The organism is Stenomitos rutilans (genome assembly GCF_059505485.1).
On the sequence record NZ_JCACKR010000031.1, the window covers coordinates 1 to 115343 of the forward strand.

Below are 115343 nucleotides of genomic sequence, written 5' to 3' on the forward strand. Positions count from 1 at the left end.
CAGTGCTTTATTGGACACTCTTCTCCCTTAACTCCCTGAATTACCTATTGAGCCTCAGCTTTTAGTGCATCGAATTTAAGTCCGTTCAATTTAACTACGTTCGCAGATTCAGAACAGCTTAGCTATTTGCAGAGATCACAAATGGGTTTGCGATCGCCAGTTCTCTATAAATCGCCCAAATTGCCGTTGCACGCAGGTAATGGCAGGCGCGAAACGTCCCACTCGCCGTAATCGCCTCTGGTGTGCGGAATTGCAGCCCATTGTCATAAATCTGCAGCACCACCGCCTCTGTAATTTGCATCGCTTCCTCCGTCATCCCCATCTGCGCGAGAAACGCCGCCAGCCCAAAGTTGATGCCCGTCCACACCTCCAGAGGATGCGTCGCGTTTGGGTTTTCAGGAGCACCGTTGGGACGAACACCGTTAGCAGCACCGATCGGGTGGGGAGGGGGGAGGGAGTTATGAGTTATGAATTTTGAGTTTTGAATTGAATCATTTAACTCAGTCTTCTCTATCTCTCTGCGCCTCTGCGCCTCTGCGGTTGCCCCTTCCTCAGCCGCTCTCGCTTCCTGCACCGAAGTAAACGTCTGAGCACTGAGCGCACCCGATGCCAGATACTCATTGAACTTCACAAAACAAGCATCATAGACCGTTTGCAAAGCCGTCCTTGCACAGTCATTCGGCACCACATCCGGCAACCCCAATAACCGCGCATAGAACTGACCGCACAGTTGGTCTGCCATCACCACATCCGAGCCACTGTTGCTGTCAATGCGGTAATACTGCCCGTTCCAGAGTTTTTCTTGATAGACAGAGCGGGATTGATCGAGCCAGGATTGGCATTGAAGGATAAAGGATGAAGGATAAAGGATAAAGGATGAAAGATTAACATCCCCTTGCTCCCCCTCCTCCCCTTGCTTCCTCCGCCCTTCTGCCTCTTGGCTTCTGCCTTCTGCCTCCTCCAAGACGCGCCCGATCGCGATCGCCGCTTCCAGTGCCGCAATCCACAATCCTCCACAGTACGCACTTACGCCCTGAAGCTTCCAATCATCAAAGGTTTGGTCAGGTGCGCTTGAGTTTTCGGGAATGCTATCGCCATCCAGGTCAAAGGTTTTAAGGTAGGTAAGGGTTTGGACGATCGCCTCCCAACATTCGGCGAGAAACTCCACATCGGTTGCGCCTGTGAGCAAGTAATCCCGGTAGACTTGCAGGACAAAATCGCTGGGCAGGTCTTTCCAGAGGTTGCAGTCTTGATAGCTGGTGTAGTTGGTCTTCTCCCAGACGTGTTCGTTTGGTGCGCCGAGATCGTGTGGGGTGGCACCTGCGACTTTGCGGACGGCTAACGGACTTTCAGCGCCGATCGTCGTATAGTAGCCAATGACCCGCGTGCGATCGTCGCTGGCAGGAATGGCTCTCGCAAACGCACGCATCACCGCTTTTTCGAGCTTGGGAAACAGCATCAACAGCGCAAAAGATCCGTAAAGCCGCACATCCAGACTTTCGTACCAGCGGTAGTCGATACATTCCAGCACGGCAAATTGACCGACTGGATCGCGTTCGTCTGCGGCACTCCACAACGTTCCCCCATCGGTCAGGTTATACAGTTCATTGAACAACGCTAGCTTGAACCAGTCAGGTAAATCTTTTCGTTCTAAAATTGGCTGCTGCCACTCTTGAATTTTCTCGCGCCAGGTTTGGTGATGCTTAAGTGTGGTACGAGCGATCGACCAGGCATTCTGCCCATTTCGCCCAAAAAAGTCCGTGTAGCGCCGAAAATACTCAATGCCCTGAGCAAACTCCGTCACGGGCATATCCCACGTCAACACAAAGGGAAGATGGCGTGTTTGCCCTGGTTGTAGGGTGAAACGAACGGCGATCGCCGCACCAAGCTGCTCCCCCTCCACGGCAGGCGTATCATCATCCAAATCTGCCAGCGACCCATCATGAGCAAAGGTATTCCACAAATCAGCACCATTTCCAGCAGGATTCCAGCGCGTGTGGTAAGAGACCTCGTAAAGATTGAGATTAAGGTAGGTGGCGATCGACCATTGACCGTCGCCTTCGTTGGGGTGTGGGGTGTGGGGTGTGGGGTGTGGGGTATGGGATGTCGAAATCGTTTGGGTTGCCTCCCCTGCCTCCTTTCCCATCACCACCCCCAGCCGCTGCTCATCGCCCATCAAGCGATTAAAGTTCCCGACGCTTTCTCCCAAACGAGGCTGATAGTTGTAAAACGGGCTACCATCATCGCGCAACTGCACCTCTGGTGACTTCAGCGCATTGGTGAACCAGCCCACCATGTTCTGCCAGGTCAGCATGATGCTGAGCGTGATGGGCTTGTCGGTGGGATTATGCGCCGTCCAGCGAAAGACCGCAACGGGGTAGCTGCTTTCCTGATAGTTGTGCGCCCAGATCGGCGAAAACTGCTCACACGTTAGGTCTGCCTGAAAGACGTTTTCGTAAACAAACCAACTGCGTGGGTAAAGAGCGTGGTAAGTGCCCGTGTGGGGTATGGGGTGTGGGGTATGGGGTGTGGGGTGCTGAGTTTCCCTTTCTCCGCGTCTCTGCGTCTCTGTGGTTGCCCCTTCCTCAGTCTCCTGACTCGCCGGATACCATTGCCAAGCCCCTAACGTTCCATCCTCTGGCGGTTCTGTGCATAGTGCAAACGCCTGAGCCTCTTCGCCCACCTGCTCAAACACACTGAACTGACAGGCGGGCATTGGTTTGAAGATATGTTCACCACCGTCGATGTGCCAGAGGTTGAAGTCGCCCCGGTGCGATCGCCCGATGCACCCTGCACCAAACCCGCCCAGCGGCATCCCGTGCCAGGGACCATCATCGAGATTACTGACATAACGGACGGTATAGGGCTTTTCCCAGCCTAAGCCGATCAGACGGCTCCAGGCGCAAGCGGGAATTTCAACGGGCGATCGCGATTTTTTCATTCCCTGATTTTAAGGGGTGATGGGGAAGCGATCGCTACTCACTCTTCATTCTGCTGACCTGGAACGATGTTCTGTTGATGTTATCGCTCGTTCAGATTATGAGAGTGCGTGATGGAGAAGAGGGGCGATCGTACTTAAATAAACAACCCTGGCTCAACGTGGAAAAAGGCTCCTAATGCCTTAGCTTGAAAGGTGCTTATTTCACGATCGCCATTGAAGATAGCTGCGATCGCGTCTTCAGAACCGAGTAACTCCATTAAATCTGCCTGCTGAAGCTGACGTTGCTCCATCAAGAACAGTAACCGCGAACGTGGTGTTGAGACTGCACCTGGCAAATAATGCTCTTGCTCGAACTTTTCAATCAGTGTGATAAGCAAGGCAAAGAGTTCATTCTCTTCTGGGCTACGCTGCGGACGCTGCATCAAGGTTTCTACGATCGCCAGTGCTTCTTCATTTTCGGCTTCAGTCCGAATCAATTTCGGCTGATACTGGGACAAAAGCTCACCGTATCGGTTGGAGTTAAAAGTAAGGGTCATTTTTCCACTGCTCCTTGTCATACTCCGCATGAGTTAGGACGTACTTGATATAAATTAACTGCGCTTCATAATCAATGCTTACGACTAAGCGATAACGATTGCCCTTAATGTTGAAGACTGTAAAGTTACCAACGGCTTCAGCCTGCGGAAACACTGCTTGAACGTCAATTAGGTTAGACCAACTTGCCCTCAGTGCAATCTTAAACCAGTCATCTAAAACATCACGACAATCAGAATGCTTTTGACCAAACTCACGTAGGCGCTTATAGCTGATGACGTGCATCGAAAGGGATTCTGCTCTTCTTGTTCCGGCTCTCATTGTATGGCTAAACGTGCTCTAGCCAAGGCTCTGTCGGCGATCGTAGTCGCGATCGTGTCCAATCGACTGCATGACCTGTTCCATCAATTCCGGGTCGTCAGCAAATAGTCCTGTGAGTTGATTGCTGGCGATGGTCGGCTGATACTCTGACTTCTGACTCGTTGAGCTAAGCCTCTCCAAAATCAAAGACGCGATCGCATCTTGCTCTGATTCTAACAGTTGAGAAATGGTGGCGATCGCGGCTGTTAGTCGGTTTGTCATGGCTAAGCTTCCGAATGTCGCTACTCAAAGATTCTAGCTAAATCAGCCACTATCAGCTCCCTTTTCATCCCTCATCCCTCATCCCTCACTGTCAACATTCTCTCCTCAATGCCTGCCCACACCTGCGGCGACACCCGCACTGCCGCTTCTTTGCACCGCACGATGAGTTCGTTGGCGTAGAGGTAATGGTTGAGGGCTTCGGCTTCAGCTTCCGACCAATCTACCCAATCTGAATCAAGGCTCAAAGCGAGATACCAAGTGCGTCGGATTGACTCAATGAGATCGGATCGAGCTTCACAGGATTGGGGAATTCCAAAGGGCTTGGCTTCTAAAACGTTTAGCCTGCTGCTCAAAGTGTCAGAGTAAACTAAATTGAAGACTTCTAGCTGAACAATTGCTTGAGTGAGATTACGAACACAACGGCGCAAGAGAGCGAAGACTTCATTAAAGATAAAAGCCTCATCTTGTAAAAGGTCAGGGTTGTATCTAATGGCAAGGTCAAGATCGGAAATGATATCGCGGAAAAAGTCGAGATTAGGATTAGGGGTAAGAGCTGCACCGAAGATACAAAGATCCAGGGAAATACTGTCCAGTCCGTAGTAAAGATTGGGGCAAAGAGCAGAAGTCAAGGCAAGGATATTGTTGGCACAAGCAGGGCTAATAAAAATAGCTGCCGATCGCTTCGCCACCGGTTTAAAGTCTCCTTCTGAACCCGCTGTCGCTTGTTCAGCCCAGTCCAGCAAGTGCTTAAGTCTGGCTGTGTTGACGAAATGAGATGCGGCTGTCTCCATCTGCAACAGCAACGCATCGGCTCCGCCGCGCATCAATCCAGCGATTAGCAAGAAGACTTCGCGCCAGCGTCGGTCACATAGATGGTCAGCGACTAATTGAGCAACCAGGTTGTTGTCGGCAATGTGTTGTGCGGTCAGGTATTCCTGAAGCGTGAGGTGAGAAAACGATAGAACGTTTCGGGCGCGTTCGACCAGAATGCCCTGTTGAATTTGAATTGCGTCTAATACAGCATCGCCATCTAAATGTTGGGGTGCGTTGAGGTTGTTGATGAGAACAGTACAAATTTGCTCAACGACATCCCGCTTCTGAAAGAAAAGGCGATCGTTCACAAACCCGGTGTAGGCAATTTCTGCCAGCATCATTTCTTCTAGTGGCAGCGTCAGGTCTTGATAAATGGGGTCGCGTTGAATGCGTTTCTCGGATGCCCAGCGTTTGAGCAACACGTCCAGCGCATCCTTGTAGAGAATAGCCCGCTGCTTGGGGAAGGTTTGGGCATCGTCAAAGACCAGACAAAGAAACGTCAGCAATAGTGGCGTTTGCGCCAGTTCACGAGTGGAAGCATACCCTGGTTGCTGCAAAAGATTCCAACATTTTTGTGCTACGCCGAGTTGTTGATCGTCTTTCGAGCGAAACCAGTTGGTCATAAATTGCTGAATTTGCTCGTCGTCAAAGTCTGCCATGATGACATCGACAAACTGACGAAAGCGACTGCGGTAGGCAGCGGTACGGCAAGAGGCAATAAAGCGATTTTGGCTGTAGCGATCGCAAAAATCTTGAATCTGGGTGATTGCCTGATCCATCTGTTGTGTGGGCACTTCATCCAGCCCATCCAGCAGCACCAGCAGTTTACCGTCTTCCAGCAAGCGTTTTGTCGATCGTGCCGGGTCAGGAAAATTACAGGTCTCGAATTCCCGCGCGATCGCCTGCTCAATGTCTACCGTCCCCGTGTTAAATCGTTTGAGTTCCAAAAAGACAGGTATGCAGTTGTGCCGATAGCCCGAACCATCGCGCTTCAGTGCTTCTAGCCCGATGCGCCGTAGAAAGGTAGATTTGCCTGCTCCCGGTTGCCCCAACACCATCAAATAGGGCTGGCGATCGGCAACCTCTAGCCCGTCTTGCTTGGTGCATTCTCTGGACTGAAACCGTCGCTGCTGCGTTTCGCGGTATGCCTGCTCCAGATTTTCGAGCGAGAGATACTGCCGAATGCCCTCATTGCCTAAAAATTGCACTCTGGTATAGATGTCTTCAATCCAGACTGGCTCGGTCATGCCTAGCACTTTGAGGATGCCGTGACGATCGGCGTAGCTGCTGATGTATTGTCCCGACGCATCAAAGATTTTCTGCTTAATTTGATCGGTAAACGACCCCGGTTTTACCTGCGTCGCGCTGCTACTCCAAGCAGACTTGGTGATCTCACTGGCAATAGTTTCCTGCGCTTTTTCAGCGGCTTTGCTTGCCAAAAAGCCTTTTAGCGTCCCAAAGATAAACGGTTCGGCTCCGGTCATGGGGGCATCCATTCCTATGCTCGTTGTGCCTAGCGTACTTCAGAGACCAAGTAATCGCCCAGGCAAGATCCTGCTTCCAACCAAAAATGTAGTCATACCAATTTGAATTGAAAATGCGACACATCCTGTAGGGGCAAGGCATTGCCTTGCCCCTACCCAACGATTGATCTGTAGCCGTCATTCTTTAAATCGGTATCATTCCTGGAGAGCTTACGCATTTCGCCAAAACCTCGGAGGTTTAACCGCCCAAATGGCTATGAGATTCAATGCCTGGTTAAAACCTCCGAGGTTTGCGTGAGTCCATTCCTATTTCAAGTGCGATCGTTTTAGTTTTGAGTGCATTAGCGAAGCTTTCCGAAGGAATCGTTCCTGTTTCAAACTGCAAGTGTCGAGTTCTAAGCTCGGTGTGCCGAGTTCCAAACTGCAAAGGTCGAGTTCCAAAGTGCATTATTTGAGTTCCAGACTCGGTGTTTCGAGTTAAAAGGTGCAAGTGTCGAGTTAAAAGCTCGATGTTCCGAGTTCCAAGCTCTAAATGTCGAGTTAAAAGGTGCAAGTGTCGAGTTCCAGGCTTGGAGTGTCGCGGTTTGAGCAGCAATGTTGGCGTTTTGGAGGGGTATAGGTTGAGGCAGAGGGTGGCTCGTCACGCTGGAAGTTTTAAGCGTGCGCTCATGCGGTCGTCTTGGCGGATGGTGTATCGTAACGAGGATGTCCGTTTGGCGTGAGTCTGAAGCGTTGAGTGGTAGAGGGTCGGCGCGATCGGTGCGATACTCGCTTGAGGGGACTGAGTTGAACCCGTATTGGGTAAAAACGGCTGGTATGAAACGTCTTTCCTCCAACTTTTGGCTGCTACTGAGCCTGACTTTTGCAGCGGGCTATAGCGTGATCTGGCTCAAGGCTGCGTTTGCTGGCAAATACATCATGCAAGCCGATGCTGGGATGTATATGTTCTGGATGCAGCGGTTTGTCGATCCAACGTTGCTGCCAAATGACTTGAATGTGGCGTATCATGAGTCGATTTCGCCCGTTGGGTATACAGCGCTCTATCAAAGCCTCGCTCGTTTGTGGCTGTCGCCCGTGCTGGCAAACAAACTGTTGCCGATCGCCCTCACTCTGACGACAACGGTGTATTGCTTTCGGTTTTGCTTGCAGGTTTTGCCTGTGCCAGCGGTGGCGTTTGTGTCAACGCTGCTGTTTAACCAGCATTTGTGGCTGACGGATGATGTAAATTCTGCCACGCCACGGTCGTTTGTCTATCCCTTCTTTTTTGCCTTCCTCTATTATTTGGTGCGTGGCGCAAATGTGCGGGCGATCGTGGCACTGGGGCTGATTGGGTTGTTTTACCCAACGATGATGTTTGTGGCGGTCGGGGTGTTAGCGGTGCGTCTAGTGGGATGGTCGAAAGGGCATCTGCGGTTATCGACCCAACGGCGCGATTATGTCTTGCTGGGGGCTGCAATAGCGGTAGCGGGTGTGGTTCTCGTTCCCTTTGGATTGCTGGGGCAGGCAGAATTTGGGCCGCTGGTGAGTTTGGCGCAGGCAAGAGCCATGCCAGAGTTTCAGGCACCATTTGGGCGGATTTCGTTCTTTAACGATCGTGACCCATGGAACTTCTGGTTTGATGGCATTCACAGCGGTTTGGGGCTGTCGTTGAATCCGGTCATTGTGAGCGTGGGCTTGTTGCTGCCGTTCTTCTGGCTTTTTCCTCGGCGGTTTCTGCTGGTGCAGCAGTGCCGCCCCGCTATTATGTTGCTGCCGCAGATGTTAGTCTCGTCGATCGCGCTTTTTCTGGCGGCTCATGCGTTGCTGTTTCGCCTGTTTCTGCCCAGTCGCTATACCATGCATACCTTGCGGATGGTCGTGGCGATCGCGGGAGGGTTGGCGCTCTGTATACTCATAGATGTGGCAGTGCGGGCTTATCAGAAGCGGTGGCAGGGCAGGAAGGCGCGCTTTTGGGGCTGGGGTATCGCAGTTCTGGTGGCAATGCCGCTAGTATTTTATCCGCAGATCTTTTGGCAGAAGCATTTTACGAAGGCGGGACTGGTGACGGGAACGGTGCCAGCGCTGTACGAGTTTTTCCAGCAGCAGCCCAAAAATAGTTTGATTGCCACACTCTCTGGAGAAGCGGATAATCTGTCCGTTTTTGCGCAGCGATCGGTGCTGGTATCGGGAAAGTACGCGATTCCCTATCACCCGGCCTACTACAATCAGATCCGGCAGCGGGTAATTGATCTGATTCACGCCCAATACAGCCAGGATGCGGCAGAAGTCGGGAGGTTTATCCAGCAGTATGGGGTTGATTTCTGGTTGTTGGAGCGATCGATGTTTACCCCTGCTTATTTGAATGGTCGCTGGCTGGGTTTGTTTGACCCTGCAACGACGGAAGCGCGATCGCATTTAGCCAGCACCAGCCGTCCACTGGTAGAGCAGGCGATACCGCGTTGTACAGTGTTTGAAACGGGAAACATTGTCGTGTTGCAAGCGGCGTGTGTGGGGAGAAGGGGCGAAGATGAGGGTTAGGGAGGCAGAGGGCAGAAGGCAGGAGGATGAGATTAGAAGCTAGGAATCAGAAGCTAGAAGCCAGAAGTCAGGATTGTAAGAATAACTAACAACTAGCAACTTTCTTTCCCCCTACACCACACCCTACACCCACTCTTTTTTATGCGGTTACAGATGGCGATAAATCGATCGAAGTTGGTTGATCTCCGACAACTGGCGAAGCAACCCGTCTTCAAGGCGGCGCTGGTGTTTGCGGTGGGTTGTTTGCTGCTGCTGTCATATCGCCATTACAGCTTGTACAACTCATACGACCAGGGCATTTTCAATCAGATTTTCTGGAATAATCTGCACGGCAGATGGTTTGAAAGTTCCTTGTCGTCGGGGCTATCGGCGGATGTCACCCATCAGGGAGAGATTCCGCTGGTGTCGTATCGGCATTTGGGACAGCATTTCAATCCGATTTTTTTGCTCTGGCTACCGCTGTATGCTCTGGTACCGTTGCCGATGACGCTAAGTGTGATTCAGGTGGCGTTAGTGGTTGCGGCTGGGCTGGTGCTGTATGCGTTGGCGCGGCAGTCATTATCGCCGCTGCTGTCATTGGCGATCGCGGTGAGCTTCTACGGCGCAAATGCGGTAATCGGGCCGACAGTAGGAAACTTTCACGACTACAATCCGCTGCCGCTGCTGCTGTTTAGCCTGTTTCTGGCGATCGAAAAGCGCTGGTGGATCTTGTTTTGGGCAATGGCGCTGCTGGTGTTGAGCGTGCGAGAAGATGCGGGGGTGCCGCTGCTGAGTGTGGCGGTATATCTGGTTCTGCGTCGTCGGCAGTGGTGGATCGGTTTGGCGCTGTTTGCGATCGCGACGGCTTACATTCTGCTGTTGACGAATGTGGTGATGCCATCGTTTTCGCCTGATGTCTCGCAACGGCTGATTGTGGAGCGGTTTGGTCAATACACGGGTGGCAAGGCTGCGACCCCTGTAGAAGCGATCGGGGCGATTCTGTCGCAGCCTGGTCAGATTTTGGCAGAAATTTTTTCGCGCTTTCCCAAAAAGCTCTCCTACCTGGTCGATCACTGGTTGCCGCTGGCCTTTGTGCCTGCGATCGCGGCGGATGCGTGGATCTTGGCTGCCTTTCCCTTTTTAGAACTGCTGTTGATGCGGGGGGAGACACCCCTGTCGATTAACATCCGCTACGCGACGCTAGCAGTTCCTGGCTTATTTTACGGGGCGATTCTGTGGTGGTCGAATCATCCCAAAGCCTTTCAGCCCAGAATGCGTCGGTTTTGGGGCCTTTGCCTCGCGCTGTCCCTTTTGTTTACCGTGACCTCGAATCCTAATCGATCGCTGTCATTTCTGGTGCCCGACTCGATTCGTCCGTGGGTGTATGTGCCACCGCTGGCGCAGGTGCAGCATGCTTCGCAGGCCCGTTCCGTTCTGGTGCAGATTCCTCCCCAGGCAAGCGTGGCGGCAACTACCTATCTCATTCCTCCTCTATCAGGTCGGCGCGCGATCGTCCGCTTTCCCAACACTATGCAGTTTCGGGATGAGGCGCAGCAGACGCAAAATGTAGACTACATCGTCGCTGATCTGTGGCAGATGCAGCAGTATCAGCCTGCCTTTAAGCTAGAACGTAACCTGCTGCAAGCCAGTATCAAGGAAGTCAATCAACTATTGCAGGCGCAGTCCTATGGCATTCAGACGTTTCAGGATGGAGTGATTTTATTGCAGCGAGGGCTGAAGACAGAGCCTGCGATCGCTGGCCAGTGGCAAGAGTTTACAAAGCAGAATTTTACCTCTGTGTCGTAGAAATTGAAGACAGGAGGCAGGAGTCTCAGGAGGCAGGAGGCAGAAGAATGACTTTAATAGGACTTACGCAAAAGCGGTCATCTTTCGCCCCCTAGCCCCCAACTTTGAGGGAACCGTCTCAATCAAAGCCTCCAAGATTGGGGGTTTGGGGGCAAATGCGTAAGTCCTAACCTTAATAGGACTTACGCAAACCTCGGACGCCTTCACCAAGCATCAGTCATCATCACCAAATGTACTCGCTCAAACCTCTGAGGTTTTGGTCAAAACGCATAAGTCCTGCTTAAAACTCTCTTCCCCTGCTTCCCCTGCCCCCTCCGCTCCCCTTTTTCTCCCTGTCCTCTTCACCCTCCCCTTACTCCTTCTGCTTCCACTCCCTCGCCATCTGGTCAATGCCATAGAAACGCTGCCAGAATTTATCTACTATCCAGGTTGGCAAGACTCGTCGCATCATAAAGAGCAGAAAATCGCCGCCCGTTGCAGCCACATAGCGAGGGCGTGGTCTGTGAGCCGTCATGGCTTTGATGATAACGTGGGCAACCTGTTCGGATGTCCAGGCGTTAGCGCTGGTTTGCTGTTCTAGCGCTGCCAACTTCTTGATTGCTGGCAAGTAAGGGGTTGCTTCTGGATGCGGAATGGCTTGCTTGGCTTCTTCACCCGCAACGCTGATGAATTCGGTGCTGACGGGACCTGGTTCCACGACACTGACTCGAATATTAAACGGTTCAAGCTCCATCCGCAGGGTGTCGCTAATCGATTCGAGGGCAAACTTGGAGGCGCTGTAGAGTCCACCGATCGGAAAGGCAAGACGACCACCCAGCGAACTGATGTTGATGATCCGCCCACCACCTCGATCGCGCATCTGCGGAATCAACGCCTGCGTCAGTGCCAGCGGTCCCAGCAGGTTGACGGCAAACTGCCGCTGACATTGACTGATGGGGACTAACTCTAATGGCCCCATTTGACCATAACCAGCGTTGTTGACCAGAATATCAACCTGCCCGAAGTGTTGCAGCGCTTTCTTAGCAAGGGCGATCGCCTGTTCTGGCTGTTCTAAATCCGTCGTGACGGTGAGAACCTCAGCCCCCTTCTCGTAACAGGTGGCGGCGACGGCTTCTAGCTTGTCTCCCTGCCGTGCTGCCAGGACTAAGCGAATACCAGAAAAGCGATCGGCTAAAACTTGCGCCAATGCTGCACCAATTCCGGCAGAGGCACCTGTGATGAGGACAACTTGGGTGGTGAGGGAGTGGGGCATGGGGAGAGGCGAGTAAGGGGAGCGGGGGAGGGGGAGCAGGGGAAGAGTTTTGAGTTTTGAGTTGAGACCGTTGTTAGTTGTTAGAGAGGCATGAGCCTTAGCTTTTTTCGGCTTCTGCCTCCTGCCTTCACTAATGGCGAAATCTTACTACGCGATCGCCGTTTTCTACAGCCTTCAGGGAGATAAGCAGGTCATACTTTTTTCCTGGGTCGATTTGCCCTTTTCGTTGAACCTTTTGTTGCTTCTTCTTGTCTTAACGTGTAGAACGGCAAAATGGAGGCAGTGAGTTTTCCAGGTGTCAGTTGTGCCGACCGTACCGAGCGATCGACCCCAGAGTGAATCAGATCATCACCTGGTACAGCGATGTCTTCAAGGAGACACTCGTTGTTTTCAGCAGCTTTACGGACGACATCAGCAGCGGGTGCGATCCATTCTCTACCAATTGTGCGATGCTTCCGCTTTGGATGACTTGGTGCAAGAGGTGTTTTTGCGCGCGTGGAAGGGGTTGCCTAAATTTCGCCAAACGGCTCAGTTTTCTACCTGGCTTTACCGCATTGCCTGGAATGTGGCTTCTGATCAACGGCGGACTGCGGCGCAAGGGCGATCGCGGCTTCAGGTAATCAGTAGCCAGACCCTGACTCAGCATGATGATCCCGGTGTGATGCAGTTGCACTATCAGGATCTGGTCAGACGAGGGTTAACCAGCCTAAGTTTTGACCACCGCACGATTCTTGTACTACACGATCTTGAAGAAGTGCCTCAAAAGGAAATTGCAGAAATGCTGGAAATCCCAGTCGGTACAGTCAAATCTCGTTTGTTTCATGCCCGCGCTGCCATGCGCCAATTTCTCCAGAAGGAAGGAGTCCAGTTATGAGCCAATTCCCGAATGATGACCACGAGTTGGTCGCTTTCCTGAAGCAGCACCGTCCCCAAGCGCCCCCACCTGATCCTGCGTTGGAGTCGCGGTTGTTTGACACGATTGATGCCCTGCCAACACAGCAAAACGTGGTCGTGTTTCAGCGATCGCAGCCACGTGTTAGGCGATCGCTAGTTTGGTTAGTGCCACCGACACTTGCCGCCGGGCTTGTAGCAACTTTGGTGGGCTACCACACGCTGGTGCCAGCCAAACCCAGTGCGACCGATCTCGCCAGCCTGCAAGCGTTTATGGAAAGCAACTGGCAAGGCACCGTCAACAGTAGCAGCACGGATGAAGAGTTGCCCCTGTTTAATGAAGGTACAACGAATTGAGTTGTTAGTTTTTGGTCAGAAATTAGGAGTCAGAAGTCAGGAGTCAGCATCAACTCAAAACTCTTAACTCAAAACTCTTCCCTATCCCTCCCCTTTCGTCCCTCATCCCTTCCAAGGAAGTGATTGTCCATGTCTCCCCGTCATCTTTCGATCCTTGCTGCTGCGGTTGTGTTGCTTGGAGGCGCGGTTGCGATCGCCAATCCTTTGCTGCGGTTACAGCCGATCGCTCAAACGCCGACAGCATCGCCTAGCCAAACGCCGTCTAACCAAGCAACGCCTGATCAAATGTCGCCTAACCATAGGGACGGTTGGCTAAAGGATCTGAATCTGAGTGCTGACCAGGTGCAGAAAATGCGTGCTATTCGCAATCAGTATCAGGACAAAATCGGCCAAGGGCGACAGGCTGTTCGTCAGTCCAGGCAGGAGTTACAGGCGCTGATGGCTGGAGATGCTACCGAAGCTCAGATCCGAGCAAAGTACAACCAGGTCAAAACGCTGAAGCAACAAGTGGCGGATGCCCAGTTTGAGAGCATTCTGGCAACCCGAAATGTGCTGAATCCTGAACAACGTCGCAAGTTTGCTAGTCGCATGCTGAAGCGCCAATCATCGGGCGATCGACCGCAGCGTGGTGAACGCGGCCCGCTATGACAGAGCCAACAGGTGGTCGTGATTGGCTGACCAAAGCAGGTGAGACAGCGCTAGATCTGTTTACCGAGAGTTTGATAACGGTGCGACACATCAGCTACGAGATCACACAGTATTTTGTGAGTGGCAACCCACCGAAGTCCCTGGTCGATCGCCTGACAAACACAGCCCTGACCACCAATGGCACTGTTTGCTCAGTACTAAATGCCCTTTTCCACCAGGCAGAATTTTGCCAGACTCAATACAACAGCGTTAAGTTCAAAGCTCCTTCCCAGCGTGTGGTTTCGGCTATCCGCGCGATCGTCATCTATTCGCCTCAACTTCGAGCCGCTTTCATCCTGGGTAGCCCAGAGTTTATGTACAAATAGTCTGCACAGAGTCTCTTTTGAGGGAGCCATGCTTTTAGAACTCACCACCGTCGATTTACTTTTGCTGGAACAGTACCGACTGCAACGCTTCCGTTCCTTCTTTTTCAGCTCGCTCCTGTCATGTTCACTGTGTTTAGATGACAACAAAACGCTCATCATCCATTGTTTAGAGCTAGAAGTGGTCGATCAGTTGCTCAGCCAGATTGATCAACTGCGGTGGTATGTGCGGATCGTGCTGGGTGTCCATTGCCTTGCCATCCAACTTGTGCAAGAAGAAATTTACCGCACAGCTACCAATTTCGCTGATTTATAAACGGCTCTTTGAAATATAGTCGCTTAAACCTCCAAGGTTTTGGTCAAAATGGGTAAGTTCTGATGAATTGCAGTCAGAACATCAAACGAACGGTATGCGGTATATCTACCTTCACGGGTTTGCATCGAGTCCAAGATCGTCAAAGGCAAGGGATTTGAGCGATCGCTTTGCTAGCCTTAATGTCCCTTTAATCATTCCCGATCTCAATCAGGGCGACTTTACCCATCTCACGCTCAGCCGTCAGATCCAGCAGGTAGAAGCACTGTTTCCACGCGCACAAGAACCCGTAACGCTGATCGGTTCTAGCTTTGGAGGCTTGACCGCTGCATGGTTAGGGGAAAAGCATATGCAGGTCGATCGCCTCGTTTTACTAGCGCCTGCCTTCGGCTTTCTGAATCACTGGCTACATCGCTTAGGTGACGTGCAGGTAAATCAGTGGCTAACAGACGGATATCTTCCGATTTACCACTATGGTGAAGCAAAGAAACTACCCCTTAGCTACGGCTTTGTGACGGATGCGATGCAGTATCGAGAGGAGACGATCGCGCGATCGCTCCCCACCCTCATTTTGCACGGCAAGCATGACGACGTGATTCCCCTACAAGCCAGCCTTGACTTTGCAAAAAGCCGTCTCTGGGTGGAGCTAGTGGAACTGGACAGCGATCATGGCCTGACGGATGTTAGTACCGAAACTTGGCAGGCAATTCAAGCCTTTTGCGCTGTATAGGTTCCATAGGGACGTTAATGCAACGTCCCTACAAATGGTTCCTACTTCCGGTGCCCGTTGCGAATGGGTGTACCACAGGGATATGTTGCCACCAATTCCCGTGCAGCAGGTTCCACAACTGGGATAGGGGATGATACCGAGTGCGTGGGGTTTGCCTTAGCAGCGAGATAGTCAGCCTGGAGTTTGGCTAACAGCGCTTCTCGTCGATCGTACAGCCGCTTCAGTGGACGGGCTTCGCACTGATCAATCACATAAGCGGTCATGATAGGTAATGCGATCGTGCTGTCGGTATAGCAAACGATCGTGTTAGGCAACTCATCGGGATCAACCTTGCCCCAACTGACGGCTTCGCTTGGTGTGGCACCGGACAACCCACCCGTATCAGGACGCGCATCCGTTACCTGAATAAAGTAGTCATGTCCTTGCTCTTCTAAGCCCAACACCTCATGTAGTTGAGGCTGCGTTTGCAGTAAGAAGTTTTTGGGGCTACCACCACCAATAATTAACGCGGCGCTTTTGCCTTCAACTCCAGGAACATCAGTTTCGCGGGCAGCATAGGCGATCGCGGCAGTTTCGTTCACGTCTAGCGACGGATCAAGGACGAGTTGGGAACCTTCCAGGGCGATCGCGGCGATGTTCATGCCGATAGAACTGTCCCCTGGAGACGAGGTGTAAATCGGTACACCACACTCATACGCCGTCGCCAGCAAGCAGGAATTTTTCACGCCCACTTGCTTTTCCACCTCGCTCACATATTTACCCAGCAGGTAGTGAAACTCTGCGGTACTCATGCGCTTTTGGAAGGGTTCTGCCTTGAGCAATTCGCGCAAGAAGGCATCAGTTTCCAGCAGCACATCATAGTCAAACACAATGTCGTAAATGCGAATGCGACCTTCCTGCCGCAGTTTCACATCGTCTAAGAAGGGGCTGCTGGAGTAAAGCTCCAATCCCAACCCATAGTGCATATCGTGATACAGATTTGCGCCTGTGCTGATGATCCAATCCACAAAGCCGTGACGCATCAGTGGTGCGAGAACAGAAACGCCAAAACCTGCGGGGGTCATGGCACCCGATAAGCTCAACCCGACCGTCACACCTGGTTGCATCACTTCGCGGCTCAACAGGTGGCAGATTTCACGCAAACGAGCCGAGTTGTATGCCGTAAAGTAGCCATCAATCAGGTCAACGACGCTAATCGAAGCAGGCATGGGGGAGGGTGCGATTTTGTGACTGAGCAATTTCGACATGGGTTGACTCCAACAAGAGTGGACAGCATAAAAGAATAGAGAGGGTTTACAGACAGCACCTCAACGTAACCAGTACCCCAACCAAAAATGAGGTAGCTATTGCAAGCGGAAGTGGGGGCAACCCCAAATGGGGCTGTTCAAAAAGCAGGGCGGACAATGGCAGGCTGCAACTCAGCACACTCATCTCCAGGTTTCCCGACTAAGAGGGCAAAGTAGAAAACCTGATATCTGTGCGATTTAATTTGTGCGCCCAGACGGGTTGCGATCGCGCCTTTACCCACGTCATGCAAGCGCAAAGGCATCTGGATTTAGACGACGACAGTTAGATGACGATCGTTAGATGACGATCGTGCACTCAACCTGGCGATCGTGCATCGTCTCTGCGATCAAAGCTTTGTACACCTCGCTGACTTGCTGCAAACAGGCAGCAACGCACAAAAACTCATCCTGCATTTAGTTCAAAAATTCTCCTATAGAGAACTTGACCGACCCAGTTCACATACCGCAGAGAAGAAAAATGACTCACTAAGGAATGATTTAAGCCAATCTCTACAGCGCGTGAACCTTATAGTTACAGGTCGGTCAGCTCATACTGGGCGCTTCACAGCGATCAACCCAGGATAGCGCGGGATCGCATTGCCGCTTCCGCTTCAATTTCATCTCCAGGTACCAGAGCGGTCTCCAGGGATACCCGGTCAAGGAAGGAAGTTTCAATGCTTTTACACAACCTTCAAACACTAGCACCATTAATCTAGCACTAATGTTTCAACGGTTCTTCACCAAAGGGATGATTTTTTCATCATTTGTCGCGGACTGTAGTGTAGGCAACATCAAAGACGTGCATTCGTTGGTCAGGTGGGATGAGTGCAATAAGGGTAAAGCGGTCAGTAGTCGGTGAACAGTCGCAGTAGAATGATTACAATGATGCAAAGAGTTCATTGTGACAACGTTGCCCCCCGATCATCAGCTTTTCGATCGCGCTCAGTCTAAGCGCCTCTCCTCCCTCACTGCCGAGCAGCACCGCCAAAAAATGGAATGGCGTAAGGATGTGCAGGAGCAACGACTCGCTGGCATGGTGGCCGAAAAAGGGTTGGTCATTGTCAATACGGGCAACGGTAAGGGCAAGACTACCGCTGCGTTAGGGATGGTGCTGCGATCGCTAGGTCATGGCTACAGGGTGGCGATCGTTCAGTTTATCAAAGGAGCCTGGGAACCCGCAGAGAAAGCTGCTTTCAGCCACTGGGGTGAACAACTGGAATTTCACGCGATGGGCGAAGGCTTCACCTGGGAAACCCAAGACCGCGATCGCGATACCCAAAAAGCTCAGGAAGCATGGTCAAAGGCACTCACGTTCATCCAAGATCCCAACTTTAAACTTGTCTTGCTGGATGAGGTCAATATTGCGCTCAAGCTTGGCTACCTGAGCGTTGAGCAAGTGTTAATAGGATTGGAGCAAAAGCCCGTTGATTCTCACGTCATCTTAACTGGGAGAGGTGCACCGAAGGAATTGTGCGAGCGTGCTGACCTTGTAACCGAAATGACGCTGGTCAAACATCCCTTCCGCGAACAGGGCGTAAAAGCACAGGCAGGCATTGAGTTTTGAAGGGTGGACGATCGCGGTTGCGATCGCCTTTACGCTTGACTTTTCTGGCTTGCTAAAGCCACCAGATTTGCCACACTTTCAGCCAGGATCTTCACCGTATCTGCCTGCTGCTTTGCGGCTTGTGCTTGCTGCTTCGCTGTGGCTGACTGCTCTTGCACTAAAGTCTTTAACTCTGCCAGTCCATCCGTAATGTGACTCATTTGGGCGGTCTGTTGCTGCATTTGGGCGGTCTGTTGCTGCATTTGCGCTGTTCGCTCTTGGGCTTCCATCCTTAACTCTGTCAGCCCTTCAGTGAAATGCCCGATCTGATCAGTCAATACATCTAATTTTTGGTTCTGCTGGCTGAAACCCTGCTCGATAAAGGAGGCAAGGCTGGCAAGTGCTTGCTGAAAACTGGGTTCTAACGGTTCATTCCAACTGGTCATAGTCTTTAATCGATCGCTCCAGTGCGCCGATTATACTCAACGATCGCCGTCTTTAGCTTAAGCGGGTAAAGGGCGATCAACGAACACAATACATTCATCAACCAGGCAAGTACCAACAGTTGAGTATTTCTAAATTTTGCATTGTAGACTACATGAATTTGGAGAGCCGTGAAAGTATCAATGCACGCGATTTCGACAGGCCGATCGCATTGTTTCGTTAATCTTTTCAGCCTTTGCGTAAGCGTTAACGCAGAGGCTGACGGCGTGAAACTAGTAGTATGTAACGACTACAATACGCTTCTTAGCAGAAGTTACGTTATTCTTCTATAGAATAGATAGTACAATTGTTCGGATGCGTTGCTTCTGCAAAAGATGCTTCTAAGTAAAAAGCTCTGTCAACGCCTCGTCGCTAACTGAACGCACTGATTATGGAAATTCTCTCGGTTAGCCTCAAGAACTTTAAATCGCATAGCGATCGCCACTTCACCTTTCAACCAGGAACCAACGCCATCTGTGGCGAGAATGGTGCTGGGAAAACGAGCATCCTGGAAGCGATCGCCTGGACTTTGTTTGACTACGCTGGCGATTACAACAAAGAGGACTTGATTCGCAACGGGGCTGCCAGTGCGCAGGTACGGGTTGCCTTTGTCTCTAGTCGCGATGACCGCACCTACGAGGTTCAGCGCTGCACTAGCAAAAGCTACACGCTTTATGATCCTCAGCTTGATCAACGCTTACCCTACACTCGCATTAAAGAAGAAATCATGCCCTGGCTGCGTGAGCATTTGGGCGTTGCACCTGGAACGGATCTGAGCCAACTCTTTTCCAGCACGATCGGCGTCCCGCAGGGTACCTTTACAGTCGATTTCTTGCTCACCAAAGAGAAGCGCAAGCCGATTTTTGACAAGATTCTAAAAGTTGAAGAATACCAACAAAGCTGGAAGAAATTAGGCGAACTGGAAAAGTACGCCAGAAACCAGGTAGAGAGCCTGGAGCAGGAGATTGCTTATTACAGCGAAAACTTAGAGCAACTGGAACCGCTGCGGCAACAGCAGCAAGAGCAGCACCAGACGATCGAGCAAGTGCAGGCAGAGCTTCAGCAGGCGCAGACTAGCCTGACGCAATTACAGCATGAGCTTGAGCAACTCAGCACGCAAGCAATGCAGATACAGCAGTTGGACAGTCAGTTAGAAAAGCTCACAGCTCACATTCAAACTCAGACTGCTTTAACGGAGCGTTTGCAGGTTGATGTGCAAGACGCTGAACAGGCAGTCGCTATTTGCACAACGAATCGTGAAGCGTTTCAAGCGTTTAAGCGAGCAGAAGAAGCCTTGAAGGAATTAGAGCAGCAGCAGCGATCGGAACGTGAACTTCAGCAAAAGCGACAGTACAGCCTTGAGCAACGGCGCGATCGCCAAACGAAGCTGGCAACCCTTACACATCAACTCGATCGTCTCCAGCAGACCAAAACAGACCTGGTGCAGTTGGAGCCGCTGATCGAACAACAACAGCAGCTTGAGCAATCCTTACAGGCACTCAACCAGGAACTGCAAAACTGTGTGAACTGGCAACGCATGGTCAAAGAGCAAGAAAAGCGGCTGATTCAGTCCCAAACGCGGATGACGCAACTTGACCAGGGTATCCTTCGACTGCGATCGCTAGAATCATTCGTGCACCAAATTCCCGCTCTAGAGCAGCAGCAGCAGCGCTATCAGCAGCAGCTTAGTCGCATTGCAGCAGCGGCTCAGTTTGAGGCCGATTTGAGGCAACTGCTAGAACAGTCTCAGGAAGCGGGTGATCGCTACCTTCTCCAAGCCGAACAAGCCCAGGCAACGCTCAAAGACCTTCAGCGAACGGTTCCCCTGTGGAGCGAACCATTAGCGTTGGCGCTGGCAACCCTTCAAAGTGGGGCTAACTGGCAACAGCAGCAGTTGGCTGCCCTCCAGTTGATTCTTAAAGATTTGGCTGAGCAAACCTCTGAAGCGCGGTTGGAAAAGCAACTTCAGCAGATTCAGGTGGATCTACAACGGGCACGACAGCAACAGCTTGAATTTTCCAGCTTGGAGCGTCTTGTAAACGATCGAACCGAACGGGCTGAAGAGGTCATTGCGCTTCAAGCAAGCCTGACTGAGCTACACACCCAGTTAACCGCAGAACCGTTTTTACAGAAGCAACAGACGCGGTTGGCTCAAGATCTAGAGATGCTGGGCGATCCCCGTGGCCGGAGTCGCTTATGGCAGCAGGAACTTCAGCGAGAGCCTGAGCTGCAAACAAACATTCAGGCTTTACAAGCATCGTTTGCAACCGATCAGCAAGCGATCGCGGCGCTCGATCAACAACTTACAGCTTTTGCAGAGCTAGTCGAAGCGTTGCAAACTCAGCAAACCTTACGAGAACAGCATCGAGCAGCCCATCAGGAATATTTAGAGCATCAAAAATTAGCCAATAGTCGGCGAGAGCGGCACCAACAGTTACAAGATGCGATCGCCCAACTGCAAACTCTAGAGCAACGCACAAAGACTGTTAGCGACGAACGCGATCGCCTGCAAGCTACCTTTGATGCGGTTCACTTTCAAACAGTGCAAACAGCCTACCAGCAGACTAAAGAACGCAGCATTGCGCTAAACGCCAGTTTGCCCGACAAGCTCAAATATTTAGATGCACTCAACCAGCAGTTGACCAAGCTGGAAATGACCCAGACCAAGCGATCGCAAGCTCAAGCATCCCTAGAACAGAAGCGAAAAAATCAACGCTTTGTCAAGTTTGCCCGCGATGCCTATAAGAAAGCTGGCCCTCGGATTACCGAACGTTACGTCCAAAACGTTTCTCACGAAGCCGATCGGCTCTTTCGTGAACTGCTAAATCGCCCCAATGTGGGTCTGACATGGACGCGTGAATATGAAATTCTCGTTCAAGAAGGCGCACAGCCGCGACGGTTTATCAACCTCTCTGGTGGCGAACAAATGTGTGCAGCTTTGGCCGTTCGCCTAGCGCTACTCAAAGTGCTAGCGGATATTGATGTTGCGTTCTTTGATGAGCCGACTACCAACATGGATAAACCTCGCCGCGATCACCTTGCAGAAGCGATCGCCAACCTTAAAACGCTCCGCCAACTTTTTGTCATCAGTCATGACGACACGTTTGAAAAAGTGACTGAAAATATTATCGTGGTTGAGCGTGACCTTAGCGGAATGTAAGGGAACTAGTAACCAATAAAATCCCAGGTTGAAGGGGGTGGATAAGTAGAGGGTGGATGAGCAGTGGGATGTTATGTTCCAGTGAATCCCTAAACCTATGAACCAACAACGTTTGAAACTCGGTACGGGATGTCAGGAGCCAGTGTTGGAAATGCTGCTTTGCCTCCTGGTTTCTGGCTCCTGAATGCTCAACTCAACTTATCTCTTTGCCTGTTTCTGGTTGCTCTGCTTTTGCAAGTCGGCCTTGCAGACGTTCAAAATGCGGTGGTCGTTTTCGCTAAGCTTGTTGATCCGCTGGAATCCTTCTAGACCGATGGCTTGAAAAGCAGGATTGCCTTCTGTAGCAACGTTAGAAGTCTTCTCTAACGCAATTTCAAATGGGTTTGTAGTGCGATCGTAACTATTCACCACCGTTAGCGCTAGTTGCTCACCCTCAAACTTACCAGAGGTGCAATCGAAGGACGATCGTGGCATGTATAATGCTCCAACCACGTTGCCTTGCTTAGATTCAAACACGAAATAGCCTTGACCAATCTGTTCGGGCTGCGCCGATTGCCCGTAAAGGTAAACTCCATCGGGTAAGGCTGACTTAGGTGCTGCTTCTGTACGAGCGATCGCGGGCAACAAACCAGCACCGAGCAAGCCAACGGTGAGCGATAATCCTGCTAAAAGGTGACGAGAGCGACTTAGCTGAGAGAACCACGGCGAGAGTGCGTGGACGAGTTGGTTTCGCATCGCGTTTCTCCTCTGAGACTGAAACAGTGAACTGAAAAAGAAGACTTATAAATTCCATTCCCAACATAACGGGAAGGATAGATCAGCTTCGGTAAATACACGGCCATAAACATCGATTCCGGAGCTTGAGATCAGATTACGATAATCTCAAAGGCTCTACATCATCCCTCTGACTCACCTGGCTGGGTGAGTACACGTCACTTTTGGTAGAAGTTTTCAGCGCTCTGACTGGTAGCCTGACGACTTCTGCTAGTGGGCTTATAAATCTCTATAACTATCAAATCATTAATGGCAGACTTCTACAATTACATTTAGTGACAGTAATTGGCTGTGGGGTCTTGGGTGGGGATGGGTACTATTGAAAGAGGGTGAAATTAAAAAGGGTGAAGCAACGGTTCATAGCACTGTCTCACAGGAGAGCCATCTTTTGGTTTGGCAAGCATTTCTGTTTAATATCAACAAACCACTCTTAGGCTGCACGGATGGTCACGCTACATGACGCAAGCGACATCTAAATCATGGTCGATCGACCGCAGCTCAACGCTGTTTTTGGGCAACAGTAGATCGGGGTGATTGCTCCTGTATGAGTTAAGCTTCAAGCACTGCACCTCATAATGCGATCGTGCCATTGACAAAGATCATAAGCTGACAGCCATTGGTTAGGTGACAGCCTGAAAGGCACCAGAGGCAGTGGTTGGCCGTTGGCCGCATATTCCCTGAATCATCAGTTTGCTTTTAAGGGTTACTGTCGGTGGAATGGTTACTCCAAACGCCGTTCATGGTGTCACCCTGCTCTACCGTTTCACGTTCTGCCCCAACCTCAATACTTGCTGTTGACATGACGGATTTCCGCTTTAACCCCAAAGGGATAGTCAGAAATGGTCGCCGCTGTTTAACGTGGGCTTTCAAGCATCCTGCGTTCCTTTCTGGTGTTCTGGCGACTGGCTTAGTGTTAGGCGTGCGTCAGGCAGGTGGACTGCAATCGTTAGAGCTATTGGCCTTTGACCAGATGGTGCGGCTGCGCCCTGATACTGGTGCCGATTCCCGCTTGCTTATTGTTGCGATTACTGAAGACGATATTCGATCGCAAAACCGTTGGCCCATATCCGATCAGGTTGTTGCAGAACTGCTGGCGAAGTTAAACCAGTATCAACCTAAAGCGATCGGTCTAGACATTTATCGTGACGTACCACAAGAGCCAGGTCATGGGTTGCTGCTGAAGGAGTTGCGCTCTAGCAACGTGACGACTGTCATGCTTCTGGGTGATGCAGATAATAGTAGTGTGCCGCCACCCTTTGGGGTGCCTGTCGATCGCGTCAGTTTTAGCGATTTTGTGATTGACCCCGATGCGGTCGTACGACGCAATCTACTGTTTGCCACCTCAAATAAGGAAAAACTCTACTCATTTGCTCTCCGCCTAAGCCTGCAATACTTGGCGGATAAACAGCTTCCCTTCCGCGTTGGCACAAACGCTCTACAAATCGGCAACGCAGCATTTCCAGTACTCGACCCAAGTGCGGGCGGCTATCGTGCACTTGACGATCGGGGCTATCAGGTGTTGCTTAACTACCGCTCTGCTAAAAACGTGGCTCGACAGGTGACGCTCACGCAAGTCCTGAAGGGTGAGCTTCAGCCAGAATGGGTAAAAGACAAGCTTGTACTGATTGGTACCACAGCTCCTAGCGGCAAAGATTTATTTTTAACGCCTTACAATTTATCAGCAGCTCAGCAAAACCCGAAAACGCCAGGAGTTTTGATTCACGCTCAAATGGTGAGTCAAATTCTGGGTCAGGTGTTAGATGGGAATGCCTTGCCGTGGTACTGGCCTGAACCGAGTGAGATCCTATGGATAGGGCTATGGTCTATTGTCGGTGGGGGACTGGCATGGCGATTCCGTCATCCCGGCTCGCTAGTGGGCATGATTGTTCTTGCAGGCGTTGGGTTGGGCTGCATCTGCTTTGGCTTGATGCTGCAAGGGGGATGGGTGCCTATTGTGCCAGCCGCGATCGCTCTGATTTTGGCTACGGCGGGAGTTGTGGTGTATCGGCTGTTGCATGATGCATTTCACGATGCACTCACCGGCTTGCCCAACCGAGCTTTGTTGATGAAGCGCCTCCAATGGGTCATCAGACGGCAGCCACCTTGCTCGAATGCAGAGCCACCATCAGAGGCACCCTCGATCGCGGTTCTTTTTGTCGGCTTAGATAGCTTCAAAGCGATTAATGATAGTTTTGGGCACCGTCTGGGTGATCAGCTTCTAGTAGCGACCACCGCTCGTCTTAAGGCTTGTCTGCGATCGACCGATCACATTGCACGAGTAGGCGGTGATGAGTTTGCCATTTTGCGGCACCACATTCGAGACACGGCTGAAATTACGGAGCTTGCCGATCGGCTACAACAGCAGATGACGTTGCCGATTACGCTCAATGGACAAGAGGTCTTTAGTACTGCCAGCATTGGTATTGTGTTGGGTCGCTCTGACTCAGAATACGAACCTGAAGACATTCTGCGGGATGCCCACACAGCGATGCACCGCGCCAAGGCGTCAGGGAAAGCGCGCCATGAGGTGTTTGTTACAGGTATGCGAGTGCAGGTAATGACGCGGCTCCAGCTTGAGACAGACCTGCGTCGTGCCGTCGAACGGCAAGAATTTCGGCTCCATTACCAACCGCTGGTGTCATTACAAACTGGTAGGATTGCTGGCTTTGAAGCTTTGGTACGCTGGCAGCACCCGGAGCGCGGCTTGGTACCACCCAACGATTTCATTCCAGTGGCAGAAGAAACGGATTTGATTATCCCTATGGGGCAGTGGATTACTTACGAAGCCTGCCGACAATTGCGCCTCTGGCAGGAGAAGTTTCCCAGAGAGCAACCCCTATTGGTGAGTGTCAACTTGTCAGGAAAGCAATTTTCGCAACCAGATTTGGTTGAGCAGATTGAACGCACGCTGCAAGAAACAGAGTTGGATGGACACAGCTTAAAGCTAGAAATTACCGAAAGTATGGCGATGACGGACGTAGAGTCTACGATCGCCCTCCTTCAGCGGCTGAAAGCCCTTCATCTGCAACTGAGCATTGATGACTTTGGCACGGGCTATTCGTCATTGAGCTACCTGCACCGCTTCCCCACAAACACCATTAAGGTCGATCGCTCCTTTGTGAGCCGTATGGGCGATGAAAGCGAAGATGCTCAAATTGTCCAGACCATCATCATTTTGGGTCACAACTTGAATATGGATATTGTGGCAGAAGGGGTTGAAACTGCCGAGCAACTTGCCAGCCTGCGCGGACTCAAATGTGAGTATGGACAGGGCTACTTTTTCTCTAAGCCGCTAGTAGCAGAGGCCGCCGAAGCGTTGCTTCATACCGATCCGCAGTGGTGAGGGATGAGGGATGAAGAAGTTGTTGGTTGTTGGTTTTTAGTTGTTAGAAGGAAGCTGACGGCTGATAGCTGATAGCTAATTCACTGAGCGTGACGCTTTTGATGCCAGCTCCAGGCGTGGGAGAGCAGAGTGTGCAAATCGGCGTACTGTGGGTTCCAGCCTAAAACAGTACGAGCACGATCGCCACTGCCCACCAGCGCAGGAGGATCACCGGGGCGACGAGGATGCTCGATCGCGGGAATCTCGCGTCCTGTCACCTGCCGTGCCATCTCAATGACTTCGCGCACCGAAAAGCCATTCCCGTTGCCCAGGTTGAAAATCGTTGTGTTACCACCGTTCAGCAGGTATGACAGTCCTAGAACGTGTGCCTGTGCAAGGTCTGTGACATGAATATAGTCGCGGATGCAAGTGCCATCAGGGGTGGGATAGTCCGTGCCGAAGATGGCGATCGAGTCGCGTAGTCCTAATGCGGCTTGCAAGACGAGCGGAATCAAGTGGGTTTCGGGCGAGTGATCTTCACCCAAGCGTCCGTCTGGATCAGCTCCTGCCGCATTGAAGTAGCGAAAGCAGACCGATTTAAAGTCATAGGCTTTGTCAAAATCAGTGAGCACTCGCTCGACCATCAGCTTTGTTGCGCCGTAGGGATTAATGGGATTTTGAGGATGGTCTTCAGGAATGGGGATTATCTGCGGTACACCATAAGTCGCACAGGTAGAGGAAAAGACGAAGTGCTTCACATTTGCTGCCAGCATGGCCTCTAGCAACGTGAGGGTACCAACAAAGTTGTTTTGGTAGTACTTCGCAGGGTCTGTAACGGATTCGCCTACATAGGCATACGCTGCAAAGTGCATGACCGCACCAATATTGTGGGTGGCAAACAGTTTGTCTAACAGGGGACGATCGTTCGTATCACCTTCGATCAGCTCAACGTTTAGAACTGTCTCGGCGATATCTCGATGCCCATACACTAGATTGTCTAGCACAATGACGTGGTAACCTGCCTGTTGAAGTGCCAAGACTGCGTGGGAGCCGATATAGCCAGCCCCGCCAGTAACCAGGATTGTTGCTTGACTCTGTGACATACGTGATTGCCTGCTGAAGATTCCTTAAACGCTGGACTTAGTCTAATCCAGGTTTTGTGAAGTCAAAGTAAATTGCAAGAACCGTTCGTCGCAGATTTATGAGGGAATGATTGAGTTTGAGCAGCTTCAGCGGTTAGCAGACAGCAATTACCCTCTACCGTCTGTCTTCTCGTGCGTTCTAACTACAACCGATAACGGCTTGCTCTACCTTCACCCATCGTCCATTCTCATTGGACTCGTGCGCCAGATCCATCAAGCGCTGAGCATAGAGTCCCTCCTGCAAGGAAGGCGCGATCGCCTGTCCAGCGTCAATACCCTGCACCCAGCGATCGACAATACGGACAAACGGCGCAATGCGACCATCTTGAAACGTTTCAGGAAACTCCAGATGTCTGGGGATGTCTAGCTCCTTCAGTGGTTCACCCAAATGGCTACCCCAGAGCTTAAAGCCGTGAACGTAATCTTTTTGGTTATCGCTGCCGAGAACAAGCGTACCGCGATCACCATACACCTCAACCCAATGTCCCCGTCCCTGATAGGTAGCAGCACTCAAGCATAGTTGGCAGGGTGTACCATCCGCCAGTTCCAGCAGAATCATGCAAATGTCATCTGCATCAACAGGCTTAAGTTGACCACTGGCGAGATCGGGACGTTCTGGTACGGAAACACTCAGACGCGCGCAAAGTTGCTTAATAGGGCCAAATAGCCAGGCAATGTAGTCAAAGGCATGGGAGCCGATCGCGCTCAATGCACCACCCCCCTGATCCTTCCGCGCATACCAGTTCCAGGGACGCGAGGCATCAGCACGACTTGGCACTAACCAATCCACTTTAATCAGTCGCAGCTTACCAACATAGCCTTCTGCCAACAGTTCTGCCAGTCGTAACCATGCTGGAATGCAGCGAAACTCAAAATTGAGATTTGCCACAACGCCATTCGCGGTAGCTAGCTGCTGCAAGGCGATCGCTTCACTAGCTGCAAGCGTTGTTGGTTTTTCTAGCAGCAGATGTTTTCTGCCGCTTAGAACTGTTTTTGCCTGCTCATAATGCAGAAACGGTGGCGTAGAAATGCTGACACCCTGGACATCCGGCAGAGCGATAACGTCTTTGATCGTCTCGCAGGCATACGGAATCTGGTATTGCTGAGCGATCGTGTCTGCTTTAGCGCGATCGCGATGGTACACGGCAACAATTTTTGTTCGAGGATGTGCCCGAAAGCCAGGAATATGTACTTTTTGCCCAAAACCTGTACCGACGATCGCCACACCAATGGTGGGTTGAGTAGAAAAAGCCATGTAGAAGGGTTGTTGGTTGTTAGTGGTTAGACGGGAGGGAAAGCAGAGAGGTTAAGGAAGTAGGAAAGAACTTTGAGTTCTGAGTTTTGAATTCTGAGTTCTCAACAGTTGCCAGTAAACAGTGATCAGTCGCAGAGCTAGAAACTGGAGATTGCTGACTGAAACCGGAGACTGACTCCTGACTTCTGACTGCATTTTTAGCCTTTAGCCTTCATCCTTTTACCTTCTTAGGACTTACGCATTTGCCCCCAAACCCCCAATGCTGGGGGCTTTAATTGGCTCGGTTCCCCCAGCATTGGGGGCTAGGGGGCGAAAGATGATCGCTTTTGCGTAAGTCCTACTTCTCTTATCCAATTCTCTATCGAAACCGCTACTATTGCAGGTACACAAGACGAATCGCTGACAGGGATAGAGATTGATCCCGATGCTCAAATAGAATCACTTATGGCTCGGACTCCTACGCTATCTTACGATCGCGGCACGCTCATTCTGCATCCACCGCCACGCGGCAAAGAGTGGATGGATTTTGCCACGTGGGACGATCGCGTGGAGCGGTTTCGCATTCCGGCGATGCAGTATCGCAAGCTTGTGCTGGCATTACGGGCAGCGGGAACGGAGTTAGACGATCGTGCAAGCGCGTTTCGTGAGCTTGCACTCATCCCCAAGCTAGAAATGGAGCCTTACCTGCATCAGCAGGAAGCCTTAGCGGCTTGGGTTGGCGCAGGGCGGATGGGTTTAGTCGTCCTACCGACGGCGGCTGGTAAAACTTATTTGGCGCAAATGGCAATGCAAGCAACCAAACGCAGCACGCTGATTATGGTGCCGACGTTGGATTTGATGCATCAATGGTACGCTCATCTGATTGCGGCCTTTCCGGATGTCGAAATTGGCTTACTGGGGGGTGGTTCGAGAGATCGATCGCCTATTCTCGTCTCGACTTATGACAGTGCTGCCATTCATGCGGAAACGCTAGGCAATCAGTATGCTTTGCTGATTTTTGATGAGTGCCATCATTTACCCAGCGATTTCAATCGGGTGATTGCTGAATACGCGATCGCTCCTTACCGTCTGGGCCTGACTGCTACGCCCGATCGCACCGACGGCAAACACGAAGATCTCTACACCCTCATTGGCGCGGAAGTGTACCGCAAAAGTGCTGAGGAACTGTCGGGTACGGCGCTTGCCAAACACAAAGCAGTCCAAATGCGGGTGCGTCTGTCGGAGCAAGAGCGCGATCGCTACGACGAGTTGATGCAGGTGCGAAATCAGTTCTTGCAAGAGGCCAAAATTTTCCTCGGTTCTGTACAAGGGTGGCAGCGGTTTGTGCAGGCAAGTGCTCGTTCTAAAGCAGGACGACGAGCGATGTTAGCCCATCGTGAAGCACGGGCGATCGCCTTTGGGACAGAAGGCAAACTGCGCGTTCTGGCAGATTTACTAGCCGCCCATTATCCCGATCGCACGCTCATTTTTACGGATGACAACGCAACGGTATACCGCATTTCCCAAGCATTTTTGATTCCTGCCATCACGCACCAGACAGGCGTCAAAGAGCGGCATGATATTCTGGCTAAATTTAAAGCGGGTGAATATCGGGCATTGGTTGCATCACGAGTGCTGAACGAAGGGGTGGATGTACCTGATGCGAGTGTCGCGATCGTGCTTTCGGGTACAGGGTCTACCCGCGAACATATTCAGCGATTGGGGCGAGTGCTGCGCAAGGGCAAAACGCCTGACAAACTGGCAATACTTTACGAAGTGGTGGCAGAAGATACCAATGAAGAAAACGTGTCTCGCCGCCGCCAAAATCAGCCTGCTCACACTCAAACCAGGCAGTTAGAGCTAGTGCCGTCTTCACCAGGCTATCCCATACTTCTACCTGTGACCCCTCGTGCTGCTGAGCCTCAAACAGATTGGAGCACGGCACTAACCGATGCGGCAGAACAGCCCCTTGATGGTGACTGAACGGCTCAACTCGGTTAATATCGATCTCTCGTTATAGAGAACCGTTTGGTCTTGATGCCGCGATGCTATCGCTCTAGGTGAGTTCATGGGGGCAGAGTCTGAAGTTTTTTGCAATAATTAAGGAGATTCAACAGTCTTAAATTCTATGCTCTTATCTTACGATTGTAGAAATATTGCGTGGATTCTCACTAAATTTGACCGCTAAAGAATGCTATTTAACTGCTCAATTAATGTTTTTATGGTGAACCATAACCGCACGACTTATAGATGTTCTGGACAGATAAATCCTCCCTCAGGAGGATGCTTTTACCTGATGCAAGCTGTTAATAGCAAAAGTCTTGCTTAGAAGACTTACAGAGTAAGGTCTTACGAACGCTGGTGAACAACCTCTGATTGGATTTTCCTGGCGTATGTTCGTTAAGTCATTACTTGGTGACTGTCGTGATTCTGGATTAACGACTCTAAAATGAGTTGTTACAATTACATTTATTTTCTACAAATTTTAGGTCTTTAGTTTCTATGGCTTATGCAACGAGTCGTCTTTCTATTTTTGTGGACGGGAACAATATGTTCTATGCCCAACAAAAAAATGGCTGGTTTTTCGATCCAAAGCGAGTATTAGAGTACTTTACCCATGATCCAGACGTAAACTTAATCAACGCTTTTTGGTACACAGGTCTCAAAGATCCTCAAGATCAGCGAGGCTTTAGAGATGCTTTGATCAGTTTGGGCTATACGGTAAGAACCAAAATTCTCAAAGAATACTACGACGATAATTCTGGGCGTTATTCGCAAAAAGCAAACCTGGACATTGAAATTGTGGTGGATATGTTCAATACCGTTGAACAATACAATCGAGTGATTCTTTTTAGCGGCGATGGCGATTTTGAACGCGCGATCGAACTCCTACGTTCCAAAAATACACACATTACGGTTGTTTCTACCGAAGGCATGATTGCCCGCGAACTTCGTAACGTCACCGATCGCTATATTGATTTGAACGCTATTCGTAAAGAAATTGAAAAAGCAGACTATTAGGGCAGTGAGGGGAGTGGCGCAAGAGGACGTGGAGACGTTTGACCTGCGAGCTTGGTTTTGCTTGCTTCTCTGAACGTTGACTCTCCGGGCGGCTGCTTGAAATACGTAATACTACAAGTTGAAGTGCGAAATGCGCCTTCACCCTCTAGAATGGTGATATTGTCGCTTGCATGACAGCAGGAATCTCTACTTATGGAAACACAGCCTCAACCCAGTCACGATCGCGTCATTATTTTCGATACCACCCTGCGGGATGGTGAGCAGGCTCCCGGTGCTTCGCTTAACATTGATGAAAAGCTGACGATCGCCCGCCAACTTGCGCGGCTGGGTGTGGATGTGATTGAAGCAGGATTCCCTTACTCCAGCCCTGGAGACTTTGAGGCTGTCCAGAAAATTGCCGAAGTCGTGGGTGTTGAAGGTGGCCCCCGCATTTGTGGCTTAGCACGGACGACGCAAAATGACATCAAAGCCGCAGCAGAAGCGTTGAAGCCTGCGGTTCACTCGCGCATTCACACATTTATCGCTACATCGGATATTCACTTGCAGTACAAGCTGAAGAAATCGCGGGCGGAAGTGCTGTCGATCGCGGGTGAAATGGTTGCTTACGCTAAATCGTTTGTGGATGATGTCGAATTTTCGCCCGAAGATGCAGGGCGCTCTGACCCAGAATTTCTCTATCAAGTGCTAGAACGGGCGATCGCGGCAGGTGCTACAACTGTCAACATTCCCGATACGGTGGGCTACACCACTCCTGCGGAATTTGGCGCGTTGATTCGGGGCATTAAAGAGAATGTGTCGAATATCGATCGAGCCATCATTTCCGTTCATGGTCACAACGATTTGGGGCTGGCGGTTGCCAACTTCCTGGAAGCGGTGAAGAACGGTGCGCGACAGCTCGAATGCACTATCAACGGCATTGGCGAACGAGCAGGGAATGCAGCACTGGAAGAGCTGGTCATGGCGCTACACGTCCGACGACAGTACTTTAACCCCTTCTTGGGTCGTCCCGTCGAGTCCGAAGCACCGCTGACTAATATTGATACGCGCCAAATTTACAAGTCCTCACGCTTGGTATCGAACCTGACGGGAATGCTGGTGCAGCCGAACAAAGCGATCGTCGGTGCCAATGCCTTTGCTCACGAATCGGGCATTCATCAGGACGGGGTGCTCAAAAATCGGTTGACCTATGAAATTATGGATGCTCAATCTATTGGTCTCACGGATAACCAGATTGTGCTGGGCAAACTGTCGGGACGCAACGCCTTTCGATCGCGCCTCAAAGAGTTGGGCTTTGACCTCGCTGACCAAGAACTCAACAAAGCCTTCGTCCGCTTCAAGGAACTGGCAGACAAAAAGAAAGACGTGACGGATTGGGATCTGGAAGCGATCGTCAACGACGAAATCCAACAGGCTCCCGACTTGTTCCGTCTGGAACTGGTGCAGGTGTCCTGCGGCGATCGCGCCCATCCCACCGCGACGATCGCCATCCGCACGCCCGATGGCCAGGAACTCACCGATGCTGCTACGGGAACGGGACCAGTCGATGCCGTCTACAAAGCCATCAACCGCGTGGTGAATGTGCCCAACGAACTGATCGAGTTCTCCGTGCAATCCGTCACCGCTGGCATCGACGCGATCGGCGAAGTCACCATCCGCCTCCGTCAGGGCGATCGCATTTTCTCCGGGCACGCCGCCAACACCGACATCATTGTGGCATCCGCGCAGGCATATGTGAATGCGTTGAATCGTCTCTATGCTTCCATGCAGCGTCAGGATGAAGCAGGTAAGGTCGCGGTTGAAAGGAAAGTGGAAGGGGTAGTGGCGATCGAAGGCTAAAAACTGCCTCAAGCAGAATTTTGCTAGGGTTACCGCCGAAGCGCAGAGATAGATTTTCAGCTCTTTTGTGCTTTGGCGGTGGAGATTAATTGTCGGCTATCAGAGATGTCGATAAGGACATAATTGAAACTCATTAGCAAGATTTAGAGACTAACGTGCTTGTCGTAATTGAAACTCTCATTAAAGTTCTTACGCTATAATCCCAACAAAGTTGAGTCTATTTTGGGTAAAGTCATGAACTTCAAAGCCCTTTTTATTGATACAAATATTTTTCTACACTACCGATCCTTTGATGAAATAGATTGGTTAAAGATACTAAATGTTGATCAAGTAGAGATACGGTTACCAAGTATCGTAGTTCAGGAACTTGACAAGCATAAATATAGTTCTTCGTCAAAACTACGTAATAAAGCAACTAACGTTACTAAAAAGCTTCATAAATTAGTTGATTCTGGTCTTAAAACAAATTTGAAGCCAAATATAGACATTTGTTTTGAAGTGGATAATAAGTCTCCTGATTTTGCAGCTTTGAATCTAGATCCTAATTCTCAAGATGATAGACTTTTAGCAAGCATTTTATCGTTCAGGTCTGAAAACCCTAGTTTGCCAGTAATTTTAGTTGCAGCAGATTTGGGCTTAAGGTTGAAAGCGAAATATTATCAGATAGAAGCTATTTGCTTGCCATATGACTTAAAGCTTCCAGACGAGTTGGATCAGACTGATAAGCGTATCAGAGAGCTTGAAAAAGAGGTTTTGGAATTTCGACAAAGAACACCTGATTTGAGGCTATGCTTTTCAGGGAACTCTGACAGGATTACTTATACGGTGAGAAAACCATTCTCACAAAGTTTTAATGCTAGTGAAACAATTGAGAGAGGTATTGAACAGCTTCAAAAAGAGTTTCCAAAGATGCCAGAAATTCAACTTGATAGTCAACTGGTCAATCCCTCGCATAGAACTATCCATCAGATGTATGGGAGCGATACGCCAGAAATTTTGCCCCACGAAATCTCAAGTTACAATAAAGAGCTTGATGAGTTCTACAAGGCTTATAGACAGTATTTGGAAGAGTATATTCCCTGGCACGATGTCCGCTGCCGAACTTTCCTTCTAGACATATCAATATCTAACTTCGGCACCTGTCCAGCAGAAGACATTGACATACACATGCACTTTCCTGATGGTTTTTCCCTGTGTAGTATATTAAATCTTCCTGATATATCTGAACGACCAGCGCCGCCACTTCAGCCGATTCCTAGAACTCGAAAGGATAGATTAAATCTGATAAAGCCTTCTTTGGATAGATTGACGCTACGTCAAATTTCTCCATTCATTAGTTCTCAAAATCGAGCACAGCCTAATGTATCATCGCTTGATATTCGTCGTTCTAATAGTTACGATGTCGAACTTCATGTTCGTAAACTAAAACAAAATACATCAGAATATTTTGATTCAATTGGAATTATCTTTGAGTCATTTGAGCAAGTTTTGTCTTTCCAAATTGACTACCGGATTGTTGCTGCAAATGTTCCAAAACCAGTAACAGGAAAACTTCATGTAATATTGAATGACGGAACCGAGAGTTAAAACCCTATCTTAGAGGACGAAACCAATGCCTTATACTGATACGAAGGCTACTTGCAGTCGCTGAGTATGAACAGTCTCCGCCACAAATTGAGCGCTGTTAGATGTAACCCACTGCAGACGCGCTAGCTAAAAATGATTTGAGGATGACAAATAATGAAGAGTCGTAGTTTCACAGTGATTCTTCACAAAGAAGATGATGTGTATATTGCTGAATGTCCAGAGGTTGGCACCGTTGATCAAGGTGACACGATCGAACAGGCGATCGCGGGTTTAACAGAGGCAACACGGCTTTATCTAGAAGAATTTCCTCTCCCTGAAACCTCACCCCGCTTTATCACAAGCATTGAAGTCAGCTATGCCTAGACTGCCGCGAATCTCCAGCAGAGAAGCGATTCGGGCACTGGAGCGTTTGGGATTTGAGCAAAGCCGCCAAACAGGTAGCCATGTTGTAATGAAGAAGCAAACCGAAAAGGGTGAAGTTGGCTGCGTTGTCCCGCTACACCGCGAGTTGAAGCTTGGCACGTTAAGCGGCATCCTTAAGCAGGCGCAAATTACACCGGATGAATTTATCGAATGTTTGTGAGATCTAGATATGAGAACGGTTACCGCGATCGTTGAACAAGATTCTGCGACAAACCTGTATGTTGGCTATGTTCCTGGTTCCCCTAGCGCACATTCTCAGGGTGAGATGTTGGATGAGTTACACGAGAATTTACAGGAAGTGATCGAGATGCTGTTGGAAGATGAGCCATTAATTATGCTGCAATGTCTGACAAGGAATTGAGACAATACTTTCTCAGGCATCGTGAAGATAAGGCAGCGCTGCGATCGTATTTAGGTAGGGTAAGCGATCGTTCCCCTAGCATCATCACAGCCGTAGACGATCCTGGACTTTGATACCAAAATTCAAGCTGCCATTCTGCGATAAATGCGAGAGGCAGCCAATATATAGTGATGCAACAACGGTCTCGTACTTAAAGGTTGTGATTATCTACGTATGAGTGAAACGGTTTATCTCGAAACCAGCATCTTAGGCTATCTGACAGCGCGATCGACCAAGAACTTGATCCTGGCTGCAAACATTGAGATAACAAAGGATTGGTGGGAGTTTCATCGAAATGCCTTCATTCTTTATACGTCAGAGGCAGTCCTAAACGAGGTAGCACAGGGCGATGAAACAATCGCGGCTCAACGCTTGGAGGTATTGCGTGGCTTCCCATTGCTGGCGCTGAACCAAGCGGTACAAACTCTAGCAGCACAGTTTCTTGCTCATAGCAGTCTGCCGCCAAAAGCAAACGTGGATGCGATTCACATTGCTGCTGCAACCATTCACGGCATGGACTATCTGCTAACGTGGAACTGCAAGCATATTGCCAATGCTCAAATCCAGAGAAAATTAGCGAAGATTAGTCTCGATTTTGGCTACGAATTGCCAATCCTTTGCACCCCCTACGAACTAATGGCAGATTAAGTTATGTGGACAGATGAAATTGTAGAAGAAATCCACCAGATCCGCGAAGAGTACGCTAAGTCCTTCAATTATGACTTGGACGCAATCTTTGCAGATTTACGCGAAAAGCAAGCTGAAAGCGGTAGGGAAGTTGTGAACTTGTCACCTAAGCGTGATTTGACAAAGCTTTGGGAGCAAGGAGCGCAACTACTTGACGATGCATCATAGAAGATCTGATCGTTATCGAAAAAAACATGATGCAAGACGACATTCTTCAGAAAGAGCAGCAGTTTCATGATCAGTGGGCGGCTATTATCGATGTCGATGGCATTCGCGTTGCCGATTATTTTGAAGCCTGCACTGCCCCTGAAAATCGCTTCATTCTCAAACAACTGGGTGATTTGCACGGTAAATATTTGCTCGATCTGGGCTGTGGGGCGGGTGAAAACAGCGTGTATTTTGCCACGAAGGGGGCAAGGTGCGTTGCAGCGGATTACTCACCGGGCATGGTAGATGTGGCGCTGAAACTGGCGGCGGCAAATCAGGTCGAGGTCGAGGGAAAAGTGGTGAATGCGATGGCGATCGACTTCCCTGACAACACCTTCGACATTGTGTATGCGTCTAACCTGCTGCATCACATTCCCGATCCCCGTCTTGCGATTCAAGAAATGTACCGTGTGCTGAAACCTGGTGGCAAAGCCTGCTTCTGGGATCCGCTGAAGCATAATCCGGTGATTAATGTCTACCGTCGCATTGCCATAAAAGTACGGACGGAAGACGAAACGCCGTTAGATATCACGGTTGTTAATTTTGTACGATCGCGCTTCACTCAAGTTCATTACGATACCTTCTGGCTGGCGACTCTCTGGATCTTTCTGCGCTTTTACCTCATTGAAAAAGTGAATCCCAACGAGGAACGCTACTGGAAAAAGATTATTCTGGAACACGATCGATTGACGCCTGATTATCAGCGTTTAGAAACGCTCGATCAGGCGCTCAAAAAACTGCCGTTGATGAAGCGATTCGCCTGGAATCTGGCAGTTGTGGCGACTAAATAGTGTGCGACCTTAAACATACGATGACTCAAATACGGCGATCGCGGTTCTGGCAACAAATTTGGCTTTACGGTCTGTTAGGCACAATCGCGATCGCCATGCTCATTCCGTTAGTATGGCTAATTAGCACCTCAATGAAATCGCCAACGGAAGACATCTTTCAGTTTCCGCCGCAGTTATTTCCCAGCCAGCCGACCTTCCAAAATTTTGTCACGGTGTGGAAGGCCAACCCGTTTGGGCGCTATTTGTTCAACAGTACGCTTGTGGCCGTGCTGACGGTCGGGCTGAACTTGCTATTTTGTGCGCTGGCAGCGTACCCGTTAGCGCGGCTTAACTTTCGGGGACGAGAAGTCTTTTTCACGCTGATCGTCGCCACGATCATGATTCCCTTTCAGATTGTGATGATTCCGCTGTATGTGCTGGCGGTGCAGTTGGGGTTGCGGAACACGTATCTGGGCGTAATTTTTCCGGCGATCGCGTCTGCGTTTGGCATTTTCCTATTACGACAAGCGTTTCAGGGCGTGCCCAAAGAATTGGAAGAAGCGGGACGGATGGATGGCTGCTCGGAACTGGGGATCTGGTGGTATGTCATGATCCCCGCGATTCGTCCGGCACTGGTGACGCTGGCAATCTTCGTCTTCATCGGCTCTTGGAGCGACTTTCTGTGGCCCCTCATTGTCCTCGATCGCCCTGAATACTACACCCTTCCGCTGGGTGTAGCGACGTTAGCAGGCACCTTCTCGCTCGACTGGCGCTTAATTGCAGCGGGTTCCGTGATTTCGATCGCGCCCATTTTGTTGTTCTTTATTACCATGCAGCACTACATCGTCCCCACCGAATCTGGCAGCGGTGTGAAAGGTTGACGATCAGACTTTGCTCGTTGACGGCTGAATGCTAATTGGCTTTGTTGGATAGGCAATGCGCTGATGGTTTGATTGTTGCCAGACTTCGACGAAAACATGAGCGATTTTAGACATCTCCTCGCGAGTGAGGCCAGAATTGATCAGTTGTTTATCCTGCCAACGGGCGCGGAGGATCTTGTTGATCATGGCGAGGGCTTCTTTGGGAGTCGCGTCTTTGAGCGATCGCAGCGCCGCCTCACAAGAATCTGCCAGCATCACAATGCCCGTTTCTCGTGATTGAGGGGCAGGGCCGTCATACTGAAAGTCAGCGTCATTGATCGGTGGAACGGCTTTGCCTTGGGATGTTGCTGTTTGCACACGCTGCTGTGCCTGATGGTAGAAATAGGCAATCAGCATCGTGCCTTGATGCTCTGGAATAAAGGACTGTACAGCTTTGGGCAGACGGTGCTTTCGCGCCATAACAATGCCTTCAGTCACGTGTTTTTTGATGATGCCAGCACTTTTCCAGGGATCATCAATCAGGTCGTGCTTGTTGGGGCCGCCCATCTGATTCTCGATAAAGCCTAGCGGGTCATGCGTCTTGCCAATATCGTGATAGAGCGTTCCTGTCCGCACTAGCTCAACATTACAGTCCAGTGCCCGTGCGGCGGCTTCTGCCAGTGTCGCAACAAACAGGGTGTGCTGAAAGGTACCTGGTGTTTTAGCAGCCAGCTTTTTGAGCAGAGGACGATTGGGGTTTGCCAGTTCCACCAGACGAATGGTGGTCACGAGGTCAAACAATTGCTCTAAATAGGGACTGATGCCGATCGCCACAATGCTCCAAGCTAGCCCAATCAGCCCGTGAATCACGGTTGAACCGAGCAAGGTGTAAACCCCTGCGCCCGAAACGACACTGAGCAAAAGATAAAGGACTCCTTGAAGGATGCCGACTGCTGCCCCTAGTAAGGCCAATTCTTCTCGCGATCGCAGCCGTCCTGCCATGTACCCACAGAGGATGCCACCTGCTGCACTGGAAAAAAGATGGCTCCAGGGCAGCACTGTACCAATAGGAAGGCAGAGCGCTAACAGCACGGTTACAGCAATACCCAATGGTGAACCGTAGAAGCTGCCAACCAATAACCCAACGGCTGGCAGATTGGTTGACGGCACATGCAGAGTCAGCAGCAAGGGTGTACTCAACGTCAGCAGCACAATCAGGACGCGATCGCGGCATCGCATCCCCGGATGAAAGCGCTGTTCTACCAGCCAGTAAATACCGATTGTGCCGCTTATCACCATGCCAAACCCAATCAAACCAAACCAATCAACGCCGCGACGGCTCAGCTTGAAGCTATCCAACAGGGCAAAATCAGCCGTTGTAATCGTCTCACCCGCATGTACGATCGCCTCACCTTGGCGGATGGATACTATCTCTGGCTTCACGTCCTGTGCGGCTCGGTCTGCCATTAACTGTGTCTGGGTTTCATCTTTTACCAGGTTTGGCTGTAGGACTGCTAATAAGAGATTAGTTGCAATCGCCTCTGCACCTGCAGGCACCCAATCGTCTACCTGACGCTTCACTGCCTCATTAAGCAAGGATTGTGGCAACCCCAGTGGAATGCCCTGTGCCAAAATTCGGTCTGCTGCTTGCAGGATGCGGGTCTGCGTTAGTCGCCATTCTGGATCGGTTAAGCTCAGCAGCGAGGCATCATAGACGGGTTTTCCCGCTAGAGTAGCCGTATCAGGCAGCGATTTTAAGGCAATCACGTACTGCGATCGCGCCTGCGCAATCGACTCCATCAACGCATTGAAGTCAGTTGTATTTACGGTCCGGCGATACGATCGCAACTCGGCAAAGGCTTTTTGCTGCTTTGCGTCCAGGGTAGCCGTCTTTAATTTTGTAGTGGCCGCATCAGAACGGGTGGGAAGGCGGTTTGCCAGCGTCGCCAGTTGGTTCCAATCTTGTGCGGCTGCTTTTCGTAGGTACAACTGCACGGGCAGAGACAAAATAGCGGTTTTGACAAACGGAAAGGTACCTGCCAGTTGCCTCAATTCATTTCCCTGGTTTAGCTGCTGCTGAATGGCTTGTTCAATGCGCTGGTTCACGGTCTGGTCTAGCATCAGCACAGACGTAGCCTCTTTGCGGGCGACCTTGCGCTTTTCCTCAGTGGCTTTAGTATCTTCAACGGTTACTGTCGCAGGGGCAAAGATGGTCTGGGGTGCAGCCTTACCAACATCGAGTTTGGGAGCGTTGTAAAACCGATGCCCGATCGCGCTGGAGAGAGAAACAACCGTAACGGCAACGAGCAGGTAAGACCGAGAGGTGCTACCAGGAGCCACTTTTAGATTGGGTGCTGTTTGCCCATTGGGTTGTCCGGCAGAGCCATCTGCATTGGCAGGCAGTGTCTGAGCCGATCGCTTGGTAGAAGGTAGAGGGACGAGGGTGTGCAGCAGAGGGTGGGTGTTCGCTGTTTCACGCCATCGGGCTTGCCACGTTGCCCATAGTTGCCTGCTGCGATTGAGGCTTGGTGCCTCCAACGGTTGCGTCAGCCGACGAAGCAATTTCATAGTAATAGGCCATCGCTTTGCCAACGGCAGCGACTCTGAGTGAGATTACAAGATTGAGTGAGAACGATCGGCATAGCCCTTCCATTATAGAAAGCCGTTTTACCTTTGCAGCGGACGAGCAGTCTTCTGCCAGGAGGGACAGAAGCTCAATCATTGTCTTGACGGTGGTGGCCTGACGAATGACGTACTTGATGAACGCTGTATTACCGGGGACGAAGGAGACCAGGAGCTGCGATGGCGATCGACGGTTGGGAGGTGGATTGGTTGTATGAACCTGACCAGACTGTAAAAAGATGCGTTGCTAAATGGCACACCTCCAGATTAGATAGTTCTCCCAGCAATAGCAATGGACGATCAAGCCGCCATGCGAGGGGTAACCCACTAAGTCCGTGATGGCTACCGCTCAAGGCACCTGTTAACGCACACACAACCGATGCGGCCTCTCCGCAACGAGCCGCCCTTAGCAAGGACAGATGCAGATCGTCAAAGCAACTGAGGTAACAATAGAAGGCCAACGCGATCGCCTCATGACACGAGTGAGTGGTATGAGTCCGTAACCGATTGATCACAGTGTGCAGCCCAGGATCTTGTTGGAGGAGCGTTTGGGTCTGCTCCAGTGCCCCCATCAAATCTAGCAGGGTGTCTGTTGGCTTGGCAGTACTCCGTTTGAGGTAGTCTATGGTGCGGGGTAGTAGGGTGAGCCGTTCCATCTGCTCGTTAAGCCCCTGCGCGATCGCATAGCCTACAGCCAGTGAGACCGCTTCAAAGCTGGAAGGGGACTGCCAAAGCTGAACGGTTTGCCTCAAGATCTGCTGTTGTTTCGGTTCATTTTCGTAGAAAAATAAGGTGAGAGGAAGGGTCGCAAGCGCATACTCGGCTGAAATGAACGCCTTGCGTGATCGCGGCTGTGCCAGTGAGGCACTCGTTGCCACACGATCAGCCGCCAACTGAACCCCGATCGCAGCCATTTCAAGCTCGTTCCAACTGCCAGTACGCACGAGGGCGCGGGCACACTTAACAGCCGCGTTGCCCCACGGTGCTGGCACGGTCGGCATGTTGAGGTTGAATGTCAAGCCAGGATACCAGCCCAATAGCGTCGTGGGTGTTGGTGCGGGTAGTTTCTGTTCTGCTTCACGGATACCCTTGCGTTGAAGCGCTTGCTGCGATCGGCTGTAGGTTCCTAACGCTTCACCCAATGCTGATGCTAGCAAAGTGCCCTGAAAGCGGCTTAAGAGGGGATGGCGCATCGATCGTGGCTCGCTCCTGTGTATGGATAGGACTTATGCAAACCTCGGAGGTTTTAATCAAGCATCAGGCATCGTAACAAAACGTAGTCGCTGAGACCTTCGAGGTTCTGATCAAATAACGTCAGTCCTGATCTACATACAATTCAGACCAGAGCGTTTGCAAGCAATCTCCAAATCGATCGGGATTTAAGAGAAACTCTCTAGTTGCATTCAATGCTGACTCACCTATAGTAGCTCTAGGGTAAATTCGCTGGAATAGAACTGCTAATGGTAGCGTTCTTTCGATACCGAATCACCCTCCTCTACCACATTATTTTCTGCAATCAGTATTTTCAATTATTTACAGAAGGATTCCAGCAATGGATAAGATGCAGGCCGTTTCATCCAAACCTCAAACGCTCAATCTTTGGCTGCTTCGCCGAGTTGCCTTCAGCCTGATAGGCATGAGCTTCTGGTCTGCTGTGCTGCTTCATCACACCACAGCAAATGTATGCAGTCAGGTGAGCGCCGCCACGATCGATGCGGGAACTCCTACTGAAGCACTGCTGCGTCCAACGCTCAACCTGGGTAGCCGGGGAGCTGAAGTTACAGAACTGCAAGCCACGCTTCAATTGTTAGGGTACTACGGCGGCACAGTTGATGGCGTGTATGGACAAAGCACAGTTTCGGCGGTTTCCCAATTTCAGCAAGCAGCTGGTTTAAGCGCAGACGGTATCACTGGCCCTGCAACGTGGAATCGCCTCTTTCCAACTCCTGCGGAGTTGCCAAGTAGTGTGCCTGCCCCAGCCACGAGTGCTACACCAGCTCCAGGCGCAAATACGGCTAAAACCCCACCTGCCAGCACGTCCGCAGCTTCTTTCCCAGTGCCCGCAGGCGCAAGCCCAAACCCTGTCAGCACTCAACCTGCGACGAAGCCTCGTCCCGCCGTGAAGCCTGCTTCCAGTGCTACGACTTCAAAGCCTGGAACAACCACATCCCCCCCAACTTCAGCGACCACTACAGCCACAGCGACGAATACGTCTGTAGCGCTCCCCGTTTTGAAACAGGGCATGAAAGGGCCAGCTGTGGTTGCACTCCAAGAACGGTTGCGATCGCTCGGTGTGTTCAAAGGCTCTGCGGATGGTGTGTTTGGTGCCGAGACACTCGCTGCCGTCAAAGCGGCACAGCGCAAACTGAAGCTTGAGCCAGATGGAGTGGTGGGTGGCGGTACATGGAGTGCCCTACTGCGATGACACGCAAGCAACCAGCCTTGTTAAGCCTGAGATTCAGTAAATTTCGCGTAGCGATGCGATCGCTTCTCTCCATAGACTGAACGTAGCGATCGCAAATGTTCCGTTATTTCACGGAGATTCACGGACTTAGACGAGCCTGCGTCCGCTTCTCATCGTTGTGTTGAAGGGCTTATGGCTAAATGTGAGCGACCAGAATTAGCAGACAACAACTTAACTCAGGGCAACCTGCTGAATCGGATGACAAACCGGATTCGGCAATCGCTGGAGCTACAAGAAATTCTTGCGGCGACGGTGGCAGAGGTGCAATCTTTTTTGGGCACCGATCGCGTAAAAATCTACCGTTTTCAGGCGGATGGCTCCGGCCAAGTCATTGCAGAGTCAACCTGTCCGGGACGGTTGCCGCCTCTGATCGACTTACACTTTCCAGCGACTGACATTCCACCCTCATCCAGAGAGATGTTTGTCAAAGCACGTCAGCGCGTCATCGTAGACGTTGTCTCACAGAGCGCTACGCTCAGCCGCTTAGAACGCCCTCTAACCATAGGAGATTTGACAGTAGAAGACGTGCAAGCCTTGCCCATCGAAGATGTGTTGCACCGTCCCGTTGATCCATGCCATATTCAGTACCTCACGGCAATGGGGGTGCAATCATCGGTCGTGATCCCTATTTTTCATCGTCAGGATGTGTGGGGGTTGCTCGTCTCCCATCACGCGACCCCCAAGCAGTTTTCCGAAAAGCGGTTACAGACGGTGCAGATGGTGACTGATCATGTGTCTATCGCGATCGCGCAATCCCAACTGCTCACCAGCACTCGTGTAAAGGCCAATCGGGAAGCTGTCATCAATCAGATTTCAACGCTGCTACATTCGCCCATGCCGATTTATGAAGTGCTACAGCTTGTTCTAGAGCAAGTAGTGAAAGTGTCTCGGTGTGCGGCTGGTCGCCTTTACCTTGTACCCAGTGAAGCCGATGCCGTCATGCAGACGTATACGACAGGGTTACAGCCTGAGTACGTTGACCATCACCAACCGTTAGAAACAACGCCCTTTTGGCAGCAATTATTAGCGTCTGAACTGCCGCCACTCCGAACAGAACCATTTTTGGATGAGTGGGTTGAGCTGAATCTCGCTCAGGCTGATCAGCAGTGGTCAGCGCTACAAACCCATGCAGGCTGCCGCCCTTGGGTTGTGTCTGATCTCTACCAAGAGCCTCTACTAGAGGCTGTACAATCCTGTTTTCGCGATACCCGCATTCGCAGTTTACTGGTCATGCCCTTGCGCTATGGCGATTTGCCTCTGGGCTGCTTGACCCTGTTTCGGAATGAAATTGATACAAATACTCTCTGGGCAGGAAAATTTGATTCAGACGAGCGTTATCAACGTGTCCGTACATCCTTTGCCGCCTGGCAAGAGCTGAAATATGGACAGGTGCAGCAATGGACTGCCAGCGAAATTGAACTGGTGCGATCGTTGGGTACTCACCTGACAATGGCAATTATGCAAAATCGGCTCTACCGTTGTGAGCGTGAGCAGCGGATTCTTGTTGAGATGCGCAATCGTGAACTCAACGTCGCGCGGACATCGGCGGAAGAAGCCAGTCGCCTAAAATCGGACTTTCTCTCATCTACCAGCCACGAACTGCGCACCCCCCTTGCCTCGACGCTAAATTATCTTGAACTGCTGAAGCAAGGCTTATACGACACGCCAGAGGAATTGCAAGAATATATTGACGTTGCCTATCACTCAGCGGAAAACTTAGTTGATATCATCAACGACATCCTTGATATTGCCAAGATTGAAGCAGGGCGTATGAGTGTTCAATGGGAGCTTATTGACTTGCGATCGCTCGTCCAAACGCAAGCCGAGCTTTTCAAACTAGAGAGCCGCCAAAAAGGGATTGCTCTGTTGATTGACTGCCAGGTTGGGTATGTGCAGGCAGACACCGTCAAGCTGAGACAAATTCTGACCAATCTGTTAGCTAACGCCTTCAAGTTTACCAATGCTGGGCAAATTCAATTACGCGCGATACGACGCATTCAAACAATTGACTACATTCCTCAGCAAGTAGTTGAAATTTCGGTTGCGGATACGGGTATTGGCATCGATCGCGAACACAAAGACTCGTTGTTTGAACCTTTTGTGCAAGCCGACGGCTCCATTAAACGGCGGTATGGTGGGACTGGCTTAGGGCTAACCATTTGCAAGCGGTTAGTTGAGTTAATGAACGGGCAAATTTGGCTAGATAGCCCTGGAAAGGATCAGGGTACAACTATCACGTTTACATTGGCTGATCCGCCGAACTGACGCTCAGTGTATTCAACGCAAGTATGAAAGCGGTACGCCTTGAGCCTCGTTGCAAGGAGAGGCTCTTCCTCATGTCCCTTGGAGCTAGCCATTGCCAAGGTAAGAAATAACACAAAACTCACCAAGGCGTTTGTGAAGGCAACACGCATGGGCACACTTTATGCAATGAAGGGAGGAAATAGCTGCGGGAACGATTACCCACGCACTCATCGTCTCTCTACTTCTCAGCTCAAAGTTGACACTCTACTAGGGCTGTCATCAATGACTCATACACATGACTTGCAGCAAGGGTTCCAGCCCTTAGCCTTATTTGTGAGGACGGGCGCGGTAAGGCTGATAGGCAAGGTTTTTGAGCTTAATTGATGACGCGCCCTTGCGCCGCCTTTTCTTTTTGTACAACTGAAGGAACCTTTATGTGCGCCTGGCATGTACTTTTAGTGGATGATGACCAAACTTTAGCGAAAGGAACCGCTAAGTTGATTCAGCGATTAGGTAAGCATGACGTGACGATCGTGGATGAACCTGCTGATATTGTTCGGCATTGTCGATCGCAACCCACAGACATTGTTCTTATGGATGTCAACTTACCAGGAGCCGAATGGGAAGGGCAAACGGTAAGCGGTGCTGATTTGGCATCCTTCCTGAAGACTCATCCAGAAACAGCACACCTGCCCATTATTTTGGTTACTGCCTATGCCATGTTAAATGAGCGTCAGGCACTGCTTGAACAATCCCAGGCAGATGCACTCTGCGTCAAACCAATTACCGACTATCAAGCACTACTAAAGCTAATCGATCGTCTTTGCCTGGGAGAGATAGAGGATGAGGCATGAAGGGAGTGGAGTGAGGGAAGCAGGGGAAGCAGGGGGATGGTTCTGACCCCTAATTACCGTTATTCGCCCGACGTTTCAACAAACACAGTCACAGCCGCTACAGCAACTAGCATCTCGTCGTTTTTGTCGTTTAGAGAGGCGATCGCTCGTCCTTGCACCACCATGCCACCCGCCTCCACAGTGAGCGCTTTGCGCCCAAAGGGTAGCACTGCCAGCACATCTGCTTCTCGCACCTGATCGGGATAGGGTACGGCAACTTGCACTTCTACAATCATTTGATCCGGGTCGCTTAAGCCAGCGACCTCCCAGATGCCAGGGAGGGCGTTGTGTGCGATCGCGTTACGGACAGCGCGTGCGGCTGCGACGGTTGGTTCTTGGCCGTGTTGGTCAATGCCCATCCCCATTTCAATCACAAAGCGTTTACGAGCCATAGCAGCCTTTAATCTCTAGACATCTAAGTTCAATCTACAGCTTGGATGTCTGATCGTGATTCGTCATGCTTATTATCAACATTCATCTGACAGGTTATGCTTCTTTTTGTTGTTGATAAAGCGCCTTGAAGTGTTTCTGCTGCTGGTTATGATCAACGATCGGCGCTGGATACCCGCAGCGATCGCGCTCCAGAGGCAAAATATCGCCTGTCACCAGCGCTTCTGTATCAATGCCGCGGAGTTCTGGTAGCCATTGGCGAATGTATTCGGCTTCGGAGTCAAACTTCTTGGTTTGGCTGGCAGGGTTGAAAATACGGAGCGGCTTTGGGTCCATGCCGCTAGAAGCGCTCCACTGCCAACCGCCATTATTGGCAGAGAGATCGCCATCGTATAGCTTCTGCATGAAATATGCCTCGCCCCAACGCCAATCAACGATCAGGTCTTTGGTGAGAAAACTAGCAACAATCATACGGCACCGATTGTGCATCCAGCCGAGTTCGTTGAGCTGACGCATGGCTGCATCTACGATCGGATACCCTGTTTTACCGTCGCACCACGCCTTGAAATGCTCCGAGTTATTGTTCCAAGGAAAATTTTGAAAGGGTTTGCGATAGGCCCCATCTGCTAACTGTGGGAAAAAGTACATCACCGTCTGGTAAAACTCTCGCCATGCCAGTTCTTGCCGCCAAACGCGAATGCCGTCCTGCGCTTCATCACTACGAGCCTGTTCCATGACTGCCGCCGTTTTTGCCCACACAGTACGTACACCGATCGCGCCAAACTTGAGCGCTGCACTGAGATGAGAGGTGCCTTCAGCATTGAACGGAAAGTTACGTTGCTCCTGATAGTCGGTGATAGCGCGATCGCAAAATGCCTCTAAACGCTCTTGTGCAGCGGCTTCTCCTGGCTCCAACAGCAGGGGATTGTCCCAAACAAAGCCCAGGTCTTTGGCGGTTGGTAGCGCGATCATCCCCGCTTTTTGTGCCGCTTTTTGCTCCTTCTCGGTCAGTCCACTGGCGTTTTCTAGAGTCGGTGCAGGTTCTGCTTTCGGTTTGCTGCTCCAGTTGCGCCAGAAGGGTGAGTAGACGGTGTAAGGATCGCCATTGCCCGTGCGAATCTCGTCCGGTGCATGGAGAAGCTGATCCCAGAAGTTTTTGAACGGGATACCAGCCTGCTGGAGGGCTTCTTGCACGGCGCGATCGCGCTCCTGTGAATACGGCTCTACATCCAGGTTCCAAAAAACGGCACTGGCACTCAGGGCGGTTGCCAGATCAGGAATGCCACGCTGCGGATCGGCTTTGATGATTAAAAGTTGACTGCCTGCTTTGCTGTAGCGTTTTTGCAGTGCTTGCAAACAGCCAACCATGTAGGTCACTCTGGCAGGCGCAACGTCATCCCGCTCTAAAAGATTGGGGTCGAGGCAAAAGACGCCCACAACCTTAGAGCTTTGTTCACGAGCCGCTGCCAGACCAATGTTATCCGAGATGCGTAAATCTCGACGGTGCCAGAAGAGAATGAGGTCAGACATGAAGTGCTAATCGTTTTTAGTTTTTAGTGGTTGGTTGTTAGTGGTTGCCTCTTGGTTATTAGCTGGAGTTGAGTGACTAACAACTAAAAACTAACTGCCAACAACTATGACAAAAAGGGACGCGCCAACACAAAACTGCAAATCGATTTTGCGTCGGCAATATCTCCAATTTGAATGGCTTTTTCAACCTCAGCCACTGTCATAAGGATGGTTTCAATGTCCTCATCGGCATCTTGTCCCGGTGGGTTTTCAAGCAGCGTTAAATCTTGAGCAAGAAACGCATAGATAATTTCATCCGAGTAACCGGGAGCCACAAAAAATTCGCCCAGCTTTTGCCAGCGATCGGCATGGTAGCCCGTCTCTTCTTCAATTTCACGATGAATCGTTTCTTCGGGTGTTTCACTTGCTTCGACTGTACCCGCAGGAAATTCCAGTAGCCGCCCCTGCACCGCAAACCGATATTGCTTGACCAGCACGAGCTTGCCATCTTCAGTCACGGGAACCGCCAGTGCTCCTCCAGGATGCCGAATACACTCCCACTCGCCCTCGTTGCGGTTGGGCAACCGATAACGACTGGCTTCAAAGGCAAACTTGCGCCCCTGATAGAGTAGGCGCTGTTTGAGAAGTTGGGGCGGTTCGCGACCGAGGGGCATGGTAGGAAGGGAGTGGGGGAAGAAAGGTGAAAGGGGGCAGGGGAAGCGGAGGGAGCAGGGAAAGCGAGTTTAACGGCCATCCTACCCTCTGCCTTCTGCCTTCACAAAACAAGTCTGACTTCTGAACAGTCTACCGTTTGTACTAATTCTGCGATCGCTTTTCCTGAAATTGGCTCAATCCAGGTCGGGGCGATTTCTGCTAGCGGCACTAAGACAAACGCTCGCTCTGTCATATGGGGATGGGGAATTTGCAAATCAGGAGTGTCCAGAATCACATCATCAAACAACAACAAATCCAGGTCAAGGGTGCGTGCGCCCCAGCGTTCTCGACGAACGCGACCAAATTTGGCTTCAATTTGCAACAGCGTTTTCAGCAAGGCGTGGGGCGTGAGCGTGACGGTCAGCAGTGCACACCCGTTAAGGTAGTCAGGCTGCGGGGGGCCAACGGCTTTCGTCCAATACCAGTGCGCTCGCACCTCCAAAGTAATGCCCGGAGACTGTGCCAGAACCTTCAAAGCCGCTTCTAACGTGACCAAAGAATCGCCGAGATTGCTACCAAGCGCGATCGCGCACCGAGCAGACTTTCCCGACAGACACGATGCCTCTGACATTTCAAAACTTCATCCTTCATCCCTCTGCCTTCTCCCCTACCGCACTACCATCAAAATTGCTGTTCCAAGGCTGAGCAAAATCAGCACCCACAGCACAGAGCCTGGAATGAAGGTCAATAGCCCAATGCCCCGCAGTACCCAGACTAAAAGGGTCATCGCCAGCACAGCTAGAAATGCCACCATCGTTGGTTTGAGCGATCGTCCCATCATTCTCTTACCGTCGTTGACTACTGCGAAGCCCACCCAAAATACCCATTCCTACAGACAACAGCAACAGTGCCCAAATGACGTAGTTTGGCAGCGTTGTCAGCACGCCAAGCCCCTTCAGCACAATGAGAACCGCCATCAGCACCAGCATAATGCCGATGATGTACAGAAGGATGGATATGCCTACATTATTTGGACTGCTACTCACAACCTTGTCTCCTCAAACCGCGACGGCACCCAACCATTGTGGCACGTCAGGGGTGAGGGATGGGGAGTAGGGGAGGTTAGGGGAGCAGCGGAAGAAGGGAGAAAGTTTTGAGGTGCGAGTTGCAGCAGTTGCTTGTTACTGGTTGTTGTTAACGGCGTTGGCTCTCCTCCTGCCTCTTTCCGCCTTCTGCCTAATTCAACACCGCATACTCAACGGCTGCCAGATCCTTAAACAAGGCTGTGCTGAGGTAGCGTTCACCAAAGCTGGGTTGAATGAAGACGATGAGTCGATCGCGGTTTTCCTCTCGCTTGGCAAGCTGAATAGCCGCATAGAGTGCCGCACCAGATGAAATGCCGGACAGCAAGCCTTCTTCTCTGGCAAGGCGACGAGCATAGGCGATCGCATCCTCATCGGCCACTTGAATCACCTCATCCACCAGATCGCTTCGATAAATGGCGGGCACAAACCCAGCGCCAATGCCTTGAATCTTGTGCGGACCTGCTTTGCCACCTGTTAACACATGGCTGCTCAATGGCTCGACTGCTACGGCTCTAAAGCTGGGCTTGCGCGACTTCAGTACTTCGGCAACGCCTGTAATGGTGCCACCTGTGCCCACTCCAGCGACGAGAATATCGATCTGCCCCTCCGTATCGGCCCAAAGTTCTTCCGCCGTGGTTTCGCGGTGTACTTTAGGGTTTGCAGGGTTACGAAACTGTTGCAGGATGTAGGCATCGGACGTTTGTGCCGCGATCAACTCTGCGCGTGCGATCGCCCCTCGCATCCCCTCTACACCGGGCGTTAGCTCCAGTTGTGCACCGTAGCCACGCAGCATCGATCGCCGTTCCAGGCTCATCGTATCGGGCATGGTGAGAATAAGTTGATAACCTTTGGCGGCAGCAACCATTGCCAGTGCAATGCCCGTATTACCGGATGTTGGCTCGACGAGAATTGTCTTTCCCGGTGTAATCAGGCCAGCCTCTTCCGCCGCCTGGATCATGCTCACCCCAATGCGATCCTTAACCGATGCCGCAGGATTCATGCCCTCTAGCTTTACTAGAATCTGCGCCAAAGCTCCTTCTGCCTGCGGAATTTTGTTCAGCCGTACTAAGGGAGTGTGTCCAACCAGTTCTGTAATATCGTTCGCAATACGCATGGAGTCATCCTTAGAAGCTAGACATAGAGAATTCTTGGCAGATTTAACGTTTGACGCTCGTTCCAAGAGCAAGTCATGGTAACCATTTGAGCTATATCTGAAATACATCGGTTATTCTATAAGTTTACTGTACTTTGCGCTCTGTCGGCAGCTAAGATCGCGTCTTGATGACAATCTATAGCTTGACATTCGCGGCAGAATAAATGCTTGAATGTCGATCGTAGAGCAACGGTGCCTTCACGTTTCATCCTACCGTTGACATTTGCACAAAGTATCATTAATCTATCGAGATACTGTACTTTAGTTGTATGTCACTCTCCTCTCTCTATCCTATCCAGGCGTCTGATGTGGTTACACAGCAATTTTCTCCGCGATCGCTGTTACCCCTGCGACAGGCCAGTCTATGGAAGATTGAAACTGGGGTGGTGCGGACAATTACCTGGCTGGAAGATGATACGATCGCGGCTACTGGGTTATGGGGGCCGGGTGATATCGTGGGTAAAGCCCTATCAAAGGTGGAGCCGTATCAGCTTGAGTGCTTGACGAAGGTAGAGGTCTCTTTATTGCCCGTCAGTCTTTTGCATCAAGAAACAGAGGCACTGCTTCGCCACATGCAGCAAGCCGAAGAATTTTCGCTCATTCGCAGCTACCGCAAAATTGATGCAATGGTGATTAAGCTGCTGGGCTGGTTGGCGAAGAAGTTTGGTCGCGAGGTGGAAACCGGGCATTTAATCGATTTGCGGTTGACCCATCAAGATATTGCTGAAATGTTGGGGACGACTCGTGTCACCATTACTCGCACCCTCAGCCAATTTGAGCAGCAGGGCTTGATTCATCGCTTACCCCTGCGCCGTATTGTGCTGAAAGAAGATGAAATTTGGCACTATGAGATCTAGTCGTGTGGATTTGAGTCCTCGTTGTGAAGCTGTGAGAACACATCAAGCCGTGCCATTGTCTACCATGAAGTTGGTTTCTTGATATGGAATGATGGTCTCTACGATCGCGCCAACGCCACCCTACAAAGCGCTGATTTTTGATTGCGATGGCACGCTAGCCGACACGCTGCCCGTTCACTACCAAACGTGGTCTGCTGCCTTAAAAGCGGTGGGAGCCGATCTTTCGAAAGACTGGTACTACGCATACTGTGGTACGTCTGCGGAAGAAATGCTGGAAATCCTCAAAGCGACGTTTGGCTATGAGTTTGATTCCACCGCTGTCATCACTGGAAGACAGCCGCACTATCGGGCGCTTACTCACACCATTAAGGAAGTGCAAGCCGTTGCAGACATTGTGCGTCACTATCACGGCAAAGTGCCAATGGCGGTTGCCTCTGGTGGAGAAAGGGCGGTGCTGGAAGCAACGCTGGGTGCGATTCAACTTCACCACTATTTCGATGCGATCGTGAGTATTGATGATGTCGAGAAAGGCAAACCAGAACCGGATATCTTCTTGCTGGCGGCTGAGCGCTTAAACGTTGCACCTCACGACTGCATCGTTTACGAAGATACCGATACGGGCTTAGAAGCGGCTCGCCGTGCTGGAATGCGATCGATCGACGTACGGACTGTCGTGCAATCAAAAAGCTCACTTAAGTAATACCGGGACGACCATGCATAACGAGTTCACCGCAATTATTGAAGCAGCAGCAGAAGGTGGGTATTTCGCGTATTGTCCTGAAATTGTCGGTGCCAATGGGCAAGGTGAAACGATCGAGGCATGTCGTCAAGATCTAGTGGCGGTGTTGGCGTAGCCTCTCTGAAAGAGAATCGCGCTCATTCTTGACGATCGTCGTGAGGATGCGTTACAAGTTCTACACTAGCGATCGTGCCCCATTTGAGCCTCAATTGCTGCAACCAATTTTTCTTCCCAAGCTGGATCATTCGGTTCTATAACAGTGTTGGAAGGACGAGAATGTCGTCGATCCATGTATGTATAGAATGCCGTTTGATCATTGCGATGAGTGAGCATGTAGCGCTTTAACTCTTGATCATCCATTGCAGCATAATTGATCTCTGTCATGGCTCAATCCTTCCGTCTAGTTGAATCTCAAACTCAATTTCTTCGCCGTTTCCCGCTAACATAAACAGATTCCAAGTTCTTTCATCTAGACGTACGATGTGAATAGGTTGAAACATCATGTTAGTCAACAAATGACAAAGCCGATACAAGCTCTGTAGCTGTGCTGTCGTCGGTTCTCTCATGTGTTCATCATAACGAAGTCTGAATGACGGTCAATTGAATGTGACTCATTGAACCTGTCTGTTGCCAAGCCATCATTTAACCTACTGCTGTTGCGCCAGTTCCATCAAGATGCGCTGGGAGCTTTGTTCGGGAACGCCTGCTGGGGGACAGCGTTGAATGTAATGTCCATCGGGTTGCAAATCCCATGCCTGGCGGTTATCGGCAAGGAGGATGCCCAAAATTTCTTGCAAATCTTTAGCAACAGTGGGGTCATCAATGGGGACGACGGCTTCTACGCGGCGATCGAGATTGCGGGTCATCCAGTCAGCACTGCCAATGAAAACTTCTTCCTGCCCCTGATTGTGAAAGTAGAAGATCCGGGAGTGTTCGAGAAAGCGCCCCACAATGCTGATGACGCGGATGTTTTCGCTGATGCCGGGTACTTGGGGACGCAAACAGCACATCCCGCGCACAATCAGATCAATGTGCACGCCTGCTTGAGAGGCTTCGTACAGCGTCCGAATCATTTCTGGATCGACCAATGCATTCATTTTGGCGACGATGCGGGCATGGTGTCCATTGCGGGCATGTTCGCTTTCGCGGTGAATGAGCGATCGCATGCGATCGCGTAAATTCACAGGGGCTACCAGCAGTTTGCGATAGGTCTGCTGGCGCGAATAGCCCGTCAAATAGTTGAATAGATCGGTGAGATCGGCTCCTAAATCATCTCGACAGCTCAGCAAGCCGATGTCGGTATACAGGCGAGCGGTTTTGGGGTTGTAGTTGCCTGTACCGATGTGGACATAGCGCCGAATGCGTCCCTCTTCTCGTCGCACAACCAGCATGACTTTGGTGTGCGTTTTTAGCCCGACCAAACCATAAACCACGTGAACGCCAACATTCTCAAGCTTGCGTGCCCAGTTGATGTTGTTTTCTTCGTCAAAGCGGGCCTTGAGTTCCACCAGCACAGAGACTTGTTTGCCGTTTTCTGCCGCTGCAATGAGTGCATCTACGATCGGCGAATCGCCAGAGGTACGGTAGAGCGTTGTTTTGATCGCCAGGACATCGGGATCATGCGCTGCTTGCGTGATAAAGCGCTGTACCGTGTTGGTAAATGAGTTGTAGGGATGGTGCACCATCAGGTCTTGTTTGCGGATGGTGGCAAATAAGTCATCTTCCAGATCGAGCGCCGTGCGATCGGGTTCCATCCCTCGTCGTAAGCGAGATGGCAAAGTCGATCGCCAAACCGGATCTTTTAGCTCTGGCAGTGGCAGATTAGTCGGCATAAACAAGTCGCTCAGGCATAGCAACCCTTCGACCTCGTAGACATCATTCTCCGCAAGATCCATTTCCTGCCGTAGGGTGTCGCGTACCAATTCGGGCATCGAGGCGTGTACTTCTAAGCGCACGATCGAGCCACCAAAGCGTCGTTTACGCAACTCTTGCTCGATCGCCAGCAGCAAATCGTCTGCTTCGTCTTCGGCCACTTCTAAATCGCCATCGCGGGTAATGCGAAACGGATAATATTCCTGAATATTCATGCCTGGAAACAGGCTCCCTAAATTGTGAGCAATCACTTGCTCTAGGGGTACTGCTGTCCACGTTGCAGGCACATCTTTTTGCTGCCGCCGTAAGTGTTCTGGCAGAGGCAAAAAGCGCGGCAAAATTTTGGGGACTTTCACCCTGGCAAAGAGTTCTTCCCCTGTCGCTGGATCTTGAATGACGACCGCTAGATTGAGACTGAGGTTGGAGATGTAGGGGAAGGGATGCCCAGGGTCGATCGCCAGTGGTGTCAGTACAGGAAAGATTTGCTCTTCAAAATACGTTTGTAGATACGTCCGTTGTTCTTGATTGAGATCGATATAGTCAAGAAGATGAACCCCCTTTGTCGCTAGCTGGGGACGCAGTGCGTGTTCAAAATGTCGATGCTGCTGTGTCACCATTGGATGCAGGCGTTGGCTAAGCAAATCCAACTGTGCTTGCGGTGTGAGTCCGTCGGCTGATTTGCGGGTGACTTTGGCGCTTACTTGCTCTTTTAGTGCTGCCACTCGCACCATGAAGTATTCGTCTAGATTTGAGCTAAAAATCGCCATGAATTTCAGCCGTTCTAGCAAAGGCGTGCGTGGATCAAACGCTTCGTGCAACACCCGGTTGTTGAACTCTAACCAGCTAATTTCGCGGTTGAAATAATACTGAGGATCACTGAAGTTGATCTCGGTTGACGGCTGCTTGTCTGCAACCACCTTTCTACGCCTTGTCATGATTTAACCAAACACCTCATCTTCTCTGCCTATCCACCACTCACCGAGGTTCATCATATCTTGATGAATATCTGCCAACGTTTGCTCGTACTCGTCAGCAGAAAGATGGTCTCGCTGATCTTGCAGCTTTTTTAAGCGCAGTTGCACAAGCAGCCAGGGTTTGGTGATGCCGTTGGTTTGTTCGATGTAACGAGCAAGCTGTTCACTTGGCAGATCTTGAGGCGAAGAAGGATTCATGGGTCGTTGGTATGTGGCGCTAAACAGGGCGTGTCTACTCCATCGTATTACTCATGTTTGAAGAAAGTGAAGCAAACTTTCGATTAGTTGCCAGCAGCCAAAGGTTCGTGTAATCAGAGCGATCGCACAATCATTGTGGTTGGATACGATGCGATCGTCAACGTGTTTGCATGGCAACGTTTAATCATTGAGTAGGCTGATGAATGGGGTGATTAACAGGTTCCTACAAGCCTGTTTTTGCGGAACCAAACGCATGCAGCGCTGCTTTCCACCAAGGATGCTTCTTCTTGGTAACGCACATTCAGTGCCGTGGACAGGAAGGAGCTGTATTGCGTTTAATGCACATCCTTCGACGTCGGTTCCGCTAGCAAAGCACCTAGACTCTCACACCAACTTTATATTGATTGCTTATTTTTTTGCCATAGCAGAGTATGGATCTCGGCGAGATACTTTAGGAACGACTGCCTTATGCCTGCGACCAGTAGCAGCCTTAATTTACAACAGGACTTAGTTTTCCGGAATCCACTGACCGGACAGAATGCTATCTGGCTGATGCACGGTACTACCCTGGATGTGGGACGATACACAACACCCGTCGCCAGCGACAATTGGTCATTGTCCGGAGCGGGTGATTTCAACGGGGATGGTAACTCTGATCTGGTGTGGCGTAACAAAGCCACGGGGCAGGATGCGATCTGGCTAATGCGTGACACCACCCTGTCCAGCAGTGTATATACAACACCTGTTGCGGATCTGAACTGGCAGATTAAGGGCACTGGCGACTTCAATGGTGATGGCAACTCTGATCTGGTGTGGCGTAACCAAGCCACAGGAGAGAATGCTATTTGGCTGATGAGCGGCACCACCTTGTCGATCGGTGTAATTACGACACCCGTAGCGGATTTGAACTGGCAGCTTGTGGGCATGGGTGACTTCAACCGTGACAGGAACTCTGATTTGGTGTGGCGTAACCAGGCTACTGGGGAGAATGCTATTTGGCTGATGAGCGGCACCTCTCTATCCAGCGGGGTGATAAGCACCCCGCTGGCGGCTCTGGACTGGCGGATCGTCAGTACGGGTGACTTTAACTATGACGGCAACTCTGATTTGGTGTGGCGCAACCAGGCCACAGGGGAGAATGCGGTATGGCTGATGAACGGCACCTCTCTATCCAGCGGGGTGCTGATTACCCCGGTTGCGGATGCAAACTGGCAGCTTGTAGGCACGGGTCGGTTTTCCCTTTTTGCGCCAGCGGCCTATTACATGGCAGGAAACGATCCAAATGGTGTTAGCACAGGTGATTTCAATGGCGATGCTAAGGCAGACTTAGCTGTGACGAATTTCGGTAGTTCTACAGTGACGGTCTTGCTGGGCACTGGCACTGGTACCTTCCCAACGGCGGTGGACTACTTTGTGGGAAACAATCCTCGTGGTGTCATCACAGGTGATTTCAATGGCGATGCTAAGACAGACTTAGCTGTGACGAATGGTGGCTATGCTGTTGACCAAGTTTCGGTGCTGCTGGGGAACGGGAATGGTACCTTCCAAGCAGCGACGAACTATGCAGTGGGAAACACTCCTTTGGGGATGATTACGGGTGATCTCACGGCGGGCGATTTCAATGGTGATGCTAAGACAGACTTAGCCGTGACGAATTTTGGCTCCAACACGGTTTCTGTACTGCTGGGCAATGGGACTGGTAACTTTCAAACAGCGGTGAACTACACGACGGGCAATTCTCCCTTAGGGATTGTTGCGGGCGATTTCAATGTGGATGGCAAGACGGACTTAGTCGTAACGAATTTCGACTCCAACACAGTGTCGGTGCTGTTGGGGACTGGGACTGGCACCTTTCAAACAGCGGTGAACTACGCGGCGGGAAATACTCCTTTTGGTGTGACTACAGGCGATTTCAATGTGGATGGTAAGACGGACTTAGTTGTGACGAACTTGAACTCCAACACGGTGTCGGTGCTACTGGGGACTGGCACTGGTACCTTTCGAGCAGTGGTAAGCTATGCGGTAGGAAGTCGTCCACGCAGTGTTGTCATTGGCGATTTCGATCGCGATGGCAAGATCGACTTAACTGTGGCGAATGAGAGTTACCCCGTTTTGTCAGTGCTATTGGGAAATGGCAATGGCACCTTCCAAGCGGCAATCAACTATCAGGCAGCAACCAGTCTCTTTGGTATCGTTGCTGGTGATTTCAATCGCGATGGCAAGATCGACTTAGCTATGACTGAAACGCTGCCAACCCTCAGAAGTGTAGTGGTGTCGTTGAACCAGTCGTGACGCAAGAGTGTGAAGCGATCGCGCCTCGCCTTCATATTGCTCAATGCAATGATTGCACTGCCATTGTGGTTCGATACGATGCGATCGTCTGTCAGAGCATTCGTATTGCACCGCTTGAACGTTGAATCAGTCGCTGGGCAAATGCTGAGAAACGTTAGACGGAAGACGAGGGCCGCACTCGTTTTGATGGTATAGCGCAAATCTCCGTAACGGGTATGACGTGTCTTGTATTCAGTCCCGTAGCAAGGAAATGAAAAGGGTCTGGTGCTTAACTGGTCGATACCTGAATGCAAACTTGCTCAAGTCTCAACCTCGCCACAGTGACTTCCGCTTCTTTGCTCAGATCTTTAGCCCCAAGACTTAGATTTCAGGAGACGCTACTCTATGCCTGCTACCAATACCAGTCTTGACTTAGGACAGAACTTGCTTTTCAGAAATCCACTGACCGGAGAGAATGCCATCTGGCTCATGAATGGCACCACTCTAGAGGTTGGAAGATTTACAACCGCCGTACCAGATTCAAACTGGAAACTAGCTGGAGCGGGCGACTTCAATCAGGATGGCAGCTCCGATCTGGTATGGCGAAACGAGGTCACAGGGGAAAATGCCATCTGGCTCATGAGTGAAGCGTCTCTCTCCAGCGGCGTGTTCATCACTCCAGTAGCAGATTTGAACTGGCACATTGTGGGAGTCGGCGACTTCAATCAGGACGGCAACTCTGATCTGGTGTGGCGGAATGGGAGCACAGGGGAGAATGCGATCTGGCTGATGAATGATACCTCTCTCTCTAGCGGTATGTACACAACACCGATCGCGGATCAAAACTGGCAGATTGTAGGCACGGGTGACTTTAACAACGACAGAAATTCTGACCTGGTGTGGCGCAACCAGACCACAGGGGAGAATGCGATCTGGCTGATGAATGGGACTTCTCTTATCAGTGGTGTGATTATTGATGAGGTAGTAGACCCGATCTGGCAGATTCAAGCCACAGGTGACTTTAACCAGGACGGCAATTCTGACCTGGTGTGGCGCAACCAGGCGACCGGGGAGAATGCCATCTGGTTGATGCATAGCACCTCTCTGGCAAACGCCGTGTTGACTACCCCAGTACCTGATCAAAACTGGCAGATTGTCGGTAGCGGCACGTTTTCCCTCTTTGCTCCAGCGGTTAATGATCCCGCAGGAAGCTTCCCCTATGGTCTTAGCGCGATCGACCTCAATGGCGATGGTAAGCTTGACGTAGCCGTCACAAACCGTAGCACCGACACGGTTTCGGTACTACTAGGAAATGGAAACGGCACCTTTCAACCAGTGGTTAACTATGCTGTAGGAAGGGTTCCATCTGGTATTAGCACCAGTGACTTTAATGGTGATGGTAAGCCAGATCTGGCAGTGACAAACATCATCTCTAACAACGTCTCGGTGCTACTGGGGAACGGGGATGGCACCTTCCAGGCAGCAATTAACCATGCTACAGGCGCAAACTTCGCAGGTATCAATACCAGTGATTTTAACGGCGACGGCAAGCCAGACTTGGCAGTGACGGCCAGTTCCAATAGGGTGTCGGTGTCGTTAGGAAAGGGGGATGGCACCTTTCAACCAGCGGTCAACTATGCCGTAGGAAGTGTCCCCTTTGGTGTTACTTCAAGCGATTTGAACGGTGACGGCAAGCTTGATTTAGTAGTGGCAAACAATGGCACAACAGCTAATACCGTTTCGGTGCTACTAGGGAAAGGAGATGGCACCTTTCAAACGGCGGTTGACTATGTGGCAGGCAGCAGCCCAGGCGAACTCAGTGTGAATGATTTCAATAACGACGGTACGCTTGACCTGGCAGTCACAAATCCTGGTGCCCAAACGGTTTCGGTGTTGTTGGGAAACGGGAATGGTACGTTTCAAACGGCAGTCAGCTATGCCGTCGGTAGCCTTCCCTTTGATATCAGTGCAGGCGATTTGAATGGCGATGGCAAGCTCGACCTCGCAGTGACGAATGCGTCCTCTGGCACCGTCTCGGTACTACTGGGGAATGGCGATGGCACCTTCCAGACGGCGCTGAATTACACGGTGGGGAAAGATCCGTTGGGTCTTGGTGTGGGCGATTTCAATGGCGATGGTCAACTCGATTTAGTCGTGGCAAATAATGGTTCCAACACGATTTCGGTGTTGCTGAATCAGGCGTAATGTAATCAGCGATCGACGGCTATGGCTAATGTACCACCGTGTTGACTTTGTACCGAAAGATTCTGTTGCGGAAAGATTCTGTTCACTATAATGAGCTCCCAAGACACTTTGCACATGGAGACTACGTGTGAAGACATTTTCTGAAGCAGTTGCTGTCGGCAAAGTAAGCACGGCTGAGACGTGGGACATTTTCGACAGCCTCGATCGCGCCGATATCAACTTTATGATTGGCTCATGGAAAGGTACGAGCTTTCCTACCGATCACCCACTCGATGGCGTACTTGAGGCGTTTCAATGGCACGGCAAGCGCTTTGATGACGCTGAGCATGTCCATCCGCTCGTGTTTAAAGCGATAAGTGGCGGCACAGCAAGCGTTGATCCGGTCTGGATGCTGCCAGTAGTCCGTTGGCTCGATCGTCTACCTATTCCAAAGTCAGAAGTTGTAGGACGGGCTCTTCAGCTATCCCTACCGTTGTTTACCACGAGTCGATCGTGTGCACGGCTTCGCCTGACCAATTACCGTGGTAAGGAGAGTGCGACGATGATTTATGACGCTCTACCCATTCACGATATCTTTCGCAAAGTTGATGCTAGTACAGTGTTTAGCGTCATGGACTTAAAGGGTATGGAACAACCGTTCTTCTTTGTGTTACAGCGCGAGTAGGGTTGGAGCTACCCATTCGTTTGGAGCAATTGTTTCAACGTTACCCCGCATAAGTGACCCCATGAAGAGCTTAAAACCCATTACGCTTTGGACACCATCGAGCTAGGAATGCCGCTGTGATTCAGGTTCTACAAACCCTGCAAGAGGTTGAGCTTGCAACTCAAGCGCTCCGTAACCGAGAACTGCCAACTCACCTTACAGTAGAGAAAAATTGGGATCAGTGGCTACTTGCCCAACGCCTAGCGCAGAGCGATCGCCACTGCCCCATCATTGATCTCGGTTGTGGAGATTGCTGTACGTTAGAATTTCTCGCGGCCCTGGGGTTTCAACAACTACATGGGATTGATTTAACGATTCAACCGTCATCCGGCGATCGTCCGTACCAACTTCACCAGGGAGATCTGATCGCTACACCCTTCCCAGAGCAGTCCTTTGATTGTGCCGTCAGTATTTCTGTTGTTGAACATGGTGTAGATCTAAAGCGTTTCTTCCAGGAAACCTACCGCATCCTCAAACCCAACGGCATTTTGTTCATCACAACAGACTATTGGCAGGAGAAAATTCCGGTCGATTCAGCCATCAAACCCTTTGGCTTATCCTGGAGCATTTTCTCGTCCGAAGAGGTGCAGACAGCGATCGCCCTTGCCCAACAGCACGGCTTTAAATTGCTATCCAGCTCAGACATTCCTCCCTGCAACGAAAGAACAGTAGAATGGTATGGGTATCAGTACACTTTCATCGCGATCGGGTTGGTCAAATCAGTAAAGGAACGCGATCGCTCTTTCCTACTCCGGTAAGTTGTCTGGATCAACACCGAGCGATCGCACATACTCCGCCAGACGTTCCGCCCGCTGGCGTTCTGCTTCGGTGCGCTGGCGTTGGGCAATGAGTTGACTTTGGATCTCTTGCATTCGTTGCCCCGGCATGGGATAAGTCTGCCCCTGTGCATCGTGCCAGAGCAACACTTCTTGCTCAATGCCGCCAATGACCTGCCGCCCTCGACCAAGACCTAACCCAATCTCTGGCATCCAGTACGGTTCACCGATTTGCAGCCGATAGGTGTCTCCCTCCAGCCGATAGACCTCAAAGGGTTGGTGGCGGTCGCGTTGCCAAAACTCTGGGTTGTAGACCACGTAGTAGAGTACCCCTAACCGGGCATAGAGTTCGAGTTTCTTGTCGTACTCATCATTTGGACGGTGCGACACCATCTCTAACACCAAAATAGGTGGGGTATTATTTTCTTCCCAGGTCGCGTAGCTACGGCGTGACTTGCCTCCCTTTTTACGCTCAACGCCCAGGCTCAAAAAGGCATCGGGTACGACAGGCACCTTAGGGCTGATCCCGGTGGTATGATACACCGCCATATCCACGCCAAAATACCAATCCATGCGATCTGACCAGAGCAGTGCCAGGGAGAATAGTAATAGATTGGGCAGTAAGTTCTGATCCTCGTTATCCACAGGGATATCATCCGAGCACGGTAGCTCTTCGGTGCTGGGTAGGGTGGTGATGTCCAGGGGGTGTGAAACCATAGGAATAGTAAGGATTCCCGATACACCTTTATTGTAATAGAGCGATCACAGACGGTTTGAATGGTAAGAGAGAGGAGGACGATCGCACAGTAAAACTTCCGTGGACTTCAAAATGGAAGAGACATGAGCTGATTGATCCATTCCTCGGCAGTAGATGCTTCCCACACTAGAATGAGTGCGTCAACCACTTCGCTGATAGGGAGACTTTGGGAAACAATCAGAACGCCAGCACTCGGTTGCGAAAAAATGAACTGACCAAACTCAGTCGGCATAGTTTTGCGATCGTGCGTGACAAGCACCCTGCCATCTCGTGCTGCAATGGCTAAAACGTCTGGATCTTTTATACCTTCAAGCCCTGCTTCATTGGCTGACTGAAAGTCCAGGTTAGGTTGCCTGCGGATTGTGCCAGTGACGATTGCTTGTTTGAGGTCGGCATCAGCTTGAAATCGAACCCTCGTCATACTGCATTTTGCTTCTGGGCTTGAGCAACTTTCAATTTTTGGTACAAAAGTGGACTCTTTTCCCTAAAAGACTGTTGCAACTGTTGAAACTCTGCTTCACCGTCTTCTAAATAAGCATCAATTATTTCTCGGTTAGCCAGATAGAAGGTGATGGCACCATAAACTTGCTCCAGCGAGAGCAGTGGGAAGTTTTGAGCAATGCTTTCAGGAGACTCACCATTCAAGAAAGCATAAACAATTGAATCAAGGGAAATGCGTGTTCCTTCGACCCAATATCCCTGGTCTCGCTGCTCTATATACTGCTTTGCAAGGGTAGGTACTAGAGTCATAGGACTAACAACTGCTTATTACATAAATAGTAAGCGATCGCAGCCGCTGTGTACTGTAAGAGATGGAGCGGCGATCGCATGGCTTTACTGACTCACAGCGATCGCGCTCTTTCCGATCACAGGCAATTGAACGGTAAGAGAGAGGAGGGCGATCGCACAATTTAGTCTTAAAAAGAGCTAATGTTGGGTTTTCTGGTGTTAACCCAATCGATAGGAGAGGCGATTGTATTGGAGATTGCGGCTACGAAAATTGCTGATGAAAGACGGTGATAGCTATCGCTGAAGGAAACAAGCACAGTGTTTCTTGTTTATGCTTTATTGCTGCATCCCGCAGAAGTGCAGCGAAAGAATCGGCTTTTCAGCCTATGCGTAGGAGCTAACAGAAACGAGAGAATCGGGGTTGCAGACTATAACTGAACGGTGATTTATGCCAGTTCTAGTCCAGTAAGCTAGGAGAGATAGGCGGAAAGTTTCTGCCTATCCATCCAATTTGGGATCTTAGGCGGAAAGTTTCCATCTATTAATAGTTCGACTGCTTAGGTTATTGGTGACGACAGCGTTTGAAAGTTTTCTATGGGTGGTACATTCAAGTTATAATTCTACTAACGAGTAATTTTGATGACAGGGATTAAGCGTCAAGTAATAGCAATGGGTGGCGGCGGTTTCTCAATGGAACCTGAAAATCCACTACTTGATCAATACATCATCAAGCAAGCTCGGAAAGCCAAACCATCTGTATGTTTCCTACCTCATGCCACAGATGATGCGGTTCGGTATACTTTCAGGTTCTTCAAAGCATTTACACAGTTGGACGCAAAGCTTAGCCATCTTTCATTGTTTCATCCTGAGATAGCAGATCTCGAATCCTTCCTGATGGAGCAAGATGTTATCTACGTGGGTGGAGGCAATACGAAAAGTATGGTCGCGTTGTGGCGCGAATGGAAGTTGGATAATTTTCTACGCAAAGCTTATGAGAACGGCACAGTTTTAGCAGGTATCAGTGCAGGCGCAAACTGCTGGTTTGAGCAATGTAGTACAGATTCAGTTCCTGGTCAGTTCAGGGTGTTAGCATGTTTGGGAATTATTCGAGGAAGTTTTTGTCCTCACTACGATGGGGAAGTTGAGCGACGACCCTCTCTGCATAAATTATTGAGTGAGGATAAGATCATCAGTGGCTATGCGGCGGATGACGGAGCCGCTGCACATTTTGTTGATGGCGAGTTTGCTTGTGCAGTCAGTTCACGCTCTCACGCTAAAGTTTACAAGGTTGGTAAAGTTGATGGGCAGATTGCAGAAGAGGCGATCGAGACACACTATCTAGGTCAGTAGAGAGCCAACGCGCAGTCGAACAATTCTGTTGGAGCGGATTGGCGAAAGATCTTGGGTATCGAACCAGAGCTTGCTAGCAACCGCTCAACAGCGACGTTAGACAGCACTACTTTCAATGTGGTTTTGTGCGTAATACGTCCGGCGATAGACTCCTGGGGCCGTTCCTGCCCATTTCTTAAATGCTTTACTGAAAGAAACTTCGGATGTGTAGCCTACCTGAGCACCGATCTCTCGAATTCTAAATTGGCTTTCTCGCAATAGTTCTGCTGCTTTAACCATTCGCCAAGTTGTCAAGTACTGCACAGGTGGCTGACCCACTAACTGATTAAATCGCTCCGCAAAAGTAGAACGAGACATTGAAAGTTGTTCAGCGAGTGAGGCAACCGTCCAAGCACGGTTAGGGTAATGGTGGATAAGGGATAAAGCCATACCAATCTCGATGTCTGTTAAGGCACGTAGCCAGTTTGCTTGATTTACTGGGAGTTCTGCAACATAAGCTCGAACTGCTTGAATAAATAGCACATCTGCAAGACGAGAAAGAACACATTGACAGCCAAGTTGATTAATTTCAATTTCAGAGGCAATGAATTGTAATGTGGTTTCAAGCCAGGGAATCAGTTGACCCGTTTCGTTTTTCACATGGATAAATTCTGGCAGGGCTAATAAAAGCGGATTGTGAGTGCGATCTCCTCGAAACTTGAAGGTTCCTGATACGAGTTGAGAGAGTGAACCACCGCCGCCATAAGCAAGCTGCTTATAACCAGGGTCGGGTTTGCGGGCAATGACCGCTTCAAGGTTTACTGTAGGACTTGCAGGATCATCGCAAAGAATGTGTTCTTGACCTTGAAGCAAAACAACCAAATCTCCCGCCTCTAGATGAATCAGTTGCGATCGCAACTCAAGGAATAACCAGCATTGCCCCTGCATCACGACGTGAATTGTAGCTTCATCATGATCGTCGTCAGGAATTCGAACACTCCAAGGGGCTGTGAAGAGAGCCGTACCCAAAATTGTGCTCTGCAAGTGGATCGATTGCAGGATATCGGTCAAGGCATCGGGAAGTAGCATGAATTTTCTGGACGATTGGTTAAAAAATGAGGACGTTTAGGCATTGACCATCCGCAATTCTACTCTGTATTGTACAAATTGTTTGGCTGTTACCCTCTAGGAGCAAGCCCGATGAAATTTGCCCACACCAGTTTATTTGTCAAAGATGTCCCTCAATCCGTTGCTTTCTATGAGAAAGCGTTTGGGATGAAGAAACGATTCATTCATGAAAGTGGACAGTTTGCCGAAATGGAATTGGGGGAAGCCGTGCTTCATTTCGCTTCCAGTGAACCTGTGAGAGCCAATCTTACCCCAGGCTTCCAGGAAAATAGTTTGTTAAATCTACCGCCTGGAATTGAGCTTTGCTTTGAAACTGATGATGTTACTACTGCTTTCTCAACAGCGGTGGAGGCAGGCGCAACTGCTTATGAGAAGCCCAAGGTTAAACCTTGGGGACAAACAGTTGCTTATGTTCGAGATTTAGATGGAGTTCTGATTGAGATTGGTCAATCGTCGTGGTAGGAGTATGAAGAAGCGGTGAGCCGCGCCGTACTGTCTAACAACCGTGTTGCAGCGGAACATCCTAGATCTTTTCGTTAAGCGGCAAAGGTTGTCTGTGTCCGCTGAACGCGATCGTTATGTCTGAAAATCCTCGTATCAGAGGTGCATAAACCTCTATTTTCATAAGTATAAATGCTTATTCTCTGACCGATTCGAATTCCCCTGGGGGAGCGCAAGTCCCCTGGGGATTTACCTTCAGGGGAACCAATCTGAAAATCCTCGTGTCTGAGGTAGAAGTTTCTGTCTTGGCACTTATCTTTTGCGATCGCCAACACCTTCACCAAAAACGCCCATTTATCGGCGCTTTTCTCAATGATTGTATTTAAAGCTGCGGGTGAAATGCGATCGCCCCTTCCTACTCTGGCAGATTGTCTGGATCAAGGCCGAGCGATCGGACATATTCTGCGAGGCGTTCTGCCCGCTGGTTACTCATCCTCTGGTAGCCAGTCTTCTGCCAATGCTAGCTCGATCGCATAGGGGCAGGTACTTGGAAAAAACGAAAGCTCGATACTAGTCTGCTTCGCGGCTTGGCGACGGGCACGTTGGTAGCTCGCTTCGAGTTGTTCTGCGGGATAGTCATTGAGGCTAAGGCTGTCTTCGATCGCCAGTGCAATTTGAGTCCGAGCATCCGTGATGGAATCTAGCCAACTATCCGATCGACGTTGCGGTTGATATTGCCACTTGAGCAGATGTAGTAAAAGACGAGTGATACCAATTTGAATTGAAAATGCGACACATCCTGTAGGGGCAAGGCATTGCCTTGCCCCTACCCACCGATTGATCTGTAGCCGTCATTCTTTAAATCGGTATGAGTTGACTGGCAATGGCTCGTTGTTCACTCTTGCCCAAGTCTTCAACCTCTTCGATGAGGTGCTTTAAGTCAACATCTTGCCAGCGCTGCTCTTGTAGCAATTGAGTTGTTTGAGCAATCCACGCATTAAAATCTGCCAGATATATTTCGCTCACAATTTGGTGCCTGCTCTAGGTACAGCATGGTAAGTGCGCGATCGACCGCTAACCATCTTGGGACGATCGTACTGCAAAACCGCTTGCCAGAACCTCGGAAGTTTAAGTGTCAAGCTTGGTTATAGACTCAACGGCTAGTCAAACCTCCGAGGTTTGTGTCACTCAGGAAGCGCCAATACCTTCACCAAAAATGCCCATTTGTCGGCGCTTTCTTCAATGATTTTGGCAGTGGGTTTGCCTGCGCCATGTCCTGCTTTGGTTTCAATGCGGATCATGACAGGGGCTTCGCCTTTGTGTGCGGTTTGCAGAGCGGCAGCAAACTTGAAGCTGTGGGCGGGAACGACGCGATCGTCGTGGTCAGCCGTCGTAATGAGCGTCGCAGGATAGGTCGTGCCCGGTTTGAGGCTGTGCAATGGCGAGTAGGCGTAGAGTGCTTTGAACTCGTCGGCATCTTCGGGTGTGCCGTATTCGGAAATCCAGGCCCAGCCGATCGTGAACTTGTGGAACCGCAGCATATCCAGCACACCAACAGCGGGTAACGCTGCACCAAAGAGATCGGGGCGTTGGGTCATGCAGGCACCGACGAGCAAACCGCCATTACTGCCGCCTGCGATCGCCAGTTTTTTCGGCGACGTATACTTGTGGTCAATCAACCACTCTGCCGCCGCGATAAAATCATCAAACACATTTTGCTTCTTCAGCTTGGTGCCTGCCTGATGCCAGTCTTCACCATATTCACCACCGCCACGAAGGTTTGGCTGCGCGAAAATGCCGCCCCTTTCTAACCAGACGAGAGCGCTCACGGAAAAGCTGGGCGTGAGGGAAACGCCAAAGCCACCGTAGCCGTAAAGATACGTGGGATTCGTCCCATCCAGCACCAGTCCCTTTTTGTGAACGATGAACATGGGAATTTGCGTGCCATCTTTGCTGGCGTAGAAGACTTGCTTTGTCTCGTAGTTGTCCGGGTTGAAGTCTACGTTTGGTTTGCGGAAGAGGCGACGTTCGTTTTTGACCAGGTCGTAGCGATAAATGGTAGGAGGTGTGGTGAAGCTGGTAAAGCTGTAGAAGGTTTCTGTATCGTGCCGTTTGCCGCCAAAACCGCCAACCGAACCAAGTCCGGGAAATTCGACTTCACGAATGGGTGTGCCGTTCAGGTCAAAGAGCTTCACCTGGCTGTGGGCATCTTTCAGGTAAGAGGCGACAAACTGGTTGTTGAGAATGCCCACGCCTTCGAGAGTCTCGGCGACCTGGGGAATGACTTCTTGCCAGTGGTTGCGATCGGGCTGTTTCGTATCAATCGCAATCACGCGACTGCGCGGTGCCTCCAGATCGGTGCTGAACCAGAAGCGATCGCCCTCGTTGTCGATGAAGTTATAGCTGGCTTCAAAGGTGTTGATGAGTTCAACGATCGGCGCATTCGGAGCGGACAGATCCTTGTAGAACACCAGATTGCGTGGATCGGTGCCTAGCCAGACGGAAATGATTAAGAAGCGTCCATCTTCACTCACGCCCCCACCGAAACCCCAATCTTTCTGATCAGGGCGTTCGTAAATCAGGGTATCGTCGCTTTGCGGTGTGCCGAGGCGATGGTAGTAAAGCTTCTGAAAATAGTTAACGTCTTCAAGCTTCGATTTTTCGTTGGGCTCGTCGTAGCGGGAGTAGAAAAAGCCCTTGCCGTCATGCGTCCACGCTGCGCCAGAAAACTTGACCCACTGCACACGATCGTCCAAATCGTTCCCGCCCTCTACCTCGCGCACCTTCCACTCTTGCCAATCAGATCCAGAAGTAGACAAGCCATAGGCGAGGTGTTGTCCGTTTTCACTTACGGCTAATCCTGATAGCGCCACAGTGCCATCTTCAGAAAGGGTGTTGGGGTCAAGCAACACAACAGGTTCATCGTCCAGAGACTTGAGCGTGTAGAGAACGCTCTGGTTTTGCAAGCCGTCGTTTTTGAAATAAAAGTAACGGTCGCCTTGCTTAAAGGGAATGCCGTATTTTTCGTAGTTCCACAGTTCGGTGAGGCGCTGCTTGAGTCGATCGCGCGCTGGAATAGTTTCCAACAGTCCAAGCGTCACTTTGTTCTCAGCTTCAACCCAGGCTTTTGTTTCATCAGAATCGGGATCTTCAAGCCAGCGATACGGGTCAGCGACCTTTGTACCGTGATAGTCATCGACCTGATTCGCCGGGTGGGGCTGAGGATAGGCAAATGTTTGGCTGGGGGTTTGGTTGGGGGCAGTCATGGCAATGGATGAGGAGCAACTTTGTCCATAGTGACAGATCAAAAGGGAGAGCGCGATCGCCACTGCCAGCAAACCGCGTCTTTTCACAGGCAATCTCATAGACGTTCTCAGGACGATCGCGACGGTTGCACCGTTTGCCCAGCCTAGCAAATCAGGCTCAAACAAGACCTCCGATTTCTTCAAGAAATCAGAGGTCTGAGTTGTCGTCAGCCATCAGTGCTTGAGTTCAAGCGGAACGTGTGCTTCATCAACCAACTCAGCGCGTGCAATCATCACCTGATCGGTGTTCTCAACCAGCCACTGATCCAAAGACTTGAGCGCTTTGCCGAGTGACTGCCCCAACGGTGTCAGCTCATACTCCACATGCGGCGGCACGACCTGAAACGCCTGACGCTTCACCAAGCCGTAACCCTCTAAACTTCGTAGCGTTTGCGTCAACATCTTTTGAGAAATGCCCTCGATTTGTCGAAGCAGTTCATTGTTGCGACGTGGTTTGTCTTTTAAGGCAAACATGATCAGCAGGCTCCACTTGTCAGCAATCAGCGTGAGTAAGTGACGAGATGGACAAGCTTCGGCAAAGAGGTCGGCCATTCGCTTTTCTGTTGAGTTGACCATAAAGCATGGTTACTAAAAAGTGCGTACTTGTTTCTTAGTTCTTATCAACTTACGCTACTGGATGTCAACACGTCAGTGGAGTAATTCTGATGAACTCTGACAAGATCATTGCTGTGTTTGGTGCCACTGGAACCCAAGGAAATGCAGTTGCTAAACAGCTTTTACAGGAGGGATGGCGCGTTCGGGCGATCGCGCGCGATGCCACAACTGCAAAAGCCCAGGCACTTGCAGAACTGGGTGCCGAGCTTGTGACGGCTGACTTTGATGATTTTGCCTCACTCGTTAAGGCGTTAGAAAATGCCTATGGGGTTTACAGCGTTCAACCGGCTCTCACTACAGCGGGAGATGTTGGTCAAGCACGCTGGGGCATTGCGGTTGCTGATGCTGCCTGGACAACACAAGTACAGCATTTTATCTATGCGTCTGCTGTCATCGATCGCGCCAAAGGTCTCGTCGGATTAGGTTCAAAACGAGCCATTGAAGAACGCATTGCGGAGCTATCACTGCCTGCAACCATCTTGCGTCCTGTGTTTTTCATGGAGAATTTAACGACCTATTTCCCAGTACGTTTAGAGGCTGATCAATTGAGCCTGTCCATTCCATTTCCGCTCGATCGTAAACTTCAGATGGTTTCTGTCATCGATATTGCTAAAGTTGCTGCGTCAGCCTTTTCTAAGCCTCAGACCTATCTTGGTCAGGCAATTGAAATTGTTGGCGATGCGATCACAATGGACGAAATGGCAACAGCTTGGAGCAACGCTACAGGGCGTAAATGCAGTGCGACATCGATACCCCTCAATGCCCTGGCTCAAGTTTGGTCACAAGGAGTACCGCTCTTTCGCTTTATTGGGGAAGGCGGGTGTGATGTTGATTTTGCTGCAACGTCAAAAGACGCAGCCATGCTTTCCTTCTCTGAATGGCTAAGACACTCTGGCGCGGTCAACGCAGGTGGTTAAACCGCCGATTTCTCTTAGACCGCTGATTTCTTGAAGAAATCGGCGGTCTGTTTTCTTTAGCGCACTCTAACCTGCGATTGCAGTTGAGCATCCACCAGGTTTAGATAACCCTGGTCATTCACGGCTTCAGCAGGCAGCAATTGAGCCGTTACTGCGCCTTGTACCACTTCTTTCGCACCAATTTGACCCAGTGTATAAGCCGAAGCCAAGCCGAGATAGCCCGGAATACCTTGCGGCTTCAAGTAGCCCCGTTGCGCCATTGAAACAAGATCAGATGGGGGAACGCGATCGTTTGCAGCGTTAACAGCAGGGTACGGGTTGTAAGCCGTTGGATCAGCATTTGCCGTCGAAACCATTGCAGCACAGAGAGCCAATGTGGTTAAACCAGCAAGAATGAAGCGTTTCATGGTCAACCTCCTGATAGTGGTCAGAGATAAGATTATCGGCGTTCGCTTAGTATTTATCTAAACTGTCGATGAATTTATTATTACACTACAAACTGTTTAATGTCAAACAATTTGTTGACATCTTCCCTGGCTATCAGGCAACCTGTGCTTGACCCGCCATCGGTGCCTTCTTATGGCTTACCAACAGCTTGAACTGCTCAATGCCCGTTTACCTGGTTATGTCGGGCTACAGCAAATCTCGATCAAACAACAGACGATTCAAGCGATCGCGCCTATGCCTCCAATGACCTCGCCACAATCCTTCGATGCTGAACAAATTGACATTGCAGGCGATTGGCTCTCACTCGGCGGTATCGATTTGCAAATTAACGGCGCGTTAGGTCTCGCCTTTCCCGACTTGAATGCAGACAACAGCGACAAACTGGAAGCGATCGCCCAATTCCTCTGGCAGCAAGGCGTGGATGGCTTTCTACCCACGATCGTCACCACCTCTATCGAAAACATCCAGCGATCGCTCTCTACTGTCAGCAATGTCTTAACTCAAAACTCAAAACTTAGAACTCAAAACTCCTCCCAAAGCCTCGGCGTTCACCTCGAAGGCCCCTGCCTTAACCCTGCAAAACGTGGCGCACATCCCGCTGAACATCTGCTACCACTGACGATCGATACCATCAAGCGCATCCTCGGTGACTATGCCAGCATTGTTAAAGTGATGACTTTGGCTCCCGAACTCGATACGACGGGCACGGTGATTCCGTATTTGCGATCGCTCGGCATTACTGTCAGTTTGGGACATTCGCAAGCAACGGCAACTCAAGCACAGCAAGCCTTTGACCAGGGCGCAACGATGGTGACACACGCCTTCAATGCCATGCCGGGACTGCATCATCGTGAACCGGGCTTGCTGGGCGCAGCGATCGTCCATCCCAACGTCTCCTGTGGACTGATTGCCGATGGTCGTCACGTTTCACCCACCATGATGGATATTCTGCTGCGATCGAGCGAGTACGATCGCGGTGTTTTCCTGGTCAGCGATGCCCTCTCCCCGTTAGGATTACCCGATGGTATCTACCCCTGGGATACACGCCAGATCGAAGTCAAACACGGGACGGCTCATTTACCCGATGGCACTCTATCTGGGACAACGCTATCGCTCCTGGTTGGAGCGCAAAATCTGGTGAAATGGGGTATTTGCAATGCCGAACAGGCGATCGCCCTTGCTACCATTGCTCCTCGTCGCGTGATCGGCTTGCCTACTGACTACATCGGACAACCCGCCAACCTTCTGCGATGGCATCAGTCAGACGATGGAGAACTCATCTGGCAAAGATTATGAAGCAAGAGCACGGCAATTCCATGTCCCTACTGATCATCACCTGATTCTTGAGTGATTCGGTTACGCTTGGCAGTCAAGTAGGACTTAATTTCTTCAAGTTGCTGCATTTTCGCTGTAATCTCGTCGAGCTTGCGATCGATTACATTCAGCTTTTCAGTCATCGGCATCGAAACCGTTCCCCACGTTTCAATCAAATGTTTAATCTCGTTGAGTGTGAATCCTAGCGATTTTCCCTGCGTGATGAGAACAAGCCGCTCTAACATTTCTGGACTGAACTCCAGATACGCTCTCGTGCCAGCCTGTCGAGTTGTCGCCTCAATCAACCCTAGCTTTTCATAAAAGCGGACAGTGTCCTTTGATAGCCCTGTTTTCTTTGCCAACTCGCCGATTAACATTGTCACTCCCTAAAGCGTCTAGCACCCACTTGACTGTGGAGTATACTCCACAGGTTATGGTTTTGGTAATCAAAAACTTTCTCTTGTGGGAATGACAGTGCCATGAATCAGTCGATCGTTGAACGCTTTCTAGATGCCGTTCAGCAAAAAGATCTGGATGGACTATCTGCATTGCTTGATGCTCAAGTCTCTTTAGTACAACCGCTGACCTTTAATGGTAGCGCTATCCCTGAAGTGCAGTTTGACGGCGAGGATGCTGTGCTTAGTTATCTTCAGCAGGTGTTTACGCATATGGCGCAAGTGCGGTTTACCAACCCAACAATCAGTGTTGCGAATGATAACAATACTGTGTTTTTTGAAGCGATCGGCGATTTTGTCACTGCTACCAGTGCGCCGTACAAAAACGTTTACCTGTTCAAATTTGAACTACGAGACAGCAAAATTTTTCACATTGCTGAGTACGCCAATCCCGTTACCTATGCCATCACATTTGGAGTCAAACTCGGATGACCAATACAGTTTTAATTACAGGTGCTTCTAGTGGTATTGGGGAAGCAACCGCAAAGTATTTTCTCCAAAAAAGGTGGCGTGTCTCCGCTACGATGCGTTCACCAGCAAAAGCGGGTCATTGGGCAACAGATCCAAAGGTCATTTGTCCCCCACTAGATCTTACAAAACCAGACACGGTAGAGACAGCAATACAGGAGACGCTCAGGCAGTTTGGACGCATTGATGTGCTAGTGAATAACGCTGGTTACGCCTTGATGGGACCACTAGAAGGCGTGACCTCTGAGCAATTGCAGCAACAGTTTCAAACAAATGTGTTTGGATTAGTTTCTACAATGCAAGCAGTTCTGCCTCTCTTTCGACAGCAGCGGCATGGCACCATCATCAACGTTGCCTCCATTGGCGGTCGCATTGGGTTTCCGATGACAGCCTCCTATCACGGGACAAAATGGGCAGTAGAGGGGCTTTCTGAGTCCATGCGTTTTGAGCTAAAGCCCTTTGGCATTCGAGTCAAGCTGATCGAACCGGGTGGCATCAAAACAAACTTCATCCACCAGGGCGTTAATTGGGCGATTCATCCTGAATATAACCAGATGATCAATCAGGTGAAGCAATTTATGACTCGAATTAACGACACCTTGCCAGAACCAGACAGCGTTGCCAAAGCGATTTATCGAGCAGCTACCGATCGCAGCGATCGCCTCCGGTATTCCCCGCATGGTGAGCTTTTTCTACTGCTACACACGTTGCTTCCTGATCGCATTTGGCGATCGCTCGTTGAGCGCATGATGCTGGAACGTTAGGAGAAAATCATGCCTCTCCACTACCCACTCCCTACTCCCCTCTTGGTTTCCGTCCCGCACAGTAATAGGATGAAGCTGTGAGCAAAATCATGTAAGCCAAACCTATGCCTGCTGTTGACGATAAGACTGTTGTTCGTGAGTACTTTAATGCCACTGGGTTCGATCGCTGGCGCAGAATCTATGGCGATGGTGAAGTTAACAAAGTACAGCTCGACATTCGTACAGGACACCAGCAAACCGTTGATACAGTACTGAGTTGGTTGCAGGCAGACGGCAACCTGGCGCAACTGTCGATTTGCGATGCAGGCTGTGGGGTCGGCAGTCTCAGCATTCCGCTGGCAGAAGCAGGCGCAACGGTTTTTGCCAGCGACATTTCTGAGAAGATGGTGGGCGAAGCGAAGGAACGCGCCCAGGCAACACTGGGACAATCTACTAATCCAACCTTTGCAGTACAGGATTTGGAGACGTTAAGCGGTCACTATCACACTGTCGTCTGCCTGGATGTGCTGATCCATTATCCTCAAGACAAAGCCGCCGCGATGATTTCTCACCTCGGTTCGTTAGCAGAGTCACGCCTCATCCTCAGCTTTGCACCCAAGACCCTTGCCTATAGCTTGCTAAAAAAGATTGGCGATTTCTTTCCTGGCCCCAGCAAAGCCACTCGCGCCTACCTGCACCGCGAAGCCGATGTCGTGAAAATTCTCGAAAGCCAAGGCTGGACAGTGCAGCGCAATGCGATGACCAAAACGAGCTTCTACTTCTCGCGCCTATTGGAAGTCACACGGGAAAAAGAATGAAGGATAAAGTCTAAAGGATAATTTTTTAGCATTCATACTTTAGACTTTAGACTTTCTAAAAGCTAAGATCGCGGCATCATTAGGTCTGGTCTTGGGTCTATGAAGCTCATTACGAAATTAGCGGCGGGTGTATTGCTAGGCATTGGTGTCCCGATCGTCCTTCTTGCGGTGGCTGAGTTAGCGAACCCAAAAACGACTGACAAGGGAGATATTACAGCAGCACTCTGCCTATTTGGAATACCGCCTAGCGCGCTAGGTAGTTGGCTGGTTCTGAGCGGTCGGCGTCGAAGTGCTCGGGAAGAGCATGATCGCCTCCAGTCTATATTCTTCAAACTGCTCAAGCAGGGAGACGGACGCATTACGCCCCTGAGTTTTGCGATGGAAACAGGACTCACGGGCGAATTGGCGAAGGCATACTTGGATGAACGAGCCAGAGAGTTTAGCGCCAACTTTGATGTGGATGACGAAGGTAATATGTTTCACCGCTTCAATCTTGGCGGCGTAAACCTTCCTGGCAACAGCAACACTCAGCCGAAAGCGAAGCGGGTTATCCCTGGTCAGCCGATCGCTGCTTACGGCCACTTTGATGTCATTTTAGAAGCTGTACCAGACGTGCACAAAATTGCTGCCATGAAGGTGGTGCGCGAACTGACTGGACTAGGCTACAAAGACGTGAAGGACTTGGTAGAAGCAGCACCGACACCGCTGACAACAAGTGTTAGTGAAGCGGTTGCACAACAGTGCAAAGAACAACTAGAGGCGATCGGCGCTGCGGTGAGCATCAGCACCATGCAACCGAGAGCGGTCTTGCCTCAACAGCGAGCCGCCAGTCTACCGCTTTCTGCTCAGGGTACCTTTGATGTCATCTTAGAGGCTGTACCAGGTGTACACAAAATTGCTGCCATCAAAATTGTGCGAGAACTGACTGGAATAGGACTCAAAGAAGCCAAAGATTTGGTGGAAGCGGCACCAATACCCCTGCAAACAGGCGTGAGTGATGCGATCGCACAACAATGCAAAAAGCAACTGGAGTCGATCGGTGCCGTTGTTATGGTGATCGAAAATTAAGAAGGCAGAAAAACAACTGCATGCAGCATGCTGACCCCTGACCACTCACTCCTCACCCCTCACCCTTTTCGAGGCCCAAAATGCTTTTAACTCGCGTCTTTCTGACCATTGCGGCTGTACTCGCAGGGCTTGCCGTTGCTGCTGGAGCCTTTGCCTCCCATGCGTTGAAAGAGCGTTTGACAGAACGTGCCCTGGACATCTTTGAAACGGCTGCTCGTTACCAGATGTATCACGCCCTAGCGCTGTTTTTGGTGGCCGTACTTTTAAGCCGAGCCGAAAGCGCACCGACAACACTAAGCGTTGCAGGATATGCCTTTATTGCTGGTACGGCCATTTTCTCTGGTAGCCTCTATGCGCTCAGCCTCACAGGTATCAAATGGTTAGGTGCCATTACACCCCTCGGAGGAACGGCGTTTTTAGTTGGGTGGGGCTGCATCGCGCTCGCGGCGTGGAGCCTTCAGTAAACTTTTTTTGGCATACTCTTTTACCTCGATCGACGCAGTAGGGACTTATCCCTAAGACAGAGAAATAAGTGTGCAAGGACTTTTAACCTTTAGCAAGTAAGGAACAACCGTTAATTACTTGCTCAGATGTGCGACCGGACTTCGGTTGCTTGTGTCAAAAGGTGCCACGAATGTAGGTGGTAAGCGTTTGGTTAAACGCCTGAAGTAGCCGATCGCGTGTTTTAGATAAAGCCCATAGGAGAAACAAATGAACAGAACCAACGTTAGAACTCTACTCGTGAAAGCGACTGGTATCTTAAGTGTCACCAGTTTGAGCGTTTTGATTGGCCTTCCCGGCTTTTCACAGCAGTCTCCCGCAAATACAAGTCAAGACGTGCCTTCAACGGTTAAGCCAACCAATCCAGGCGGTAGAGACGCTGGCACTACCAACGGTGGAGAGGACTTGAATCGGGTCCCCAGCAGCAGTTCAACTACACAGCAAAACAACGATCGAACGGGTGGACAGAACGGTGCAGCCCCCACCAATCCTGACCCATCGACCAATCCACCCAATGCTGACCGTGTAGAAGGACGCGACCAGAGCAATCCTAACCGCGTCAATACATCGCCTGATAGCAGCAATCAGCCAAGTGTTAACCAACCAGGCGCAAACCAACCAGGCGCAACTACAGGTGGCAATTCCAGCCAGCAAGTCGAGCAAAACCAAGGCAACGGCTCGACCACGCAACAAAATCAGACAGCACCTCAAGGGAGCTACCAATCGTCTCCTCAACCAAGCACGCAATCTGACACAAATTCAGGGTCAAGTACGTCAGGTGATACTTCACAGCAACAACCCTCTAATGGCGGCGTGCGTGCACTTTGGTAAGGCGAAGGTTTGTTACAACTCAAATCAGTAAGCGCACCTGAAGGATCATATATAGCCCTGGGACGGTTCTTACTGCGATTGTGAGAAGGGGGCTTTTGAAATTCTTCTTCACAAAGCTCCTTCATCACACGCATAATTGAGGGTTGCTCTACACAAGGTTAATCCCACAAAAGGAGGCATAGAGTTGAAGGTCTAAAAGCTTTAGCTCTATGCCTTCACAGTTACGGCTGCTTGCCGTCCTGAACCTGAAAACTGCGCATGATTTTGATATACAGTGTACTAGTCGTAAGAAGTCACTAGGAAAACTCATCTGCTAGCTAGGCTGTGTTTTAGAGCTCCTAATCGCTTCGTTGCTGAAGCTTCTGCTCCCTTTTCTTGTATGCCCAAAGGGCTTTAAGCCCCCAATCTTGGGGGACTTTGAAGCCTGTTTGGAAGCCTCCAGAATTGGGGGTGGGAGGCTTTCGAGGGTTTTAAAGCATGCCCTAGGACATTGCAGGTCTAAAATGCAAGCGAGTCAGCGAGAACGCAAGCTAATGATTTTATGAGCCTTAACACTTACAGCAATCCGGTGGCAAAGCTGCTGACCTATGGGGATTGCCATGAGATGGATTTACGTGATTGGCACAATTATCCTGAAACCGTTGGCCTGACGGCAGACGATGTGTCGGAACTCATTCGCATGGCAACCGATCGCACGCTTTGGGAGCTAGAAAGCGATCGGCTAGAGGTTTGGGCACCCATTCACGCTTGGCGAGCACTAGGGCAACTGCATGCCGAAGCGGCGATCGCTCCACTAACTCAGCTTTTTGCAGAGCATGATAGCGACTGGGTCACCGAAGAAATGCCCAAAGTGTACGCCATGCTGGGGCCAGCCGCCATTCCAACACTAGTAGATTACCTGACCGATACCTCACACGAAACCTGGGGACGCAATACAGCTGTTGACTGCCTGCTAGACATCGCACGATCGCACCCAGAGAACCGTGATGCTTGCGTTGCGCCGATGCTACAGCAGCTAGAGGCGTTTGCTGAAAACGATGTCGATCTCAACACGATTCTGATTGGTGACTTGCTCGATTTAAAGGCAGTCGAAGCAGCACCGCTCATTGAGCAAGCGTTTGCGGCTGAAGCCGTCGATGAATTTATGGTAGGCACCTGGGCTTCCATCCAGGTCGAACTGGGACTCAAGCAAGAGTCAGACTTTGCCCCTGAAGCGCTGAAGCCGAAGATGCCACCTGGACTGGATGAAATACGGCAAATCATCGAAAAACTCGACGCACTGAAACCACCCAAACCTCAAGGCTTTAGCAAAGCGGCTCAGCCTAAAGCGCCAAAGGGCAAGAAAAAGAAGAAAAAATAGCCGCTGCAAAACGTCCACAGCAGTGAGTTACAGATAAATAGTCAGGAGCTAAACGTTAGGAGAGGCAAGCCATTCTGACTTCTGGCTCCTGACTTCTGAATCCTCGCGGCAAGTCAGGCTCAGCAGAAAATAGAGGGTCGTGCGCTTCCCAAAGGTTGCTGTTATCCTGCACAATCAAAAGCGATCGCCTCAACAAATGCTGATGGATCTTCAACTTGCTCAACTGGTGGTTAATGGTCTAGCGGTCGGCAGCATTATTGCCCTAGCCGCGATCGGCTTGACACTGACCTACGGCATTCTACGCCTTTCTAACTTTGCCCACGGTGACTTTATGACTCTGGGCGCTTACCTAACACTGGTGGTCAATACTGCCGGGGTCAATATTTGGCTAGCCATGCTAGTAGGAGCAGCCATGACTGTGGTTGCTGTGCTGGTGAGCGAAAAGGTGATTTGGTCACCGATGCGTGTGCGACGAGCCAGTTCCACGACGCTGGTAATCATTTCGATCGGGCTAGCGCTCTTTCTACGGAACGGCATCATTCTGGTTTGGGGTGGCGGCAACCAGAGCTATAACCTGCCCGTTTCTGAAGCGCTACCGATATTTGGGTTACGCATTGCCTATTACGATATTGTCGTGACTGTGCTGGCAGTTGTGGCGATCGCGGCACTACACTATCTGTTGCAAAACACGCGGATTGGCAAAGCGATGCGAGCCGTGGCAGATGACATCGATCTAGCCCGTGTCACAGGTATTAACGTTGATCGCGTTGTCATTTGGACGTGGATGATTGCAGGTGGCTTAACGGCGCTCAGCGGCAGCATGTTGGGTTTAGTCGAAGCGGTACGCCCCAACATGGGCTGGTTTCTCATCTTGCCATTGTTCGCAGCCGTCATTCTGGGCGGCATTGGCAATCCCTATGGAGCGATCGCAGGCGCGATCATCATCGGCATTGCCCAAGAAGTGAGCACCTACTGGCTACCAACCGAGTACAAGCTTGGTGTCGCTCTGGTCATTATGTTACTAGTGTTGCTCTTTCGCCCTCAGGGCATTTTTAGAGGAACCCTTTGAAGCCCATTGATGGTGCTTCGTTTGTAGCCTACAATTCGTCATTGACGCGGCTGGCGCTAAAACAAAGTCACTTCACATTCACTTTGGTTTTAAGCCCCAATTCACAATTACAAAAAACTCAGAGCAAGCTACAAACGAAGCCGCACACGCTAAATATTTAAATAGCCTCCGTAGATCGCGGCTACCAGAAAATTGATTCCCAGCAGCAGTAGCGCCCAAAAAGTACGGAAGGGATAGGGAGGATTTCCTGTTTTGGTGACAGGTGGTCCTTGTTTCTTAGCCTGTGCAGTCATAAAGAGACTCCTTAGAGATCAACTGTTTAAGAAATACCAAAGAATGTCGCACATTGGTAATATCACTGGACGAATCTTAACGTCCGAGAGTCAGGATGCAGTAGTACCTAAAGAGATAAACCTGTACGTTTGAGCGAGCAATTGCAGCGCGCGACGACTTTCCCCGCACCCTCAACGTCAGTTGGCTTCTCCTGCATGGTAGGAGCTACGGACTAACGGGCCTGATCGCACATGGGCAAATCCTATCGCACGGGCTAGCGCTCCCAGCCGATCGAACTCCATCGGTGTCCAATACTTGTGCACAGGCAAATGCTCTAACGATGGGCGCATGTATTGCCCCAACGTGAGGCGATCGCAGCCAGCGGCACGTAAGTCAGCCAATGCCTCTAGCACCTCTGCTTCCGTTTCACCCAACCCCAACATCAACCCTGATTTAGTTGGCATTGTAGGATTTAGAGCCTTGACCAACTTCAGCACCCGCAGCGATCGCTCGTATTTGGCACCACGTCGTACTGGCTCCTGAAGCCGTCTCACTGTTTCCAGGTTGTGGTTATAGCAAGCGGGATGTGCCTGCACAACCGTTGCCACTCGCGCCTTTTGCAGATCATCAGGGGTACCCCCTTCTCGTCCCCCCCAGAAATCTGGAGTCAACACTTCGATTTGCGCTTTGGGATTGTGCTGGCGAATCGCGGCGATCGTCTGGGCAAACCACCGTGCGCCCTGATCAGGCAAATCATCGCGGGTAACGGACGTGAGTACCACGTAGCGCAATCCCAGGAGGCTGACAGATTCTGCTACTTTCTGCGGCTCCTCTGGGTCAAGAGGCATGGGCGCGTGCCCCTTATCCACCTGGCAAAAGCCGCACGATCGGGTACAGGTTGGCCCCATCAACAAGAAGGTCGCAGTTTTTTGGGCATAACATTCACCTCGGTTGGGACAGCGCCCCTCCTCACAGATCGTATGAATTTGACGCTGTTTAATAATCCGCTGTACGGTTGAAAGCTCACTTGCTTTACCGACTGGACGTTTTAGCCATTCTGGAAGTCCTTCACTCACTAAAGGGCGATGGGACGACACAGAATCAAAAGAGGTTGTTTCAGCCGACATAAAGTTGGGCACACTACGATGAACACAGCATCGCTTTCTCAAATTCTAAAGGATGCCTCTCAAGGATTTAGAGAAGATCGGCTGTCAGTTTGCGATCGGGTCACGGCTTTAACAGACGCAATTCTGCTCTGTTGAGGCTAAACTAGATCGTGCTGCGGCAGGATTACCGTCTAATCTTGAGTACAGCTCGTCGTTTAGTTGTTACTATCTAAGTCTCCATCCTTGGTTTATTGACCAGGGCTTTAGCTTAGAGTTTCATCCTCTCAGCGAGATTGAGCCGTGTCATCGTCAATGCGACCTTTCACCTTACTCGCTAACCTTGCAGTCTCTACCAGAGGAGTTCAGTAGTGGCAAGTCACAAGATCCTGGTCATTGATGACAGCAACGTCATCCGCAACATGGTTCGAGACATGTTGCCAAAGGGTAACTTTGAAGTCCTGGAGGCAAAAGATGGCGTTCAGGGGCTTAACCTGATCCGCCAAGAGCGTCCCAACCTGATCATGTTAGATTTCTTGCTGCCTCGGCTCAGCGGTTGGGAGGTGTATCAGCAGATTCAGATCCAGCAAGACTTGCAGGCCATTCCGCTAGTACTGATGTCTGGCCGCAAGGAAGAAGTGACGGAAAAGCTTCAAGAGCCGTTTGAGTATTTCGAGTTTGTCCAGAAGCCCTTTGACCAGAAGGAACTCATTGATGCCATCAAAACCGCTATGGCAAAAGCCAAGCGTCGTCCCGCAATGGTCGCATCTGCTCCAGCAGCATCAGGGGCGGCGGCAGCCCCCTCAGACGATGTGCAGGCATTGAATGAAAAGATTGCCAAAATGCAGGCCGAAATTGACGGTCTGAAGCGACAGATGACGCAAATCCTTGCGTTTATCAAGCAAAAGCTGAAATAGAACTGACGCAAACCTCAGAGGTTTTAATCAAATATCAGGCACGTCATCAAACGTACTCGCTTAAACTTCCGAGCCTTTGGTCAAAGTTAAGACATGTGAAATTAAGCAAAGATTGTAGGCAACAGCACATTGTCTCTGTGGATCACAATTCCAGAGGCAACACACTTTTTAATGCGTTTTACGCTTCACCTACAGCCGTTTTACGTGCGTTCACCACACCCAACACCATTCGGCTGAGCGCTCACGTCGAAGCCCTAAACCCCATATCCGTTCTCAAAGAACTGGGGCTTAACCATCAAGAACCACTGTATAGAATGGACTTACTGCTGATTAAGCTGATAAAGCACCTGCACTCTATTGCCTGACGAGGGGTCGTCGGCCGGGTAAACACCAACCTGACTCGTACCGCGCTCTGGGCTGATGACGAACTGCACCTTTTGGTTTAACTGAAACCCTTTCTCACTGCCAGCAGGAACATCAGTACTTCGCTGAGGAGAGGAAGAAACGGGTGCGTTTGAGGAAGGTCTCGCCACAGACCGCTCTTGAAGACCATCAAGAGCGGCGGCTGAACCCATTGGTTTGGTTTGGGCAAATGTCGGCAAGGCTGCGCTGGTCAGAATCATCACCGTACTGAAAGCGGCGATCGCCTTAAACATGACTGGTACTCCTGTCAGTGCTTTGTGTCTCTAGCTTAGCGTTCAAACCAGTTTGCGGCGACAAACGAAGCGAAAATGCTTTACATTTGTCACATTTTTGTGTAAGCAAATCGGCACTAAACTACAAATAATGTAGCAAGAAGTATCAGGCTGAGCATCACGCTTGCGGAGGAGCATAGCTCTTTAATTTTTGCTTACTGGTTGTCTGCTACATGGCTGCAATAAATTGCTTGACCACTTGGTAGTACTGATCGGACATATTGTTGTCATGCCCAGCTTTGGGAATGATCAGAATCTGCTTCGGATCAGGAGCAGCGTCATACAACGCTTGGCCCATTGCGGCTGGAATTTGTGGGTCAGCCGTACCGTGAATGATCAGAAGTGGCATTCTGAGTGATTTAATTTTCTGTAAGGAATCAAAGCGCTGACGCAAAATCAGGTCAATCGGCAACACCCAGAACAGCCCAAAACGCTTAGTCATATCGCGTAGGCTAGTGAAGGAGCTTTGCACAATAAGTGCGCCTGCCTCTGGATGTTTGGTAGCCAAGTCAATGGCAACGGCTCCACCCACTGAATGACCATAAATAAAAATTTGTTTTGCTGGCACCTGGCGATCGCGCGTCAAGTAAACCCAGGCCGCTTGAGCATCTTCATACAGTTGTGACTCTGTTGGAAAGCTGCCTTCACTTAGCCCAAAGCCGCGATAGTCAATTAGCAACACTGAACAGCCTAACTGCTGGAATTTTTGAGCCTGACTCACGTTGGCTCCAATATTGATGGCATTGTGGTGAAAGTACAGTAGCACTGGAGCCTTTGCTTGTGCCGCTGGAATCCACCAGCCATGAATCCGCTCAATACTGCCATTGCTAGCTGTGATTGGTAGCCAAACGTCTTGATAGCGAAGGTTGTAAAGACTCGGTGTATGTTCCAGCTTGTGCGACGGCCAGAAGATTAAGTGTTGCTGTTGCCACCACAGTAAACCGCAAACGGTAACATAACCGCTGACACAAACTGCTGCACGTGTTAGCCATCGTTTAGAGTTTGGCAGAGTTCCCTGGTGGGACAAGCGGTGGGCAGATAATTTGGACACGTCTGTTTAAGTACTGCGACGATCAGTGCCACGACGATTGGAGGTGGACTTGAGACAATGGACGGTAGGTTATAGACTAAGGGACTCAGGCAGCAAGCGAAACCCCACTTTAAATCCAGCACGTTTTGCATCCAACGTTTGAATCCAACGATTAGAGTCTAACCCCCTATGGCTGCATCCTTTTCTTTTGATGTCGTAAGTGAGTTCGATCGACAAGAACTCGTGAATGCGATCGATCAAACCACGCGAGAGATTCAGAGCCGTTACGACCTTAAAGATACCAAAACAACCCTTGAGCTGGGCGAAACCACGATTACAGTCAGTACTGACAGCGAATTTACCCTGGATGCGATTCATACCCTGCTGCAAATGAAAGCGGCTAAGCGCAATCTGTCGCTGAAGATTTTTGACTACGGCAAGGTTGAATCATCGAGTGGCAACCGGGTGCGACAAGAAATCACCTTGCGCAAGGGCATCAGTCAGGAGATCGCGAAAAAAATTACTAAGCTCATTCGAGATGAGTTCAATAAAGTGCAGGGATCCATTCAAGGCGATGCCGTGCGTGTCAGCGCCAAGTCAAAAGATGACCTACAGGCGGTCATGCAACGCTTGAAGCAGGAAGAACTACCTGTCGCGCTGCAATTTACTAACTATCGGTAGGGGTGCCAGTAGAGAGCAGGGTGTAGGGTAGAAGCTGTAGGGTCAAGAACAACGGGTGCCCATGTCGGAACACCAAACTGAAGCTCATGATGTGCATAAAGGGCGTTTGCGGCTGTGGTGGGAAACCTTGTCCCCTGTGGCAAAGGCGCTGCTAGTGATGTTGGCCGCTCCACTACTGGTGCTGAATGGTTGGGCGGTTTCGGCGATCGCAGATTACTTCCATTCTTTGATTGTCATTCTGGTAGCAGCGTCGCTCATTGCTTTTCTTCTCAACTATCCTGTCAGCGTGATGCAGCGACAGGGTATGCCCCGTGGGAGAGCGGCGATCGTGGTTTTCTTGCTGGCGCTATCGATCTTGCTGGCGGGTGGCATTACGCTGCTGCCAAGTGCGTTGGATCAGGCTCGTCAGTTGGTCGCACGACTACCAGAATGGTTTGACTCTGGGCAACGACAGCTTACTCTGTTAAACCAGCAGCTTGAGGGTACAAACTTGCCGCTTGATTTAAGCCTGCTTGCGGAACAGGTGAACGATCGCCTCAAGAGCCAACTGCAACTCATTGCGGCTCAGGCATTGAGCGTGGCTGTTTTTACGGTGACCAGCCTTTTGGATGTGCTGCTAACCCTGGTACTGACGTTTTATCTCTTACAAAATGGCGACTTGCTTTGGGATAGCCTGGTTGGATGGTTGCCAATTAAAGTCCAAAAGCCGTTTTCGGAAACGCTGCGACTCAGCTTTCAAAACTACTTTTTGAGCCAGTTTATTCTCTCAACCTGTATGGGGTCGATTCTGACCCTGATCTTCTTATGGTTGGCAGTGCCGTTTGGGTTGCTGTTTGGGTTGACGATCGGCACGATGGCGCTTGTCCCCTTTGGCGGTTCTGTAGGCATTGCGCTCGTCACGTTGCTCGTTGCCTTGCGTGATATTGGCCTGGGCGTAAAGGTGCTAGCTGCCTCGCTGATTGTGCAGCAGATCTTAGAAAATCTGGTGGCACCGCGCGTTTTAGGCAGCGTTACAGGGCTGAACCCCGTCTGGATCTTTGTTTCCATTTTGACAGGTGCTCGTGTGGGTGGGCTGTTGGGTGTGATCGTCGCCGTACCCAGCGCTGTCGTCGTGAAAGATATTCTCGTTGCCGTGCGTTCGTCTAGAGGCGCATTGGCAGCACGGTTGCACAGCCATTCAGAGAGTCCGCCAAACAAGGGTGATGGCATACCCACGCGTACGCCAGACGCGATCGCGCATCTTGACTCTTCTCATGCAGAAGGAACATTGAAAGAGTCGTCGATCGCGAGTGATGTCCCGACGCTAAAGAGTTAATCTGGTTAGCCGTCTGCTGTAATTTGAGCCACCAGCTCTTTTAGCGTGTCTTCTGCCTGATCATTGTCTACTTGGCAGGTGCCTGCGTTTGCATGTCCGCCGCCGCCATACTTCAGCATGAGTGCACCAATGTTGGTGTTGGAAGTGCGGTTGAAAATGGATTTTCCGGTCGCAAACACAGTGTTTTGCTGTTGACGTCCCCACATCAGATGAATCGAGATATTGCATTGTGGAAAAAGGGCATAGATCATGAAGCGATTGCCTGCGTAAATGACTTCCTCGTTCCGTAGATCAAGGACAACGAGATTATTATGCACGGTGGCACAGGCTTGAATTTGTGCCTTGAAGCGGGATTCTTGTTCAAAGTACAAATTGACTCGTTCTTGGACATCGGGTAAGGCAAGAATTTCGTTGATCGACTGCGTTTTACAGCTTTCAATCAACTGCATCATTAAGGTGTAGTTTGAGACTCGAAATTCTTTGAAACGTCCTAGCCCTGTCCTGGCATCCATCAAAAAATTCAGTAATGTCCAATCCGTTGGATTAAGGATTTCTTCTGCTGAAAATTGAGCTGAATCTGCCTTATCAACAGCGGTCATCATCTGCGTTGAAAGGTTGGGAAATTGCTGCTGCCCACCAAAATGTTCATAGACAACTCTAGCGGCAGAGGGGGCGTTGGGATCGATAATGTAGTTTTGCTTGGGACGTTGATTGCGGATTGTTTCGCTAGAGTGATGATCAAAGACTAAGTGCGCCGTTTCAACGTAGGGCAGATTGGTTGTAATGTCGTTTTCTGTAATCTCAATTTTGCCGTCTTGCATATCTTTGGGATGGACAAATTTGATGTCGTCAATAATGTCCAGTTCCTTCAGTAGAACGGCACAGACAAGCCCATCAAAGTCACTTCTCGTCACCAACCGATACTTTGTACTCACTGCCACCATGTGCATTCCCTTTCCTTCAGCACTAATCTGCCTTTAGGATGCCCATAACAGAGTGGGTTGACACACGATCGTTTAAGCGCCTGTAAGATGCGATATTGATCAAACACTCAGGGCGCGTCATTAATGAAGCTCAAAAACCTTGAGTATTAGCCTTACCGCGCCCGTCCTCATAAACAAGGCTAGGGGCTGGAACCCTTGCTGCAAGTCATGTGTATGAGTAATTGATGACAGCCTCTAGAGCACAACCGCTCTGCCAGCTAATTGCCGCTAATCTTAAGGTTCTCTAATTTGCTGACGTAGTGTTTCAAGTTCTTGATCAGCGTCGCTGGCTGGCGTTGGGCCGCCTGGCAACTGTGCGGCTGAAGGGCCTCCTGTCATCTGATTTCTCATGGCAGCGAGTTCGGCTTCAACTTCATCGGCTTCACCAAGGGCTGCAATGCGCTTCTCCAGATCGTCAGTCCCTAGTTCAGCGACGGCTTCGGATTGGGCTTCGAGCTGCAACACTTTTTCTTCCATGCGCTCAAAAGCTGCGATCGCGCCTCCAGTGCCTACCCGCCCCATCATATCGTTAATTTGCTGAGAGGCTTTCGCTGATCGCGCTCTGGCAATATACAAATCTTTCTTGGTTTTGGCCTCGGAGATTTTGCTTTCCAGTTTCATCATGTTTTGCCGGAGTTGCGTCACGATGGTGGACTGCTGCTCAATCTGCGATCGCATAGCCTCAGCGGTATCCTGGTAGGATTTGCGGCGCGTGAGGGCTTCGCGTGCCAAGCCTTCATCGCCTTTTTGCAGTGCCAGTTGCGCCCGACGATACCATTCATCTGCCGTCGTTTGCGCCTGAGAACACTGTCGCTCGGTGCGCTTTTGGGTCGCGATCGCCTGCGCGACAGCCTGCCGCAGTTGGATTAACTCCTCCTGCATATCCATCACCGCTTGTTCCAGAATTTTCTCTGGATCTTCAGCACCGCTCACCAAGCTGTTTAGGTTGGCACGAATCACCCGCATGATTCGATCGAAAAGTCCCATGATGCTCTCCGGTGATAGGTCAAGGTTGAAGATCGTTCAAGTTGAGTTTTGAGTCTGACTCAGCGACGTTTTCAAGCTTCAGTGAGGCCGCCAAGCTCAAAAGCTCTCACCTTGAACTGAAAACGTCCTTCAATCCTACCGTACCTTTTCGGTTCCTACGTCCTACCGTTTATAGACTTCGGCAGATGGGAGTCCCCGATCGCGGAGTCCTTCGATACTCGACTTCACTTCAGACTCGCTGCGGGCTGCACCAACCTGAACGATCGTTCTGCCGTCGGGTAGGGTGCGCACAAAGGCATCAGGCACGACTTTGCGGGCATTTTCCAGGGTTTGGTCGTTTTCAAAGGGAATACCTACTTTGTATTGGTAGGAGCTTGAATCGCCATTACTTGCTGGTGCACTGCTAGGAGCCGGACGGCTAGGGAGGGCCGGTGCTCTGCTGGGGAGTAACCGGGGAATAGCGGCTTGCTGTGGTCTTGCAGGCAGCATAGAAGAGGGTCTGCTAGGGCTAGATGGCGCGGTTGCGATGGGCGCTTGGGCTGGTGTGGACGAGGCTTCGTTGCTGGACTGACCAATGTTGGGTTGATTGGCGGTGGATGGACTGCTGCCTAATGGTTTGGCCGTTGCGATCGCTGGTTTGTTGCTAGGTTTAACTGATCTGGGCGAAGCAGCAGTGCCAGGGCTAACGTTCACAGTGCCGAGATTGTTTAAGTTCAGCTCTGGAAGTTCACGCTTGGCTAAATCTGGTTGAGGTGCTATGGCTGCTGTGCCTGTAGTCTGCCCTGGAGATGAATCGGTGCCACGATGCTGCACGGCTAGCCAACTGAGGCTCGAAGGATTCATAATAACGTAGCCAAACATCGCGCTAGAGAGCAGCAGCAGCAGCATTGAACCTAACCCCAGTGGGGTGAGTAAGCTTTGCATGAAGCTTCGCTCGGCCTGAACTTCGGCCTGCTCATCGGCAAGACTGCGAAGCAACTCCTCCGAAGATTCTAGATAATCGTCCAGGTTACGAGCATTTGCTTGAGCGAGGGCATGCACATTGTCTGCATCTGCGGCTCGTGCGGCGGTTTCGGCCGCATTGGGGTGAGCCAGTGGGTGGTCGCCTGTCCTTACAGCGATCGGTGCTTCCAGCGGTTGTGATTGAGCGGTGAATGCAGGTATGGGCTTATAGGCATCTGGCGCGATCGGTGGCTTAGCGACACCAGCTAGGCGTTCTTCCAGTGCTGGTGCGGGCTGAGGGGCCACATCAGTTTGGGTGCCCGTTGCTGCCACTGCAATTAAATCAAGCTGCTGCAGGGGCTGTTTGCGGCCAGCCTGAGATGCTGTGCGTTTGACCCCGGTTCGCTGCCGTCTATACCGCACTAACTCATCTTCTAGCTGAATATCTAAATTCGCCAAAGCGTGACTAAGCAGGGGATGCAGCCCAACGACTGGAGATGATGGGTTCGATGGTTCGACTCTGGAACTTTGACGCATTACGCACCTCCTACGAAGACGCTGATTAAACCTGGTGTGTGAAGCGGAACCGCTTGACGATCGCGAACTCAATAAACTGAATTTTAAACCAGCGGACTAAGCTTGCCGTGGTGTAGCCGTTTGTCATCACTGACTCGCGGGGCAACATGCCTGACTAAACCTGCCCTTAAATAGTAGTAGATGCTTTGCCGTCCAGCATTACTGATCGACCATTTTTTGAGCCAGATGCTGAGCTAACGTTATACACTTTTTTACGCGCTCCTGCACCTCTTTCATGGTTTTATTGATGCTATGTCCTTTAAATCTATCGATCACGTTCTGGGTCAGTTGGACGATCGCTACCGATCACACGGCCAGCATCAGTCCCAGCGGCTGCTCCGAGCCTGGGTTGAAGCGGTTGGCCCAATTGTCGCTGTGCAGACACGGCCACTCTCGATCTACAACGACGTGCTGCGAGTGGCAACGTCAAGCTCTGCCTGGTCCCAAAATTTGGTGTTTGAGCGTCAACGTATTTTGACCAAGCTGAATGCCATTCTTTCGTTGTCTCTGGTTGATATTCGGTTTTCCAGCGCGCAATGGCAAGAATCCCCTCGATCGACGTTCAACACTGATTTACAAGCCCAACTCTGGCAGCAGCACCCCAGCCGTGTAGCTAAGACAACTCGGTCGGTTGGGCCGCAACGGCCTGAGACACTCACCGATCCGCTGCTGGCCTTTCAGCATTGGCGTGCTCTCATGCGATCGCGTGCCGAAAATATGCCCTGTTGTCCTCGGTGCCAGTGCCCCTCGCCACCTGGCGAACTAAAGCGCTGGTCAATGTGCTCTCTTTGCGCAGCGAAACAATGGTAGGAGTCAACGCTCACCAACATCGTAATCCTTTCTAACTCACAATGAATGGATAAATCACTCAGAGAACCTGGTTAACTTAGAGCTTGCACCATTCTCAAGAAGGCATCTTCCAAGCTTCTCGGCGATCGCATTGACTCACCCTGAGCTAAAAATCATGCTGCGGGAAGCTAAAGCTACGGAAACGCGCTGCGAACGAGCTAATAGGGGTACGTCAAGTTCACTGTAGGCTTTGCCTTCCCGAAGGGTAGTGGACCAACGATTCGCCTAGATGGCTTTCAGTCCACTGAGGTGGACTTAGTACCATTAGCCCACAATCTATTGCACGGCGTTTGTTGCAAGTGGTGCAAGATGTTAGTTAAGGTTCTGTTGGCGAAGGCGGTTTCTTGAACCGGGGCTGCGCTTTTTGCAGCAGATTAAATCAAGCTTTGTTGCAGTTAGAGGATGTCTCAAACGCTATAAGTGCCTGCTCAAACCGCACCTTTAACCCTTAATGCCAGGGGCATCTTAACGTTTAAGCCTTCTAGCATTGGAGGATTGAGTGGGCAATGAAGAGTCTTTGAAACTTTTCTGTCATCCTCTTAAAGCAGATGACAAGTTCTCGGATTTATGGTAGTTAACTGACGGTTTGCCTCGTTAATGTAGTCAAGCAACCTGCTGCTTAAAGTAGAACACTAAAGGCGAATTGGCTTGATCCCTGCATTTTTTGCGGCCAATACAGACCTCTGTAAAGCATTTGGTGCGAAGCCACTGTTAAAGATGTTGCTCTTGATTTCATAAAAATGAAGACAATCTAAAAGACTGTTTGTGCTTCAGATCGCTTAAATAGGCGCAGCATCAAGTCTTTAGAGCTTTAAAGTCCAAGTTTAGAGAAATGGTTGACTTCAGAATGAGTTTAATAACATTTTCAGATCTCTCCTTTTATGAAAACCTCTCATTCTCAAACGTCCGTTTGTCGGCGCTGTCGTTACTATGAGCCGGAAGGACGACGTGGAGGGCATTGCCAGCAGCTTAACGTAGCCGTTCAGGGTGAGTGGACAGCTTGCAGTGTGGCGATCCCACCGTTTTCTCCCACGTGGAAAAGTTTTGAGGATATTATGGTTTGGCAACAAAAAACCCTTGTTGCCATGCAGGAATCGGCACAGACAGATGCTTCAGCAGAGGATCGATGCCCTGAGACTGTGACAAATGCTCAGATAGTGGATGATCGAGCCACCGCCGAATCTAGCTTTAATTGCACTACGCCCTGTGGATTAGGCTCTCCTTTGTCCACTGAGTCTCTGCCAACGAAAGGGATTAAAGCGCTTTGGATGTAATGAGCTGTTTTGGGTATGGGTTCATGGAGATTGGCTGCTGCGCGCGATCGCATTGCTTGAAACGGGCCTTTAAACGACGGTTTCTCCTTCCGAGTAGGCGCTAAGTTCCAGTAACGATAGCTTTTCTGACCAGAATTACAGTGCAGTCACAATCGCGAGCAATGATTTCAGGAATATTTCCTTGAATGGCTTGTTGGAGCATGCCTTCCCGGCTGGCACCCAGCACAATCACATCGCACTGATCCTTCTGAGCCATATCAACTACGGCATCTGAAACAGAATTTGCACAGACAGGTAGCGTGACCACATTGGTTTGCAGCCGCTGCCGGAGAAACCGCGCGTCTTCTTCTAGCAAGTCCTCGCTAGGCTGGCTTTTAGAGGGCGGAAAGACTTGGCAGAGGCGAATTTCAGGCTTCTGACTGAGAGTTACCAGGGCTGGCAGCAGCTTAAGTGCATGTTGCGAATTGGGGCCACCCGCCAGCGGCAGTAGCCAGCGATTTAAGGCTGGAGTATGATCTTTGTCTTCATTGGGTAAGGCTGTATCTGAGCTGTGTACTGGAGTGGTGACATAGCTTTCCGTGAGTTTTACGAGCACAACGTCGCAACTGGCTTGCCGAATCATCGTATCGACTACATCGCCAAAGATGCGGCCAGGTGTAGAGGTCTTGCCTTTCCAGCCCATCAGCAGCAGATCGATGTGGCGATCGGCAATCGTCTCTAGAATCGCCTGATCAATGCTTTGAGCTGCTCGGATTTGGGTATGCACCGGAACGCGGTTCGCCATCCCTTGCCTGACGGCTTGTTTCAAGAGGCGACGACTTAAGGTTGTGTTTACAGGCACTTCGGCTGGCGAACTGTGACGCGGTACAGGAATCACCTGCAAACACTCAACTTCGTAATGACGCTCCTGTGCAATCGCAAAGGCAAGCTTGAGCATTCGCGTTGCCGTTTGAGGATTGCTGAGCGGCAACAGGATGCGACCTCGACCCGTGGCGGGTGCACGCGTTTGATAGACGACGTAAGACGGTTCTACCCGTGAACCCAGGCGATCGCCTCCGCGTAGCTGGTCAGACTCAGCCCGTAGAATGTCGCTGCGGGTAATAATCCCAACCAGTTTGCGGTGGTCAGTGACTGGCAGACGAGACAGCTTATAGCGCGACAGGAGGTAAAGCACGTGGCTCAGCGTATCGGGAGGGCTGACGGTAATAGGTTGCGGGGTCATAATCTCTTTCAGCACAGCCGTACCAGGAAGCTGTCGCTGCGTCACTTTGTCTAAGTCGGTTAGGGTGACAATGCCCACTAACCGACTGTCATCCACGACCGGAAAGCCGCGATGGTGCGATCGCGCAAAGGCTTGTACGACTTCATCTAACGTCATCTGACTGCTCAGGGTTTCGACTTTCTGCTGCATCACATCAGCCGCTGTCAACCTTGCCCAAAGACCATCCTGTACAACGGCTGGTTCAATGTGAAGGCCCTTTAGCTCTAGCAAATGTGTATAGATCGATTCTGGAAACAGCCGCTCTGCAATTAAATAAGCCGTCACCGCGCTGATCATCAACGGCAGCACCAAATCGAAGTTTGTGGTGATTTCAAAGACGATGACGATCGCCGTAATCGGGACTCTAGCGGATGCTCCCAAAAAGGCACCCATTCCTGCTAGAGCATAAAGTACGGGATCACCACCCAGTACAGCGTGATTCGCTAAACCCACCAGATGCCCCAGAGAAGCACCCAAAATCATGCTAGGTACAAACAACCCCCCTGGCACCTCTACCCCACAGGCAACCATCGTCAAGCCAAACTGCACCACGAAGGCAAAAGCAGCCATGCGCCAATCTGCCTGACCACTGGTAAGAAAGACCTCCAGCGTATAGCTATCTCGAAAGGATACAGGCAAAAAGGCGATCGCAGTTCCCGTTACTAGACCTGCCAGCCCAATCCGCCACATCGGGCTGATCCGCAAGTGGCGTCGGCTCCATCGAATGCTATTTAGAATGCCGTGATTAAACACCGTGGACAAAACCCCTGTCAGTAAACCCAACACCAGAAAAAAAGGAATTTCTAGCAGCGAAAAGCTGGTGTGGTAGTTCAGCGGGTTAACGCCCAAATGCAGGTTTGGTCCTGCTAAAACACGAGAGGTCACCCCACCAATAAACGAGGCCAGAATGGCAGTACCCAGGGTCAGATGAGAGAAGTCCTGGAGCAACTCTTCGATGACAAACATTACACCTGCGATCGGTGCATCAAAACTAGCCGCTAACCCCGCAGCGGCTCCTGCGGCAATCAGTTGACGCTGATGCTCAGGCGATGCAGGCACCCAGCGGCTCAACTGGGCTGCCAGCGCGGCCCCAATTTGAATAGTAGGCCCCTCGCGCCCCAATGCAAACCCAGAACCCAGAGCAAGCGTTGTACTCACTAACTTAACCACCGCAACGCGCAAGTTGAGTGGAATCGGCAAGTACGCTAACGCTGCCTTCACTTGCGGCACGCCACTCCCAAACGCCTCCGGTGCTACACGGTTGACCAAAAAACCGACTAAAAGACCCCCGCCTAGCCCGAGCGTTGGTATCAGCAGCCATACAGGAAGTATGAGCGCTTCTTTAAGCCGCCAACCGCCTAACCAATGAATGCTCTGCTTCAAGAGCACGGCTGCCAGTGCCGCGACCAAACCAATCAGAATAGCCTCAAGAATGGCTAACCGCTTGGGGGTCAGCAGGAGCGCGATCGATTTGAAGGCAGTTGAAAACGGCATTTAAACAGCGTTCACTAATGAGCTCTATGGTGCCTCTACTTTAAGTTTGACAGTCACAAAGTTGCTTGCGGTAGCGAGATCATCGCCAACGCCAACGCACTGAGATACCTTTAGGCTCTTAGTGATTCAGACTCTCAATGATCAGTAGGCTCCATTGTCTTTTGGGAAAAGAATGACGCCGATCGTTCTAGAGACAATCCACAAGTCCATTAAAAAGCTGCGGAAATTGACGTAGTAGACATCGATCTGAACCCGTCTAGGATACGGAATATCATTCCGTCCTGAGACTTGCCACAATCCAGTGATACCTGGTCGAATGCTGAACACCCGATCGGCAGCGTTGCCGTATCGTTCCAGCTCTTCCGTGACTACTGGACGAGGACCTACTACACTCATGTCGCCCTTCAGCACGTTCAGGAACTGCGGAAATTCGTCCAGACTCGTAATGCGCAAAAAGCGCCCGATACGAGTAATGCGGGGGTCACGACGCAGCTTAAAATTGCTTTTGAACTCCTGACGCAAACCTGGCGAGGTTTCCATCATTTCCATCAGTACCTCATCGGCATTTCGCACCATCGTTCTGAATTTGATACAGCCGAAAGGTTTATAGTTCCTGCCAACGCGCTTTTGAATGTAAAAGATGGGGCCACGAGAGCTAAGCGCAATGAGAACAATCAGCAGCAGGTAAACCGGGGCAAACACGATCAGAATCGTCAGGGAAAATGCAACATCAAACAGCCGTTTAGCAAACGCTCCATCCAAGGCATACTCAAACAGTGGCACAAACCCACGTTTTAAGAATGCACGAATTGTTTTGCCAGAGATTAATTGGCTTTCGGCAGTCATTTTACTCCTTCACACATCCACACCACACACTCCTCATCATAAAGCCACTCACCCTATCTACATAGTTTTTGCCGCTAATTCAGTTGAAAAACTGGCACGATCGCAAAAATAGACGATCGCATTACAAACTGAAGAGCAGCATCAATCAAGCATCAAATAAGATAGCGACAGCCCAGCCTGTAAGCGTTTTGCTTGCTTCTGCTTTCTACCGCTTGTTGTTTCGCTTTAAGGTGAGATGCGTTCCTGAAATTCCTTGTAACAGCGTTCCAGAAAGCGTTGATAACGCTCTTGAAAAACACTAGGGCTAAAGGAGAGCGCGTGCGATCGGATGACTTCTGGGTTTAGTATTTTTTGATACGTTTCAAACGTTTGTACGGCATTTACGATTGCCGACTCCGTCTGCTCATAAAACAGCAAGCCTGTACCTGTCTCACCATATTGTTTGACATCCCGCACCGTCTCCAAAGTTCCCCCAAGCCCATAGGCAATGACGGGAGTGCCACAGGCTTGGGCCTCTACAGGCGCAATGCCGAAATCCTCAAAAGCCGCGTAAACAAACGCTTTTGCCTGCGCCACATATTGCTCAACAACCGCATCGGCCTGCCAGCCCAGCACCTGCACATTCGATCGAGCAAGCTGCTGAATTTGCTTAAGTTCTGGCCCTTCACCAATCACAACTAAGGGGTAGCCCAACTGGTTAAACGCTTTGACAATAAGCGAAATTTTTTTGTAGCTTACCAAGCGCGAAATGGTCACGTAAAAATCCTGCTTTTGCGGCTGAAAGCCAAATCTCTCAGTATTTACAGGTGGATAGATGACCTCAGCAGGACGGCGGTAGCAACGCCAGATCCGCCGCGCTGTATGGTGCGAGTTGGCAATGAAATAATCGACCCGATTTGCCGACAGTACATCCCATTGGCGCAATCCGTGGAGCAGATACCGGGTGAGCCATCCCTGCATGCCCCTGCCAGCAGTACTGCTGCGTAAATAGTCAAAGGTCATATCCCACGCGTAGCGCATGGGTGCATGACAATAGCACACGTGTAATTGATTCGCGCTGGTTAAAACGCCTTTAGCAACGGCATGAGAGGACGAAAGAATGACATCGTAGCCTCGTAGATCAAGCTGCTCGATCGCCAGCGGCAAGAAGGGTAAATACTTCTGCACACCCTTACGGGCGAAGGGAAAGTGCTGTAAAAACGTGGTGCCGATCGTGCGTTTAAAGAGGTAGCTCTCAGGGTTCGTCGATTCAAAGTCAATGAGTGTATAGACATCGGCATCCACACCCTTAAGAATCTCCTGCACAACCAGTTCGGAACCACCGGTTGCTAGTGGCGTGAGCCATTCATGCACCAGCGCATACTTCAATGCCACAGCCGCTCACCTGCACTCTGTTTAAAGACTGAACTCTATTGGCCTGGTGTCACTATAAACTACAGCGGCGATCGCCACTGGTTATACCGTTTTAATGAGTGCTGGTGGCAGATGGCTTGGGCATGGAGTTAGAAGCCAAGCGTCAGCAGCCAAGAGTTATAACGCCTTCTGACTTCTGATTGCTCAAACCAGCCGTGTAGGGCATTTGAAAATCAACTTGGGATTATGAAGCAGCCTGATTCTAGTGCCATAAAAAAAGACCAGCGCAAGGGCTGGTCCAACAATCGAATACGTTGCTCTCTCGAATTGGAGGAAACAAGCTGCGCGTTCCCAAACGTACAGCGGGTTACTAATTTTTAGTATTCCCTCGTTTCGGCTTCATTGTAGCAAGATACACAAACATTTTTTTATAAAAATTCACGTTTTCTGACTTTAAACCTTCCATAAGGTGGTGTGATCGATAATGTTAGCTTCTACATCTGGGAGGGGAAGGCTCAAAGCTCCAAAGCACAACTTCTCTTGGCGTTTCGCTCCTCACTCCTCACGTCTTACCTGGCTGCCTACCGTGTTCTCCCAGACGAGGCTGTGCCCAGAGAGTTCGCTCGTGTTTGTAAACGGTCATCCCTGGCTTAGCACCTTTGGGTTTGTAGACATACTTCGGTTCCGTGTAGATAACAGACACCTGCTCACTTTGACGCGCACGGCTGTAGTATGCTGCCAGGTTCGCCGCACACTGCAGATCGATCGCATCTGGTACCATCCCTGGCTTTAAGCGCAGCAAGACGTGGCTACCGGGAATTTCCTGCGTATGAAACCACAGGTCGTAGTCTCCCGCCGTTCGGAACGTGAGTTGATCGTTCTGACGGTTATTTCGCCCCACAAGCACCTCAAGTCCATTGGGTGTTGTATAGCGGTAGGGATGGCTTTGCGTATCTTTTGGCGTCAGGTTCGCGTTGCGGTACTCTGGGTCATGCAAATACTGCTGTTGAATCAGCTCATCACGAATTTCATCCAAAGTGTTCAGGTCTTCAGCCATCTGGTAAGTATCCAGTTCCACGATCGCCGCTTCGACTTGCTCTAAATAGTGAATTTCGGCATTGACGTCTGTCAGCAACGGCGCGATCGCGTTCCGGGCGCGCTTCAGCTTTTGATGGTGCTTATAGAACGCTTGTGCATTTTGGACGGCATTCTTTTCGGGGTTAAGGGGAATGGTGACAGGCTGCTCAGTCGTAAAGTCGGGTAACGTAATGGTTGTCATGCCGGACTGCCAGTGATGCAGATTCGCCATCAGCAGGTCAGCTTGCTCACGATAGCGATCGGCTCCATCCGACTGCTCCAACCGCGTTTGAAAGACAGTTGCTTTCACGCGCAGCTTTGCCAGAATGGTGTGGAGTTTCTGCGTAAGTTGGTGACGGAGTTGAACAAATGCTTGCTGTTCTAGCTGTTGAGTGTAGTAACGATCGATGAGGGACTGGACGCAATCGACGGTTTGTGTCATGCCCCACCCCAGCACCGTGTAGCCATCAGTCGTCCATCCGGGTTGAAAGGTCTCATTGGTCAACGCTTGCAGCCACTCTTGCCAGTGCTGGAACAACCGTTGCCAATCGTCGGCGCTGAGGCTGGTGGTAGATTGCTCTGGGCTAAGCTCTGCAGCCTGAAGCAGCGATAGGGTCAGCGCCGAACTCAGCCCTCGATAGGTCTTCTGCAATGTGCGTCGTAGAGGGCCAGGGACGAGGCCCACCCGCTCCTGCCAGCGATCGAACGGTTCAGTCAAGGTCGGTGTGGAATCGGTCAGGGGTGGGGGCAGTTCGTAGGGATCTCCTGTTTGAATAGGGCGCACGCTCGATTGTTGAGCGCTGACCTGATGGGCGGCGGTTACAATCTGGTGATCCTGATTCGCCAGCACCACATTGCTGTACTTCCCCATCACTTCGACATAGAGATGCCATAGCGCTGGCTCTCCCGGACGCTGTGCAAATTGGAGATCAAGAACACGTTCCCACGGTGCGATCGGCGCGATCGACACGAGAGCCAGGTTGCCTAACTGATGCTTCAACTGCTGGCTAAAGGTAAAGGTATCGGGAGTCCGTGGTGGAGCACTGCTGATACATAGCCGTGCCGCCTGAGGATGCCAGGAAAGCAATAACCAGGCACGTTGCTTGAAGGTGCGTAAGCCCAAATACACGGTATGACGATCGCGCTGGTAAACCTGTTCTAAACGGGCAGGCAACCATGCGGCTCGCAGTTCTGCGCCGATCGCAGTGAGGGCAGTAAAATCAACGGGTTGCAAGAGAGGTGAGGTGTAAGGGGGAACGTAAACCTGACGGAAGGAGGCGATCGAGCCAATCAACTTTCAGCAATTTGACCTGGTGACGCACTTTTTTTGTGAACTAGGATAGAAGACTAGGTTGCGATCATTTGCCCTCCTACCCCTGACTTTAGTCCTTATGGACATTAAGCTCATCAATATCGGGTTTGGCAATATCGTCTCTGCAAGCAGGGTAATTGCCATCGTAAGCCCAGAATCCGCACCCATCAAGCGTATCATCAGTGACGCGCGCGACAGCAAGCAGTTGATTGATGCCACCTATGGTCGTCGAACACGAGCCGTGATCATCACAGACTCTGGGCATGTTATTCTGTCAGCCATTCAACCAGAGACGGTCGCCAATCGATTCATTGTAAGTAAAGACACTCATAGTGAATAAGTCACAAGCACAGGGGTCTGAAGCTAGACCACCGTTTTATTAGGCATCTGCCCAGTAGCCTTTCTCAATGCTCAAAGACGGCTCGCCTTTGTGACCAGTATTTAAAACTTTACGGATGTGTTGCCAGAATATGATCTGTAGTTGAAAATAAAGAATTATTAACTTAGCGGTTGATGGTCATCATTGCTACTGACGTTTATTGTCACTGAGAGTATGGAAAGCTATATGGGCGCATTGATTGTGTTGACAGGACCCAGTGGAGTTGGCAAGGGTACGCTCCTGCGATCGCTCATTCAGCGTCATCCAGATTTGTATCTTTCCGTGTCAGTGACCACGCGATCGCCTCGTCCTGGCGAAATCGATGGCAAAAATTACTACTTTGTCACCCGTACCGCGTTTGAGCGGATGGCTAGCAATGGTGAGTTGCTGGAATGGGCAGAGTTTGCGGGCAATCTCTACGGCACCCCTCGCCACGCCGTTGAAGAACAAATTCGTGATGGTAGGCGGGTCATTTTAGAAATTGAACTGCAAGGCGCACGCCAAATCCGCAAAACCTTTCCTGATGCGCGGCAAATCTTTATCCTGCCGCCATCTTTGCTAGAGTTGGAATACCGCATTCGGAGTCGAGCGCAAGATAGTGAGGACGCGATCGCTCGTCGCCTTCAAAGCGCCCGGACTGAGATTGAAGCCGCTGATGAGTTTGATATTTGCATAGTCAACGATGATTTTGCTAAAGCGCTCGATCGCATTGAGGAAACATTATTTGCTACAGCCGCCTGCTAGCTCGATCGACTTGATCGCAAACCTCGGAAGTTTTACCAAGCATCGGCAGCGGGACTCACGTAGTGGCTTAAACCTCCGAGGTTTTGGTCAAACTGCGTAATTATTGGCTCACTCTCAGGCTTATAGTCTGTAAACCAGCAGTAAGACGGCAGCAAAAACAGCCCCACTAAGGCCACCAAATAGAAAACCGTGAGCAAGTTCCTGCCAGCCTTGAGGCTTACCCAACTCAGAAGGCGGCTGGGGTGTCGTGAGTGTTGCGATCGGGGGTGGAGGCGAACTTTCGGCATAAACCGAGAGCGCTAGCACTGCAATGATAATTACCCCAATCGTCGAAAGCAGCCCTGCAAAGATTGCTAACCCTGTATCGCGCAAAGGCCCCAATGCCACGAACGGCCCTAAAAGCCAAAACCCGTGTGAAAGGCCAATCTGTAGCCCTCGTTGAAACGGAGATACTCCTGAACGATAGGCAGGGAGCTGATTGATGAACCACCGGGTGAGCCTGGAACTATTGATAGGTGTTGCCAGATTGCCCTCCTGTGGATCGCCAGCAGCATAAGCAAATTGGGGTGCTAAAGAGGGTATGACGGCACTTTTGGGTGCGATCGCCGCCCGTTGACTCAATGGTGTTGGCTTGCTACTGCTTGCCTGCTGCTCAGGCTTACGGGTTGTCATCAGTCTTCTCACTCCCCTAGCGATCGCAACGATCCTATCAAAGTCAGGTGTTGCTCACTCAAAGATTACTACTCCAAATTTTAGACCGAAGTATCATCCCGGTGTGTTGTGCTGCATGCATTTGTTTTTCGAGCAGCTAGCTTCTGGTTACGCCTAAAACAGAGGGTGCGATCGTCGGCGATCGCACCCTCTGTTTTGATCGACATAGACTTTAGATCCATGCACGATCGTTCCATAGACTGCTTATGGCATCGGGTGGAACAATAAGTCTGGGAAGAAGCGATTGAACTCAATGAGAATGCCTGCGGTAATCACCAACCATGCGGTCAGGATCACAGGAGCGGTTGAAAGATACTTGATGAAATACTGCATAAAGTGTTCTCCTGAAGACTGAAAATTCGACTCTCAATTTACGACCACTTCGCTGCGAACATTGGCGATGAGGTGAAGGACGCAAATTGCACCGATCGAACGGTTACCGAATGCGTCACTCCCTTTTCATGTCCAAACAGAGAGGCTAAACTAGCGAACAGAAACGGGAATTTCGTCATCTTTCGCGGTCAGTTCACCCGTCGTAAACTCCTTGATTGCTGCCAAAGGCCAAGCAAAACCAGAGAGCGCATATTTCAGCGCCAGTGGAACGTTGATGATAATTTCATCTTGTTCAGGAGACGAGCCTTTCTTGACTGCTTGGAGGTAAGCACGACCGACCCAACCAATCCAGCCAGCAATGTAGAGGAAAAGAATACTTGGAATAGCGAATTCACCTGCATGAGCGGCGGTTGGATCAACCACTAGGTGAGGTAGTCCTTCTTCGCCACACAGAACGCCAGAATTAGCGTAAAAGTCGAACCGCTGTTTTGCGGTCGCACTGACTGAATCCTTCGCTCGCTGGGCAAACGCAGCAGAATCTTTACAAGGTGTTAGGTTAGAAGCCTGAGCTGGCGGGATGGAGACAAACCCGAACCAGAGCATTACGACGAGCACTAGAGCAAACAACCGTTGCATGGAATTGTTTCCCTTCTTTAAAATTACAAAACGCACAAAACAAAACACAAATCTTTTCGCACAAACCGCTTGGTCAAACAGGTTAGAGGTCTTGCAACGGTCGGTTTACTAGAGATAGCATCGTGCCGTTTGAAGCGACCCCTGATGCAGTCTAAGCTACAAGAGGCAGTTTATACCTTCAAAAAGGTACCAGCAAATGGTGACGGTTTTGGCGATTGAAACAAGTTGTGACGAAACAGCCGTGGCGATCGTCAACGATCGTGAAGTTTTAAGTAGTGTTGTTTCGTCTCAGATTGCAGTTCATCAGCCCTATGGTGGCATCGTGCCTGAAGTGGCATCGCGACAGCATGTGGAAATTGTTAATGCCGCGATCGACCAAGCGCTTCAAGATGCTGCCCTCGATTGGGCTGGCGTTGATGGGATTGCCGCTACCTGCACGCCCGGTTTGGTGGGTGCCTTGCTCGTCGGGCTAACCACCGCTAAAACGCTAGCACTGCTGCACCAAAAGCCGCTCATTGGCGTGCATCACCTCGAAGGACACATCTACGCTTCTTACTTAACTGCAAGTGATTTACAGCCCCCTTTTCTGTGTTTACTCGTCTCCGGTGGTCACACAAGCCTGATTTACGTCAAAGATTGTGGTTACTACGAAACGTTAGGACAAACCCGCGATGATGCTGTCGGCGAAGCCTTTGATAAAGTGGCACGATTAATGAACCTGGGCTATCCCGGTGGCCCCGTGATCGATCGCCTCGCTCAACAAGGCAACCCCAAAGCCTTTCCGTTACCAGAAGGACAAGTCTCATTACCGACAGGCGGCTTTCATCGCTACGATTCCAGTTTTAGCGGCTTAAAAACAGCCGTACTCAGGCTCACCCAAAAGCTCGAACAGGAAACTGAATTGCTCCCTGTAGACGACATTGCTGCTAGCTTTCAGGAGACCGTTGCCAAAGCCTTAACCAAACGTACGATCGCCTGTGCCCTCGATTATGGACTGAATACGATCGTCGTTGGTGGTGGGGTTGCTGCCAACAGCGGCTTACGGCAACATCTCAAAGCCGCCGCTCAGCCATACAACCTGCGCGTTCTTTTTCCTCCCCTGCAATTTTGTACCGATAATGCCGCTATGATTGCTTGCGCCGCTGCCGATCATCTCAACCGGGGACATACCTCGCCCTTAACGTTAGGTGCTCAGTCCCGCATGGCGATCGCCGATGTCATGCAGCTTTACACCCATTCCTTATAAAGGCAGGAGGCAAAGGGCGGAAGGAAAAGGTAGAAGGAAAAAGGCTAAAAAAACTGACTCCTGAATTCTGAATTTTAAAACTCACAACTCTCAGACTGACGGCTGACCGCTCCATCAACTCAAAACTCACAACTCTCCCCCTGCTTCCCCATTTCCCCCTGCTTCCTCATCTCTCCTCAGGTAGGGAAATCCGCATCTGCAAGTCAGACGAACCTCTCAGTACAATCGAAAGCAATTAGCCAGTTAACGCTGGTGTCTCTTCCTTCCGTCATCAATCTGCTGCGTTCAATCCGCTAGAGAAACTTGGAGTATCACCTATGACGACCGTTCTCGAAAAGGGCAATATCAGTATTCATACTGAGAATATTTTCCCCATTATCAAGAAATGGCTCTACTCAGACCACGAAATTTTTCTGAGAGAGCTTGTCTCTAACGCCGTCGATGCGATCCAAAAGCTCAAAATGGTGTCCTATTCGGGCGAATTAGCTGGCGATCTGGGCGAACCTGAAGTTGTCATCACGATCGACAAGGCTCAGAAAACCCTGGCTGTTTCCGACACGGGTATCGGCATGACGGCGGATGAAGTAAAGCAATACATTAACCAGGTTGCCTTTTCCAGTGCCGAATCATTTGTCGAAAAGTACAAAGCGGCTGGCGATCAGCAAATCATCGGTCACTTTGGGCTAGGGTTCTACTCGTCCTTCATGGTGGCGCAACGAGTCGAGATTGACACCCTTTCCTACAAAGCAGAGGCCGAGCCTGTACATTGGTCTTGCGATGGTTCTACCGAGTTTGAGCTGAGTGCCTCAACGACCCGGAGCGATCGTGGTACCACAGTGACACTTTTCCTCCAGGACGAAGAACAGGAATACCTGGAGCCATATCGCATTCGGCAGCTGATCAAGACCTACTGCGACTTTCTGCCCGTTCCGATCAAACTAGAAGTCATCGAAGCTGCTCCAGAGGCTACTGCTCCCGAAGCGACGACAGAATCGACTGCTGACACAGCTACGGAAGCTCCGGCAGAAAGTAAAACCCCCGAAATCAAAGCGCCCGAACAGATCAATCGTCAGAAGGCTCCCTGGAAAGAATCTCCCAGTTCGCTCACGTCAGAGGACTACCTGGAGTTCTATCGCTACCTGTATCCGTTCCAGGAGGAGCCATTACTTTGGGTACACCTCAACACGGATTACCCATTTGTCGTCAACGGCATTCTCTACTTCCCCAAACTCAAGCCCGACGTTGACACCACCAAGGGACAAATCAAACTTTTCTGTAACCAGGTATTCGTCAGCGACAACTGCGAAGAAGTCATTCCCAAGTTTTTGCTGCCTCTGCGTGGGGTCATCGACAGTGTGGATATTCCGCTCAACGTCTCCCGCAGCTTCCTACAGAACGATCGCACCGTCCGCCGCATTGCCGACTACGTTGCCAAGAAAGTGGGCGATCGCCTCAAAGAACTCTACCGCGACAACCGCGACGAATATATCCGCTGCTGGCAAGACCTCGGTACCTTCGTCAAGTTTGGCTCCATCAACGACGATAAATTTAAGAAACAGGTCGAAGATATTCTGATCTACCGCACCACTGCAAAATTGGGTGAGGTGAGAGGTGAGAGAAGTGAGGGGTCTGACATACCAAAAACTGAAGCGCCAAAAGTTGAGGTTCAATCGGCAGAAGGCGATGCATGGCAAGACGTAAACCCTTCCACCTCTGACCCCACACCCCATACCCCACATCCCACACCCTACACAACCCTCAAAGAATACTTGGAGCGCAACAAAGAGCATCACCCCAATCGCGTGTTCTACTGCACCGATGAAGTGGCACAAACGACCTACGTAGAGCTTCACAAACAGCAAGGGCTAGAAGTCCTCTTTATGGACTCATTCATCGATAGCCACTTTGTCAGCTTCTTAGAGCGTGAGCATCCCGACGTGAAATTCTCGCGGGTGGATGCAGATTTGGATGATACCTTGATCGACAAAGACAAGCCTGCCGATATTGTTGACCCGACCACAAATCAAACTCGGAGCGATCGCATCAAAGAACTCTTCCAAAAAGCGCTCAACAAACCCAAGCTCACCGTTCGTACCGAAGCGCTCAAGTCTAGCGATGCGAAGGGCGTACCACCAGCGATGGTGCTCTTGCCAGAACATTTGCGGCGGATGCAGGAGATGACTGCACTCATGCAACAGCAAGCCGTACAGTTTCCCGAAGAGCATATTCTTCTGGTTAACACCTCTCACCCGCTCATTCAGAATCTCGTGAGCCTCAGTCAGGGAGCCATCATTCAAAGCGAAGGCCAATCACCCTCTGCGGAACTGGCAGACCTGATTTGTCATCACGTCTACGATCTGGCACTCATGGCGCAGAAGGGCTTTGACGCGGAAGGTATGCAAGCGTTTGTTGAGCGATCGAATGCAGTTTTGACCAAGTTGACCGATCGCACCGCCTCTTAAGGTTAAGAGTGAGGGAAGCTGAGGGAGTAAGGAGAGCAGAGGAAGCAAACTCAAAACTTCTACCCCACTCCCTCTCCCCTCCTGCAACTTCTTCGATCCCAAACTATTGACTGTCCGAACTCGTACTGATGTAGTCGTTGTGCATAGCCAAATTGTTGTGTAAGATAGAATGCTGGTCACTCTATACAAAGTGTTGGTCACAGCGCACACCTCGGAGATTGCTATGGCTCGTCAATGTCAACTTACCGGCAAGAAGGCAAACAACGCCTATGCGGTTTCTCACTCCCACCGTCGAACCAAGAAGCTGCAAGAAGTCAATTTGCAGTGGAAGCGTGTTTGGTGGGCTGAGGGCAACCGCTGGGTGAAACTACGGCTTTCTACAAAAGCAATTAAAACCCTTGAACACAAAAGCCTGGCTGTTTTTGCCAGAGAAGCAGGCATCAACCTAAATCATTTTTAGAGTTGCTGGCAGGCCACTCACACAATGAGTACTGTTCGTAAAGAACATGAATAAATGCGTCGGGTGGCCTCTCTTGGTTGCCCGATTCTTGCTATTATGAAATCTTTTTAGGAAGGAATTTTAACTTGTTGCAAGATGCCAAAAAATGTTTGCGGTGAACGATCGCTTCGGGCGGTTGGATGGGTACTATTGGTGCATCTCTCTGTACCGAATTGGTAAAGTTTTTGTGAAGCGGCAACCTGCGCAGCAATCCCTGTAAGACAGTAGACTTTACTGTGGCTTACAGCAAAGTACGCAGGATTTGGCTTTCCGCTCATCGGTAGCCCTCCGCCTCTCCGTTAATTTGCTGATTCATAACTGCTTTTCGTCGTGTTTGGACTCGTGGCTTCCCGGTTGATTACAGGCTGTTTGAACTGTTAGCACAGTGAGCATCTACATCAGAAACGAGCAGAATTTAGTAAGCGTTTAACTAACACAACTATCTTGTTATACCGTTGCAGAGCATCCTCCCTCTGCCTTCTGTAGTGCCCATTTGATCACTTTGTGAGTTCAGTCTACAAATCTCTCGCCGTCGTCGCAGGAAGCAGCTATCATGTCAGACCGTAAATTAGCCAGGGCTGTCCAAACTCTTTTTAGGCAAATTGCCCGCCTCTCCCGAAACATGAGTCGAGCACTCGTTGCATGGCTGTTGCGAGCTGCCCTGATTGTCAATCGCAGAACGCGACCCGCCGCGGGCTTTGTGTTACCAACCACCGTGTTACTCATCTTGGTGGTGTCTTTAACGGCCGGTGCCCTGAGCTATCGTGCCTTTAACACCAGTGCGCGTACCATCAATGAAACGCAGAACCGTGTGATTTACAACGCGGCAACCCCTGCGATCGATCGTGCCCGCGCCAAAGTCGAATTTCTCTTCGACTCCACGAAAGATAGTCGGTTTCCTGGTGGCGTGCCGTCATCCGACTTTCTAGCCTCTATGCTGCTGAACGATGGCACCACCATGATTAACGGCCAAAAAGCGGCGCAACTGCTTCTTGGTGGTAACGATCCCTACACATTACCCGATGAGAAAAATTGGGGTGGACGGCTCGACAGCAATGGTGATGGTACGCCCGACAACGCTTGGGGCTTTCGGGCAGATACGGATGGCGATGGCAACTTTGATGCCACGATCGCCTACTCGATCTCCCTGACGATTCCACCAAACACAGGAACCGGAACAAACGTCACTCAGGGTTGGCAGCGGCTCGTAGCTTTGAGTGATTCAGACAAAGCCAAAGGGATTGCGGGTACTGACCGATCGCCCGTGCCTTACGCTCGTACAGGCCCACTGAGCAACTCTCCCAGCGCAGCAGGGTGTCGGGGTGCTTCTAGTAGTGGTTCTAGCGTTGAAAGTGGCTGGTATCAAGACAACACAAATACCGCTACTCTGCGTCGAAACTTCCAGGTAGATGCGTTCGTGTTGCCTGATAACGTCGCTAAGGGCGGCTCAAGCAATTTTGCCACGTTGGAGTTTCAGCAAGACCGGGTATTGAACCGGGGCAACAAATGGGGAGCCTGGTTCCGCAATGACCTGGAGATTTTCCCAGGTCCACCATTTCAATGGAATGGTGCCATGCACACGGAAGGCAACCTGATTATCGGTGGCGGCAGCTTCAGCGCTTACCTCATTAGCTCTCCCTACTCATGCCTGTGGTACGAATCTTCATCTGAAATTACCGTCACCGATGTTACTCCCACTGCGAACAACGGACAAGATTTTCAGGGGCAGGTGGTCAGTGGGTTGGTCAGCTCCAATAATTACGGTGGCGGCAGCCTTGTTTATATTTGGAACCAAAACTTTAACGCGGCTAGCAGCAAACAGACGCTGAATAACAGTACTCACTCGGTTAGTGGTAGCGATCCCTTTAACGTGTCCATTGACCCGGAGAAGATTCAAACAGACAACAGCTATAAATCTAGAGCCAACACTAATAATCGCAGCATTCACCGGGCAGCTTACGACTCCAGCACGCTGAAAAAGCGGATCTTTAACCGCACTGAAACTGCACCCTATGTTGATGACACTTATCGAGCCGACGATCGCTACGGTCCAAAGCAGAAATATAGCGATCAGGTGAAGATTGCTGGTGGGAAGACGAGTGGTGACTTGATTTCACCCACGGACGATGTTTCGACATCATCGGCCATTCCCGTCACCGCTGCCTCGACCCTGACAGCCCAGGACGACTCAAACGCAACGAAGCCCAGTGATACTCCCAACGTGGGTTTGGATGGTTACTGGGAACGCCGCGCACGCTTCCAGGGTTTGCGGATTTTGGTGGGGCAGCGTTTAGAACTAGGCAATCCGTTTGGATGGGTTACACCACAAGATCGACCCGCTTCAGTGACCACTGATGCAGCCGAGCAACTCTACTTACAAAATCCTGCACCTGCACCGACGTTGCCTTCAGGCACCAATACGGCCTACACGATCGGTGACAACGACTATCGTCAATTACGTGCCCGTACCGCTGCTAATGCGTTCGTTAGCTCAACCGACCCTAGCACGATCGACCCAGACATCAGCGACAACGAGGGTGATCCACTCTATCCGCCTCATTCACCAGCCAACATCAGCCACGAGGCGCGTCAGCGTCGGGCGTTGCGTGACAATCTATCGGCGGTGCAAAGCACAGCGGTTTACCACTTTGATGTGGATAAAGACTACCCGGTTGCCTGTACAGCAAGCGTGGTGCATCCCGGTTCTCCGCTCACGCTCCAGCAATCACTGAACTTTGTACCCTCCGTGTTTGTGGACAGCACGGCAACAAACACAAACCCTGCCAATAACAACACTCCCAGCACGATCGACACCGCTCTCCTTACCGATTTCTTCAATGGTCGTGGCACCGACGGTTGGGAGTTTGATTCCCCTGGTGGCGACAAAGAAACGTTCTTGACCGATATTGCCAATGCCAGCAGTCCGCTCCGCATTGCGCTGCAAAACTTGGCACAGTTTGCAGGCGACCATATTAGTGATGACCAGACAGGAGCCTTTCCGCCCACACAAGAGGCAGGCCAGATCCACCCTGATCCAGAATTCTCCATGTGGGGGAATTTCTCTAATCTGCGACGGACGCTCGCGCGCTTGAATGCGGTTGGCTATGGCAGCCTCAGTATCGCAGACAAAACCTATCTCCACACCGCTTCCTGCACGCTTGGGATGTTGGCGTACAACGTCGATCGCGTGCAGCGCTTTGATCCATCTAACTTCAAAAACGATATTGTTCGTCCGGGTCAGGGGTCGCCCATTATGACCACGCTGGTTGGCGACCTGTACAAGCTGATGGATGGGTCGGTCAATGAATCGGCAAATAACTTTGAAGTTCTGCCAAAAGGGCGCTTGGCGACTTACAACTATGATCCAAACGGTACCTTTACGGCGGCTAACTACGATGCGCGGGACTACGATCGTGTCCCTGCAGAGGCCTATCTCGGTAAACTGCGGGAATACATCGCGGCTTCCAACCCTAGCATTAACCCGAACAACGATCCTCGCTATCGCCTTGCCGAACTAATCTTCACCTATTTCCAAGCTCGTCGCGATCGCACCTTTGGCTTCCGCCCCTCCCCCGCTGCCAATACCTGGAACTACAACCCTTATGTCGCGCAGATCCAGGGCAAATTGAACCTGTGGTCATCGGCGTGCGATCCAAACCTGTTTGCCATTAATGACACGATCGGCAAGCAAACGGGCGCACAGGGCGTGAGAGCGCTTGCTCAGCCTGTGAATGCCACTCCAGGCGCACCAACCTTTTTTGAAGCAGATCCAACCGTTTCGATTTCGCGGTTAGCACTGTCTAGATTGTGCGGCACCGTGATTCCTCCAGGTGCCGTGCGCGACTACCCTGGTGATGTTGGGTTTCCGGCTCGAAATGGTCTTGAGGCAGGAAATGTTGCTGGAAATTTTGTCACTCCAAATTCGCCTGGTGCGTTGCTGAACTATATTCCGAAGGTAGACGGTAGTCTAGGTGCAGTTTCTATCTACTCCCAAGACACACAGCGCAAGACAATCCTTAGCCTCAGCCTGACCTCTGCTTTTGCTTTTAAAGTAGGCCCATCAGCTCTTCAAACGAACCTGAACAAGTATGACGATCCTACCAAACCTTATACGGCAGCTCCATCGATCAATGACAATGGCTATCCTTATTTAGCTGCTTCCATTGCACCAAAGTGGCCCTCGCTCTATTACCTCTTCCCAGAGGTGGAGCATGGACATAAAGGTGCCGTTGAAGACATCGGTGGCGTTACAGTTCCGGTACCGCCAGCAACGCTAGGAACTGCTATCCCTGCGGATGGCGTTGGCATTGGTAATAGTAAGGATAATAGCGGTGCTGCTGCCACAAACTGGGAAGATGATGTTGACCATCGACAACCGGATGGGCAACTTTCCTACCCGCTGGTTGCCTCTACGTTTATTGGAACCCCCCCGACTGTCTCTGCCAGCAACATTCTTCCAGCTGCACTACAGCCCTGGGCAGAACCCTACATTACTGACCCGTACATTAATACAGCAAACGCATCGGTTGTCTACAAGCCTGTCGATACCTTAACACCACCCATTATTGCGAAGGGGGAAGACTTTGGGTATGTCGTTGATATGGATCCCTCAACGACTACGGTCATTGATCCGATCAAATTCAAGGATCTGAAGAGTGCAAATACACTCGCTTACCAATACAAGACGTTTGGCAATCCGCTTGCCGATCTATCGGTTGCAAGGCTGGCGCTCAAGCCTCGCAAGTTGCCGTCCACAGGCTTTAGCAACCCCTTCTCGATCACAAACAACAACACCTGGCAGTTGCCCATTACGACTCTGCCAGCCAGCCCACCCGTGCAAAACACGCCACCAAACCGGATTACAGCACCCAATGGTACGGCGGTAACCGGAACGACAGCGGTGATTCCGTTCCTTGATCGAGCACTGTTCAACGGACGGGAATGGATGCCAGTGCGAGTGACCGACATTGACCTGGGGATGTTGCGCCGCACAAAAATTAGCTCCACTGCAACGTTGGCGGGTGGTGCCTCTAGTGAGGTCTGGTTGCCCATCAGTGGCATTGTGTACGCCTTCCGGGAAGATGCCGTGCGGGAAGATGCGATCAATCGTCCTGCCTCTGGCACATATACCAACGTCACCAACCCCAATTCGCCAGCCGATCCCGCTGTTGTCACGGGTACAGAGGTATCGTTGAAGCAGGTTGATGGGGTGCCTGACCCCGATCGTCGTCCCTATGGCTTCCGTTTACGCAACGGGTCTCAGCTTAAGCGCCATTCCAGTACTAACGTTCCGGCTCAAGATAACATTCGTGGGCTCTCCTTCTTTACCGATAATCCGCTTTACATCATGGGGAACTTTAATCTCCATCAGTCAGGCGGTGAAGATGACAACACTGCACCCCGGCTGGAAGAGTTTAAAGAGCAACTACCGAACGGAAGCTACAGCGAGACCGACTTTTACAATCGTCAAACCCGCGAAAATGACTTTGCCGATCGAGATGGCGATCGTTGGCGACCGTCTGAGCTGCTGGCAGATGCCATTTCAATTATCTCTGATACCTTCTGTGATGGCAGTGCCCTCGATAGTTTCATGACAGCGGGTAGCAGTGGCGCTTCGCTCAGTGCCAACACCTATGAGGGACGGACAAAAACAGACTCCGGCTTTAACTTCCCGACAGGCTACTATCCGTACCGAGTCAGTACCGGCAACAGTGGGGGAGCCAGCGTTTACACAACGACAACGGTGAATACAAGTGCCCTCTATGGACGCGGCTGCACGAACGGTGGCATTACCAGCTTCCTAAACCAAAACCGTCCGAGCGTTGATCTTCCAGGCGGTACGGGTGGCAACTGGGGCTGGCAACGGGAAAACCCCTACGATATCTTTACGCCTATCAAGGTGTCGCGGAATGGTGAGGGGTTGGCGCTGCAAGTGCAAACCACTGCGCGGACACCAAACACCCTTATCTTGCCAGCTATCACGACTGGTTCGTCTCCTTTGAGCGGTAAGCCGCTAGCACCTACCCCTTACTCCAGTGCGCCAGTGAATGGTGCTTACTACAACATTGCAAGCACTGATCGAACTAGGCCAAATGCTGAGAATACTCGCGTTAACACGATTGTGGTTAGCGGTCTGATTCCCTCTAAAAACGGCCAGTCCTACGGGGGGTTACACAACTTCCCTCGGTTCCTGGAAGATTGGGATCGGCTCTGGTTTGCTGGTTCCTTCTTGCAGCTCAGCTTTAGCAACTACGCTACGGGGCCCTTTGACCAACAGGTCTGGGAGCCTGGTACCACGCCAACATCAGGCAACGAGCGGATTTCGTACTATAGCCCGCCTGCCCGTCTTTGGGGATACGATGTTGCGTTGCAGAAGTCTCCTGCGGGGCCAGCAGCAGCACGCTTTGTCACAGCGACGAAAGATCGCAACGAGTTCTACCAGGAGCCTGCCGCCAACGATCCGTATATTCGGAACCTCTGCCTTGCCCTACCGAATGCTCTCTTCCCTGATGCCAAATGTCCATCTTAGTTCTGCCGTCGTCTACCCGTTCTGGAGCATCCTGATATGCATGTTCGTTCAACCCATTTGAGTGGGTCTAGCAGGCGAGGTTTGCGCCCTGCGATCGCGTTGGGTCTCATCACTAGCCGCAACTATCAGCAAGGTCGTCGATCGCAGGCATCAGAGCAAGGGCTAACGCTGATCGAATGCTTGGTGGCGATCGTTATCATTACGTTGACGGTTGTTGCTATCACGCCCCCGATCATGCTTGCCACCGCCAGCCGCATCCAATCTCGTAAGGTGGAAAAAGCAAACCAGGTGGCGCAGGGCGAACTCGATCGAGTGCGCCTCCTCGTCGAACGTGGTACCTACGCGTTGAATGACCTACCGGGAACTACAGGTGCCATTAACAGTGCCAGCAATATTAGTTCCTTTGGCGCAGCGACGGGTAGCCCCACAGGTGGCCTGCTTTACTCTACAGCTTCCTGCAATACCTATCCCGGCACAACTCCAGTTGGCGTGACCGACCTCATTCGGGTAGATGTGGATGGCGATTGTACACCAGAGTACGTGATGCAGGTCTTCCGGACACCTGGGTATGCCCCCACGCCCCCTGCCATTACAGCAACCAGCGTGCCATTCTCGTTTGAGATGGGAGTTCGGGTTTATGCCTACTATCCGCCACCACAGGCATTTCTGCCCCTCGATACAACGAAAGCCTCGCTTCGGATGGGGACAGGGCCATTGGATATTGCGGGCGGTAAGCGCCGACCGATGGCAGTCCTCTACTCCAAAATGGCTCGTAACGACTCCAGTCGATCGCTCGGTCAGCTTTGCATTCAGAACGGTGGCACCACTGCTGCCTGTTCGTATTGATCTTCAAGCTCGATTCTCTGCTAAACGGTGAAATCATGGCTAGACCACACGTTATCGCGCGTTTGAAACGGCTCTGGGCTGCCTATAGAAAGCGGCAGCAGGCTGGCTTTACCCTGATTGAGCTATTGGTGGCAATGTTCATCGGCGGCATTATTACTGTGAGCTTGCTTGCGCTAGTGGTGCAGTTGGTAGACGTGAACCAGCGGGATTCAGCCCGCAGCGAAACTCAGCGAGATATGCAGGCTGCCATGAATTACATCAGCCAGGAACTCCGAGAAGCGGTGTTTGTCTATGATGGCGATTGTCTCCAAGGCACGGCAACGATCACCGCTACTAACTACACGACAGAGTGTCCTGGGTTACTAAATTACATCCCGTCCGGTCTAAGCACAGCTAATACCGCCTATACGCCGATTCCTGTACTTGCCTTTTGGCGCGCCGATCCGCTGCCCCAAGGGTTGCTGCAAGCCTGCGCGACGAATGCAACCAGCTTGGATGATACAACCTTGCCAGCCGCTGTACAGGGCGTGCCGTGTCTTTCCGGTAGAAGTTATACCCTGGTGGTGTATGCCCTCTACGAGGACACTAGCACAACGGATGTCTGGCAGGGACGAGCACGGATTGTGCGTTATCAGTTACCTCAGTTTATAGGGACTGCGACGACTGGATCACAAACCAATACAGGCTACGTTGATCCATTGTCATCACCAAACTCTAGCTTCCAGCAGTGGCCTTTTCAGTTGACGACCGATGCTGGTGGTAATGCGGTTGTGGCAAATGCCCAAACAGCTCGTCCAGCCGACACGACACTGACTTCAAACTCGGCTGTGCTGGTCGATTATGTGGATGACGGACTCTTGCCTGTTATACCTGTTTGTGCGTCAAACAGCAAAATTACGCCTAAAAGTCCTTTTAACAATATCCGGAGCTTCTATGCGTGCATCCGTGGAAAAACCTATGGCGCAGCAGATGCGGAGCAGAGCGTGAATCAGGAGGTGCAGTTATTCCTGGCTGGGAATGTGCAGGGACGAGCGGGCTTCCCGTTGAGAACCTCACTACCCAGCGGAGCCATTGAAAGTCAGGCGTTTCCGTTGCAGACGCGGGTGCTGACACGCGGCATCATCAACAAGAGTCCTAAATAGTAGTCTGTCTACCCGGAGGAGAACGACGATGAAGCAGCGAAGTCGCTTAAAGCGATCGATGGGGGGGTTTACCCTCATTGAGATGCTGGTGGTCATTATTGTCATTGGCGTGTTGTTTGCAATCGCGGCTCCTGGCTGGGATACGATTTTGAGCCGTCAGCGGGTTTCTGCTGCGCGTGAACAGATTGTGCAGACGCTTCGGGTGGCGCAAAGTAGTGCTAGGAGTACTCGTGCGCCGAGAGCGGTGGTGTTTGATATGAGTGCACCCAGTAAACCCAGGATCGCTAATGTTCCTTTCATTCCCAGTAATTCTGAGGATGTTAGCAATCGGGATACGGTGGGAATTGTCAGTAGCAGTAATGCCTGGACTCTACTGGGCAACGGTAATGTGAATGTGGGGACATTAAAGCTGGCAGTTAATGGCACCACATCAAACCCTGCAAGCAGTTTCCCTAGTTTGATTTTTGACGGCAATGGCGCTATTGCGATGCCTCCTTTGGTGCCGTCAGCGCAGCTCACAAATTCTTCAGTGTATGTGATCACCGTCTCACGCGGAAACGCTACAGGGACAGCCACTAACCGTTGTGTGATTGTCGCAACGATTTTGGGCGCTATTCGCACAGAAGATGGCCCTTACAATGCCAGCACTGGTAGAGGGTGTCCTTAAGCAACCCTAAATCAAGGGTGCATTAAGCTTAGTTGTTCTTAGTTATCAGCTACTTTAAGTTCGTAGACGTTCCAGAGGGAGCCACGGGTGTCTAGGCCAGAGAACTGCACTCCCTTGACCCGATCGCGGATCGCGGAGAGAGCAGTGGGTGTGACCAGATGAATGACGGGTAGCTGCTCTTGAACAATGCGCTGAAAGTCGGCATAAATTTGTTTGCGCTTGTTCTCGTCGTATTCTCTGGCTCCAGCGACGAATAAGCGATCGATGTCCTGTTCCCAATCAGACACGGCCCAGTTTTTGATCGGTGGTGCACCAACGTTTGGCCCCTGGTTA

112 protein-coding genes (1 of these 112 running past the window's edge) are annotated in these 115343 nt (G+C 50.8%); 61 read left to right on the plus strand and 51 right to left on the minus strand.

Annotated elements, in window-relative coordinates; translation table 11 throughout:
* Positions 1-118: 118 nt before the first annotated feature.
* The 5 genes from AC5JLP_RS04390 to AC5JLP_RS04410 form a co-directional block, all read right to left on the minus strand.
* Positions 119-2941 carry a GH116 family glycosyl hydrolase gene (locus tag AC5JLP_RS04390; RefSeq protein ID WP_496066690.1) on the minus strand — a complete coding sequence of 941 codons (2823 nt, stop codon included), beginning with the start codon at positions 2939-2941 and terminating at the stop codon, positions 119-121.
* A gap of 134 nt (positions 2942-3075) precedes the next feature.
* The gene (locus AC5JLP_RS04395; RefSeq protein ID WP_496066691.1) at positions 3076-3477 is read right to left on the minus strand and encodes a helix-turn-helix domain-containing protein; all 402 of its coding nucleotides are present in this window, start codon (positions 3475-3477) and stop codon (positions 3076-3078) included.
* Complete coding sequence (locus tag AC5JLP_RS04400; protein ID WP_496066692.1) at positions 3461-3760, minus strand: type II toxin-antitoxin system HigB family toxin; 300 nt, start codon at positions 3758-3760, stop codon at positions 3461-3463. The genes AC5JLP_RS04395 and AC5JLP_RS04400 overlap by 17 nt, the downstream gene beginning before the upstream one ends.
* Before the next feature lie 54 nt (positions 3761-3814).
* The gene (locus AC5JLP_RS04405; protein ID WP_496066693.1) at positions 3815-4057 is read right to left on the minus strand and encodes a hypothetical protein; all 243 of its coding nucleotides are present in this window, start codon (positions 4055-4057) and stop codon (positions 3815-3817) included.
* A gap of 71 nt (positions 4058-4128) precedes the next feature.
* Positions 4129-6366 carry an NACHT domain-containing protein gene (locus tag AC5JLP_RS04410; protein ID WP_496066694.1) on the minus strand — a complete coding sequence of 746 codons (2238 nt, stop codon included), beginning with the start codon at positions 6364-6366 and terminating at the stop codon, positions 4129-4131.
* 693 nt (positions 6367-7059) lie between these two features.
* Here AC5JLP_RS04410 and AC5JLP_RS04415 point away from each other — a divergent pair.
* Both AC5JLP_RS04415 and AC5JLP_RS04420 read left to right on the plus strand, forming a co-directional pair.
* Entirely contained in the window at positions 7060-8871 is a 1812-nt protein-coding gene (locus AC5JLP_RS04415; protein ID WP_496066695.1) for a hypothetical protein, read from the plus strand.
* A gap of 153 nt (positions 8872-9024) precedes the next feature.
* Entirely contained in the window at positions 9025-10656 is a 1632-nt protein-coding gene (locus AC5JLP_RS04420; RefSeq protein WP_496066696.1) for a DUF2079 domain-containing protein, read from the plus strand.
* Between the two features lie 352 nt (positions 10657-11008).
* On the opposite strand, the gene AC5JLP_RS04425 is transcribed toward AC5JLP_RS04420, so the two are convergent.
* On the minus strand, positions 11009-11908 hold the full coding sequence (locus tag AC5JLP_RS04425; RefSeq protein ID WP_496066697.1) for an SDR family NAD(P)-dependent oxidoreductase: 900 nt from the start codon (positions 11906-11908) through the stop codon (positions 11009-11011).
* Between the two features lie 295 nt (positions 11909-12203).
* Here AC5JLP_RS04425 and AC5JLP_RS04430 point away from each other — a divergent pair, with 295 nt between their 5' ends.
* From AC5JLP_RS04430 to AC5JLP_RS04455, 6 genes are all read left to right on the plus strand, one after another.
* Positions 12204-12782 (plus strand): sigma-70 family RNA polymerase sigma factor, encoded by a 579-nt coding sequence (locus tag AC5JLP_RS04430; protein WP_496066698.1) that lies wholly within the window; start codon positions 12204-12206, stop codon positions 12780-12782.
* Positions 12779-13156: a hypothetical protein gene (locus tag AC5JLP_RS04435; protein ID WP_496066699.1), complete on the plus strand. Its 378-nt coding sequence runs from the start codon at positions 12779-12781 to the stop codon at positions 13154-13156. The genes AC5JLP_RS04430 and AC5JLP_RS04435 overlap by 4 nt, the downstream gene beginning before the upstream one ends.
* A 129-nt stretch (positions 13157-13285) precedes the next feature.
* Positions 13286-13804, plus strand: a complete 519-nt coding sequence (locus AC5JLP_RS04440) for a Spy/CpxP family protein refolding chaperone (RefSeq protein WP_496066700.1) — start codon at positions 13286-13288, stop codon at positions 13802-13804.
* Positions 13801-14169, plus strand: coding sequence for a DUF1800 family protein (locus tag AC5JLP_RS04445; RefSeq protein ID WP_496066701.1), 369 nt, complete (start codon positions 13801-13803; stop codon positions 14167-14169). Before AC5JLP_RS04440 ends, AC5JLP_RS04445 begins: the two co-directional genes overlap by 4 nt.
* 28 nt (positions 14170-14197) lie before the next feature.
* Positions 14198-14482, plus strand: coding sequence for a hypothetical protein (locus AC5JLP_RS04450; RefSeq protein WP_496066702.1), 285 nt, complete (start codon positions 14198-14200; stop codon positions 14480-14482).
* Between the two features lie 94 nt (positions 14483-14576).
* The gene (locus AC5JLP_RS04455; RefSeq protein WP_496066703.1) at positions 14577-15209 is read left to right on the plus strand and encodes a YqiA/YcfP family alpha/beta fold hydrolase; all 633 of its coding nucleotides are present in this window, start codon (positions 14577-14579) and stop codon (positions 15207-15209) included.
* 41 nt (positions 15210-15250) lie between these two features.
* Here the strand turns inward: AC5JLP_RS04455 and AC5JLP_RS04460 are convergent, their stop codons facing one another.
* Together AC5JLP_RS04460 and AC5JLP_RS04465 are read right to left on the minus strand one after the other, a co-directional pair.
* Positions 15251-16456, minus strand: coding sequence for a homospermidine biosynthesis protein (locus AC5JLP_RS04460; protein WP_496066704.1), 1206 nt, complete (start codon positions 16454-16456; stop codon positions 15251-15253).
* A gap of 137 nt (positions 16457-16593) precedes the next feature.
* Positions 16594-16758: a hypothetical protein gene (locus AC5JLP_RS04465; RefSeq protein WP_496066705.1), complete on the minus strand. Its 165-nt coding sequence runs from the start codon at positions 16756-16758 to the stop codon at positions 16594-16596.
* A 638-nt stretch (positions 16759-17396) separates the two neighbouring features.
* Between AC5JLP_RS04465 and cobO the strand changes: the two genes are divergently transcribed.
* The gene (cobO, locus tag AC5JLP_RS04470; RefSeq protein ID WP_496066706.1) at positions 17397-18059 is read left to right on the plus strand and encodes a cob(I)yrinic acid a,c-diamide adenosyltransferase; all 663 of its coding nucleotides are present in this window, start codon (positions 17397-17399) and stop codon (positions 18057-18059) included.
* A gap of 29 nt (positions 18060-18088) precedes the next feature.
* Here the strand turns inward: cobO and AC5JLP_RS04475 are convergent, their stop codons facing one another.
* The gene (locus AC5JLP_RS04475; protein WP_496066707.1) at positions 18089-18484 is read right to left on the minus strand and encodes a hypothetical protein; all 396 of its coding nucleotides are present in this window, start codon (positions 18482-18484) and stop codon (positions 18089-18091) included.
* A gap of 428 nt (positions 18485-18912) precedes the next feature.
* Here AC5JLP_RS04475 and AC5JLP_RS04480 point away from each other — a divergent pair, with 428 nt between their 5' ends.
* Complete coding sequence (locus tag AC5JLP_RS04480) at positions 18913-21681, plus strand: AAA family ATPase (protein ID WP_496066708.1); 2769 nt, start codon at positions 18913-18915, stop codon at positions 21679-21681.
* A gap of 198 nt (positions 21682-21879) precedes the next feature.
* Here the strand turns inward: AC5JLP_RS04480 and AC5JLP_RS04485 are convergent, their stop codons facing one another.
* Complete coding sequence (locus AC5JLP_RS04485) at positions 21880-22416, minus strand: hypothetical protein (protein WP_496066709.1); 537 nt, start codon at positions 22414-22416, stop codon at positions 21880-21882.
* 838 nt (positions 22417-23254) lie between these two features.
* On the opposite strand from AC5JLP_RS04485, the gene AC5JLP_RS04490 reads away from it, so the two are divergent.
* Entirely contained in the window at positions 23255-25798 is a 2544-nt protein-coding gene (locus AC5JLP_RS04490) for an EAL domain-containing protein (RefSeq protein WP_496066710.1), read from the plus strand.
* An 80-nt stretch (positions 25799-25878) separates the two neighbouring features.
* Here the strand turns inward: AC5JLP_RS04490 and galE are convergent, their stop codons facing one another.
* The gene (gene galE, locus AC5JLP_RS04495) at positions 25879-26880 is read right to left on the minus strand and encodes a UDP-glucose 4-epimerase GalE (RefSeq protein ID WP_496066711.1); all 1002 of its coding nucleotides are present in this window, start codon (positions 26878-26880) and stop codon (positions 25879-25881) included.
* A gap of 178 nt (positions 26881-27058) precedes the next feature.
* Complete coding sequence (locus tag AC5JLP_RS04500; protein WP_496066712.1) at positions 27059-28174, minus strand: Gfo/Idh/MocA family protein; 1116 nt, start codon at positions 28172-28174, stop codon at positions 27059-27061.
* Positions 28175-28618: 444 nt separating this feature from the next.
* Between AC5JLP_RS04500 and AC5JLP_RS04505 the strand changes: the two genes are divergently transcribed.
* From AC5JLP_RS04505 to AC5JLP_RS04560, 12 genes are all read left to right on the plus strand, one after another.
* A complete protein-coding gene (locus tag AC5JLP_RS04505) occupies positions 28619-30136 on the plus strand; it encodes a DEAD/DEAH box helicase family protein (protein WP_496066713.1) in 1518 nt (505 codons plus the stop codon).
* 519 nt (positions 30137-30655) lie between these two features.
* Positions 30656-31174, plus strand: a complete 519-nt coding sequence (gene labA / locus AC5JLP_RS04510) for a low amplitude/bright protein LabA (protein ID WP_496066714.1) — start codon at positions 30656-30658, stop codon at positions 31172-31174.
* Between the two features lie 192 nt (positions 31175-31366).
* Positions 31367-33010 (plus strand): 2-isopropylmalate synthase, encoded by a 1644-nt coding sequence (locus AC5JLP_RS04515; RefSeq protein WP_496066715.1) that lies wholly within the window; start codon positions 31367-31369, stop codon positions 33008-33010.
* 234 nt (positions 33011-33244) lie between these two features.
* A complete protein-coding gene (locus tag AC5JLP_RS04520; protein WP_496066716.1) occupies positions 33245-34597 on the plus strand; it encodes a PIN domain-containing protein in 1353 nt (450 codons plus the stop codon).
* 153 nt (positions 34598-34750) lie between these two features.
* Positions 34751-34960 carry a type II toxin-antitoxin system HicB family antitoxin gene (locus AC5JLP_RS04525; protein WP_496066717.1) on the plus strand — a complete coding sequence of 70 codons (210 nt, stop codon included), beginning with the start codon at positions 34751-34753 and terminating at the stop codon, positions 34958-34960.
* Entirely contained in the window at positions 34953-35180 is a 228-nt protein-coding gene (locus AC5JLP_RS04530) for a type II toxin-antitoxin system HicA family toxin (protein WP_496066718.1), read from the plus strand. Before AC5JLP_RS04525 ends, AC5JLP_RS04530 begins: the two co-directional genes overlap by 8 nt.
* 9 nt (positions 35181-35189) lie before the next feature.
* Positions 35190-35381, plus strand: a complete 192-nt coding sequence (locus AC5JLP_RS04535) for a type II toxin-antitoxin system HicB family antitoxin (protein ID WP_496066719.1) — start codon at positions 35190-35192, stop codon at positions 35379-35381.
* Positions 35363-35494, plus strand: a complete 132-nt coding sequence (locus tag AC5JLP_RS04540) for a DUF6887 family protein (protein ID WP_496066720.1) — start codon at positions 35363-35365, stop codon at positions 35492-35494. Before AC5JLP_RS04535 ends, AC5JLP_RS04540 begins: the two co-directional genes overlap by 19 nt.
* Before the next feature lie 100 nt (positions 35495-35594).
* Complete coding sequence (locus AC5JLP_RS04545; RefSeq protein WP_496066721.1) at positions 35595-36068, plus strand: type II toxin-antitoxin system VapC family toxin; 474 nt, start codon at positions 35595-35597, stop codon at positions 36066-36068.
* 3 nt (positions 36069-36071) lie between these two features.
* Positions 36072-36275: a hypothetical protein gene (locus AC5JLP_RS04550; RefSeq protein ID WP_496066722.1), complete on the plus strand. Its 204-nt coding sequence runs from the start codon at positions 36072-36074 to the stop codon at positions 36273-36275.
* Between the two features lie 26 nt (positions 36276-36301).
* Entirely contained in the window at positions 36302-37105 is an 804-nt protein-coding gene (locus AC5JLP_RS04555; RefSeq protein WP_496066723.1) for a class I SAM-dependent methyltransferase, read from the plus strand.
* A gap of 20 nt (positions 37106-37125) precedes the next feature.
* Positions 37126-37965 carry a carbohydrate ABC transporter permease gene (locus AC5JLP_RS04560; protein WP_496066724.1) on the plus strand — a complete coding sequence of 280 codons (840 nt, stop codon included), beginning with the start codon at positions 37126-37128 and terminating at the stop codon, positions 37963-37965.
* 3 nt (positions 37966-37968) lie between these two features.
* Here the strand turns inward: AC5JLP_RS04560 and AC5JLP_RS04565 are convergent, their stop codons facing one another.
* From AC5JLP_RS04565 to AC5JLP_RS04575, 3 genes are read right to left on the minus strand one after another with little or no spacing between them, the layout of a single operon-like run.
* Positions 37969-40512 carry an HD family phosphohydrolase gene (locus tag AC5JLP_RS04565; RefSeq protein WP_496066725.1) on the minus strand — a complete coding sequence of 848 codons (2544 nt, stop codon included), beginning with the start codon at positions 40510-40512 and terminating at the stop codon, positions 37969-37971.
* Positions 40418-40666 (minus strand): hypothetical protein, encoded by a 249-nt coding sequence (locus tag AC5JLP_RS04570; protein ID WP_496066726.1) that lies wholly within the window; start codon positions 40664-40666, stop codon positions 40418-40420. The genes AC5JLP_RS04565 and AC5JLP_RS04570 overlap by 95 nt, the downstream gene beginning before the upstream one ends.
* 49 nt (positions 40667-40715) lie before the next feature.
* Positions 40716-41759, minus strand: a complete 1044-nt coding sequence (locus AC5JLP_RS04575; protein ID WP_496066727.1) for an ADP-ribosylglycohydrolase family protein — start codon at positions 41757-41759, stop codon at positions 40716-40718.
* A gap of 359 nt (positions 41760-42118) precedes the next feature.
* Here AC5JLP_RS04575 and AC5JLP_RS04580 point away from each other — a divergent pair, with 359 nt between their 5' ends.
* The 3 genes from AC5JLP_RS04580 (at position 42119) to AC5JLP_RS04590 (ending at position 46128) form a co-directional block, all read left to right on the plus strand.
* On the plus strand, positions 42119-42991 hold the full coding sequence (locus AC5JLP_RS04580) for a peptidoglycan-binding domain-containing protein (protein WP_496066728.1): 873 nt from the start codon (positions 42119-42121) through the stop codon (positions 42989-42991).
* Positions 42992-43162: 171 nt separating this feature from the next.
* Positions 43163-45295, plus strand: a complete 2133-nt coding sequence (locus tag AC5JLP_RS04585) for a GAF domain-containing protein (RefSeq protein ID WP_496066729.1) — start codon at positions 43163-43165, stop codon at positions 45293-45295.
* 413 nt (positions 45296-45708) lie between these two features.
* A complete protein-coding gene (locus AC5JLP_RS04590) occupies positions 45709-46128 on the plus strand; it encodes a response regulator (protein WP_496066730.1) in 420 nt (139 codons plus the stop codon).
* A 59-nt stretch (positions 46129-46187) separates the two neighbouring features.
* Here the strand turns inward: AC5JLP_RS04590 and AC5JLP_RS04595 are convergent, their stop codons facing one another.
* From AC5JLP_RS04595 to cysK, 7 genes are all read right to left on the minus strand, one after another.
* On the minus strand, positions 46188-46559 hold the full coding sequence (locus AC5JLP_RS04595) for a Lin0512 family protein (protein ID WP_496066731.1): 372 nt from the start codon (positions 46557-46559) through the stop codon (positions 46188-46190).
* Positions 46560-46653: 94 nt separating this feature from the next.
* The gene (locus tag AC5JLP_RS04600) at positions 46654-48087 is read right to left on the minus strand and encodes an FAD-binding domain-containing protein (protein WP_496066732.1); all 1434 of its coding nucleotides are present in this window, start codon (positions 48085-48087) and stop codon (positions 46654-46656) included.
* Between the two features lie 104 nt (positions 48088-48191).
* Positions 48192-48740, minus strand: coding sequence for an NUDIX hydrolase (locus AC5JLP_RS04605; RefSeq protein WP_496066733.1), 549 nt, complete (start codon positions 48738-48740; stop codon positions 48192-48194).
* Positions 48741-48841: 101 nt separating this feature from the next.
* Positions 48842-49351 carry a 2-amino-4-hydroxy-6-hydroxymethyldihydropteridine diphosphokinase gene (gene folK / locus AC5JLP_RS04610; protein ID WP_496066734.1) on the minus strand — a complete coding sequence of 170 codons (510 nt, stop codon included), beginning with the start codon at positions 49349-49351 and terminating at the stop codon, positions 48842-48844.
* 36 nt (positions 49352-49387) lie between these two features.
* On the minus strand, positions 49388-49594 hold the full coding sequence (locus AC5JLP_RS04615; protein WP_496066735.1) for a hypothetical protein: 207 nt from the start codon (positions 49592-49594) through the stop codon (positions 49388-49390).
* Positions 49566-49766, minus strand: coding sequence for a hypothetical protein (locus AC5JLP_RS04620; protein ID WP_496066736.1), 201 nt, complete (start codon positions 49764-49766; stop codon positions 49566-49568). The genes AC5JLP_RS04615 and AC5JLP_RS04620 overlap by 29 nt, the downstream gene beginning before the upstream one ends.
* Before the next feature lie 190 nt (positions 49767-49956).
* Positions 49957-50919 (minus strand): cysteine synthase A, encoded by a 963-nt coding sequence (cysK, locus tag AC5JLP_RS04625; RefSeq protein ID WP_496066737.1) that lies wholly within the window; start codon positions 50917-50919, stop codon positions 49957-49959.
* A gap of 308 nt (positions 50920-51227) precedes the next feature.
* Here cysK and AC5JLP_RS04630 point away from each other — a divergent pair, with 308 nt between their 5' ends.
* The 3 genes from AC5JLP_RS04630 to AC5JLP_RS04640 all read left to right on the plus strand — a co-directional run bounded on the left by AC5JLP_RS04630 (position 51228) and on the right by AC5JLP_RS04640 (position 52669).
* Positions 51228-51815, plus strand: coding sequence for a Crp/Fnr family transcriptional regulator (locus AC5JLP_RS04630; protein ID WP_496066738.1), 588 nt, complete (start codon positions 51228-51230; stop codon positions 51813-51815).
* Positions 51816-51903: 88 nt separating this feature from the next.
* Complete coding sequence (locus AC5JLP_RS04635; RefSeq protein ID WP_496066739.1) at positions 51904-52515, plus strand: HAD family hydrolase; 612 nt, start codon at positions 51904-51906, stop codon at positions 52513-52515.
* Positions 52516-52528: 13 nt separating this feature from the next.
* Positions 52529-52669, plus strand: a complete 141-nt coding sequence (locus tag AC5JLP_RS04640) for a type II toxin-antitoxin system HicB family antitoxin (protein ID WP_496066740.1) — start codon at positions 52529-52531, stop codon at positions 52667-52669.
* Between the two features lie 65 nt (positions 52670-52734).
* Here the strand turns inward: AC5JLP_RS04640 and AC5JLP_RS04645 are convergent, their stop codons facing one another.
* The 4 genes from AC5JLP_RS04645 to AC5JLP_RS04660 form a co-directional block, all read right to left on the minus strand.
* Positions 52735-52938, minus strand: a complete 204-nt coding sequence (locus AC5JLP_RS04645) for a DUF6887 family protein (RefSeq protein ID WP_496066741.1) — start codon at positions 52936-52938, stop codon at positions 52735-52737.
* Entirely contained in the window at positions 52935-53120 is a 186-nt protein-coding gene (locus AC5JLP_RS04650) for a DUF6888 family protein (protein ID WP_496066742.1), read from the minus strand. Before AC5JLP_RS04650 ends, AC5JLP_RS04645 begins: the two co-directional genes overlap by 4 nt.
* Before the next feature lie 81 nt (positions 53121-53201).
* Positions 53202-55361: a polyphosphate kinase 1 gene (gene ppk1, locus AC5JLP_RS04655; protein ID WP_496066743.1), complete on the minus strand. Its 2160-nt coding sequence runs from the start codon at positions 55359-55361 to the stop codon at positions 53202-53204.
* Positions 55362-55364: 3 nt separating this feature from the next.
* Complete coding sequence (locus AC5JLP_RS04660) at positions 55365-55598, minus strand: hypothetical protein (RefSeq protein ID WP_496066744.1); 234 nt, start codon at positions 55596-55598, stop codon at positions 55365-55367.
* A gap of 468 nt (positions 55599-56066) precedes the next feature.
* Between AC5JLP_RS04660 and AC5JLP_RS04665 the strand changes: the two genes are divergently transcribed.
* From AC5JLP_RS04665 to AC5JLP_RS04685, 5 genes are all read left to right on the plus strand, one after another.
* Positions 56067-57890, plus strand: coding sequence for an FG-GAP repeat domain-containing protein (locus AC5JLP_RS04665; protein ID WP_496066745.1), 1824 nt, complete (start codon positions 56067-56069; stop codon positions 57888-57890).
* Positions 57887-58015: a hypothetical protein gene (locus AC5JLP_RS04670; protein ID WP_496066746.1), complete on the plus strand. Its 129-nt coding sequence runs from the start codon at positions 57887-57889 to the stop codon at positions 58013-58015. Before AC5JLP_RS04665 ends, AC5JLP_RS04670 begins: the two co-directional genes overlap by 4 nt.
* Positions 58016-58274: 259 nt before the next feature.
* Positions 58275-60074 carry an FG-GAP repeat domain-containing protein gene (locus tag AC5JLP_RS04675; RefSeq protein WP_496066747.1) on the plus strand — a complete coding sequence of 600 codons (1800 nt, stop codon included), beginning with the start codon at positions 58275-58277 and terminating at the stop codon, positions 60072-60074.
* Between the two features lie 127 nt (positions 60075-60201).
* Complete coding sequence (locus AC5JLP_RS04680; protein ID WP_496066748.1) at positions 60202-60738, plus strand: DUF4334 domain-containing protein; 537 nt, start codon at positions 60202-60204, stop codon at positions 60736-60738.
* A 116-nt stretch (positions 60739-60854) separates the two neighbouring features.
* Complete coding sequence (locus AC5JLP_RS04685) at positions 60855-61535, plus strand: class I SAM-dependent methyltransferase (RefSeq protein ID WP_496066749.1); 681 nt, start codon at positions 60855-60857, stop codon at positions 61533-61535.
* On the opposite strand, the gene AC5JLP_RS04690 is transcribed toward AC5JLP_RS04685, so the two are convergent.
* The 3 genes from AC5JLP_RS04690 to AC5JLP_RS04700 form a co-directional block, all read right to left on the minus strand.
* Entirely contained in the window at positions 61524-62270 is a 747-nt protein-coding gene (locus AC5JLP_RS04690; RefSeq protein ID WP_496066750.1) for a Uma2 family endonuclease, read from the minus strand. The two genes, AC5JLP_RS04685 and AC5JLP_RS04690, sit on opposite strands and share 12 nt — an antisense overlap.
* 107 nt (positions 62271-62377) lie before the next feature.
* On the minus strand, positions 62378-62731 hold the full coding sequence (locus AC5JLP_RS04695) for a DUF5615 family PIN-like protein (RefSeq protein WP_496066751.1): 354 nt from the start codon (positions 62729-62731) through the stop codon (positions 62378-62380).
* Entirely contained in the window at positions 62728-63060 is a 333-nt protein-coding gene (locus tag AC5JLP_RS04700) for a DUF433 domain-containing protein (protein WP_496066752.1), read from the minus strand. Before AC5JLP_RS04700 ends, AC5JLP_RS04695 begins: the two co-directional genes overlap by 4 nt.
* A 618-nt stretch (positions 63061-63678) precedes the next feature.
* On the opposite strand from AC5JLP_RS04700, the gene AC5JLP_RS04705 reads away from it, so the two are divergent.
* Entirely contained in the window at positions 63679-64389 is a 711-nt protein-coding gene (locus tag AC5JLP_RS04705; RefSeq protein ID WP_496066753.1) for a Type 1 glutamine amidotransferase-like domain-containing protein, read from the plus strand.
* Positions 64390-64485: 96 nt separating this feature from the next.
* Here the strand turns inward: AC5JLP_RS04705 and AC5JLP_RS04710 are convergent, their stop codons facing one another.
* The gene (locus tag AC5JLP_RS04710) at positions 64486-65457 is read right to left on the minus strand and encodes an AraC family transcriptional regulator (RefSeq protein WP_496066754.1); all 972 of its coding nucleotides are present in this window, start codon (positions 65455-65457) and stop codon (positions 64486-64488) included.
* 111 nt (positions 65458-65568) lie between these two features.
* On the opposite strand from AC5JLP_RS04710, the gene AC5JLP_RS04715 reads away from it, so the two are divergent.
* A complete protein-coding gene (locus AC5JLP_RS04715; protein WP_496066755.1) occupies positions 65569-65958 on the plus strand; it encodes a VOC family protein in 390 nt (129 codons plus the stop codon).
* Positions 65959-66309: 351 nt separating this feature from the next.
* Complete coding sequence (locus AC5JLP_RS04720) at positions 66310-66474, plus strand: hypothetical protein (RefSeq protein ID WP_496066756.1); 165 nt, start codon at positions 66310-66312, stop codon at positions 66472-66474.
* Here the strand turns inward: AC5JLP_RS04720 and AC5JLP_RS04725 are convergent.
* The 4 genes from AC5JLP_RS04725 to AC5JLP_RS04740 form a co-directional block, all read right to left on the minus strand.
* A complete protein-coding gene (locus AC5JLP_RS04725) occupies positions 66423-66779 on the minus strand; it encodes a DUF29 domain-containing protein (RefSeq protein WP_496066805.1) in 357 nt (118 codons plus the stop codon). The two genes, AC5JLP_RS04720 and AC5JLP_RS04725, sit on opposite strands and share 52 nt — an antisense overlap.
* Positions 66780-66795: 16 nt before the next feature.
* A complete protein-coding gene (locus AC5JLP_RS04730) occupies positions 66796-66963 on the minus strand; it encodes a DUF29 family protein (RefSeq protein WP_496066757.1) in 168 nt (55 codons plus the stop codon).
* Positions 66964-67121: 158 nt separating this feature from the next.
* Complete coding sequence (locus AC5JLP_RS04735) at positions 67122-69386, minus strand: prolyl oligopeptidase family serine peptidase (RefSeq protein WP_496066758.1); 2265 nt, start codon at positions 69384-69386, stop codon at positions 67122-67124.
* A gap of 30 nt (positions 69387-69416) precedes the next feature.
* On the minus strand, positions 69417-69818 hold the full coding sequence (locus AC5JLP_RS04740; protein WP_496066759.1) for a winged helix-turn-helix transcriptional regulator: 402 nt from the start codon (positions 69816-69818) through the stop codon (positions 69417-69419).
* Between the two features lie 89 nt (positions 69819-69907).
* Here AC5JLP_RS04740 and AC5JLP_RS04745 point away from each other — a divergent pair, with 89 nt between their 5' ends.
* Positions 69908-70774 carry an NmrA/HSCARG family protein gene (locus tag AC5JLP_RS04745; RefSeq protein WP_496066760.1) on the plus strand — a complete coding sequence of 289 codons (867 nt, stop codon included), beginning with the start codon at positions 69908-69910 and terminating at the stop codon, positions 70772-70774.
* Positions 70775-70830: 56 nt separating this feature from the next.
* Here the strand turns inward: AC5JLP_RS04745 and AC5JLP_RS04750 are convergent, their stop codons facing one another.
* On the minus strand, positions 70831-71181 hold the full coding sequence (locus AC5JLP_RS04750; RefSeq protein ID WP_496066761.1) for a hypothetical protein: 351 nt from the start codon (positions 71179-71181) through the stop codon (positions 70831-70833).
* A gap of 172 nt (positions 71182-71353) precedes the next feature.
* Between AC5JLP_RS04750 and nagA the strand changes: the two genes are divergently transcribed.
* Positions 71354-72517 (plus strand): N-acetylglucosamine-6-phosphate deacetylase, encoded by a 1164-nt coding sequence (nagA, locus tag AC5JLP_RS04755; RefSeq protein WP_496066762.1) that lies wholly within the window; start codon positions 71354-71356, stop codon positions 72515-72517.
* A 26-nt stretch (positions 72518-72543) separates the two neighbouring features.
* Here the strand turns inward: nagA and AC5JLP_RS04760 are convergent, their stop codons facing one another.
* Complete coding sequence (locus AC5JLP_RS04760; RefSeq protein WP_496066763.1) at positions 72544-72912, minus strand: MerR family transcriptional regulator; 369 nt, start codon at positions 72910-72912, stop codon at positions 72544-72546.
* 102 nt (positions 72913-73014) lie between these two features.
* Here AC5JLP_RS04760 and AC5JLP_RS04765 point away from each other — a divergent pair, with 102 nt between their 5' ends.
* From AC5JLP_RS04765 to AC5JLP_RS04800, 8 genes are all read left to right on the plus strand, one after another.
* The gene (locus tag AC5JLP_RS04765; RefSeq protein WP_496066764.1) at positions 73015-73422 is read left to right on the plus strand and encodes a nuclear transport factor 2 family protein; all 408 of its coding nucleotides are present in this window, start codon (positions 73015-73017) and stop codon (positions 73420-73422) included.
* Positions 73419-74222 (plus strand): SDR family oxidoreductase, encoded by an 804-nt coding sequence (locus AC5JLP_RS04770; protein WP_496066765.1) that lies wholly within the window; start codon positions 73419-73421, stop codon positions 74220-74222. Before AC5JLP_RS04765 ends, AC5JLP_RS04770 begins: the two co-directional genes overlap by 4 nt.
* Positions 74223-74326: 104 nt before the next feature.
* Positions 74327-75019 (plus strand): magnesium protoporphyrin IX methyltransferase, encoded by a 693-nt coding sequence (gene bchM / locus AC5JLP_RS04775; protein ID WP_496066766.1) that lies wholly within the window; start codon positions 74327-74329, stop codon positions 75017-75019.
* Between the two features lie 99 nt (positions 75020-75118).
* Positions 75119-76087: a ribosomal protein L7/L12 gene (locus AC5JLP_RS04780; protein ID WP_496066767.1), complete on the plus strand. Its 969-nt coding sequence runs from the start codon at positions 75119-75121 to the stop codon at positions 76085-76087.
* 80 nt (positions 76088-76167) lie between these two features.
* Complete coding sequence (locus tag AC5JLP_RS04785; protein ID WP_496066768.1) at positions 76168-76551, plus strand: DUF423 domain-containing protein; 384 nt, start codon at positions 76168-76170, stop codon at positions 76549-76551.
* A 247-nt stretch (positions 76552-76798) separates the two neighbouring features.
* Positions 76799-77419 (plus strand): hypothetical protein, encoded by a 621-nt coding sequence (locus tag AC5JLP_RS04790; RefSeq protein WP_496066769.1) that lies wholly within the window; start codon positions 76799-76801, stop codon positions 77417-77419.
* A gap of 541 nt (positions 77420-77960) precedes the next feature.
* Positions 77961-78779 carry a hypothetical protein gene (locus AC5JLP_RS04795; RefSeq protein WP_496066770.1) on the plus strand — a complete coding sequence of 273 codons (819 nt, stop codon included), beginning with the start codon at positions 77961-77963 and terminating at the stop codon, positions 78777-78779.
* A 139-nt stretch (positions 78780-78918) separates the two neighbouring features.
* Positions 78919-79848, plus strand: coding sequence for a branched-chain amino acid ABC transporter permease (locus tag AC5JLP_RS04800; RefSeq protein ID WP_496066771.1), 930 nt, complete (start codon positions 78919-78921; stop codon positions 79846-79848).
* Positions 79849-79997: 149 nt separating this feature from the next.
* On the opposite strand, the gene AC5JLP_RS04805 is transcribed toward AC5JLP_RS04800, so the two are convergent.
* Positions 79998-80141 carry a photosystem I protein PsaX gene (locus AC5JLP_RS04805; RefSeq protein ID WP_496066772.1) on the minus strand — a complete coding sequence of 48 codons (144 nt, stop codon included), beginning with the start codon at positions 80139-80141 and terminating at the stop codon, positions 79998-80000.
* A gap of 177 nt (positions 80142-80318) precedes the next feature.
* Positions 80319-81248 carry a lipoyl synthase gene (lipA, locus tag AC5JLP_RS04810; protein WP_496066773.1) on the minus strand — a complete coding sequence of 310 codons (930 nt, stop codon included), beginning with the start codon at positions 81246-81248 and terminating at the stop codon, positions 80319-80321.
* Positions 81249-81595: 347 nt separating this feature from the next.
* Between lipA and AC5JLP_RS04815 the strand changes: the two genes are divergently transcribed.
* Positions 81596-82141 carry a response regulator gene (locus tag AC5JLP_RS04815; protein ID WP_496066774.1) on the plus strand — a complete coding sequence of 182 codons (546 nt, stop codon included), beginning with the start codon at positions 81596-81598 and terminating at the stop codon, positions 82139-82141.
* 320 nt (positions 82142-82461) lie between these two features.
* Here the strand turns inward: AC5JLP_RS04815 and AC5JLP_RS04820 are convergent, their stop codons facing one another.
* Positions 82462-82797: a hypothetical protein gene (locus tag AC5JLP_RS04820; protein ID WP_496066775.1), complete on the minus strand. Its 336-nt coding sequence runs from the start codon at positions 82795-82797 to the stop codon at positions 82462-82464.
* Positions 82798-83005: 208 nt separating this feature from the next.
* Positions 83006-83887, minus strand: coding sequence for an alpha/beta hydrolase (locus AC5JLP_RS04825; protein ID WP_496066776.1), 882 nt, complete (start codon positions 83885-83887; stop codon positions 83006-83008).
* Between the two features lie 168 nt (positions 83888-84055).
* Here AC5JLP_RS04825 and AC5JLP_RS04830 point away from each other — a divergent pair, with 168 nt between their 5' ends.
* Both AC5JLP_RS04830 and AC5JLP_RS04835 read left to right on the plus strand, forming a co-directional pair.
* On the plus strand, positions 84056-84547 hold the full coding sequence (locus AC5JLP_RS04830; protein WP_496066777.1) for a YajQ family cyclic di-GMP-binding protein: 492 nt from the start codon (positions 84056-84058) through the stop codon (positions 84545-84547).
* Between the two features lie 61 nt (positions 84548-84608).
* The gene (locus AC5JLP_RS04835; RefSeq protein WP_496066778.1) at positions 84609-85862 is read left to right on the plus strand and encodes an AI-2E family transporter; all 1254 of its coding nucleotides are present in this window, start codon (positions 84609-84611) and stop codon (positions 85860-85862) included.
* A 5-nt stretch (positions 85863-85867) separates the two neighbouring features.
* On the opposite strand, the gene AC5JLP_RS04840 is transcribed toward AC5JLP_RS04835, so the two are convergent.
* The 3 genes from AC5JLP_RS04840 to AC5JLP_RS04850 form a co-directional block, all read right to left on the minus strand.
* Positions 85868-86806, minus strand: a complete 939-nt coding sequence (locus AC5JLP_RS04840; protein WP_496066779.1) for a hypothetical protein — start codon at positions 86804-86806, stop codon at positions 85868-85870.
* 273 nt (positions 86807-87079) lie between these two features.
* Entirely contained in the window at positions 87080-87832 is a 753-nt protein-coding gene (locus tag AC5JLP_RS04845) for a PspA/IM30 family protein (protein WP_496066780.1), read from the minus strand.
* Between the two features lie 162 nt (positions 87833-87994).
* Positions 87995-89311, minus strand: a complete 1317-nt coding sequence (locus AC5JLP_RS04850) for a hypothetical protein (RefSeq protein ID WP_496066781.1) — start codon at positions 89309-89311, stop codon at positions 87995-87997.
* A 291-nt stretch (positions 89312-89602) separates the two neighbouring features.
* Here AC5JLP_RS04850 and AC5JLP_RS04855 point away from each other — a divergent pair, with 291 nt between their 5' ends.
* Positions 89603-90160 (plus strand): DciA family protein, encoded by a 558-nt coding sequence (locus tag AC5JLP_RS04855; RefSeq protein WP_496066782.1) that lies wholly within the window; start codon positions 89603-89605, stop codon positions 90158-90160.
* Positions 90161-91080: 920 nt separating this feature from the next.
* Positions 91081-91473 (plus strand): hypothetical protein, encoded by a 393-nt coding sequence (locus tag AC5JLP_RS04860; RefSeq protein WP_496066783.1) that lies wholly within the window; start codon positions 91081-91083, stop codon positions 91471-91473.
* 100 nt (positions 91474-91573) lie between these two features.
* Here the strand turns inward: AC5JLP_RS04860 and AC5JLP_RS04865 are convergent, their stop codons facing one another.
* From AC5JLP_RS04865 to AC5JLP_RS04880, 4 genes are all read right to left on the minus strand, one after another.
* The gene (locus tag AC5JLP_RS04865; RefSeq protein WP_496066784.1) at positions 91574-94228 is read right to left on the minus strand and encodes a chloride channel protein; all 2655 of its coding nucleotides are present in this window, start codon (positions 94226-94228) and stop codon (positions 91574-91576) included.
* A 141-nt stretch (positions 94229-94369) separates the two neighbouring features.
* Positions 94370-95074 carry an undecaprenyl-phosphate galactose phosphotransferase family protein gene (locus AC5JLP_RS04870; protein WP_496066785.1) on the minus strand — a complete coding sequence of 235 codons (705 nt, stop codon included), beginning with the start codon at positions 95072-95074 and terminating at the stop codon, positions 94370-94372.
* Positions 95075-95299: 225 nt separating this feature from the next.
* The gene (locus tag AC5JLP_RS04875) at positions 95300-96448 is read right to left on the minus strand and encodes a glycosyltransferase (RefSeq protein ID WP_496066786.1); all 1149 of its coding nucleotides are present in this window, start codon (positions 96446-96448) and stop codon (positions 95300-95302) included.
* 541 nt (positions 96449-96989) lie between these two features.
* The gene (locus AC5JLP_RS04880) at positions 96990-98738 is read right to left on the minus strand and encodes an Rqc2 family fibronectin-binding protein (protein WP_496066787.1); all 1749 of its coding nucleotides are present in this window, start codon (positions 98736-98738) and stop codon (positions 96990-96992) included.
* 157 nt (positions 98739-98895) lie between these two features.
* Between AC5JLP_RS04880 and remA the strand changes: the two genes are divergently transcribed.
* Together remA and gmk are read left to right on the plus strand one after the other, a co-directional pair.
* Positions 98896-99156, plus strand: a complete 261-nt coding sequence (remA, locus tag AC5JLP_RS04885) for an extracellular matrix/biofilm regulator RemA (RefSeq protein ID WP_496066788.1) — start codon at positions 98896-98898, stop codon at positions 99154-99156.
* Positions 99157-99381: 225 nt separating this feature from the next.
* Positions 99382-99939: a guanylate kinase gene (gene gmk, locus AC5JLP_RS04890; protein WP_496066789.1), complete on the plus strand. Its 558-nt coding sequence runs from the start codon at positions 99382-99384 to the stop codon at positions 99937-99939.
* Between the two features lie 120 nt (positions 99940-100059).
* Here the strand turns inward: gmk and AC5JLP_RS04895 are convergent, their stop codons facing one another.
* From AC5JLP_RS04895 to AC5JLP_RS04905, 3 genes are all read right to left on the minus strand, one after another.
* Positions 100060-100611, minus strand: coding sequence for a photosystem I reaction center subunit XI (locus AC5JLP_RS04895; protein WP_496066790.1), 552 nt, complete (start codon positions 100609-100611; stop codon positions 100060-100062).
* Between the two features lie 243 nt (positions 100612-100854).
* The gene (psaJ, locus tag AC5JLP_RS04900) at positions 100855-100983 is read right to left on the minus strand and encodes a photosystem I reaction center subunit IX (protein WP_496066791.1); all 129 of its coding nucleotides are present in this window, start codon (positions 100981-100983) and stop codon (positions 100855-100857) included.
* A gap of 150 nt (positions 100984-101133) precedes the next feature.
* On the minus strand, positions 101134-101619 hold the full coding sequence (locus AC5JLP_RS04905; RefSeq protein WP_496066792.1) for a Photosystem I reaction center subunit III: 486 nt from the start codon (positions 101617-101619) through the stop codon (positions 101134-101136).
* A gap of 196 nt (positions 101620-101815) precedes the next feature.
* Here AC5JLP_RS04905 and tsaD point away from each other — a divergent pair, with 196 nt between their 5' ends.
* From tsaD to AC5JLP_RS04940, 7 genes are all read left to right on the plus strand, one after another.
* Positions 101816-102865, plus strand: a complete 1050-nt coding sequence (gene tsaD / locus AC5JLP_RS04910) for a tRNA (adenosine(37)-N6)-threonylcarbamoyltransferase complex transferase subunit TsaD (protein ID WP_496066793.1) — start codon at positions 101816-101818, stop codon at positions 102863-102865.
* Positions 102866-103182: 317 nt separating this feature from the next.
* Positions 103183-105327, plus strand: a complete 2145-nt coding sequence (gene htpG, locus AC5JLP_RS04915; RefSeq protein ID WP_496066794.1) for a molecular chaperone HtpG — start codon at positions 103183-103185, stop codon at positions 105325-105327.
* A 223-nt stretch (positions 105328-105550) separates the two neighbouring features.
* Complete coding sequence (gene rpmB, locus AC5JLP_RS04920) at positions 105551-105787, plus strand: 50S ribosomal protein L28 (protein WP_496066795.1); 237 nt, start codon at positions 105551-105553, stop codon at positions 105785-105787.
* Between the two features lie 592 nt (positions 105788-106379).
* Entirely contained in the window at positions 106380-112355 is a 5976-nt protein-coding gene (gene hpsA, locus AC5JLP_RS04925) for a hormogonium polysaccharide biosynthesis protein HpsA (protein WP_496066796.1), read from the plus strand.
* A 36-nt stretch (positions 112356-112391) separates the two neighbouring features.
* Entirely contained in the window at positions 112392-113201 is an 810-nt protein-coding gene (locus tag AC5JLP_RS04930; protein ID WP_496066797.1) for a type IV pilus modification PilV family protein, read from the plus strand.
* Positions 113202-113236: 35 nt separating this feature from the next.
* Positions 113237-114343 (plus strand): prepilin-type N-terminal cleavage/methylation domain-containing protein, encoded by a 1107-nt coding sequence (locus AC5JLP_RS04935; protein WP_496066798.1) that lies wholly within the window; start codon positions 113237-113239, stop codon positions 114341-114343.
* Between the two features lie 28 nt (positions 114344-114371).
* Positions 114372-115010: a prepilin-type N-terminal cleavage/methylation domain-containing protein gene (locus tag AC5JLP_RS04940; protein WP_496066799.1), complete on the plus strand. Its 639-nt coding sequence runs from the start codon at positions 114372-114374 to the stop codon at positions 115008-115010.
* 38 nt (positions 115011-115048) lie between these two features.
* On the opposite strand, the gene AC5JLP_RS04945 is transcribed toward AC5JLP_RS04940, so the two are convergent.
* Positions 115049-115343, minus strand: partial view of an ABC transporter substrate-binding protein gene (locus tag AC5JLP_RS04945; RefSeq protein ID WP_496066800.1) — the 3' end only. Its footprint extends 1496 nt past the window's final position; the window shows 295 of its 1791 coding nt (coding positions 1497-1791); the start codon falls outside the window, past its right edge; its stop codon occupies positions 115049-115051.

Excerpts from the sequence above, each read along its gene's own strand:
- AC5JLP_RS04390 (WP_496066690.1), bottom strand. The coding sequence starts at position 2,941 with ATGAAAAAATCGCGATCGCCCGTTGAAATTCCCGCTTGCGCCTGGAGC.
- AC5JLP_RS04395 (WP_496066691.1), bottom strand. The coding sequence starts at position 3,477 with ATGACCCTTACTTTTAACTCCAACCGATACGGTGAGCTTTTGTCCCAG.
- AC5JLP_RS04400 (WP_496066692.1), bottom strand. The coding sequence starts at position 3,760 with ATGCACGTCATCAGCTATAAGCGCCTACGTGAGTTTGGTCAAAAGCAT.
- AC5JLP_RS04405 (WP_496066693.1), bottom strand. The coding sequence starts at position 4,057 with ATGACAAACCGACTAACAGCCGCGATCGCCACCATTTCTCAACTGTTA.
- AC5JLP_RS04410 (WP_496066694.1), bottom strand. The coding sequence starts at position 6,366 with ATGGATGCCCCCATGACCGGAGCCGAACCGTTTATCTTTGGGACGCTA.
- AC5JLP_RS04415 (WP_496066695.1), top strand. The coding sequence starts at position 7,060 with ATGTCCGTTTGGCGTGAGTCTGAAGCGTTGAGTGGTAGAGGGTCGGCG.
- AC5JLP_RS04420 (WP_496066696.1), top strand. The coding sequence starts at position 9,025 with ATGGCGATAAATCGATCGAAGTTGGTTGATCTCCGACAACTGGCGAAG.
- AC5JLP_RS04425 (WP_496066697.1), bottom strand. The coding sequence starts at position 11,908 with ATGCCCCACTCCCTCACCACCCAAGTTGTCCTCATCACAGGTGCCTCT.
- AC5JLP_RS04435 (WP_496066699.1), top strand. The coding sequence starts at position 12,779 with ATGAGCCAATTCCCGAATGATGACCACGAGTTGGTCGCTTTCCTGAAG.
- AC5JLP_RS04440 (WP_496066700.1), top strand. The coding sequence starts at position 13,286 with ATGTCTCCCCGTCATCTTTCGATCCTTGCTGCTGCGGTTGTGTTGCTT.
- AC5JLP_RS04445 (WP_496066701.1), top strand. The coding sequence starts at position 13,801 with ATGACAGAGCCAACAGGTGGTCGTGATTGGCTGACCAAAGCAGGTGAG.
- AC5JLP_RS04450 (WP_496066702.1), top strand. The coding sequence starts at position 14,198 with ATGCTTTTAGAACTCACCACCGTCGATTTACTTTTGCTGGAACAGTAC.
- AC5JLP_RS04455 (WP_496066703.1), top strand. The coding sequence starts at position 14,577 with ATGCGGTATATCTACCTTCACGGGTTTGCATCGAGTCCAAGATCGTCA.
- AC5JLP_RS04460 (WP_496066704.1), bottom strand. The coding sequence starts at position 16,456 with ATGTCGAAATTGCTCAGTCACAAAATCGCACCCTCCCCCATGCCTGCT.
- AC5JLP_RS04465 (WP_496066705.1), bottom strand. The coding sequence starts at position 16,758 with ATGCCTTTGCGCTTGCATGACGTGGGTAAAGGCGCGATCGCAACCCGT.
- AC5JLP_RS04475 (WP_496066707.1), bottom strand. The coding sequence starts at position 18,484 with ATGACCAGTTGGAATGAACCGTTAGAACCCAGTTTTCAGCAAGCACTT.
- AC5JLP_RS04480 (WP_496066708.1), top strand. The coding sequence starts at position 18,913 with ATGGAAATTCTCTCGGTTAGCCTCAAGAACTTTAAATCGCATAGCGAT.
- AC5JLP_RS04485 (WP_496066709.1), bottom strand. The coding sequence starts at position 22,416 with ATGCGAAACCAACTCGTCCACGCACTCTCGCCGTGGTTCTCTCAGCTA.
- AC5JLP_RS04490 (WP_496066710.1), top strand. The coding sequence starts at position 23,255 with ATGACGGATTTCCGCTTTAACCCCAAAGGGATAGTCAGAAATGGTCGC.
- galE (WP_496066711.1), bottom strand. The coding sequence starts at position 26,880 with ATGTCACAGAGTCAAGCAACAATCCTGGTTACTGGCGGGGCTGGCTAT.
- AC5JLP_RS04500 (WP_496066712.1), bottom strand. The coding sequence starts at position 28,174 with ATGGCTTTTTCTACTCAACCCACCATTGGTGTGGCGATCGTCGGTACA.
- AC5JLP_RS04505 (WP_496066713.1), top strand. The coding sequence starts at position 28,619 with ATGGCTCGGACTCCTACGCTATCTTACGATCGCGGCACGCTCATTCTG.
- labA (WP_496066714.1), top strand. The coding sequence starts at position 30,656 with ATGGCTTATGCAACGAGTCGTCTTTCTATTTTTGTGGACGGGAACAAT.
- AC5JLP_RS04515 (WP_496066715.1), top strand. The coding sequence starts at position 31,367 with ATGGAAACACAGCCTCAACCCAGTCACGATCGCGTCATTATTTTCGAT.
- AC5JLP_RS04520 (WP_496066716.1), top strand. The coding sequence starts at position 33,245 with ATGAACTTCAAAGCCCTTTTTATTGATACAAATATTTTTCTACACTAC.
- AC5JLP_RS04525 (WP_496066717.1), top strand. The coding sequence starts at position 34,751 with ATGAAGAGTCGTAGTTTCACAGTGATTCTTCACAAAGAAGATGATGTG.
- AC5JLP_RS04530 (WP_496066718.1), top strand. The coding sequence starts at position 34,953 with ATGCCTAGACTGCCGCGAATCTCCAGCAGAGAAGCGATTCGGGCACTG.
- AC5JLP_RS04535 (WP_496066719.1), top strand. The coding sequence starts at position 35,190 with ATGAGAACGGTTACCGCGATCGTTGAACAAGATTCTGCGACAAACCTG.
- AC5JLP_RS04540 (WP_496066720.1), top strand. The coding sequence starts at position 35,363 with ATGTCTGACAAGGAATTGAGACAATACTTTCTCAGGCATCGTGAAGAT.
- AC5JLP_RS04545 (WP_496066721.1), top strand. The coding sequence starts at position 35,595 with ATGAGTGAAACGGTTTATCTCGAAACCAGCATCTTAGGCTATCTGACA.
- AC5JLP_RS04550 (WP_496066722.1), top strand. The coding sequence starts at position 36,072 with ATGTGGACAGATGAAATTGTAGAAGAAATCCACCAGATCCGCGAAGAG.
- AC5JLP_RS04555 (WP_496066723.1), top strand. The coding sequence starts at position 36,302 with ATGATGCAAGACGACATTCTTCAGAAAGAGCAGCAGTTTCATGATCAG.
- AC5JLP_RS04560 (WP_496066724.1), top strand. The coding sequence starts at position 37,126 with ATGACTCAAATACGGCGATCGCGGTTCTGGCAACAAATTTGGCTTTAC.
- AC5JLP_RS04565 (WP_496066725.1), bottom strand. The coding sequence starts at position 40,512 with ATGAAATTGCTTCGTCGGCTGACGCAACCGTTGGAGGCACCAAGCCTC.
- AC5JLP_RS04570 (WP_496066726.1), bottom strand. The coding sequence starts at position 40,666 with ATGATTGAGCTTCTGTCCCTCCTGGCAGAAGACTGCTCGTCCGCTGCA.
- AC5JLP_RS04575 (WP_496066727.1), bottom strand. The coding sequence starts at position 41,759 with ATGCGCCATCCCCTCTTAAGCCGCTTTCAGGGCACTTTGCTAGCATCA.
- AC5JLP_RS04580 (WP_496066728.1), top strand. The coding sequence starts at position 42,119 with ATGGATAAGATGCAGGCCGTTTCATCCAAACCTCAAACGCTCAATCTT.
- AC5JLP_RS04585 (WP_496066729.1), top strand. The coding sequence starts at position 43,163 with ATGGCTAAATGTGAGCGACCAGAATTAGCAGACAACAACTTAACTCAG.
- AC5JLP_RS04590 (WP_496066730.1), top strand. The coding sequence starts at position 45,709 with ATGTGCGCCTGGCATGTACTTTTAGTGGATGATGACCAAACTTTAGCG.
- AC5JLP_RS04595 (WP_496066731.1), bottom strand. The coding sequence starts at position 46,559 with ATGGCTCGTAAACGCTTTGTGATTGAAATGGGGATGGGCATTGACCAA.
- AC5JLP_RS04600 (WP_496066732.1), bottom strand. The coding sequence starts at position 48,087 with ATGTCTGACCTCATTCTCTTCTGGCACCGTCGAGATTTACGCATCTCG.
- AC5JLP_RS04605 (WP_496066733.1), bottom strand. The coding sequence starts at position 48,740 with ATGCCCCTCGGTCGCGAACCGCCCCAACTTCTCAAACAGCGCCTACTC.
- folK (WP_496066734.1), bottom strand. The coding sequence starts at position 49,351 with ATGTCAGAGGCATCGTGTCTGTCGGGAAAGTCTGCTCGGTGCGCGATC.
- cysK (WP_496066737.1), bottom strand. The coding sequence starts at position 50,919 with ATGCGTATTGCGAACGATATTACAGAACTGGTTGGACACACTCCCTTA.
- AC5JLP_RS04630 (WP_496066738.1), top strand. The coding sequence starts at position 51,228 with ATGTCACTCTCCTCTCTCTATCCTATCCAGGCGTCTGATGTGGTTACA.
- AC5JLP_RS04635 (WP_496066739.1), top strand. The coding sequence starts at position 51,904 with ATGATGGTCTCTACGATCGCGCCAACGCCACCCTACAAAGCGCTGATT.
- AC5JLP_RS04640 (WP_496066740.1), top strand. The coding sequence starts at position 52,529 with ATGCATAACGAGTTCACCGCAATTATTGAAGCAGCAGCAGAAGGTGGG.
- AC5JLP_RS04645 (WP_496066741.1), bottom strand. The coding sequence starts at position 52,938 with ATGACAGAGATCAATTATGCTGCAATGGATGATCAAGAGTTAAAGCGC.
- AC5JLP_RS04650 (WP_496066742.1), bottom strand. The coding sequence starts at position 53,120 with ATGAGAGAACCGACGACAGCACAGCTACAGAGCTTGTATCGGCTTTGT.
- ppk1 (WP_496066743.1), bottom strand. The coding sequence starts at position 55,361 with ATGACAAGGCGTAGAAAGGTGGTTGCAGACAAGCAGCCGTCAACCGAG.
- AC5JLP_RS04660 (WP_496066744.1), bottom strand. The coding sequence starts at position 55,598 with ATGAATCCTTCTTCGCCTCAAGATCTGCCAAGTGAACAGCTTGCTCGT.
- AC5JLP_RS04665 (WP_496066745.1), top strand. The coding sequence starts at position 56,067 with ATGCCTGCGACCAGTAGCAGCCTTAATTTACAACAGGACTTAGTTTTC.
- AC5JLP_RS04675 (WP_496066747.1), top strand. The coding sequence starts at position 58,275 with ATGCCTGCTACCAATACCAGTCTTGACTTAGGACAGAACTTGCTTTTC.
- AC5JLP_RS04690 (WP_496066750.1), bottom strand. The coding sequence starts at position 62,270 with ATGGTTTCACACCCCCTGGACATCACCACCCTACCCAGCACCGAAGAG.
- AC5JLP_RS04695 (WP_496066751.1), bottom strand. The coding sequence starts at position 62,731 with ATGACGAGGGTTCGATTTCAAGCTGATGCCGACCTCAAACAAGCAATC.
- AC5JLP_RS04700 (WP_496066752.1), bottom strand. The coding sequence starts at position 63,060 with ATGACTCTAGTACCTACCCTTGCAAAGCAGTATATAGAGCAGCGAGAC.
- AC5JLP_RS04705 (WP_496066753.1), top strand. The coding sequence starts at position 63,679 with ATGACAGGGATTAAGCGTCAAGTAATAGCAATGGGTGGCGGCGGTTTC.
- AC5JLP_RS04710 (WP_496066754.1), bottom strand. The coding sequence starts at position 65,457 with ATGCTACTTCCCGATGCCTTGACCGATATCCTGCAATCGATCCACTTG.
- AC5JLP_RS04715 (WP_496066755.1), top strand. The coding sequence starts at position 65,569 with ATGAAATTTGCCCACACCAGTTTATTTGTCAAAGATGTCCCTCAATCC.
- AC5JLP_RS04720 (WP_496066756.1), top strand. The coding sequence starts at position 66,310 with ATGATTGTATTTAAAGCTGCGGGTGAAATGCGATCGCCCCTTCCTACT.
- AC5JLP_RS04740 (WP_496066759.1), bottom strand. The coding sequence starts at position 69,818 with ATGGTCAACTCAACAGAAAAGCGAATGGCCGACCTCTTTGCCGAAGCT.
- AC5JLP_RS04745 (WP_496066760.1), top strand. The coding sequence starts at position 69,908 with ATGAACTCTGACAAGATCATTGCTGTGTTTGGTGCCACTGGAACCCAA.
- AC5JLP_RS04750 (WP_496066761.1), bottom strand. The coding sequence starts at position 71,181 with ATGAAACGCTTCATTCTTGCTGGTTTAACCACATTGGCTCTCTGTGCT.
- nagA (WP_496066762.1), top strand. The coding sequence starts at position 71,354 with ATGGCTTACCAACAGCTTGAACTGCTCAATGCCCGTTTACCTGGTTAT.
- AC5JLP_RS04760 (WP_496066763.1), bottom strand. The coding sequence starts at position 72,912 with ATGTTAATCGGCGAGTTGGCAAAGAAAACAGGGCTATCAAAGGACACT.
- AC5JLP_RS04765 (WP_496066764.1), top strand. The coding sequence starts at position 73,015 with ATGAATCAGTCGATCGTTGAACGCTTTCTAGATGCCGTTCAGCAAAAA.
- AC5JLP_RS04770 (WP_496066765.1), top strand. The coding sequence starts at position 73,419 with ATGACCAATACAGTTTTAATTACAGGTGCTTCTAGTGGTATTGGGGAA.
- bchM (WP_496066766.1), top strand. The coding sequence starts at position 74,327 with ATGCCTGCTGTTGACGATAAGACTGTTGTTCGTGAGTACTTTAATGCC.
- AC5JLP_RS04780 (WP_496066767.1), top strand. The coding sequence starts at position 75,119 with ATGAAGCTCATTACGAAATTAGCGGCGGGTGTATTGCTAGGCATTGGT.
- AC5JLP_RS04785 (WP_496066768.1), top strand. The coding sequence starts at position 76,168 with ATGCTTTTAACTCGCGTCTTTCTGACCATTGCGGCTGTACTCGCAGGG.
- AC5JLP_RS04790 (WP_496066769.1), top strand. The coding sequence starts at position 76,799 with ATGAACAGAACCAACGTTAGAACTCTACTCGTGAAAGCGACTGGTATC.
- AC5JLP_RS04795 (WP_496066770.1), top strand. The coding sequence starts at position 77,961 with ATGAGCCTTAACACTTACAGCAATCCGGTGGCAAAGCTGCTGACCTAT.
- AC5JLP_RS04805 (WP_496066772.1), bottom strand. The coding sequence starts at position 80,141 with ATGACTGCACAGGCTAAGAAACAAGGACCACCTGTCACCAAAACAGGA.
- lipA (WP_496066773.1), bottom strand. The coding sequence starts at position 81,248 with ATGTCGGCTGAAACAACCTCTTTTGATTCTGTGTCGTCCCATCGCCCT.
- AC5JLP_RS04820 (WP_496066775.1), bottom strand. The coding sequence starts at position 82,797 with ATGTTTAAGGCGATCGCCGCTTTCAGTACGGTGATGATTCTGACCAGC.
- AC5JLP_RS04830 (WP_496066777.1), top strand. The coding sequence starts at position 84,056 with ATGGCTGCATCCTTTTCTTTTGATGTCGTAAGTGAGTTCGATCGACAA.
- AC5JLP_RS04835 (WP_496066778.1), top strand. The coding sequence starts at position 84,609 with ATGTCGGAACACCAAACTGAAGCTCATGATGTGCATAAAGGGCGTTTG.
- AC5JLP_RS04840 (WP_496066779.1), bottom strand. The coding sequence starts at position 86,806 with ATGGTGGCAGTGAGTACAAAGTATCGGTTGGTGACGAGAAGTGACTTT.
- AC5JLP_RS04845 (WP_496066780.1), bottom strand. The coding sequence starts at position 87,832 with ATGGGACTTTTCGATCGAATCATGCGGGTGATTCGTGCCAACCTAAAC.
- AC5JLP_RS04850 (WP_496066781.1), bottom strand. The coding sequence starts at position 89,311 with ATGCGTCAAAGTTCCAGAGTCGAACCATCGAACCCATCATCTCCAGTC.
- AC5JLP_RS04855 (WP_496066782.1), top strand. The coding sequence starts at position 89,603 with ATGTCCTTTAAATCTATCGATCACGTTCTGGGTCAGTTGGACGATCGC.
- AC5JLP_RS04860 (WP_496066783.1), top strand. The coding sequence starts at position 91,081 with ATGAAAACCTCTCATTCTCAAACGTCCGTTTGTCGGCGCTGTCGTTAC.
- AC5JLP_RS04865 (WP_496066784.1), bottom strand. The coding sequence starts at position 94,228 with ATGCCGTTTTCAACTGCCTTCAAATCGATCGCGCTCCTGCTGACCCCC.
- AC5JLP_RS04870 (WP_496066785.1), bottom strand. The coding sequence starts at position 95,074 with ATGACTGCCGAAAGCCAATTAATCTCTGGCAAAACAATTCGTGCATTC.
- remA (WP_496066788.1), top strand. The coding sequence starts at position 98,896 with ATGGACATTAAGCTCATCAATATCGGGTTTGGCAATATCGTCTCTGCA.
- gmk (WP_496066789.1), top strand. The coding sequence starts at position 99,382 with ATGGGCGCATTGATTGTGTTGACAGGACCCAGTGGAGTTGGCAAGGGT.
- AC5JLP_RS04895 (WP_496066790.1), bottom strand. The coding sequence starts at position 100,611 with ATGACAACCCGTAAGCCTGAGCAGCAGGCAAGCAGTAGCAAGCCAACA.
- psaJ (WP_496066791.1), bottom strand. The coding sequence starts at position 100,983 with ATGCAGTATTTCATCAAGTATCTTTCAACCGCTCCTGTGATCCTGACC.
- AC5JLP_RS04905 (WP_496066792.1), bottom strand. The coding sequence starts at position 101,619 with ATGCAACGGTTGTTTGCTCTAGTGCTCGTCGTAATGCTCTGGTTCGGG.
- tsaD (WP_496066793.1), top strand. The coding sequence starts at position 101,816 with ATGGTGACGGTTTTGGCGATTGAAACAAGTTGTGACGAAACAGCCGTG.
- htpG (WP_496066794.1), top strand. The coding sequence starts at position 103,183 with ATGACGACCGTTCTCGAAAAGGGCAATATCAGTATTCATACTGAGAAT.
- rpmB (WP_496066795.1), top strand. The coding sequence starts at position 105,551 with ATGGCTCGTCAATGTCAACTTACCGGCAAGAAGGCAAACAACGCCTAT.
- hpsA (WP_496066796.1), top strand. The coding sequence starts at position 106,380 with ATGTCAGACCGTAAATTAGCCAGGGCTGTCCAAACTCTTTTTAGGCAA.
- AC5JLP_RS04930 (WP_496066797.1), top strand. The coding sequence starts at position 112,392 with ATGCATGTTCGTTCAACCCATTTGAGTGGGTCTAGCAGGCGAGGTTTG.
- AC5JLP_RS04935 (WP_496066798.1), top strand. The coding sequence starts at position 113,237 with ATGGCTAGACCACACGTTATCGCGCGTTTGAAACGGCTCTGGGCTGCC.
- AC5JLP_RS04940 (WP_496066799.1), top strand. The coding sequence starts at position 114,372 with ATGAAGCAGCGAAGTCGCTTAAAGCGATCGATGGGGGGGTTTACCCTC.